Below are 115343 nucleotides of genomic sequence, written 5' to 3'. Positions count from 1 at the left end.
ACGCCGAAGCCCGTCCGGCCGGCGAGGGCCCGGACGCTGAGCCCGCTGTGGTCCTTCAGCTGCCGCAGCCGCACGACCAGGTGCCGCACCCGCGGATCGAGTGTGGCGGGCAGGTCCTTCCACTGCGCCATGATTCCGCACCCTTCGACACCGGAGCCCGTGCGGCCCCCGTACCGGCACCCGTGTTCCGGCAGGCCGGAGCAGGGGGCGTCCCCATTCGCGCTCACCCTACCGAAAACGGGGAAATCCCGGCACGGGGCGCGAGGTGCCCCGGACCGGCGCGCGGGAGTGCGGGACCACGGGCCGGTGTCCCGGGCGGAGGCCGGGGTCAGCCCGCCGCCAGCACGGCCCGCAGCTGTTCCAGGCCCCAGTCCAGGTCCTCCTTGCCGATCACCAGCGGCGGCGCGATGCGGATCGTGGAGCCGTGCGTGTCCTTCACCAGCACCCGGCGCTCCATCAGGCGTTCGGACAGCTGCCGGCCGGTGCCGAGCGCCGGGTCGATGTCCACCCCGGCCCACAGGCCCCTGCCGCGCACCGCGGCGACCGCTCCGTCGGCGGCCAGCAGCCCCAGCTCCCGGTGCAGGTGGTCGCCCAGCTCCGCGGCGCGCTGCTGGTACTCGCCCTCCCGCAGCATGGCGACGACCTCCAGGGCCACCGCGCAGGCCAGCGGGTTGCCGCCGAAGGTCGAGCCGTGCTCGCCGGGCCGGTGGACGCCCAGCACCTCCGCGGAGGAGACCACCGCGGAGACCGGCACCACCCCGCCGCCCAGTGCCTTGCCCAGGATGTAGACGTCCGGCACCACGCCCTCGTGCTCGCAGGCGAAGGTGCGGCCGGTGCGCCCGAGGCCGGACTGGATCTCGTCCGCCATGAACAGCACACCGCGCGCGCGGGTGAGCTCGCGGACCCCGGCCAGATAGCCGGGCGGCGGAACCAGCACCCCGGCCTCGCCCTGGATGGGCTCCAGCAGCACGGCCACCGTCTCGTCGTCCACCGCCGCGGCCAGCGCGTCGAGGTCCCCGTAGGGAACGATCTCGAACCCGGGGGTGAAGGGGCCGTGGTCGCGGCGGGCCTCCTGGTCGGTCGAGAAGCTGATGATCGTGGTGGTGCGGCCGTGGAAGTTGTTCTCGGCGACGACGATCTTCGCCCGCCCCCCGGGCACCCCCTTGACCCGGTAGCCCCACTTCCTGGCGGTCTTGACCGCCGTCTCGACGGCCTCCGCGCCGGTGTTCATGGGCAGCACCATCTCCATGCCGCACAGCTCGGCGAGGCGGGTGCAGAACTCCGCGTAGTGCTCGTGGTGGAAGGCCCGCGAGGTCAGCGTGAGGCGGCTCAGCTGCGCCCGGGCCTCCGCGATCAGCCGGGGGTGGCCGTGCCCGAAGTTCAGCGCCGAGTAGCCGGCGAGCAGATCCAGGTAGCGCCGGCCGGTGACGTCCGTCATCCAGGCGCCCCTGGCGGAGGAGATCACGACCGGCAGCGGGTGGTAGTTGTGTGCGCCGTGCGCCTCCGCGGCGGCGATCAGCTCGGCCGGTGACTTTCCTGACATGGCCATACTGGCGCTCCGATCTTCCGGTCGGGGACTGCGGTGTGCCCAGCCGTCCGGCTGGACGCCGGGCCCCATTTCTACCGCCGGGCGTCCGGTATGGGAAGAATCCCGTCACCCTCGTTCGGAGGGCGGACGGTGCGGTCCGGCACGGCTGCTGACGGAACGCCGGAAACGGGCCCGGGGGAGCACGGAGGGCGCGTCCCCGCCCGCGGTGCGGGGGACCGGCCGGGCTGGGGCGCGTGGCCGCACCGGGCGGCTCGGAGCTCTCCGCGAGCGCCCCGACGTGCGCCCTTCCCGCTTCGTCACACTTCCCGCACCTCCGGACGGGAAAGACGGCGGCACCTGAGAGAATGGGCCCATGGCCACTGATCGTCCCCGGGTGCTCTCCGGTATCCAGCCCACGGCAGGCTCGTTCCACCTCGGCAACTACCTCGGTGCGGTACGCCAGTGGGTGGCTCTGCAGGAGACCCACGACGCCTTCTACTCGGTCGTCGACCTCCACGCGATCACCGTCCCGCAGGACCCGCGGGAGCTGCGGGAGTCCACCCGGCTCGCCGCGGCCCAGCTGCTGGGGGCGGGGCTGGACCCGGAGCGCTGCACCCTCTTCGTGCAGAGCCAGGTCCCCGAGCACGCCCAGCTCGCCTGGGTGATGAACTGCCTGACCGGCTTCGGCGAGGCCTCCCGGATGACGCAGTTCAAGGACAAGTCGGCCCGCCAGGGTGCCGAGAGCACCACCGTCGGGCTGTTCACCTACCCGGTGCTGCAGATCGCCGACATCCTTCTGTACCACGCCCAGCAGGTCCCGGTCGGGGAGGACCAGCGGCAGCACATCGAGCTGACCCGGGATGTCGCCGAGCGTTTCAACGGGCGTTTCGGCACCACCTTCACCGTCCCGCAGCCGTACATCCTCAAGGACACCGCGAAGATCTACGACCTGCAGGACCCGTCGATCAAGATGAGCAAGTCGGCGTCCTCGCCCAAGGGCATCATCAACCTGCTCGACGAGCCGAAGGTCTCCGCGAAGAAGATCAGGAGCGCCGTCACCGACACGGGCACCGAGATCCGCTACGACCCCCAGGACAAGCCGGGTGTCAGCAATCTGCTGACCATCTACTCCGCGCTGACCGGCATCGGCGTTCCCGAGCTGGTGGACAAGTTCGCCGGGCAGCTCTACGGCGCGCTCAAGACCCAGCTCGCCGAGGTCGTCACCGAATGGGCGGCCCCGTTCCGCGCGCGCACCCTGGAGTACCTGGCGGACCCGGCCGAGCTCGACCGGCTGCTGGCCGTCGGGGCGGACAAGGCCCGCGCGGTCGCCGCGCCGGTCCTCGCCGAGGTCTACGACAAGGTGGGCTTCCTGCCCGCCGCCCGCTGAGCCGTGGCCCTCGGACAAAGGGCCGAAGAACCGCTCGCCCGGAAGGCGGGCAGCCGCCACACTACGGTGCCGGCACCGGCGCCCCGTGCGGGGCGCGGCAGGAGGCACGGAAGGGAGAGGGCTGTGGGGACCGTCACGCTCGGCGTGTCGATCGCGGTCCCGGAGCCGCACGGCACCCTGCTCCAGCAGTGCCGTCTCGGCTTCGGCGACGCGGCGGCAGCCGGAATCCCCACTCATGTCACGCTGCTGCCCCCGACCGTCGTGCGGGTGGCCGACCGCCCGGTCATCGAGGACCACCTCGCGGCCATCGCCGCCGCCGGCCGGGCCTTTCCGATGCGGTTGTCGGGCACCGGTACCTTCCGGCCACTGTCCCCGGTGGTCTTCGTCCAGGTCGTGGAGGGTGGCTCGGCGTGCGGCTGGCTGCAGGAGCGGGTGCGCGAGCCGTCCGGCCCGCTGGCCCGCGAGCTGCAGTTCCCCTACCACCCGCACGTCACGGTCGCGCACGGGATCGACGAGGCGGCGATGGACACCGCGCAGACCGAGCTCGCCGACTACGAGGCCGCCTGGACCGTCCGTGGTTTCTCGCTGTACGAGCAGGGCGCCGACAGCGTCTGGCGGCGGCGCAGGGAGTTCCGCTTCGCCACCGTGCACCCCCCGCGGCAGCAGCACTCCCGGCGCCGGGCGGCGGAAGCGGCGTGAGGCCGCTCCGCCGCGTGGCCGTGCGTCCCCGCTGACGCCCGCGGCGGGCCGCCGGCTGTGACGGCCCGTTCAGCGGGGCAGCGGTCGCCGGCCGCGGCGGCGCCCGCGCCATCCCTTGTGCGGCACCAGGTAGGTCGCCAGCGCCAGCAGCGCCAGCCCCAGGGCGGTGGCGCCCAGTGCGGCGCTGCCCCCGGCGGACCGTTCCCCGGCGGGCGGGCCCGCCGCGCCGTCCAGCGCGGCCTCCTCGGACTCCGGCGTGCTGTCCGCGCCGCCCTCGGGGAGTTCGCTCAGCGGCGGCACCAGCTCGCCCACCGGCTCGACCCGGCCGGCGGCCTCGAACCCCCAGTCCAGCAGCTGTGCGGTCTCCCGGTAGACCGCCAGCCCGTCGCCGTCCGCGGGCTTCATGACGGTGACCAGCAGCACCCGGTCGCCGCGCTCGGCGACGCCGGTGAAGGTGTAGCCGGCGGTGGACGTGTATCCGTTCTTGATCCCCGCCAGCCCTTCGTAGCGGTCCAGCCCTCTGGCGCCGACCAGCAGCCGGTTGGTGCTCTGCACCTCGAAGACCGGCCGCTTCTTCCCCTTCCCCGCGCCGGGGAAGTCCGTGCGGGGGGTGGCGGCGTACGTGCGGAAGTCCGGTTTCTGCATTCCGGACCTGGCTATCAGCGTCAGGTCGTAGGCCGAGGAGACCTGCCCCTCGCCGTCGTACCCGTCCGGGTTCACCACCACGGTGTCCCGGGCCTGGAGTTCCCGGGCGCGTTCGTTCATCTCCCGGACGGTCTTCTCCTTGCCGCCGTTCATCGCCGTCAGCGCGTACACCGCGTCGTTGCCGGAGGCCAGGAAGACTCCGTGCCACAGGTCGTCGACGGTGTAGGTCTGGTGGTCGGCTATGCCCACCGCGCTGCTGCCCGGGCCCATGTCCGAGAAGTGGTCCGGTTCCGCCGTGTAGACCTCGTCCTTGCCGAACTTCGGCAGCAGGGTGTCGGCGAACAGCATCTTCACCGTGCTGGCGGGGGCCAGCGGCAGGTGCGCGTTGTGGGCGGCCAGCACGTCGCCGCTCTCCGCGTCGGCCACGATCCAGGACCGGGCCGTCAGGTCGTCCGGCAGCCGGGGCGCGCCCCGCTGGGGGGACACCTGGGTCCCGGGCCTGGACAGCAGTTCGCCGCCGATGGCGGACATCGGCGGGCCTGGCGAGGACGTCTCCTCACCCGCCTCACGGTCCTCGGCGAACGCGGCCGGAGTGGGGGCCAGCAGGGCGGGTACCGCTACCGCGGCGACGGTTATCGACAGGAGGGCACGGCGGGCGCGGGGCCCGGTGCGCACGGAGGGGAGGCCGTCAGTGGACACAGGGTGAACCTACCCGCCCCTCGCGAACCTGTGACCGGCGGAGGGGCCCGAAGCGGTGAGATACTCCGATCATTCGGGCGAACCGCGCTCCCCGGCGGCCCGGGCCGGCCCGCGCGACGGCCCGGCCGTGCGACGGATCCTCGCCCGGACTCATCGGTTCGCGCTGTCCGTGCGTCCTTGGCCGAGAAGCGCAGAGAACTCAGAGAGGAACCCATGCGGATTGTCTTCCTGGCCGTGGTGCTCGGGCTGCTGGCCCTCATTCACTGGTACCTCTGGAAGCGGCTGGTGCGGGACGTGTCCCGGCCCGGCAGCGTCTTCCGCCGTGCGGGCACCCTCCTGATCCTCCTCTTCCCCCTGCTCATGCTCACCTTCTTCGCCGGACGGGCGCTGGGGCTGCCGTTCGCCGTGGAGCAGGTCATCGCCTGGCCGGGCGCCTACTGGTTCGTCGTGATGCTCTACCTGGGGCTGGCGCTGCTGGCCGGTGAGATCGTGCGCCCCCTGCTGCTGCGGGCCCTGGAGCGCCGCGCGCTCGACGACGCGGGACGGCTCAGCCGCCCGGGACTCACCGGGACGGAGGCCGAGGCCGAGGCCCCGGCCGTGAGTGCGGAGGAGAAGACCGGGACCGGGGACGAGGCGCAGGACGGTCCGGCCTCGCCGGAGCGCAGACTGTTCGTGGCCCGGGCGATAGCCATCGGGGCCGGCGCGGTCGCCGTCGGCACCGTCGGCTACGGCAGCCACGCGGCCCGGCAGCTCACCACCAAGCACGTTCCCGTCCAGCTGGCCGGGCTTCCGCGGGCCGCGCACGGCTACCGCATCGCGGTGGTCTCCGACATCCACCTCAGCTCGCTGCTGGGCGCCTCCCACTGCCGCCGGGTGGTGGACGTGGTCAACCGCACCGGCGCCGACCTGGTGGCGGTCGTGGGAGACCTGGTCGACGCCGGCGTGGAGGACCTGAGGTCCGCGGCCGCCCCGCTGGCCGAGCTGTCGTCCCGGGACGGCACATTCTTCGTCACCGGCAACCACGAGTACTACGTCGGTGCCGAGCAGTGGCTCGACCACCTGCGGAACCTGGGGATGGTGGTCCTGGAGAACGAGCGGCGGGAGATGCCGTACTTCGACCTGGCCGGGGTGAACGACGTGGCCGGCGAGGACAGCGGACAGGGGCCGGACTTCACCGCGGCCCTGGGCGACCGGGACCGCCGGCGCACCTCGGTCCTGCTGGCCCACCAGCCGGTGCTCATCCACGACGCGGTGGAGCACGGGGTGGACCTCCAGCTGTCCGGGCACACCCACGGCGGCCAGCTCTGGCCGGGCAATGCCCTGGCCGCGCTGGCCAATCCCACCCTGGAGGGGCTGGAGCGCTACGGGGACACCCAGCTGTACGTCACCCGGGGAGCGGGGACCTGGGGGCCTCCGGTGCGCGTCGGGGCCGAGCCGGACATCACGGTGGTGGAGCTGTCCTCCCCGCAGGCCTGACCTGCGGGTCGCGCTCCGGGGACGCCCCCGGCGCGCAATTCTGCTGTTCGCTGACAACCAAAACCGGCATGCTGGTGTCCTTGGATAACGACAGGAGCACGGGCTGACAGCATGTCGGCAACGAACGCAGGGAAGAGGAGCGTGGGGCATGACGGACTCCCTCTCGCCCGGGGTGCGCGGTGACGGTACCGGGCAGGACCCCGACGACGGAGCCGCGGGCGGCCGCGGCGGGCCGGAAACCCTGGTGGTCCGGGGTGTCGTCCGGGATTCCCTCGGGGTGGCGCTGCCGCGCGCGGTGGTCACCCTCGCCGCCGGCGGCCGGCCGCTGGGCAGGACCCGCAGTGCGGCCGACGGAGGCTTCCTCGTGACCGCCCCCGGTCCCGGGTCGTACGAGTTGACGGCATACTCTCCACAACTGGGGGAGCAGAGCGTGGCCGTCAACCTGGACGGTCATTCCGTGGCAGTCGAGTTCCGTATCGACGTACCGGGTACCGTAGCCGGTTGATCACTGGCTGAGTTGTGGCCGGTCCGTTGCATACCGCCGGGTGCAGGGGATATTCCCCTGTGGTTGGCTGAGACGCGCGACATGTGTCTTCCGAGAAAGGGTGCGGGAGTGCGAGGGATCGGGGCCAAAGGGGCCATAGTCATCGGGCTGGCCGTTGTGCTGGTGGTCGGTGTCATCGGTGGCTGGATACTTCTCCGGTCCAACGGGAACAACAAGGAGCCCATCGTCGTGGGGACCACCACGACACCCACCATGCTCGACCCCGGTGGCGCCTACGACGCCGGTGCCTGGGCGGTGATGAGCAACCTCTACCAGTCGCTGCTCACCTTCAGCCCCGGCCAGGAGGAGCCCGTCCCGGACGCCGCCGAGGGATGCGAGTTCACCGATCACGAGCTGACGGTCTACCGCTGCACGCTGCGGGAGAACCTGACCTTCAGCAACGGTGTCCGGATCACGCCCGAGGACGTCAAGTTCTCCGTCGACCGCATCAAGGCGATGTCCGACCGCGCGGCCGAGGAGGCCGCGGACGACAGCATCCCGGCCGACGAGAAGTTCACCTACGCCGGCCCCGCCAGCCTCCTGAGCACCCTGGAGGCCACCCGGGTCAACGGCCAGGACATCATCTTCGAGCTCAACGAGCCGGACGCGACCTTCCCGTACGTGCTGGCCGGCAGCACCGGCGCGATCGTGGACTCCCGCAGCTACGAGGAGCTGGAGCCGCGCAACGACGGAACCGTCATGGGCTCCGGCCCGTACGTGCTGACCGCCTTCGAGCACAACGAGTACGCCGAGCTGCGGCCCAACCCGCAGTACAAGGGCGTCTTCGGGGTCCCGCAGAACTCGATCACCATCCGCTACTTCGTCGAGGAGGATGACCTCCTCAAGGCCTGGGAGAACGACGAGCTCGACGTCGTCGACGGCAAGATGCCGCCCAGCTACCTGGCGGGCATCAACCCCAGCAACCCCGAGTTCCGTGTCTCGGAGACCATCGGCAGCGCGATCCGGGTGATGGCCTTCAACACCGACGAGGGCATGCCGATGTCGTCCAAGGCGGCCCGGCAGGCCGCCGCGTCCTCCCTCGACCGCAACGCCATCACCCGGCACGTGCACGCCCACACCGTGGAGCCGCTCTACTCGCTCATCCCGGTCGGCTTCACCGGGCACGGCACGCCCTTCTACGACAACTACCGCGACCCCGACCCCGACGAGCTGCGGACCCGGATGGAGAACGCCGGCCTGCAGGTGCCGGTGAAGTTCCACCTCGCCTACTCCCGCGGTGCGGCCACCCACGAGGAGGCCGAGCTGATCAAGCAGCAGCTCGAAGCGGACGGCCTCTTCGAGGTGGACGTCAAGTACTACGACTGGTCCGAGGAGTTCATCCCCGGCGTGTTCGGCGCCCGGGAGTTCGACGCCTTCCTGGTCGGCTGGCGTCCGGACTACCCCGACCCGGCGACCTACACCGACAACATCCTGGGGCCGGGCGACGGTCTGTCCACCGGCTTCAGCAGCAAGGCGATCGACGAACTGATCTCCTCCACCCGCCAGGAGTCCGACCGCGGCCGTGCCGCCACCGACTACCGCGCGCTGCACGAGCTGTCCTCGGACAACCCGCCGATCATTCCGATCTGGCAGGAGAAGCGTTTTCACCTCTCCACCAACGACATCACCGGTATCCAGTACCTCTCCGACAACAGCGCCGTGTGGCGCCTGTGGGAGCTGCGCCGGATCTGACCGGCCGCCTCCCCGACCGGCACCCGCGCCGCGCCCCCCGGACGTCCCGCGTCCGGGGGGCGCGGCGCGTTATCTGCCGTGCCGCCTTCCCGGGCCGGTCCTTCCGGACACGGTGGGTGGTCACAGGAGGCCGGTGCCTTCCTGTTCGGCCCGCGGCCGTGCGGGAGGCTCGTCTAGGATGCCCGCATGGCGCGCTACCGGCAGACCGTCCAGCTCCGCTCCGTGACGCCTCGTCAGGTGGCCGACGCGGCGGTCGAGTTCCACGAGACGATGGAAAGCCTGCGTCCGCAGGACGACGGCAGCCTGCGGGCCGCGGACGGCCGCACCGGCAGGCAGCTGAGGCTGCTGGAGGGCGAGCACCTGCGCCCGGGGGCCCAGTACGGCATCCGGGCGGACGACGGCCCCTCCCGCCTCAACGTCCTGGCCTGGGACCGGCGCGGGGAGACAGCCGTGCGGCTGGGCATCCCGGAGGGCGGCACTCCGCCCGAGGAGCCGGGCCCGGACGTGGAGGCCCGGCTGGCCGGTGCCGAACGTCCCCGCCTGCTGCGGATACGCGGCACCTCGGAGTCGGCCCCGGGCGCCCGGCACGGCGTCACCGGCACTCTCCGCCTGGACCTGGAGCGCTGGTGGACCGAAGCCGGCGGACCCCGGCAAGCCCCGCTCATCGCCCGCGCCGAGCACCCCATGGCCCGGCTGGAGGTGCGGGCGTGGCCGCGGACCCGTCCGGACGGCGACTGGGACGTGACGGTTCAGCTGACGGTCACCGGCCGCGGGCTGCTGCGCCCGCTGGCGGCGGTGCCCCTCCAGCTGGCCCGCGGCCGCGTCGAGCGCAAGCTCGCCCAGCGGCTGGAGGAGCTGGCCCGCACCTCGTGGCCGGCGACCGTGGACATGCTGCGGCTGCCCCGCGCGGAGCTGCGCCGCCGGCTGCTGGACTGGTTCTGCGGACCCGCCGCCCAGGAGAGCTGACCGCGGTCAGAAGAGCGTGCCGGGGTTGAGGATGCCGAGCGGGTCGAGGACCCGCTTGATGCCGCGCTGCACCTCCATCCCGACCGGGCCGAGCTCCCTGGCCATCCACTCCTTCTTCAGCACCCCGACGCCGTGCTCGCCGGTGATGGTGCCGCCCAGCTCCAGACCCAGCTCCATGATCTCGTCGAACGAGATCCGGGCCCGGCGGCACTCCTCGGGGTCGGTGGAGTCGAAGCAGACGGTGGGGTGGGTGTTGCCGTCGCCGGCGTGCGCGCAGACCCCGATCGTCAGACCGTGGCGGTCCGCGATCGCGGCGACCCCCTCCAGCAGCTCCGCGAGTCTGCTGCGCGGCACGCACACGTCGTCGATCATGGTGGTGCCCTTCACCGCCTCCAGCGCGGACAGCGCCACCCGGCGCCCGGCCAGCAGCATCTCCGACTCCGCGGCGTCCTCGGCCGGGACGACCTGGGTGGCACCCGCGGCGGCGCACAGCTCGCCCACCGCGGCCAGGTCGGCGGCCGGATCGGGGGTGTCGAACGCGGCCAGCAGCAGGGCCTCGGTCGTCTCCGGCAGCCCCATCCGGGTCATGGCGTTGACGGCGGCGATGGTGGGCCGGTCCATCAGCTCCAGCATCGACGGGGTGTGGCCCTCGGCCATGATCCGGCAGACGGCCTCCCCGGCGGCGGCGGCCGAGCCGAACTCCGCGGCCAGCACGAGCTGGGGAGGCGGGGCGGGCTTCAGCGCGAGGACGGCCTTCACCACCACGCCGAGCGTGCCCTCGGAGCCGACGAACAGCCGGGTCAGGTCGTACCCGGCGACGCCCTTGGCGGTGCGGCGGCCGGTCCGCAGCAGCCGCCCGTCGGCCAGCACGACCTCCAGCTCCAGCACGTACTCGGCCGTCACGCCGTACTTGACGCAGCACAGCCCGCCGGAGGCGGTGCCGATGTTGCCGCCGATGGTGCACTGCTCCCAGCTGGAGGGGTCCGGCGGGTAGGTCAGCCCGTAGGCCGCGACCGCCTTCGACAGGTCCGCGTTGACCACCCCGGGCTCCACCACCGCGATGCGGTTGACCGGGTCGATCTCCAGCACCCGGTTCATCCGCAGCAGGGACAGCACGATGCCGCCCTCCGGGGCGTTGGCCGCCCCCGACAGCCCGGTGCGGGCGCCCTGCGGCACCACCGGCACCCGCAGTTCGGTGGCGGTGCGCATGACGTGCCGCACCTCCTCCGCGGTGCGGGGCAGCACCACGGCGCCGGGAATGCCGGCCGGGCAGAAGCTCGCCATGTCGTGCGCGTAGGAGGAGGTGACGTCAGGGTCGGTCAGCACGGCGTCCGCCGGCAGTCCCGCCCGCAGCCGTTCGGCAAGTTGGCTCATGCCATCAGGGTGGCATCCGGCGGGCCGGCCGGGAAGTACCCGGTGCGGACCGTATGCCCAGGTCGCACGGGGTGCCGGTGGGGGAGCGGCCCGCCCGGCGGACGCATCGCGGGCCCCGCCCCCTCCGGTCGGGAGGGGACGGGGCCCGCAGCGTGTCCGCGCCGGATCCGGGTCAGATCCGGCGGGTGATCAAGGCCCGCTTGACCTCCTGGATGGCCTTGGTGACCTCGATGCCGCGCGGGCAGGCCTCCGTGCAGTTGAAGGTGGTGCGGCAGCGCCACACGCCGTCGCGGTCGTTGAGGACCTCCAGGCGCTGCTCACCGCCCTCGTCGCGGGAGTCGAAGATGAAGCGGTGCGCGTTCACGATCGCCGCCGGGCCGAAGTACTGCCCGTCGTTCCAGAACACCGGGCAGGACGACGTGCACGCGGCGCACAGGATGCACTTGGTGGTGTCGTCGAACCGCTCGCGGTCCTCGGCGGACTGCCGGCGTTCGCGGGTCGGCTCGTTGCCCTTGGTGATCAGGAAGGGCATGACGTCCCGGTAGGCCTGGAAGAACGGCTCCATGTCGACCACGAGGTCCTTGAGAACCGTCAGACCCTTTATGGGCTCGACCAGGATCGGCTTCTCCGGGCTGATGTCCTTCACCAGGGTCTTGCACGCCAGCCGGTTGCGGCCGTTGATGCGCATGGCGTCGGAGCCGCAGATGCCGTGCGCGCAGGAACGCCGGAAGGTCAGGGTGCCGTCCAGATCCCACTTGATCTTGTGGAGGGCGTCCAGGACGCGCTCCTTGGGGTCGATCCGGATCTCGAAGTCCTGCCAGGACACCTCGGCCGAGACTTCCGGGTTGAACCGGCGGATCCGGAAGGTGGCGGTGATCAGGCCGTCCCCCGCGCCCTCCGAACCGGGCGTGGAGACCTTGTCCATCGTCGGTGTAGCCATCAGTAGGTACGCTCCATCGGCTGGTAGCGGGTCTGGACGACCGGCTTGTAGTCCAGCCGGATCGACTCGTTGCCGTCGGCGTCGACCTCGCGGTAGGCCATCGTGTGGCGCATGAAGTTGACGTCGTCGCGGTCCGGGTAGTCCTCCCGGTAGTGGCCGCCGCGGGACTCCTTGCGGGCCAGCGCGGAGACGGCCAGCACCTCGGCCAGCTCCAGCAGGTTGCCGAGCTCCAGGGCCTCCAGCAGATCGGTGTTGAACCGCCTGCCCTTGTCCTGGACGGAGACGTCGCGGTACCGCCGGCGCAGCTCGCCGATCTCCTCGACGGCCTCCTTCAGGGTCTGCTCGGTGCGGAACACCATGGCGTTCTTGTCCATGGTCTCCTGCAGCGCGCGGCGGATGTCGGTGACCCGCTCGGTGCCGGTGGAGTCGCGCATCCGCTCGACCTCGTCCGCCACGAACTTCTCCGGCGCCTCGGGCAGCTCGACGTAGTCGGCGGTGGCCGCGTACTCGGCGGCGGCGATGCCGGCCCGCCGGCCGAAGACGTTGATGTCCAGCAGCGAGTTGGTGCCCAGCCGGTTGGCGCCGTGCACCGACACGCAGGCCACCTCGCCGGCGGCGTACAGGCCGGGCACCACGTCGGTGTTGTTGGCCAGCACCTCGCCGCGGACGTTGGTGGGGATGCCGCCCATCGCGTAGTGCGCGGTGGGCTGGATCGGGATCGGGTCGGTGTACGGCTCGATGCCCAGGTAGGTGCGCGCGAACTCGGTGATGTCCGGGAGCTTGGCGTCGAGCTGCTCCGGCGGCAGGTGGGTGAGGTCCAGGAAGACGTGGTCCTTGTCCGGGCCGCAGCCGCGTCCCTCGCGGATCTCGGTGTAGATCGACCGCGAGACGACGTCCCGGGAGGCCAGGTCCTTCATCACCGGGGCGTACTTCTCCATGAAGCGCTCGCCGTCGCGGTTGCGCAGGATGCCGCCCTCGCCGCGGGCGCCCTCGGTGAGCAGGATGCCCATCCGCCAGATGCCGGTCGGGTGGAACTGGAAGAACTCCATGTCCTCCAGCGGCAGCCCGCGCCGGAGGGCGACCGCCTGGCCGTCACCGGTGAGAGTGTGCGCGTTGGAGGACACCTTGTAGAACTTGCCGTTGCCGCCGGAGGCGAAGACCACGGCCTTGGCCTGGAAGATGTGCAGCTCGCCGGTGGCCAGCTCGTAGGCGACCACGCCGGCGGTCCGGCGGACGCCGTCCACCTCGGTGAGCAGCAGGTCCAGGACGTAGAACTCGTTGTAGAACTCCACGCCCTCCTTGACGCAGTTCTGGTACAGCGTCTGGAGGATCATGTGGCCGGTGCGGTCGGAGGCGTAGCAGGACCGGCGGACCGGCGCCTCGCCGTGGTTGCGGCTGTGGCCGCCGAACCGGCGCTGGTCGATGGTGCCCTGGGGGGTCCGGTTGAACGGCAGGCCCATCTTCTCCAGGTCCAGGACGGAGTCGATGGCCTCCTTCGCCAGGATCTCGGCGGCGTCCTGGTCGACCAGGTAGTCGCCGCCCTTGATCGTGTCGAAGGTGTGCCACTCCCAGTTGTCCTCCTCGACGTTCGCGAGGGCGGCGGCCATGCCGCCCTGGGCGGCGCCGGTGTGGGAGCGGGTCGGGTAGAGCTTGGTCAGCACCGCGGTGCGGCTGCGCTTGGTGGCCTCGATGGCCGCGCGCATCCCCGCACCGCCGGCGCCGACGATGACGGTGTCGTACTTGTGGATCTGCATGTCTCGTCAGCCCCGGTGCGTCAGCGGATGTTCGGGTCGAAGGTGAAGATCACCAGCGTGCCCAGCAGGACGGTGAACACCGTGGCGGTGTACAGCAGCATCTTCAGCCAGAAGCGGGTGTTGTCGCGCTCCGCGTAGTCGTTGATGATCGTCCGCAGGCCGTTGCCGCCGTGCAGCATGGCGAGCCACAGCATGATGAGGTCCCAGGCCTGCCAGAACGGCGAGGCCCAGCGGCCGGCGACGAACGCGAAGCTGATCTTGCTGACGCCGCCGTCCAGCACGAGCTGGATCAGCAGGTGGCCCAGGACCAGGACGACCAGCAGGATGCCGGACAGCCGCATGAACAGCCAGCCGTACATCTCGAAGTTGCCGCGGGTGGCGCTGGGGGTACGGCCGGTGCGGGCGCGCGGGGGCTCGATGACCGGTGCCGGGTTGTCGGGTCCGTACGACGCGGTGGTCTCGGTGGACATCTGCATCAGCTCCCGAACAGCTCACGGAAGGCGTGCCCGAGGACCGGGTACGCGGCTCCGGCCATGAGCAGGCCCCACAGCCCCATCACGGCCCACAGCATCTGCTTCTGGTAGCGGGCTCCCTTGTTCCAGAAGTCGACGGCGACGACGCGCAGGCCGTTCAGTGCGTGGAAGAGAACGGCGGCCACCAGGCCGTACTCCATGAAGGCGACGATCGGCGTCTTGTAGACCGCGATGGTGTCGTCGTACGCCTCTGGCGAGACACGGACAAGGGCGGTGTCGAGTACATGGACGAACAGGAAGAAGAAGATGAGGACACCGGTGACTCGATGAGCCACCCATGACCACATGCCTTCCCGGCCGCGGTACAGCGTTCCTGCCGGCACGGAAGAACCCTCCGGAAACGGAATTCGGGGCCTGTCGGCGGCTCCTTCCAGGGGTCTCCGTCGGGCCCGGCCGGGTACGGTCCACCGGCCGCGGCCATGGTATCGGCGGGCGGGCCGCCGGACGTCGCCGGGGGTGAAGGTGTGATCAATCAGGCATGGACGCCACCCCATTGCCGCAGGAGCGGCCGGGGGGCGCCGGACGGGTGGGGCGCGGAACCGGCCAGCCGGGCCAGCCGGCCGCGGGCCAGCAGCCGCAGCTCCTCGGCCGCGTGCTCCCGCTCGGTGTACGGCTCGTGTCCCAGCCTGGTCCGGAGCGCCGTCAGTGTCCGGTCCAGCCATTCCTCGGGGTGGCAGTCGTCCAGGCACAGCACGAAGGGGTGGCCGAAGCGGCGCCGGTACTCGGCGCGGGCCGCGAGCAGCGCGGTGCGGGCGGCCGGGCGGCCGGGTCCGCCGCCCGGGTAGGCCGGTGGCCGGACCGTCTCCTCGGCGGCCAGGGCCTCGTCCACGTCGCCGGGGGAGAGGTCGTAGCTGGCCTCGTCCCCGGCGGCGAGCAGGGTGTCGACGTCGCGGTAGGGGCGGTGATCGGCCAGCCGGCGGGCCCAGCGGGAGCTGCCGCAGCAGGACAGCAGCGCGGCCTCCGCCACCTGGCGCGGCGCGGTGTTCACGCGCTCCAGCGGCGCCGCGGCATGGCGCTGTGCGGGCAGGCGCATGTGCTCCTCGGCCGGTCGGGAGGGTCGGGCGAACCGGACGGGCTCACCGTAACGACGGGGGAGCCCGCGGTGGCAGAAACTTGAGCGAAATCCCTCGAAAGGACTGATGGCCGGGAGGTGGTTGACACCGGGGCGCGCCCGGTGTCCGGCGCGGCGTCCGGCACGTGATCCGTTTACCGTCGTCGTATGGGCCGAAGAGGGCGTGCGGCACGCACCAGACGCAAGGAGTCCGCGGGGCGGGTGAACCGGACGGCGGTGATCCTTGCCGTGATCGCGCTGCTGACCGGGGCCGCGGTGCTCACCGCCCTGGCCCGGCTGCCCGCCGAGCAGCCGTGGGAGGCCAACCGGCCGGACCGGCCCGCCGAGGCGGAGCCCGGCCCGGACGCGGACCCCGTGGCGATACCCGCGCCGCGCTCCTGGCAGCCGGAACACGGTCCCGGCTGGGGGCTGGGCGGTACCACCCGGGTGGTGGCCGATCCCGGGGGCCCGCTCGCCGCCGAAGCCGACCGGCTGGCCGGCGAGCTCGGCGTGGACCGGTCCGCGGAGCCTGCCCGCCCCGGCGACATAGAGCTGGCACTGCGCTCCGACCCCCGCCACGGGGAGGAGGGCTACACGCTGGTCTCCCGCTCCGGCTTCGTCACGGTGACCGCCGGTACCGAGGCCGGGGTCTTCTACGGCACCCGGACTCTGCTGCAGAACGTACGGGAGAACGGCGGACTGGCCGAGGGCGTCATCCGGGACGCGCCCGACCGGCCCCAGCGCGGACTGCTCCTGGACGTCGCCCGCAAGCACCTGCCCGCCGAATGGATCGAGGACCGGCTGCACGAGATGGCCGGCCTCAAGCTCAACCAGCTCCAGCTGCACCTCACCGACGACCAGGGCTTCCGGATCGAGAGCGAGACCCATCCCGAGGTGGTCTCCGACCCGCACCTGACCAAGGACGAGATCCGCTCCATCATCGACCTCGCCGAGTCCCTGCACATCACGGTGATCCCGGAGATCGACTCGCCCGGCCATCTCGGGGCCGTCCTCAAGGCGCACCCCGGCCTCCAGTTGCGGGACACCGGGGGCCGCGCCGCTCCCGGGGCGATCGACATATCCGACCCGCGGGCGGCGGAACTGGTGGACGGCCTGCTGCGGGAGTACGCCGGGCTCTTCCCGGGGCCGCTGTGGCACCTGGGCGGCGACGAGTACCGGGCCCTGGACGCCGCCGATCCCGAGGCCTCCTACCCAAAGCTGGCCGCCCGGGCCGAGGAGAAGTACGGGCCCGGCGCGGGCGTGCGCGATCTGGCCACCGGCTGGCTCAACGACCGGGCCGACGTGGTGCGTGAACTGGGCCGCACCCCGGAGGTCTGGAACGACGGGATGCACCGCGGCGGCGTCGTCGCGCCCGACGCCGAGCGCCACGTCGCCTACTGGACGGGGCGCGAGATCGGGGCCCGTCCGCCCGAGGAGTATCTCGCCGAGGGCCGGCCCCTGGTGAACTTCAACTCCGCCTACCTCTACTACGTGCTGGGGGAGCCGGTCGGGTTCGTCTACCCCACGGGGGAGGCGATCTACCGGGAGTGGGCCCCGCTGGTGCTGCGCGGCAGCGAACCCGTCCCCGAGGAGTACGCCGGCAGCGTCCTGGGTGCCCGGTTCGCCGTCTGGTGCGACCTGTCCGAGGCGCAGACCGCCGAGGAGGTCGCCGAGGGCATCCGCCTGCCGCTGCGCGCCTTCGCGCAGAAGGTGTGGAACCCGGCAGACCCCGAGGCGGAGTGGGAGGAGTTCACCGGCCTGGCGGACCGGCTGGGGGAGTGACGGCAGCCGGGGTCGCCACCCCCCACAGGAGAGACCCCGGCTGCGGGCGGGCCGGCCGGAAGAACCCCCCGGCCCGCATCCTGTACAGCGCCACGTGCGAGCATTGTGTTACCGGCCGGATACGGACGGGTGCGGCATGGACGTGAGCGGCCGGAAACGCGTAGCGTGCGAACGCACACAGTCAGCAACCACGCCAGGGGGGCGGGAGTGCAGGGGGCAGACAGTGAGCTCACCGAGGCGGTCCACGCGGCCCAGGGCGGGGACGAGAGAGCGTTCGTGACCGTCTTCAAGGCCGTGCACCCGCGGTTACTCGGCTACGTGCGCACCCTGGTGGCCGAGCGCGACGCCGAGGACGTCACCGCCGAGGCCTGGCTGCACATAACCCGTGATCTGCGCCGTTTCGACGGCGACGCGGACCGGTTCCGGGGCTGGACGAACCGGATCGCCCGCAACCGCGCGCTGGACCATCTGCGGGCGCGCGGACGCCGGCCTTCCGACCCGCTGGACGAGACCGTGCTCGCCGAGCTGCCCGGCACCTGCGACACCGCGGAGGAGGCCCTGGCGTCGGTGGGCACCACGCGGGCCTTCTCGCTCGTCTCGCGGCTGCCGAGGGAGCAGGCCGAGGCCGTGGTGCTGCGCACCATGCTCGGCCTGGACGCCAGACGGGCCGCACTGCTGCTGGGCTGCCGCCCGGGGGCGGTGCGCACCGCCGCGCACCGCGGTCTGCGCCGGCTGGCCCAGCTCGTCGAGGACGAGCCGGAGGCGGCCGCCCTGGCCCGGACCGCGAGCCGGCCGCGGGGGTGACGCGTCGGGGTGTAACGAAAACGACGCCCCCGACGCAGTACTGAGCGGGCCGACTGGTCATCGGCCTATGGGCTCCCCGAGGTCCCCCCCGTACCGTCGGGGAGCCCGCCTCGGCGCGGGCGGGGCAGATTTCCCCCTTGCCCCGTCCGCGTCCCCGACTCTCCCGGCCCCGCCGCCGTTTCCTCCCGTCTTGTTACCTGCGGGTAGTGATGCGTTCCGGCGGTGTGAGGCATCTCCCAGGGGTTTCCCTCCCACCCTTCGGATCCCGGTCGCTACAGTCCGCAAAGGAGCGCGTGACGAGCGGGAGGCTGACAACATGGCACGTGAGTCGGAGTCTGGGTTGCCGATCGAGCCCGTGTACGGGCCCGAGGACCTGAAGGGCTGGGACCCGGCCGGCAAGCTGGGTGAGCCGGGCGGCTATCCGTACACCCGGGGCGTGTATCCCACGATGTACACGGGCCGCCCGTGGACGATGCGGCAGTACGCCGGATTCGGCACGGCGGCGGAGTCCAACGCCCGGTACAAGCAGCTCATCGCCAACGGCACCATGGGACTGTCGGTCGCCTTCGACCTGCCCACCCAGATGGGCCACGACTCGGACGCGCCGATCGCGCACGGCGAGGTCGGCAAGGTCGGCGTGGCCATCGACTCCATCGAGGACATGCGGGTGCTCTTCGACGGCATCCCGCTGGACAAGGTCTCCACCTCGATGACGATCAACGCCCCGGCCGCGCTCCTGCTGCTGCTCTACCAGCTCGCCGCCGAGGAGCAGGGAATAGAGGCCGGCAAGCTGACCGGCACCATCCAGAACGACGTTCTCAAGGAATACATCGCCCGCGGCACCTACATCTTCCCGCCCAAGCCGTCGCTGCGCCTGATCGCCGACATCTTCAAGTACTGCAAGGCCGAGATCCCGAAGTGGAACACCATCTCGATCTCCGGCTACCACATGGCGGAGGCCGGGGCGACACCCGCGCAGGAGATCGCGTTCACCCTCGCCGACGGCATCGAGTACGTGCGGACGGCCGTGGCCGCCGGGATGGACGTCGACGACTTCGCGCCCCGGCTGTCGTTCTTCTTCGTCTCCCGCACCACCATCCTGGAGGAGGTCGCCAAGTTCCGGGCGGCCCGCCGCATCTGGGCAAAGGTGATGCGCGAGGAGTTCGGGGCCCGCAACCCCAAGTCCCTGATGCTGCGCTTCCACACCCAGACCGCCGGGGTGCAGCTGACCGCCCAGCAGCCCGAGGTCAACCTGGTGCGGGTGGCGGTCCAGGGCCTGGGCGCGGTGCTCGGCGGCACCCAGTCGCTGCACACCAACTCCTACGACGAGGCCATCGCGCTGCCCACCGACAAGTCCGCGCGGCTGGCGCTGCGCACCCAGCAGGTGCTGGCCTACGAGACCGATGTGACCGCCACCGTCGACCCGTTCGCAGGCTCCTACGTGGTGGAGTCGATGACCGACGCGGTGGAGGCCGCCGCACTGGACCTCATGCGGCAGGTCGAGGAGCGCGGCGGTGCCGTCGAGGCCATCGAGCAGGGCTTCCAGAAGACCGAGATCGAGCGCAGCGCCTACCGGATCGCGCAGGAGACCGACGCCGGTGAGCGCGTGGTGGTCGGTGTCAACCGCTACCAGCTCGATGAGGAGGAGCCCTACGAGCCGCTGCGGGTGGACCCGGCCATCGAGGCGCAGCAGGCCGAGCGGCTGGCGAAGCTGCGCGCCTCCCGTGACCAGGCCGCGGTCGACGCGGCGCTGGAGGCCCTGCGGACCGCGGCCTCGGGCGACACCGAGAACGTGCTCTACCCCATGAAGGAGGCGCTGCGGGCGCGCGCCACCGTCGGCGAGGTGTGCAACCTGCTGCGCGAGGTGTGGGGGGCGTACGTCCCCTCCGAAACGTTCTGACCCCACCGGCTCCCCGCCGCGTCACCGCGGCGGGAACGGAAGGAGACGAGAAGCGGCCCGGGCCCCGCCCGGGCCGCCTTTTTCGTTCCCCGGAAGGTGACCCGCCGCGTCACTCCGGCTGTGCGAAAGGTGAATGGCGGCTGACCGGGAAATGAACTGGTTTCTTGATCAGGTCAGTTGGTTTTCCGGTGCGGTGGAGTTCACGGTTTGTTGGCATCACGTTGTCTCTCCCCTCGGCGTGCCTGCCTACCTTCGCCGGTGTGCCTGAACCATTCGTTCCGCCCTTGCGCACAGCCGTGCTGGCGGATTCCGACACCCGGTGGAAATGGGGCGCGCTCACCGCGCGCCGGATATCCCCGGACACGGCCCTCCACGGATTCCTGCTCCGGGGCAGGGCCACCCCCACCGCGCGGCAGCTGGCCGAGACGGGAGCCGGCGCCGACGAACTGCGGGAGGTCACCGTCCGCGACTTCCTCGCGGCGATGAGCGGGACCGCCCCCGGCACCGCGGCGGACCCCGACGGCACCCGTCCCCCCTTCGACGTTCTCGTGCTGGCCTGTGTGGGCGGCACCATCCAGGCGATGCTGCACGGCCTGGCGCGGACCTGGGCAGCGGCCCCCCGCAGGCCGGTCGTCGTCACCGGCTACGTCGGCGTCGTCTACGAGAAGCTGGCCGACGGTCTGCTGCTGCGGCACGGCGCGGACATCATCCTGGCCAACAGCCCGTACGACGCGGAACGGTTCCGCGCCCTGTACCGCGGCGTCGGCGCCGACGACTCGGCCGTCACCACCTGCGCCCTGCCCTTCCTGGAGGGCGCTCCCCACGATCCGGGCGCCGTCGCACGCGGCGAGCGGCCCTACCGCGTGGTCTTCGCCGTCCAGCCCTCGGTGCCGGCCTCCCGGGCGGACCGTGTCCACCTGCTGGAACGCGCCATGGCACACGCCCGGCGGCACCCGGACCGCGAGGTGGTGCTCAAGCTCCGCAGCAGGCCCGGCGAGCACACCACCCACGTCGAGGAACTGCCCTACCAGCGCCTGCTGGACCGCGCGGGCGGCGAGCGCCCGGCCAACTTCCGCCTCGCCTACGGCAACATGGGCGAGCTGCTGGACGGCACCGACCTGCTGGTCACCGTCAGCTCCACCGCCGCCCTGGAGGCGCTGCACCGGGGCATCCCCACCGCCGTGCTCAGCGACCTGGGCGTCCGCGAGGCGCTGGGCAACCACTACTTCGCCGGCTCCGGGTGCGTCACCTCCTGGGACCGGCTGGACAGCGGCGAGCTGCCGGTGCCCGACACCGGATGGCTGGCGGCCCAGGGACTGGGCGCCGGTGCGGACGGCTCCTGGGCCGAGGCCCGCCGCCGGCTCGCCGGGCTCGTGGAGCGCTCCCGGACCTCCGGTCTGCCGGCCCCGGCCCCCTACTACTCGCCGCGTACCGCGCCCGGCTACCTGCCCGGCGTACTCGCCCGGCACGGCCTGGACACCAAGGGCGACCCGCTCCCGGAACGTTCCGGCACCGGCCGCACCGGCAGGGCGGGTGCCGCGGCCCGGCGGCTGGTCCGCCGCGCGGCCCGCGGCCTGTACCGGGCCGGAGTGCAGCGAGTGGCACCGCTGATCCGCAGGTGGGGGCAGCTGTGAGCACCCCCGCACCCTTCATCCGCACCGAGCGAGGCGAGACAACCGTGACAGACGTGCTGGCCGTCATCCCGGCCCGCGGGGGCTCCAAGGGCGTGCCCGGCAAGAACCTGGCGCCGGTGGGCGACGCCCCGCTGGTGGCCCGGGCCGTCCGCGCGTGCCGGGCCGCCCGCCTGCCCACCGCCGTGCTGGTCTCCACCGACGACCCGGACATCGCCGCCGCCGCGCACTCGGCCGGCGCCCGGGTCGCCGAGCGGCCGGCCGGCATCTCCGGGGACACCGCGAGCAGCGAGTCCGCCGTGCTGCACGCCATGGACGTGCACCGGGCGCACCGAGGCCGCGACGCGGACGTGGTGCTGCTCGTCCAGTGCACCAGCCCTTTTCTCACCGCCGAGGAGATCGACGGGGTCGCCGCGGCGGTGCTGGACGGCGCCGACAGCGCGCTGACCGTCGCCCCCTTCCACGGCTTCCTGTGGCGGGAGGCGGCCGGCACCGGCGGCCACGGCGTCAACCACGACAAGGCGTACCGTCCGCGGCGCCAGGACCGGCCGCAGGACCTGCTGGAGACCGGCGCCGCCTACGCCATGCGGGCCGACGGCTTCCGCGCCGAGCGGCACCGGTTCTTCGGCCGCACCGAACTGGTGCGCACCGACCCGGCCCGGGTGCTGGAGATCGACGACCCGCACGACCTGGCCCGGGCCCGTGCCCTGGCCCCGCTGCTGGACACCGCCGGGCCCGCCACCGGCGCCCCGCCGGCCTGCCGGCTGCCCGGCCGCGCCGATATCGACGCGGTGGTACTGGACTTCGACGGCACCCAGACCGACGACCGGGTGCTGATCGACTCCGACGGACGGGAGACGGTCGCCGTGCACCGCGGCGACGGCCTGGGCATCGCCGCGCTGCGCCGCGCCGGGCTGCCGGTGCTGATCCTGTCCACGGAACAGAACCCGGTCGTGGCCGCACGGGCGCGCAAGCTGCGCGTCCCGGTGCTGCACGGCATCGACCGGAAGGACCTCGCACTCAAGCAGTGGTGCGAGGAGCAAGGAATCGCGCCGGAGCGCGTGCTCTACGCCGGCAACGACGTCAACGACCTGCCCTGTTTCGGCCTGGCCGGCTGGCCGGTCGCGGTCGCCGGTGCCCACGACGTCGTCCGTGCCGCCGCCCGTGCCGTCACCTCCGCCCCCGGCGGAGCCGGCGCGATCCGCGAGATCGCCTCGTGGATCCTCGGAAAGGAACTGACTGCCTCATGACTGGTTCGACCAGCTCCCGCCTTCGTACGCTCGGCGACCGCACCGCGGGTCCCGGCCGCCCGGTCTACATCACCGGTGAGATCGGCATCAACCACAACGGTGATCTGGAGAACGCCTTCGCCCTCATCGACGCCGCCGCCGACGCCGGCTGCGACGCGGTGAAGTTCCAGAAGCGCACGCCGGAGATCTGCACCCCCCGCGACCAGTGGGACATCGAACGCGACACCCCCTGGGGCCGGATGACCTACATCGACTACCGGCACCGGGTCGAGTTCGACGAGGACGGCTACCGGGCCATCGACGCCTACTGCCGCAAGCGCGGCATCGACTGGTTCGCCTCGCCGTGGGACACCGAGGCCGTCGCCTTCCTGGAGAAGTTCGAGGTGCCCGCCCACAAGGTGGCCTCCGCCTCGCTCACCGACGACGAACTGCTGCGGGAGCTGCGGGCCACCGGCCGCACGGTGATCCTGTCCACCGGGATGTCCACCCCGCAGCAGATCCGGCACGCCGTCGAGGTGCTGGGCAGCGAGAACATCCTGCTCTGCCACGCCACCAGCACCTACCCGGCCAAGGCCGAGGAACTCAACCTGCGGATGATCCACACCCTGCAGAGCGAGTACCCGAACGTGCCGATCGGCTACTCCGGGCACGAGACCGGCCTGCAGACGACGCTGGCCGCCGTCGCGCTGGGCGCGGTCTTCGTGGAGCGGCACATCACCCTGGACCGCGCGATGTGGGGTTCGGACCAGGCCGCCTCCGTCGAGCCGCAGGGCCTGCAGCGGCTGGTGCGGGACATCCGGACCATCGAGGAGTCCCTGGGCGACGGCGTGAAGCGGGTCTACGACAGTGAGCTCGCCCCGATGAAGAAGCTGCGCCGGGTCAAGGGGGCCGTGGCCGAGCGGGAGCAGGCCGCCGCTCCCGCGCCCGCCGCGGTCTGAGCCCCGGCCCCGACGGCCGACACCCACGGACGGAGCCTGCCATGAGTCACCCGGAAGGCCGGACACTCGCGTTCGCCGAGAGCCCGGTCCAGCTCCTCAACATCCTGGAATGGGCGCACGTGGCCGACGCGGGGGAGGTCACCGTGATCGTGCTGCCGCCGCACGATCCCACGACCCGCGGCCAGCTTCGCCGGATGGCGCAGCTCGCCGGGGACGAGGGCGTCCGGGTGCTGTGGCGGGAGGCGCGCGGCGGGGCCGTCACCCCGTCGCGCGCGCTGGCCGCGCTCGCCGGCCCGGTACGCCGGGCGGAGCGCCTGGTCATCGGCGACCCGTTCTCCCGGTACCTCCAGCTGCTGCTGTCGGTGTCGCCGCCGCGCGACATCACGGTGGTGGACGACGGGACGGCCACCATGGAGTTCATCGTGCAGCTCGCCCGGGGCGAACGGCTGGTGCGCTGGCACCGGCCCGCGTCCCGCGGGGCGCGGGCGGCGCTCTTCGCGCCTGTCGCCCGGCGGGCGGTGCGCCGGATGACCCCGGCGGCGGGGCGGGGCGTGGAGGTGTTCAGCGCGATGCCGGTCGAGGCACCGCCGGGGGTGACGGTCACGGAGAACACCTTCGCCTGGACCCGCGCCCGTTTCGGGCCGCCGAGAATAGCGCGCGGCGCCGATCTGGTGGGCACCTCCCTGGTGGAGACCGGCGTGGTCCGGGAGGACGACTACCTGGCCGCGGTGTCCTGGCTGGCCCGCACACACGGGGTGGCGCGCTACTTCGCGCACCGCAGGGAGAGCGGGGAGAAGCTGCGCAGGGTGGCGTCCGAGGCCGGGGTGGAGATCGTCCGCCCCGACCTGCCGCTGGAACTGGTGGCCCGCCGCGGTCCGATCGGGGCCCGGCTGCTCAGCTTTCCGTCCACGGTGGTCCACACCCTGCCCCGGGTGCTGGCCGGCACGGCCGTCGACGTCGCGGTGTGTGATGTCTCCGAGGCGTGGTTCACGGAGCGGGCGTCGCCGAGGGCGGGCGGGTTCCTCTCGGCGGTGGCCGGTACGGCCCGCGGTGCGCAGCGGCTGGCCTCGCTGCCCGCTCCGCCGTGAATCCGCCCGCCGCGGACGGGTGACAAGGACGAACGCCGGTGAACATCGGGCGAATCGGACACCGTGGTTGTGACTGGTCCCACAGCATGACCGGAAGGGTGGCGGTAACCTCGTAAGGGTGAAGAAGCAGTCATACCCCACCCGGCTCCGCCGTATGCGTCGCGCGGCTGCTTTCTTTGTCATCCTCCAGGATGAACTTTCCACTCCGATGGCCTGTTGGCCGTTGCGGAGGGTTAGTCTCCTCCCGTGAGTCACCTGCTGTCACCGGAACCCACCGCCGGCCCGGCGGTCAGCGAGATCGGCGCGATCGGCGCGGCCGCCGCCCTCGGCAACGAAGCGCTGCCCGGGACGCTCCCGCAGGAGCTGCGAGGCGAGCTCATCGCCTTCCGCCGCGACCTCCACATGCACCCCGAGCTGGGGAACCAGGAGATCCGCACCACCGCGGTGATCAAGGAGCGGCTGGAGCGGGCGGGGCTCGCCCCGCGGGTGCTCGAGGCCGGCACCGGCCTGGTGTGCGACATCCCCGGTTCGGCCGGCGGCCCGGCCCTGGCCCTGCGCGCCGACATCGACGCCCTGCCCATCCCGGACACCAAGACCGTCCCGTACCGCTCCACCGTCCCCGGCCGCGCCCACGCCTGCGGCCACGACGTGCACGCCACGGTGGTGCTCGGAGCGGGCCTGGTGCTGGCCGCGCTGGCCCGCGAGGGCCGGCTGGAGCGGCCGGTCCGGCTGCTGTTCCAGCCCGCCGAGGAGGTGCTGCCCGGCGGCGCGCAGGACGCGATCGAGTGCGGTGTGCTCGACGGCGTCGGCCGTATCCTCGCCCTGCACTGCGACCCCAAGGTGGACGCCGGGCGGATCGGGCTGCGCACCGGTGCGATCACCTCGGCCTGCGACCGGCTCGAAGTGGCGCTGGCCGGGCCCGGCGGTCACACCGCCCGCCCGCACCTGACCACCGACCTGGTCACCGCCGCGGCCCGGGTCGCCATCGAGGTCCCGGCGCTGCTGGCCCGCCGGGTCGACACCCGCGCGGGGCTCGCGGTGACCTGGGGAAGGCTGGAGACCGGCCACGCCCCCAATGTCATTCCGCAGTGCGCCGAGCTGTCCGGCACCGTCCGCTGCCTGGAGCTGGAGGCGTGGCGCGAGGCGCCGGATCTGGTGCACGCCGCGATCGACGAGGTGGCGGCGACGCACCGGGCGAAGTCCGAGGTCCGCTACATCCGCGGTGTGCCGCCGGTGGTCAACGAGGCCGACTCGACGGCGCTGCTGGAGGCGGCGATGACCACCCGGTTCGGCGCGGGCACGGTGGAGGAGACCCAGCAGAGCCTGGGCGGCGAGGACTTCTCCTGGTACCTGGAGCATGTGCCCGGTGCGATGGCCCGGCTGGGTGTCCGCACCCCCGGCTCCACCGTCTCCCGCGACATCCATCAGGGCGACTTCGACGTGGACGAGAGCGCCATCGCCGTCGGTGTGGAACTGCTCACGGCCGCTGCCTTCCTGAGCACCGGCGACCGCTGACGCCCCCGCGCGCCGGGGATGGCCGGATCGGGCCCCTCCCGCGATCTGCCGGACACGGTCCGGTGGCCGGACGAAACGGCCGGTGACGGGCGCACCCCTTGTGGAGGGATGGCGTTCACGACGATCTGATAACAGCCCCGGAGTCGGCGTTCTGGCCGGTTCTACGCGCGTTACGATCGGCGGAGCCAGCGCCGTCGGAGGCGCTTTCGATGGAAGGGAACGCCCTCTTGCGCCGCGTATCCACGTTCGCAGCCGCGGTCGCCGCCACGGTGACCCTCGCTCTGACCGCCACCGCCTGTGGCGAGAGCTCCACCGAGTCCAGCTCTTCCGGTGACGGCGGGGACAAGGGCGTCGGTATCGCCTTCGATGTCGGCGGCCGGGACGACGCCTCGTTCAACGAGGCCGCCGCCCGTGGTGCCGACCGCGCCGAGGAAGAACTCGGCGTCGAGGCGAAGTTCATGACCGCCCGCAACGAGGAGACCGAGGCCGACCGCGAGCAGCGGCTGACCGCGCTCGCCCAGCAGGGCTACAACCCGGTCATCGGTGTCGGTTTCCTCTACGGCCCGTCGATCGAGAAGGTCGCCAAGGAGTTCCCCGACACCACCTTCGGGGTCATCGACGCCGCCCCCGAGGGCGACAACATCTACGGCGCCACTTTCGCCGAGCACGAGGGCTCCTACCTCGCCGGTGTCGCCGCCGCCCTGAAGAGCGAGACCGGCAAGGTCGGCTTCATCGGCGCGCTGGACACCGCCCTGATCCAGAAGTTCCAGGCCGGCTTCGAGCAGGGCGCCAAGGACACCGACCCGGACATCGAGGTGGTCTCCGAGTACCTGGCCGACAACGACAGCGGCTTCAACGACCAGGCCGGGGCCAAGGACAAGGCCCAGGGCATGCTGGAGCGCGACATCGACGTCATCTACACCGCCGCCGGCCTGTCCGGTGTGGGCTCGATCGAGGAGATCAGCGAGCACGGCGGCGCCTGGGCGATCGGTGTGGACTCCGACCAGTACGAGCAGCCCGGCCTGGAGGAGTACCAGGACGTGATCCTGACCTCCGTGATGAAGGGTGTGGACGTCGCGGTCTTCGACCTCATCAAGAGCGTCCAGGACGGCGAGCCGCTGAGCGGCCCCAAGGTCTACACCCTGGCGGAGGACGGCGTCTCGCTGTCCACCTCCGGCGGGTTCATCGACGACATCATGGAGCAGATCGACGAGGCGCGGCAGAAGATCGCCGACGGCGAGATCGAGGTCCGCGAGACCCCGTGACCGGCTGAGGCCGGGTGCCACGACCCGGCCGCGGCCCCCTGCCGCCCTGCCACAGGGCGGCAGGGCGGCGGGCGGCCGGCCCGGTCCGTGAGGACCACCAGAAAACGGGGGGCCGTACCCTCCTTCCGGCGCTACGCGCGTAGCGTCCGGGGCGGCGCGATATCGTCCGCCTGTCCCAGCGGCCCCGCTCCTTCCCCCGAGGAGAGTGCGTCATCGCATCCCCCAGCAGCCCCGCGAACGACGGGACCCCCGCCGTCGAACTGCGCGGCATCACCAAACGCTTCCCCGGTGTGGTGGCCAACCACGACATCGACATCACCGTCCGGCGGGGCTCCGTGCACGCCCTGGTCGGGGAGAACGGCGCCGGCAAGTCCACCCTGATGAAGATCCTCTACGGCATGCAGAAGCCGGACGAGGGAACCATCACCGTGGAGGGCGAGCAGGTCTCCTTCGGCTCCCCGGCCGACGCCATCGCGCGCGGCATCGGCATGGTGCACCAGCACTTCATGCTCGCCGACAACCTCACCGTCCTGGAGAACATCGTCCTGGGCGCCGAGAAGCTGCACGGCATCGGCTCCGCGGCCCGCGCCCGGATCAAGGAGATCTCCGAGTCCTACGGGCTGAACGTGCAGCCCGACCTGCTGGTGGAGGAGATCGGGGTCGCCGACCGGCAGCGGGTGGAGATCCTGAAGGTGCTCTACCGGGGTGCCCGCACCCTGATCCTGGACGAGCCGACCGCCGTCCTGGTGCCGCAGGAAGTCGAGGCGCTCTTCCGTAATCTGCGGGAGCTCAAGGCCGAGGGCCTGACCGTCATCTTCATCTCCCACAAGCTGGGCGAGGTGCTGTCCGTCGCCGACGACATCACCGTCATCCGGCGCGGCACCACCGTGGCCTCCGTGGTGCCGGCGCAGACCAGCGCCCGGCAGCTGGCCGAGCTGATGGTCGGCAGCGAACTTCCCACCCCCGAGACCCGCGAGTCCACCGTCACCGACGAGCCGATGCTCGGCGTGCGGGGGCTCCACCTGTCCGGCCGGGACGCCGACGGGCTGCTGCGCGAGGTGCTGGCCGACATCGGCTTCACCATCCACCGCGGTGAGGTGCTGGGCATAGCCGGCGTGGAGGGCAACGGCCAGGCGGAGCTCGTCGAGACCATCATGGGCATCCGCACCCCGGACGGCGGCACCATCACGCTGGACGGCCAGGACGTCTCGCACGAGCCCACCCGGCGCCGCCGGGAGGCCGGCATCGCCTACATTCCCGAGGACCGGCACCGCCACGGGCTGCTGCTGAACGCCCCGCTGTGGGAGAACCGCATGCTGGGCCACGTCACCGAGACCCCCAACAGCCGCGGCCCGCTGCTGACCCTGAGCAGTGCCCGCGAGGACACCCGGCGCATCGTCGAGGAGTACGACGTGCGCACCCCGGGCATCGAGGTCACCGCGGCCAGCCTGTCCGGCGGCAACCAGCAGAAGCTGATCGTCGGCCGGGAGATGAGCCACCATCCCAAGGTCCTGATCGCCGCCCACCCCACCCGCGGCGTGGACGTCGGCGCGCAGGCACAGATCTGGGACCAGATCCGCCACGCCCGCCGCGAGGGGCTGGCGGTGCTGCTGATCTCCGCCGACCTCGACGAGCTGATCGGCCTGTCCGACACCCTGCGGGTGATGTACCGGGGGCGGCTGGTCGCCGAGGCCGATCCGGCCACCGTGACGCCCGAGGAACTCGGCACCGCCATGACCGGCGCCGTCACCGGCCGGCTGAGCGGCCCGGACGGCGGGGACGACAACGGCCCGCGGCTGGAGAAGGGGGAGGACCGGTGAACGGTCTGCTGCGCAGGTTCGACAGGGAGAAGCTGGTCCTGGGCCTCGCCGCCCCGGCCCTCGCCCTGGCCACGGCCTTCGCCATCACCTCGGTGATCATGCTGATCACCGACCAGAATCCGCTCTACGCCTTCGGCGTGATGATCGACTTCGGCTCCAAGAGCGACAGCCAGGTCTGGATCATCAACAAGGCGATCCCGTACTACCTGTCCGCGGTGGCCGTCGCCATCGGCTTCCGGATGAACCTGTTCAACATCGGTGTGGACGGGCAGTACCGGGTGGCGGCCTTCTTCGCCGCCGTCGTCGGCGGCGCGCTCACCCTCCCCGGCATCATCCAGATCCCGGTGATCCTGCTGGTCGCCGTCGTCGTGGGTGCCCTGTGGTCCGGGATCGCCGGCTACCTCAAGGCCACCCGGGGCGTCAGCGAGGTGATCACCACGATCATGCTGAACGCCATCGCCGGCGCGCTCATCGGCTACTTCCTCAAGGAAGGCCGGCTGGCGCAGCGCACCGACAACATCCGGCACACCGAGCGCCTCCCCGAGCAGGCCTGGTTCTTCGAGATCCCGACCCAGGTGCAGCCCATCCACGGCACCATCATCATCGCCGCGGCGGTCGGCATCGGCTACTGGTTCCTGCTCAACCGCACCCGCTTCGGCTACGACCTGCGGGCCGTCGGGCAGTCCGAGTCCGCCGCCCAGGCCAGCGGTGTCAGCGTCAAGCGGACCGTGATCAGCGCGATGCTGCTGTCCGGCGCGGTCGCCGGCCTGGTGGGCATGCCCACGCTGCTCAACGTCTCGGGCAACTACGGCAACGACTTCCCCGAGGGCATCGGCTTCATCGGCATCGCGATCGCGCTGCTCGGCCGCAACCACCCCATCGGCATGGCCTTCGCCGCGCTGCTGTGGGGCTTCCTGGAGCGCACCGGCAACCAGCTCGAGTTCGAGGGCTACGCCCAGGAGATCATCGGCGTGATGCAGGGCGTCATCGTCCTGTCCGTGGTCATCGCCTACGAACTCGTCCGCCGCTGGGGCCTCAAACGCCAGCAGCGGGTGGTCGGCGAGCAGCTCGCCGCCCAGGCCCGCAAGAACGACTCGGCGGAGGTGTCCGCGTGACCACCGAACTGTCCACCACGCTCGCCCAGCGGGTGAAGGCCCGCGGCCCGGTGGAGAACGGGCGCCGCCCCAAGCTGGGCTACCCCGGCATCCTGCTGATCATCGCCGGCGGACTGCTGCTGCTGTCGGTGGTGCGGGCCGTGACCGGGGAGGTCAGCCTCACCAACACCGGCCAGTGGTCCAGCGCGATGACCTTCGCGGTGCCCATCGGCCTCGCCGGCCTCGGCGGTCTGTGGGCCGAGCGGGCCGGTGTGATCAACATCGGCCTCGAAGGCATGATGATGCTCGGCCTGTTCTCCGCCGGCTGGATCGGCTGGCAGTACGGGCCCTGGGCGGCGGTGCTCGCCGGGATCATCGGCGGCATGCTCGGCGGTCTGGTGCACGCCATAGCGACCGTCACCTTCGGGGTGGACCACATCGTCTCGGGTGTGGCCGTGAACATCCTCGCGCTGGGCGTGGTGCAGTTCCTCGCCAAGCTGTGGTTCGGCGCGGAGGGCAGCGAGGCGGCGGCCTCCGGCGGCAACGACAAACAGTCGCCCCGGATGGAGGGACGGATCCCTGTCTACACGGTGCCGTACCTGTCCGACTGGCTTGAGAGCGTCCATGCCAAGGGCTGGTTCTTCTTCTCCGACGCGGCCGGCATCCTGCGGGCCGGTGTGGCCGACGTGTCCTGGCTGACCCTCTTCGCGATCATGTTGTTCGTGGTCACCTACGTCGTGCTGTGGCGCACCTCCTTCGGCCTGCGGCTGCGGTCCTGCGGGGAGAACCCGGTCGCCACCGAGTCGCTGGGTGTCAACGTCTACCTCTACAAGTACGCGGCCCTGGCCGTCTCCGGGGCCTTCGCCGGGCTCGGCGGCGCCTATCTGGCCAACATCATCCGGATGTACCAGGACGGGCAGACCGGCGGCCGTGGCTACCTCGGTCTGGCGACCATGATCTTCGGCAACTGGCGCCCGGGCGGTGTGGCCATGGGTGCGGGGCTCTTCGGCTTCATGGACGCCCTGCAGAACCGCGGCGGCGGCGCCACCGTGCACGCCCTGCTGCTCTTCTTCGCGCTGGCCCTGGCGTGCGTGGCGCTCTGGCAGTGGTGGCGCATGCGCTGGGTCGCGGCCGCGGTGACCGGCGGTCTCGCGGTGGGCTTCTGGCTCTGGTTCCGCTACACGGAGGACATGCCGACCGAGCTGGTCACCGCCAGCCCGTACATCACCACGCTGCTGGTCCTGACGCTGTTCACCCAGCGATTGCGGGTACCGAAGGCCATCGGCAAGCCCTATCGCCGGGGTCAGGGAACGTGACCGAAGCGATCTGGCCCGCCCTGCGGGCCGCGGCCCGGGACGCCGCGTCCCGGGCCTACGCCCCCTACTCGCACTACCCGGTGGGCGCCGCCGCCCGGGTGGCCGGCGACGGCCGCACGGTGACCGGCTGCAACGTGGAGAACGCCTCCTACGGGATAGGGCTGTGCGCCGAGTGCGGCCTGGTCTCCGCGCTGCACGCCACCGGCGGCGGCCGGCTCACCCACTTCACCTGCTGCGACGGCGACGGCCGCACCATCACCCCGTGCGGCCGCTGCCGGCAGCTGCTGTGGGAGCACGGCGGCCCGGACCTGCTGGTCGACACCCCCGAGGGCATCGTCCGCATGGAGCGCATGCTGCCCCAGGCGTTCGGCCCCGCCCACCTGCGCGACGCCGGCCCCGCCGGGGGCCGCTAGCCCCGCACCCGCATCCGGCACCGGAACCAGCCAGACGAAGGACCCCATGGACGCCATCAGCATCATCCGGACCAAGCGCGACGGCGGGGCCCTCACCCCCGCTCAGATCGACTGGGTCGTCGACGCGTACACCCGCGGCACGGTAGCCGACGAGCAGATGTCCGCGCTGGCCATGGCCATCCTGCTCAACGGGATGGACCGGGCGGAGATCGCCCGGTGGACGGCGGCCATGATCGCCTCCGGGGACCGGATGGACTTCTCCTCCCTGGACCGGCCCACCACCGACAAGCACTCCACCGGCGGTGTCGGCGACAAGATCACGCTGCCGCTGGCACCGCTGGTCGCCGCCTGCGGAGCCGCCGTCCCGCAGCTGTCCGGCCGTGGCCTGGGCCACACCGGCGGCACCCTGGACAAGCTGGAGTCGGTGCCCGGCTGGCGGGCCCGGCTGTCCACCGAGGAGATGCTGGACGTGCTGCGCGAGGCCGGTGCGGTGATCTGCGCGGCCGGTGACGGCCTGGCCCCGGCGGACCGCAAGCTCTACGCGCTGCGCGACGTGACCGGGACCGTGGAGTCGATCCCGCTGATCGCCAGTTCCATCATGAGCAAGAAGATCGCCGAGGGCACCGGCGCCCTGGTGCTCGACGTCAAGGTGGGCTCCGGTGCCTTCATGAAGAACCTGGACGACGCCCGGGAACTGGCCCGCACCATGGTCGGCCTGGGGAAGGACCACGGCGTGCGGACGGTGGCGCTGCTCACCGACATGTCCGTCCCGCTCGGACTGGCCGCGGGCAACGCCCTGGAGGTCCGCGAGTCGGTCGAGGTGCTGGCCGGCGGCGGGCCCGCCGACGTCGTCGAGCTCACCCTCGCCCTGGCCCGGGAGATGCTGGACGCCGCCGGGCTGCCCGACGCGGACCCGGCCCGCGCGCTGGCCGACGGCTCGGCGATGGACCACTGGCGCCGCATGATCACCGCCCAGGGCGGTGACCCGGACGCCCCGCTGCCGGTGGCCCGCGAGCAGCACACCCTCACCGCCCCCGCCTCCGGCGTGCTGACCGCCCTGGACGCCTACGCCGTCGGCGTCGCCGCCTGGCGGCTGGGCGCGGGCCGGGCCCGCAAGGAGGACCCGGTCCAGGCCGGGGCCGGGATCGAACTGCACGCGAGGCCCGGCGACACGGTCACGGCCGGCGCGCCGCTGCTGACCCTGCACACCGACACGCCCGAGCGTTTCGAGGACGCCCTCGCGGCCCTGGCGGACGACGCGGTGGCGGTCACCCCCGCCGAGGGGCCGCGGTCCGTGTCCCCGGCGCGACCCTCCGTCGTGCTCGAACGCGTCGACTGAGGTTCACCCGCCGTACGGGCCACGGTGGGGAGAAGTTCCGGCCGGAAGGACTATCCACCGTCCGTAATGCCGGAATTTCCGACAGGATGGTTTCTCATGGCATGTAGCCTGAGAGGCGGTTTCGGCGGACGCGAGGATTCAGGAGGTGGTGCTGTGATGCGCAGCGAGCCTCCCAGTCATCCCTCGCGCAGCGCCGCCGGGCCCGGGTAGGAGACTGCTCCCGGCGCGGTCGGCGTGTGCGCGGACACCGGTTCTCGACCGACCGCCACCGCTTCGTGGGAGCACCCCGCCATGTCCTACCTGCCCGTCCTGCTCGATGACCACGACCTCGCCGGCGCCCTGGAGTGGCTGGAGACCCAGCCGCCCTACGCCATCGCCGACGAGATCGCCCGAATGGACGAGGTCAACTCGGTCGTGGCCTTCCGGCTGCTCGACAAGGACCGCGCCATCGAGGTCTTCGAGGAGCTCGACCCCGTCGACCAGCAGCAGATCCTGCAGGGGCTGCGCGACCAGACCTTCCGCGACCTGGTCGAGGCGATGGACCCCGACGACCGGGCCAGGATGCTCAAGGAGGCCCCGGCCAAGGTCGCCAAGCGGGTGCTGGCCGGCCTGAGCCCGCACGAGCGGCAGATGACCGCCGCCCTGCTGGGCTACCCCGAGGGGTCCCTGGGCCGCTACATGACGCCCGAGACGGTCGCCCTGCACAAGGAGCTGACCGTCCATCAGGCGCTGGAGACGGTGCGGCGCCGGGGCGGCCAGGCAGAGACCATCTACACCCTGCCGGTGGTGGACGTCGGCCGCCGCCTGCTGGGCGTCGTCGAGCTGCGGGACCTCGTCCTCAGCGACCCCGACGCGCTGCTGGCCGACCTGGTCGACACCGAGACCCCGCACGCCCGCGCCACCGACCCCGCCGAGCAGGCCGCCCGCCTGATGCGGGAGACCAACGTCATCGCCCTGCCGGTGGTCGACAGCGAGGACCGGCTGGTCGGTCTGCTCACCATCGACGACGCGGTCGAGGTCATCGAGGCCGCCGACACCGAGGACGTCGCCCGGCAGTCCGGTGCCGAGCCGCTGGAGCGGCACTACATGTCGGCCAGCGTCTTCCAGCTCTCCCGCGCCCGCGCGGTCTGGCTGACGCTGCTGCTGCTCGCCGCCACCCTCACCGTCACCGTCACCCAGGCGTTCGAGGGCGAGCTGGAGACCGTCACCCAGTTGGCGCTGTTCATCCCGCTGCTCATCGGCGCGGGCGGAAACGCCGGTGCCCAGGCCGCCACGGCGGCGGTCCGTGCGCTGGCCGTCGGCGAGGTGCGTACCTCGGACCTGCTGCGGGTGATCTGGCGGGAATGCCGCACCGGTCTGCTGCTGGGCTGCATGCTCGCCGTGGTCGGCCTCGGGGTCGGCGCCCTGTTCGTCGGCTGGAAGATCGCCGCGGTCGTCGGCATCACCCTGGTCGTCATCTGCGGCTGGGCCTCCACCATCGGCGGCACCATGCCGCTGCTGGCCAAGAAGCTGCGCATCGACCCGGCCGTGGTCTCCGCCCCGATGGTCACCACCCTCGTCGACGCCACCGGCCTGATCATCTACTTCAGCACCGCCAAGATCGTCCTCGGCATCTGACGACCCGCGCGCCTGGGTTCCGTCCCGCCCCGACCCGGTCCGGCCCGGCCCGGCCACCGGCAGGGTCACGTCCGGGGCCAGGCTCCCAGCGTCCCGGCCGCCGTGTGCAGGGCAGGCGGCCCGCCGGGACGCCGGAGCGGCGCGGCGGGCAGCAGACGCCAGACGGTGACGTGCCCGAGCCGCAGCCCCAGCTGCGTCGGCGAGTAGCCCTTGTTCAGCAGCTCCGCCCGGTGCCTGCGGACCTCCAGCCGCGCGCAGTGCGCCGCGTTCCACCCCGGCGCGGGCCCGGCGTGCCACAGGCCCAGGACCGGCCCGGTGATCTCCACCCACCAGCGCCGCGCGGCCAGTTCCCGCAGCACGCGGCAGGTGACGGCCAGCCTCCGGCAGGTCCGTGCCAGCCGGCGGGCGTGCTCGGCACGGATGAGCAGCGAACCCTCAGCGTACGGATCGGACTCCAGGTGCCACCTCGCCTCCCGCGCCACCCGCTCGCCGTACTCCCGCTCCCGCATGCCGGCCGGCCCCTGCCGCGCCAGCTCCGCCACGGCGTCGCACAGCTCGATCAGCAGCGCCCGCAGCTCCACCGTCACCGCCAGCACCCGTCCGCTGTCGGCCAGCACGCCGCCCGGAGCCCCCGGCCCCAGTACCCGGCCGCACACCGTCTGCACCCGCCCCAGGTCCACCCCGCCCCGCGCCACCCCGGCCACCCGCCCCTTCACCGGGCTGCCCGAAGAGACGCGGCGAGGGCGGATGCGGCATCGGCGAGCAACTGCATGTGGACCACCGAGGACATGGCTCCCGGTGGCGGGCCGTCGGTAAGGAGTTGGCGAGCGTGGGCCGACGCCTGGCTCATGGTCCGCCGTTCGGCAGGGGGCAAGTCGCCTGCTGCCGTGGTGCATGCCGTCAGCAAGGTGTCCAGATGCCGTCCCAGCTCCTCGGTGACCGAGGCGACCTCCTTCGACCGCACTTGTCCGGTGTAGAGCCTGCGGGAATGCCGCACGGCCCTGCGCAGGGCCTCGTGGTCGAAGTCGTCCGCGAGCGCGTTGTCCGACGGGGTCTCCATGGTGTCCTCCACAGCCTTCGTTGCCTGTCGTCATCAGACAACTACTGAGAGAAAGGGGAAGTGTGCACAGATGTTGCACAGCGGCCCTTCGCAGGGGGCGCGCGAGGGCTGACGGTCCGTGAGGTGGGGAAGACTTTCGGTATGCACGCTGTCGACGCCGTTGCCCCGTCCGCTGTGGGCGAGAACATCGCTCTCCTGCGGAAGACCCGTGACCTGTCGCAGAGAGCCCTGGCCACCCGGGCCAGGATCTCGCTCTCCCTGCTGTCCAAGATCGAGATCGGTGACCGGGCATGCCGGCCCGCAGTAGCCGCCGCGATCGCCAATGCGCTGGGTGTGCACGTGTCCGAGGTCTACGGGCAGCCGTACGCGGAGGCCCCGGATTCCGAGCTCATCACCGCGCTACGGTCGGCCGTGCGCCGACACCGTCACCCGAGCGTGAGCGACGTGCGGGAACGGCAACTGCCCGCCGACATCGCTCATGCCTCCCGGCTGCGCTCCGAGACCCGGTACAGCGATCTGCTGCGCATTCTGCCCGACCTGCTGTCACGCGCGGTGGCACACGCGCACGACAGCGGGGAACCAGAGGCGTGGCAGATGCTGGTCGACGCCTACGCCTGTGCGTGGACCATCGCGCACCGGCTCGGATACCCGGATCTCGCCGACCTGATCGCCGCCCGTCAGGAGTGGGCGGCCAGCCGGCATTCGACGCCGGTCGCCCTGCTGGGGGCTGCCTGGAGCGAATCGGGCTGCTTCCAGTCGGCAGGGGATTACCTGGAAGGGCTGGCGGTCACCGACCGGGCGCTGGCCGGCGTCGCCGCCCGTGATCTGGACGATGTGGACGCGCTGGTCGCCGTCGGTTCGCTCCACCTGCGGGCGGTCGCACTCGCCGGCCGGGCGCGCGACGCCGGTACTGTCGACCACCACCTCTCCCACGCCCGTCGGCTCGCCGAACGCATGCCGGGCAAAGGTGACCACTACCGTCACAACCTCACGTTCGGGCCGGGCAATGTTCTGCTGCACGAACTCGCCGTCCACGTCGAACTGGACCGTCCCCGGAAAGCGGTGGCCATGGCTGCCGGGCTCGCCGACGCGAGGCTGCCCGGTCTGCAGCCGACGCGACTGGGTCACCTGCACATCGACACAGCCCGCGCCCACCTCGCCGACGGCAATCGGGACGCGTCGCTGGAGTCGCTGCTGCGAGCACGGGAAGTAGCGCCCCAGATGGCCCGGATCCATCCCATGTCCCGAGAGGTGCTGCGCGTGCTGGTCTCCCTGCACCGCCGCTCCCGCCCCGAACTGGCAGGACTCGCCAAGTGGGCGGGATTGCCACGGGCCTGAGAAGTCAGAGTCCGCCCCGGCCCACGGCTCCCGCCCGTCGGAGTCGTTCAGGGCTCTCCACGTCCCGTTGCGCGATAGGGACGGCCACGTGCTTGTCGGGGGTCCATCGATGCAGGTCGGGGATGGGAAGCCACTGAGTCGTCCGGTAAGGGGCACTTCGGGTGTGCGGAAGAGTGAGATGCAGAGGCGTTGCTCTGCGCAGTCCGAGGACTTCTGCAAGCGCTGCTCGTCCGCGTACGTGATCAAGGCGTCCGGGGTGTCGTGGGGGGTGCCCCCTGCTTCCCCGCGGCGGAGAAGAGAAGGGTGGCCGAGGCGCCACTCCTCGCGGTAGTTCTCCTGATAGCGCACCTCGTTGAGGCCGATCCGACGGAGGATGTCAGCCATGGCGTGCAGGTCGGTTACCTCGGTCTCGATCTCCTTGGTGCCGTCGATCGTGGTGGCGTCGGTGACCTGCTTCAGCGTGAGCGTCGAGCGTGTGCCCTCGTCGCGCAGCCGGAGCCAGGCCCCGCTCCAGGGAGTTGTTCTCGAAGATCTTGCGGGTGAGGAGCGTGCGGGGGAGCGCTTGGACGGCGCCAAGAGCGGTCAGTTTGGCCTTGAGACCTGCGGTGTCCACGGCCAGAAACTTGGCCTCGTACTCGTGCTTCATTGGGTCTTCTCTCAGGAGTGGTCGGTGGCTCGGGCCGCCATGAGCAGGCCCATCCGGTGGGTATGGTCGTGCGGCCGGCCGACGTGGGGCCGCTCGGTGAACCTGTTCGTGCGCACGGTGAGCAGGATCTCCCAGTCTCCGGGGAAGTGCGCAGCCGCTCCGGGGAGGTGAAGTGCTCGATCAGGTGGTGGCGTCCTTCGACAGGCATCATGAACTCCGCACCGAACACACCACCAGGGCGGACCAGGCGCTGCATGCGCTCGACGAACTCGGCAAGCGGACGGTGGTGGTTGGGGCCCGTCACCGCCACGAGCCGATAGGACGTCACATCCCACGCTCAGCAGGCAAACCGCCCACCTCGGCACTTCTCAAAGGCCCTGGGTGCATAACTGCATTTGCCGCCATGCTCGGCAATGTGCCGACCGCCTTGCGGCAGTCTTGCGGGGTGCCTGGCTGGCGACCGGAGCGCCAAGGCTGGCACTCCGGTCCGATGTCGAAGTGCACGTGCCCGTTGCTCGCGCAGCCCTCTTTGGGAGGGTGGTTCCGCGTTTCGGGCGGACCCGGCACTGTTCGAGTCGTTGTGGGGCGCTGCGCGAGGCTCAGGGAATAGCTTCGATGCGCTCCATGTGTTCCTCGCCCCATTCGCCGAGCGGCGCGAGTGCCGCGTTGAGGGACCTGCCGAATTCCGTCAGCGAGTACTCCACCTTGGGCGGCACCTGGTGGTAGACCTCGCGGTGCACCAGGCCGCTCGCCTCCATTTCCCGCAACTGAAGGATCAGTATTCTCTCACTGATTCCGGGGACCGCCCGCCGCAGTTCTCCGAAGCGCAGCGGACCTTCGTCGAGTGAGAAGAGGAGTAATCCTTTCCATTTGCCGCCCATGACGGCGATGGCGGCATCGAGTCCGCAGATATAGGTCCGTTTGGTCATCGGTACTCCTACTGACAAGAATGTGGGTACCGAACAGAATTGTAGGTACTTGAGGGAATGCAATCCAGGGCCCAGTATGGAACGGGCGCCGCGCCCGGACTCGTTCGTCCGGCGGCTCTTCTGCGTCGCCCGACCATCCGACTGCTGACTGGAGCAACGCATGACCGGGGCCAATCCCCTGCCCGTGACCGTCGTCGGGCTCGGCTCGATGGGCCGGGCACTGGCCGAGGTGTTTATCGACGCCGGCCACCCGACGACGGTGTGGAACCGCACACCGGCCAAGGCCGCACCCCTGGTGGCCAAGGGGGCCGTCCAGGCCGGGGAGGTGAGTGCGGCTCTCGCGGCGAGTCCGCTGGTCATCACCTGCCTGACCACCTTCGAGGACACCCGCTCCGTACTGGAGCCGGCCGCGGCGACGGTGTCCGGACGGGCGCTTGTCACCCTGAACAGCGGTTCGCCCGCCGACGCCCGTGGAATGGCCGCCTGGGCGGCCGGCCACGGGGCCCGCTTTCTGGCGGGAGCGGTCAAGAACGTCCCGGCGGGGGTGGGAGCGCCGGACACGCTGCTGTACTACGGCGGGGACAGGGCGGTTTTCGACGAGTACAGGACGACGCTGGAGGTCATGGGCGGCGATACCGTCCACCTCGGAAACGAGGCCGACCTCGCCGCCCTGTACGAAATGGCGGTCGGGGCGATGCTGCTGCCCGCGCTCGTCGGGTTCTTCCAGGGCGCAGCCGCGGTCCAGGCCCGTGGACTGGAGGCGAGCAGCACGGTGCGGTTCGCCGGGAAGTGGCTGGACATGATCAAGTCGCTGCTGCCGGTCTACGCCGAGGAAATCGACAGTCGCGACTACACGGACGCGGGCTCCAGTGTGAACCTCTTCCTCGCGGGCGCGGACCACGACAGGGATCTGGCCGAGGAGACGAACGTCGACACGTCCTGGCTCGCTCCCTTGCACGATCTGGTGCAGCGGGCGGTGGAGGCCGGCCACGGCGACCACAGCGTCTCGGCCCTGACCGAACTGCTCAGGAAGCCCGAACCGGTGGCGTGACCGGTACCGGGACCCTTTCAGGGCCTGGGCAGGGGGCGGCGGGCCAGGAGGTAGCCGCGCTGGGTCTTCTCCGGGAAGTCGCCGTCCTCGTCGGGCTCGCGCACCATCCGGGCCCGCAGCTCCAGCCCCGCCCGTTCCAGCAGCTCGGTGACGCGGTCGGGCTGCCGGGAGTGGAAGTCGAGCGAGACGGGGTGGCCGAACGCCTCCGCCAGGTGCGTGTGGTCCTCGCCGACCTGGAAGGCCAGGGCCAGATGACCGCCCGGTGCCAGCACCCGGTGGAACTCCGCGAACACCGCGGGCAGCCGTCCGTCGGGGATGTGGATGACCGAGTACCAGGCCACGATGCCGCCAAGCGACGCGTCCGGCAGGTCCAGGGACGTCATGGTGCCCTCGTAGAACGGCAGGTCCGGGTGGGCCTGCCGGGCCACCGCGATCATCTTCGGTGACAGGTCGATCCCGAAGGTGTCCAGACCGAGGGAGTGCAGGTGCGCGGTCACCCGCCCCGGGCCGCACCCGAGGTCGGCGACCGATCCGTTGCCGGCGGCCCGCACCAGCTCGGCGAAACCGGCCAGCAGCGCCCGCTCCAGTGGCTTGCTCGCCAGCTCGCCCCGGAAACGCTCGGCGTAGTCGGCGGCCACGGCGTCGTAGGACGCGCGGGTCGTGCGCAGGAAGTCCGGTTCGGTCATGGTCGAGCACCCTACTCCGTGCGTGTTTCAGCTGGTAGATCCAGGGGTGGGGGGTTACCGCCGGCATCCGCCGCCGCACCGTGCGTCCCCGTAGGCGACGGCGGCGGGTGGCTGTCCGGGGCCCCGGAAGCGCGGCGGAGCCGGCGGAAGAGGGCCCGGTGGTGCGCGTCACCAACGGGTCACAGCCGGGGTACAGGCGCTGTCGCGAGGGTGATGATCCGTCACGTTCTGTGCAACGATCGAAGGGCGGTGTACGGGGGGTCGCGAGAGGGGACGAAGCATGGTGGGGGAACGCCGGCCGATCTTCGAGCGCCGTGCGGCCATCGAGGCGGTGCGGAAACTGACCGAGCCCTCCTGGCCAGCCCGTCCCGGCGAACGCAGGCCAGTGGTGGTCTTCGAAGGGACCAGGGGCAGTGGGAAGTCGGTTCTGCTGGATGTCCTGGCGGGGAAGCTGGATCAGTTCGTGCCCTACGGCCGGGCGGACTTCGCCGACCCGCGGCACGAGGACGTGGCGTACACGCTGTCCATGGCCGCCGGGCGAATGGCCCGGCACCGTCCCCGCTACCGCCGGCTGACCTTTCCCCGGCTGCTCATCGGGCTGCTGGTGATGGAGCAGGATCTCGCCCACCTGAACTGGGAGGACGCGCGCAAGGCGGTGACGGCGCTGCTCAAGGAGCGGCGCGGCCGGGCCTGGCCGGTGCGGGCGCTGGGGTCGGTGGCCGGGCAGGCAAGTGTGACCGGTGAGCTGGCGAGCGGCGGCACCACCACGGTGTTCCGGGTGCCGCTGAAGCTTCTGGCCGAGCTGGGCGTGGCCTCGCTGCCCGAGGGGGCCCAGCGCTGGTACGGCCACCGTGACCGAGGGCTGACCGACCGGGCGGTGGATACCCTGATCGAGCTCAACACCGCCGCCCGTGCCGCCCGGGACGAGGAGGCTGACACCGCTTCCGGGCGTGCGGCCCGGGACCGGGTGGGCGGGCTGCTGTGCGAGGCGTTCCTGGCCGACCTGCGGGACTGCCCGCGCAGGGTGTGGAAGCTTCCCACCCCGGTGCTGCTGCTGGACAACGTGGACACCCCGGCGGGCCGTTCCTTCCTCCGCCGCTTCCTGGACGCCCGCCCGCTCCTGGGCGCCGACCAGCACGCCGAACCGCTGACCGTGGTGGCGACCGGCGAGGAGGACCTGTCCGTCACCTTCGAGACCGAGGCGGTTCCGCTGGAGGGCCTGCTCTCCGTCGAGGCAGGCGCGGGTGCGGTGGAGGGGACGCCGGTGTGGCTGAGCTACCCGTTGCCCGACTTCACCCGGGCCAACGTGCAGGACCTGCTGGCCGGGGCGTCCGGCGGGACGGACCGGCGTACTGCCCGGATCATCCACGGCTTCACCGCGGGCCACCCGGAGTCGGCCGGGCTGCTGGCCGGTCTCGCCGCCCGCAACCCCCTGCCGGAGGGCGGGATCGCCGGGCTGCTGGCGCTGTCGCTGCCGGACAGCGCGGGGTCCCCGGATGAGCCGACGGTCCAGGAGTGGCTGCTGCGCCGCCTGGCAGTGGCGGCCGACGGCCGTGCCGGTGACAGCAAACTGGCTGCCTTCGCCTCCTGCTCCGCCGCCCGCAACGAGAGTGACGGCCTGTGGCTGAGTCATCAGAGCGACCTGGTCAACCCGGCCTGGGCGGAGGCGGTGCGGGAGGCCGGGCTGTGGGATGACAGCGCCCGGGCCGCTGTGCTGCGACGGCTGCTGCTGTACAGGCTCGCCGGGCGCGCGCCGGACGACCCCGCCGGATGGACGGCCGTGCACGCCAGACTGCGGGGCCGGTGCCGGGAGAACGGGGACCGGGACGGAGAGCTGTACCACCGGCTGGCCGGTGATGAACTCGAGGCGGCCGCGGAGGAGGTGGCCCGGCTGCTGCCCGAGCTCCCCGCCGAGGCCTGGCTGGAGCTGCTGGACACGGTGGCCGGGGCGCCGTGCGGGGTGCCCGAGCGGCACCTGCTGTCCCCCTACGCCCGGTTGCAGGCGGCCACGTCCTCGCTGCCGCCGGACGGACTGGGCGGCGCGTCCGCGCAGGTCGCACAGCTGGTGGCGGCCCTGCGGGTGGTCCGGGACCCGGGGGCCGGTGTGGAACGCGAGTTCCTGTGTACGCAGGTCGCGGTTCTCCTCGGCGCGCTGGCCCCGCTGTCGCCGGACGGCCTGGTCGCACTGAACCGGGAGGCCGCGGAGTTCAAGAGGCAGGCCACCTGGTGGACCTGAGCGCATGTCACTGCAAGCCGTCGATGCCGGCAAGGGAGTGCGAATGACCCGGTACGCGCCCGACCATGATGACTCGTTCCGACCGCGTCAACGGCGGCTGCGCCGGCCCATATGGGTGACCGCCGGCGTACTGGCAGCGGCCCTGGTCGCTGCTGCGCTGGTCTGGGTTCCACCACGGCTGGCCTGCGGTCTCGGCTCGGGGCTGGTGGAGCGGGGCGGGGAGTGCATCGGTGTCACCGACGGCTCGCCGGCGTTCGTGCCCGGGGAGAAGAGCGGACTGGAACAGCAGTTTCGCGCCATCCAGGCGCTGATCAAGGCCGAGAACGACAGTGTCGCGGCGTCGGGGGAGGAGGCGGTCACGGTGGCCCTGCTGACCTCCCTGACGCCGGTGGACGGCGGTCCGCTGTCCCCGCAACAGACGCTCCGCTCGATGCAGGGCGCCTATGTGGCGCAGAAGCGGGCCAACGACCCGGCCGGCGGAATGGGTGACGCCCAGCCGAAGGTCCGCCTGCACCTGGCCAATACCGGCAGTCGGCAGACTCAGTGGCAGCCAGTGGCGGAGGAACTGGCATCCATGAAGGACGCAGGGGCTCCACTGGTCGCGACGGTCGGCGGCGGTGTCAGCACTCGTATCACCGAGGACGCCTTTCGCGCGCTGGCCGACGAGAAGATTCCGATGTTCGCGGCGGTGGCGAGCGCCGACGGGCTCAACCGGAGCGGCCGGACAGGGGGAGGGGCGGACCGCGAGGGACGGATAGAGGGGCTGGTGCGTATCACACCGAGCAACACGGACTTCGTTCTCGCGCTCAAAGACTATGTGAAGGAGCGCGGTGATCTGGAGAACGCGATCCTCCTCTTCGACGAGAGCGAGCCGGATCTCCATGTGGCCACGCTGACCGAAGCGTTTCGGAAACACATGGCCGAGGAGATCGGCGGTACGCCCGACCAGCCGTTCTCCGGCTCCACCGGCACTGACGACGCGAAGAGTCACCCGTTCAGCCCTCTGGTACGCAGTATCTGTCGCACCGAGGCGGACATGGTGCTCTTCTCCGGACGTACCGCCGATCTGGAGAAGTTCCTTGTCCAGCTCACGGACCGGCCCTGCAAGGAGACGCGGCAGTTCGCGGTGCTGTTCGCGGAGACCGGCCCGGCCCTGTCGGCGGACGAGGAAAAGACTCTCGGCAACGCGGGGATCACCATGGTGTACGCGTCCTCCTACGATCCGGGGTGGAGGGCGGACGCGCGCGAAGGTGAGCCGGTCCCCGTGGGATTCGCCGACTTTCACCGCGCGTTCGTCGAACACCTGGGTGAGGAGGACCTGTCGGCTCTGGAGAGCGGGGACACGGAGCGGGGGCAGGGCTCCAAGGCGCCGGACGCCGAGGTGTACGCCGCGCTGTCGAACGGCTACGCGGTGGCCCATCACGACGCGGTGATGGCGGCGGTCCAGGCGATCAGGCTGAGCAACGAGGACAACGATGGCGGGGACATCTCCGCCGAGCGCGTCATCCAGGTGCAGTTCAACCTCAACATCGACAACGTGGTGGAAGGGGCCGGCGGGAGCCTGGAGTTCCGTCCGGACCGCAACGGCGATCCGACCGGGAAGCTGGTGCCGGTCATCGAACTGCCGCCCGCCGGGAACCGGATCGATCCCTATGTGACCGGATCGGGCACGCGGTAGCCACGGGGGCAGGGGAGACACAGGGCTTGATCAATTTCTTTGAGGGTCGGGGTTGTTGATGATGCCGACGAATGGGAGGGCTCGTTCGGGCCGGTCGCGGATTGCCCGGGAGGTCGTGGCGATGTTGGCGCCGCCCCGTCAGGCGCGTGGTGGCGCACGGTGCAGTGCGGTGAGCCCGAGCAACGCCGTGATCGCAGTGGCCACGGCGGCCGGCGTGTTGTTCCAGGGTTCCAGGAGCAGGCCCCAGGGATAGGGATCATGCGGTGCCCGCAGCCCGGCTGTCACGGTGATGAACAGCCATCCCGTCATGGCCGATGCTGCCACGATGCCTCCGAACCAGGCGCGCACCAGCAGGGCGAGACCGGCCAGGAAGAGTGTGTTCCGTCCGGCGGCTGTCGCGGTGGGCATACCGAGCTGAAGGTGCAGGGTGGCCCCCACCAGCAGCACGGCTCCGGCGGTGGCCAGTACCAGACCACGGTCCGCGAGCACGACCCGCCGGGTTCCCGTGACTTCGGCATGGCCGAGTCTGCGGTCCAGGCAGAACAGGAGCGCCAGGCAGACAATGAGGGGGAGGAAGTTCATGAGTTTCATCCCGGCGTTCCCGAGCACGGTGATCGAGGGCACGTACACGACGTGTTCCCGCACCAGCAGGAGCAGGCCCGTGTAGAGCACCACGCTCGCCAGGATGATCCAAGGACGTCGGACCATGACCCAAGGGCTCACCGGCGAGCCTCTTCATGCACATCCGGGTCGCAGCTGCGCAGTGCCCGCATCTGGGCATCGGCCCACTGCTTCTGTCTTTCGAGGGATCGGGTGCGGATCTCTTCGACCCACTGCACAGTCGCGTCGCTGTGCGCCTTGGCCACGGTGTTCTCGTCCATACCGCCTGTCAGCCGCATCCAGGCTGTCAGCGGGCCGGGGGACACGCGGCCCGCGTAGTCATCCGGGAGATCAGGGCAGTCCTCCCAGCGCTGCACGGGGACGAGTGCGGTGGCCACCGCGCTCAGCGCGCGAGTGTCCGTGAGTGGCCGTTCGAGATGGAGGCGCCAGGTGTCCGGGGAAACCGCAGCGTCCTGTGACACATGAGCCAGCACGTCGGGTCGGTCGAACCCGGCTGCCACGAGCCCTGGTAGAGCGGTTTCCGCGGCGGAGCGCAGCTGCGGCAGCATGTCGGCGTATTCCTCGGGTACGCAGATGCGTGGTGGGCCCTCGTCGCACGACTGGTGACCGGTGCGAGGCACAGTGGCTGTGACATACCCGTCGTCCGCCACCATGGCCTGCGCGGGGACAGCGGCAATGGTCAAGCACAGGGCGGCGAGTGCCGCCCGCAGCAGACGACTGCGCAGGGGAGTACAGGCAACCATCACTGCGACCACGGCGCCCAGGTACAGCATCACGGGTGCGAGCAGAGCGTGCGGCGCGAGGGAGTCGGTGACGGTCGGTCCTTCCCCCACGAGGCCTGTGAGGTGACGTGGCCATGGAGTCTCCAGCGAAGGCGGGACCGCGGACCAGAGGAGGAGGGCGAGGCCGACAAGTGGAGCGGCGAGAGGTCGTGGCAGGCCGCTTCCGGCTCCGAAGCCGATGACCACCGAGGCGGCCTGGACAGCGAGCAGGGTCGCCACGTGCGGAAGGTCCTCGGACCTCGGCGCAGCCGACACGTGAAGCGAGGCGCCCACGAAGAGGATGATGTCGACAAGTACTGCGAGAACAAGAACGGGGCTCATGGCCTCGAGCGCGATGCGGTAGCGATGGCGAGAGGGGGTGAGCACCCACACCTGCCCCGCCCGCAGCCTCCCGGCCTCCCAGGCCGCAACCGCCGCGAAGGCCGCGGGGATCGGCCCCATCGCCAGTGCGGCGTTGGAGACCGCGTCCCCTCCGAATCCCGTGCGCGGACCATTTGAGGCCACGGACATGTAGAACAGCGCGAGCCCGATCAGGACGGGTGCGGCCCAGGGGAACGAGGAGCGTCGCAGCGCGTTCAGGAAGCCCATGCGCGGTCCCGCTCTGTCAGCGCGTGGTAGGCGGAGTCGGCCTGCCGGCCCGGGACGGCGGCGGAGTCGGCATGCGACAGGAACTCTCCCACAGGCCCCTGGAAGCGAATTTCTCCGTCGAGCACCACCAGCACATTGTCGTAGACCGCTTCGAGGTCGGCTGTGTCGTGGGTGGACAGCACCACGTGGACGGTTCCCGGGAGGCTGCCCAGAATCTGATGGAGGACGGTGCGCTGTCGCGGGTCCATCCCCGCGGTGGGCTCGTCCAGCAGCAGGACTTCCGCTCCATGGACGAGGGCCTGTGCGACTCCCACCCGGCGCTGCTGGCCACCGGACAGCCGGCCGATCTTGACGTCGGCCCGTTCGCCGAGTTCCACCTGCTGGAGCGCGCGCAGCGACTGCTCCCAGGCGTCGGCGCGGGACATCCCCTTGAGCCACCCCACGTACGTGACCTGCTCTCGCGCCGTCAAGCCTGGAACGGCGGCAAGCTGCTGCGGCATCCACGCGACGCGGCGGCGGTAGGCATGCAGCGTACGTCTGTCGGTCGTGGCCATGCCCTGGTAGCTGACGGACCCGCTCCGTGGGCGCAGAGACGAAGCGGCGAGGCCGAGCATCGTGCTCTTTCCGGCGCCGTTGGGACCCAGGACTACCGTTCTGCCCGGGGGAAGTTCACAGTCGAAGTCGTGGATGATGCGTTGCCTGCGCCGGTACCCGAACGTGCAGGCGGAGAAGTGAAGAGGCATGGGAGCTTCCTGCCGGAACGGAGCAGCAGACGGGGGGAGGCACGCGCGTCTCCCCCGCTCGCTGCGTGGAGCCGGGTCAGTAGGCGACTCGGGTCTTGGCCACGTCGAGGTGTATCACTCCGGTCGAGTCGTTGATCCGGGAGATCTTGAAGTACATCCGGTCTCCGTTACTCATGGCCGGGTACAGACCCACTGAAGTCCCTGTCTTGCAGGCCGTGAACTTCCTCGTGCTGCCATACTGCTTGTCCGGCCAGTAATCGATGACCTTGAACAGCTGCACATGCGTGCTGTCGAACGGGGTGTCCCCGCCGTTCGCCGTGCAGCTCGTGAACTCGACCTTGGTGTCTCCGGTCCCCCCGTCGTCCGTCCACCGGGTGGATTCGAAGCCGGGCAGTGCCCCCTTGATGTAGCTGAACCGCTCGCCGGCCCAAGCGTCCCCGACCATGTTGAGCGGCAGCGCCGCCGCCGCCGCGACGACTCCCAGACGCTGGAACATCCTTCGATCGAAAGGCAGTTGCACGGTTCGCTCCCTTGGTGAAGGTCGCACCGGAGGTCGGCACGCCGTCACTCTAATCGATCTCCGTTTACAAGATCACCCTGCAATCACAAAACTTGCCGGTTCTGCCCGGTCCGGCGGGTGCACATCCCGAAGAAGGACGGGAGCCTGAGGCCCCTGGGGCTGCCGGCCTGGTCGGACAAGCTGGTTGGGGAGGTGGTGCGTCTGCTGCTTGAGGCGTACTGCGAACCCCGCTTCTCGGCCCGGTCGCACGGCTTCCGCACTGGTCGGGGCTGTCACACGGCGCTCGACGGGATCGCCTCGACGTGGAGCGGCACAGCCTGGTTCATCGAGGGCGACATCGCCGATTGTTCCGGCAGCCTCGACCACGAGGTCATGCCGCACCCCGATGGTAGAAGCCACGCGGACCAGACGACGGAAGACCCTGATCGTCTGCGACCGCTGTCACGCCGAGATCCACCAGCAGCCGCTCGCTCAGCAGCACCAGTGGAGAGCTGGATGCGGGGAAACCCGCACGTCCGGTTCGGAGGGAGATCGGACGGAAGAGGACCTGTTCCGCAGGCACCTCGCCGTCCACCACGTCCGAGACGTGAACTGTGCCGAGGACGCCTACGCCCCCACCCTCCACACCGGGACCGCACCCCGCGCCATGGCGTCCCTCCGCAACCTCGCCATCGGCCTGCTCACCACCCTAGGAGCCGCCAACATCGCCAAGACCACCCGGGCAATCCGCGACCAGCCCGGACGAGCCCTCCCACTCGTCGGCATCATCAACAACCGCGCCCCTCAGGGAATTTGATCAAGCCCTGGGGGAGACGAGGGCGGATCCGCGCACCTGTCCGGTGCGGGGGTCAGCCCGCCGTCCGCACCGCGGTGGCGGGGCCGGGCGCGGCGCGCCCGGCGACAACCGCCCGGCGGGTGGCGTGGAGGGTGATGCCGGCGGTGAGCACCAGGGCGGTCAGGGCGAGGGCGACGGCGCCCTCCCAGCGGGCGTGGTGGTAGGCCAGCGCGCCCACGGTGCCGCCGGCGCTGCCGCCCGTGTAGTAGGCGACCTGGTAGAGCGCGGAGGCCTGCGCCCGGCCCTCGGTGACGGTCCGGCCGACCGCGGAGGAGGCCACCGCGTGGCCCAGGAAGAAGCCGCCGGTGACGAGCACCAGTCCGACCAGGACGACGGCGAGCCGGCCGGAGAGGGTCAGCAGCAGGCCCGCGACGGCGGTGGTGACCGCCACGTACAGGGCGCCGCGGCGGCCGAGCCGCTCCACGGCCGGTCCGGTGGCCGAGGACGAGCCGGTGCCGACCAGGTAGATGAGGAAGACCGAGCCGATCAGCCCGGCGGACAGGCCGAAGGGGTCCTCCGCAAGCCGGAAGCCGATCACCGTGTAGACCGCGCTGAAGGCGGCCATCAGCAGCAGGCCGATCGCGTACAGGCGCAGCAGCAGCGGCTGGGCGAGGTGGCCGCGCACGGTCCGCAGCACCGCGCCGGGCCGGATCGAACAGGGCCTGAAGTTGCGGGCCTTGGGCAGCAGCAGGGCGAAGACCGCCGCGCACACCAGGGACAGCGCCGCGATGGCCGCCAGGCCGGCGCGCCAGCCCCAGCCCTCGGCGACCCAGCCGCTGAGCACCCGGCCGGTCATGCCGCCCACGCTGTTGCCCGCGATGAACAGTCCCACCGCGCCCACCACGGCCCGGCGGGGCAGTTCCTCGGAGAGGTAGGCCACCGCGGACGCCGGGATGCCGGCGATGGCCACGCCCTGCGCGGCGCGCAGCGCGACCAGCGTGGTCAGGTCGGGGGCGAACGGGACGGCCAGGGCGAGCGTCACGGCCGCGGCGACCGACACCGTCATGGTCCGGCGGCGGCCCAGCCGTTCGGAGAGCGCGGACAGCGGCAGCACGGCCAGAGCCAGCGCCAGGGTGGTGGCGGAGACGGTCCAGCTCGCCTGGTCGGCACGGACCGAGAAGGCAGCGGTGATGTCCGGCAGCAGCGCCTGGGTGGAGAACAGCAGCCCGAACGTCGCCATGCCGAGGGCGAACAGCGCGAGGTTCACGCGCGCCCGGGAGACGGGAGGGGTGGTGCCGCGGGAGGTTCCGGGGGACGGCGGGGGGACGGCGCACGCGGTGGCGGGAGCCGTGACGGCTGCTGAGGACATGCGGCCAACGTAGAGCGGCCGATTTCATGCGTCCAATGCATGATTCTGCGAGAATCCATGCGCTGGTGCATAAGCAATGGCCACCGAGGGGCGTGTCATCGTTGAGCAAAGAAAAAGACATCTCCGTAACACGCGTCACACCGGGCGATGCGGACATCGAGGCCGGTTCCTGGGCCGCGCTGCTGGCGCCGCGGCTGGCGCAGTTCGCGGCGGTCGCGCGGCACGAACAGATCACCCGGGCCGCCCGCGACCTGGCCGTCCCGCAGTCCACGGTGAGCCGGGCGATGGCCCGGCTGGAGGCCGATCTGGGGGTGCCGCTGCTGGCGCGGCACGGGCGCACCGTCTCGCTCACCCCGGCCGGGCGGGTCCTGGCGCGGAGCGTGGAGCGGGCACTGGGGGAGGTCGAGAGGGCCGCCGAGGCGGTGCGCGCCGACGCCGACCCGGCCGCGGGCAAGGTCGCCTTCGGCTTCCTGCACACCATGGGGCCCGAGACGGTGCCCGGCCTGATCCGCCGGTTCCGCGCCGACCACCCGCGGGTGCGGTTCTCGCTGGTCCAGAGCTACGGCGAGGACATGATGGAGCGGATGCGGGAGGGCGAGCTGGACCTGTGCCTTACCTCTCCGGTGCCGGACGCGCCGGATCTGGTCACCCGGCGGCTGGACGAACAGCGGCTGCACCTCGTGGTGCCCGCCGACCACCGGCTGGCCGGCCGCAAGCGGGTGCGGCTGGCGGAGGCCGCCGAGGAGCCCTTCGTGACCCTGGAGCCCGGCTACGGGCTGCGCCGGCTCACCGAGGAACTGTGCCGGCAGGCCGGGTTCCGGCCCCAGGTGGCCTTCGAGGGGGAGGAGGCGGAGACGCTGCGCGGGCTGGTGGCCGCCGGGCTCGGGGTGGCCCTGCTGCCGCCGCCGGCCTGGCCCCGGCCGGGGGTGCGCGAGCTCGCGGTCACCGCGCCGCGCGCCGTCCGGGAGATCGGGGTCGCCTGGATGGCCGGGCACCCCGACACCCAGCCGGTCGCGGACTTCAAGCGGTTCCTGCTGCGCAGGCGCGGCAGCCTGCTGGCCGACACCCACTGAGCCGCGCGGCAGCCGGTCCGCGGGCCGTGCCCCGGGGAGGTTTCTACGCGCGTAGGCGTTACAGTTCGGGCATGACCACTCTCCGGACCCCGCCGACCGAGGACCAGATCCTGCGCGCCCCCAAAGTCCTGCTGCACGACCATCTCGACGGCGGCCTGCGCCCCGCGACGATCGTCGAACTCGCCCGCGAGCAGGGGTACGACCGGCTGCCGGAGGAGGATCCCGGACGACTGGGCCACTGGTTCCGGGAGGCCGCCGACTCCGGGTCGCTGGAGCGTTACCTGGAGACCTTCGCCCACACCTGCGCGGTGATGCAGACCCGCGAGGCGCTGGTGCGGGTCGCCTCGGAGTGCGTGCGGGACCTGGCCGCCGACGGCGTGGTCTACGCGGAGATCCGCTACGCCCCCGAGCAGCACCTGACCGCCGGGCTGACCCTGGAGCAGGTCGTCGAGGCGGTCAACGACGGGTTCCGGGAGGGCGAGCGGCTCGCGGCCGGCGAGGGCCGGCGGATCAGGGTCGGGGCGCTGCTGACCGCCATGCGGCACGCCGCCCGGTCCCTGGAGATCGCCGAGCTGGCGAACCGCTACCGGGACCGGGGCGTGGTGGGCTTCGACATCGCCGGAGCGGAGGCGGGCTTCCCGCCCACCCGGCACCTGCCCGCCTTCGAGTTCCTGAAGCGGGAGAACAACCACTTCACCATCCACGCCGGCGAGGCGTTCGGACTGCCGTCCATCTGGGAGGCGCTGCAGCTGTGCGGGGCCGACCGGCTCGGCCACGGCGTGCGGATCATGGACGACATCGAGACCGGCGAGGACGGCACCGTGCGGCTCGGCCGGCTGGCCGCCTACGTCCGCGACAAGCGCGTTCCGCTGGAGATGTGCCCCACCTCCAACCTCCAGACCGGTGCCGCCTCCTCCTACGCCGAGCACCCCATCGGACTGCTGCGCCGGCTCCACTTCCGGGTCACGGTCAACACCGACAACCGGCTGATGAGCGGGACGAGCATGTCGCGGGAGTTCGGCCACCTCGTGCGGACCTTCGGCTGGACACTGGACGACCTCCAGTGGCTGACCGTCAACGCCATGAAGTCCGCGTTCATCCCTTTCGATGAACGTCTGTCCATGATCAATGACGTGATCAAGCCCGGATACGCCGGGCTGCGGTCCGAGTGGCTGTTCGGGGCGGATCCGGTCGCGCGCTCCTGACCAGCCGGAACGCCGACCGCGGCCGGTCCGCGTGAGGACCGGGCCGCGGCCGGGCGGTACCGCCCGGCGGGGCGCGCCGACCCGCGGTGCGTCTTTGCGTCCCCGGGGGAACAGTGGCTAGCTTCGGCCTCCGCCCCGACCCCCACCACCGACGAGGACGTTGCATCCGATGAAGCAGGCAACCGTGAAGACCCTTGGCGCCGCCGCTGTGGGCGCCGCCTTCGCCGTCACCGCGGCGGGCGGTGCCGCGGCCGCGGACCACGAACTGGCGCCGCTCGGTTCGGCCGAGCAGCTCACCGGCGGGCTGCCGCTGGGCGCCCACGAGGCCATGACCAGCGGCGACATGGCGATCGACCACGGCATCATGACGCTGCCCGCGGTCGCGCACCACATGATGCCGCACCGCCACGAGACCCTCCCGGCGCTGCCCGAGCACCTGGGCGTCCCGGCCGAGGCGCTGGACACCCAGGAGACCCTGCTGGGCGGCCTGCCGCTGGGTCAGTTCGGTTTCTGACCGGCCTTCCCCGAGCGTGGTGGGCCGGGCACCGGNCCCCGGGGCAGCGGCCCCGGCGGGCGGCCGCCGGGCCCGCGGGCGCGCCGCCGCGCGGTGCCTCACCAGGCGGAGCGCTCGCCCTCGTTCGGCAGCAGGATCCACAGCGCCAGGTAGATCAGGAACTGCGGGCCGGGCAGCAGGCAGGAGAGCACGAAGACGATCCGCATCGTGCGCGACGAGACGCCGAAGCGGCGGGCCAGGCCCGCGCACACTCCGCCGATCATGCGGCCCTCGCGGGGCCTGGACAGCGTGACCGTGGCCATGGGGAACACACTCCTTCGGTTCCGGACGGTTCCGGGCGGCTCGGTGGAAGCCGTACCTTCACCGTACGGGGAGGGACCGGTGCAGCGCGTCGGTCCCAGGGGCGATCCCCACCCCTGAGGATCTCCGGGTTCCGCCCTGAGGGGAGCGAGAGGAGAAGGTCTTGCGCCGGGGCGCCACCCGGTGCGCGGGCGGGCGCGGGCGCTCCGGGCGCAGTGCCCGGGACCGCAGGAGCCCGTAGAGCGAGAGGTGCGTCAGCGCCACCCCGAGCGTGTGCAGCAGCAGCGCGTCCACGTCGGCGACCTGGCTGGGAACCGACAGCCGGGCAAGGCCGGTCACCAGCGCGATCAGCGCACCGGCCAGCACGGTCCGGGTGAACGACGCGAGCCGGGAGCCGCCCAGCCGGCGCCCCAGCAGCGGAAGCAGCACGCCCAGCGGGGCGAGCAGCAGCAGATCGGCGCCGATCGTCCGCGCGGCGTGCCCGGGGCCGCGGGCCAGGTCGGCCCGGATGGAGGCCAGCAGTTCGAGATTGGCCGGCGGCACCCACAGCACCGCCCGCGGGCGGAGCACCAGCCAGGCCACCAGTGCGAGGTAGCCGCAGAGCACCAGGAGCGCCGCGATCCGCACGCGCCGGGGGACGCGTGCGCGGAGGGCCTTCCCGCCCGGTGGCGGCCCGGGAAGAAGCGGTGCCGAGGCACCCGCGATTCGTTGCTGCACACTTACCGGGACGCGGCCCGGCTCCGGCGCGGTTCCCGCCGGGAGTGTGATGTACCCCCGGGTGTACCGGAACGGGAGACACCGGGCGTACGGCGCGGGAGACCCGCCGTGCGGTCAGGACGCGGGCGCGGAGGCGGCGCCCGCGGTCCGGGCGGCCTCGGGGCTGTGCCGCAGGCCGGTGGAGCAGCTGTAGCGGTGGGGGTCGGAGCCGGGGGCGTCCGGCGGGCCGCCCAGCAGCACCGACAGGCCGTCCCCGATCGGCTGGGCGCCGGCGAAGGTGCAGATGACCTGCACCAGCGCGACGGCCGGCAGTTCGCCCGGCGCGGGGTCGAGCCGCAGCGCCCGCTCCGGATCGTCGCCCACCGGCCCGCTGACGGTCAGCCGGGAGGGCACCGCGCTGCTGAAGCCCGCCGTCCGCTCCTCCTGCTCCGGCTCGGTCTGCAGCTCCGCCAGCAGCGCCCGGGCCATCGCCACCCGAGCCCCCGGGTCGTCCTGCTGCCCGGGAAGGGCCACCGGGCGTTCCACGGGTTCGACCCGGGACCCGCACACCAGATAGACCGGGACTCCGCCGCCGTTGCTCTCCGGCTGGGTGCACGTCGCCCGGGACGGCGCGGGGCCGGCGTCCACGGGTACGTCGGTGGACCGGATGCCGCATCCGGCCAGCGACACGGCCGCCACCGTCATCAGCAGGGCGCGGGCCCGCCGGGCGGTGGCCCCGGGTATGGATCGCGTGCTCACGGTTCGCCCCTCTCCTCGTTCTCCGCGGCGGCCGGTCCGTCCTCCGGATGACGGGTTCCGCGCGGCAGCCGCAAGGTGAAGACGGCCCCGCCCTCCGGGTCGTTCCGCGCGGTGATGTCGCCGCCGTGCAGATGCGCGTTCTCCAGGGCGATCGACAGCCCCAGCCCGCTGCCCTCCGAGCGCGGCCGCGACGCGCTGGCCTTGTAGAACCGGTCGAAGACGTGCGGCAGCACGTCCTGCGGTATCCCCGGGCCGCGGTCCGCCACCTCGATCACGACCTGGTCGCCGGCCTCGTGCGTGCCGCCGCTCTCCCGGATCCGGACACGCACCGGCGAGCCGCCGTGCTTGAGCGCGTTGCCGATGAGGTTGGCCAGTATGACGTCGAGCCGCCGGGGGTCCAGGCGGGCCACGATGCCGCGTTCGGCGTCCAGTTCCACCGCGTCCAGCCAGGCCCGGGCGTCGATGCAGGCCGTGACCTGGTCGGCGATGTCCACGTCGTCCCGCACCATGCGGGCCGTGCCCGCGTCGAACCTGGTGACCTCCATGAGGTTCTCCACCAGGTTGTTCAGCCGCCGTGTCTCGCTCACCACGAGCTGGACGGCGGGCGCGATCATGGGGTCGAGGTTGTCCACCTCGTCCTCCAGGACCTCGGTCATCGCGGTGATCGCGGTCATCGGGGTGCGCAGCTCGTGCGACATGTCCGCCACGAACCGCCGGCTGGCCGCCTCCCGTGCGCTGAGATCGGCGACCCGCTGCTCCAGAGCCTCCGCGGTGCCGTTGAACGTCCTGGTCAGCTCGGCCAGTTCGTCGCTGCCGCGGACCGGCAGCCGGGTCTCCAGCTCGCCCTGGCCGAGCGCCCGTGCGGCGTTGCTGAGCCGCTGCACCGGGCGCAGCACCGTCGCGGCGGCGGCCTGGGCCAGCAGCACCGAACCGACCAGGGCCAGCATGGTGGCGATGCCCAGTGACCAGGCCAGCGAGTTGAGGTCGTCCCGCTCGGGGGCGAGGGAGGCCAGCATGTAGCCGGTTGGGCCCTCCTCGATGACCTGGGCGCCGCCTATCAGGTACGGGTCGTCGCCGCGCACGACCCGCTGCCAGTACAGGTGGTAGGGGGCGGCGTCGTCGTCCGGCCCCTCGTCCCGCCGCTGGTGCACCGCCTCGGTCAGCGAGGCGGGAACCATCTCCAGCCGGAAGACGGACGGGTCGGACGCCTCCGCGCACCGCTCGCCCGACGGGCTGTCGTCGACCAGCACCACCTGGTAGTTCTGCGTGCTGCGGGCCATCGCCGCGGCGGTCGCCCGCAGCTGGGCGCAGCTGGGGTTCTCCGGCAGCCGCCCGCTGTGGTCGCCCAGCGACTTGCGGAAGTCCTTCAGGGCCGCGTTCTGCGCCCGGGTGAGCACCGCGTCGCGGTTGAGCCAGTACGCGATGCCGGACACCGACACCGCCGCCAGCAGCGCCACCAGTGCGAACACCACCACCAGGCGCATCCGCAGACCGGCCGGGCGCCACAGCGCGCGCAGCCTGCCGCCCCTCACCGGCCCGCCGCGGGGGCCGTCCTCCGGGCCGTTTCCGCGGTCCGCGGCGGCGTCCTCGCGGCCCGCGGCCGGGGTCACGACGGGGCGTCCAGCCGGTAGCCCACCCCGCGCACCGTGCGGATGAGCTTCGGTGAGGACGGCACGTCCTCGACCTTCGCCCGCAGCCGCTGGACGCAGGCGTCCACCAGCCGGGAGTCGCCCAGGTAGTCGTGCTCCCAGACCAGCCGCAACAGCTGCTGCCGGGACAGGGCCTGGCCCGGCCGGCGGCTCAGCTCCAGCAGCAGGCGCAGCTCGGTCGGGGTGAGCTGGAGGTCCTCGCCGTTCTTGGTGACGGTCATCGCCGCCCGGTCGATGACGATGGCCCCGAAGGTCGCAGAGTCGTTGGACTCGCGCTCGCCGCGCCGCATGACCGCGCGGATGCGGGCGTCGAGCACCCTGCCCTGCACCGGTTTGACCACGTAGTCGTCCGCCCCGGACTCCAGCCCCACGACCACGTCGATGTCGTCGCTGCGCGCGGTGAGCAGGATGATCGGAAGCTGGTCCGTGCGCCGGATCCGGCGGCAGACCTCGAAGCCGTCGATGCCCGGAAGCATGACGTCCAGCACGATGAGGTCGGGTCGCTGCTCGCGCAGCAGTCTCAGGCCGTCCTCACCCGTCGCGGCGGTCGCCACCCGATGGCCCTGGCGGGTCAGGCCCATCTCCAGGGCGGTGCGCACCGCCTCGTCGTCCTCGATCAGCAACAGGAAAGCCACGCGGCTCATTGTGTCCTATCGGGCCGCGGTACTTCGACCGCCTGTTCCCGGGCATCACGGACATCCGCTGTGACACCGCTGTGACAGACGGCGGACCCGGTGATGAAACTGGGCGTGCAGTGTGTTCCCCGAAGACCTCGCACGGACGACTCCACGATGGGGGGAGCGGCATGAGCGCACCGCACACCGCCGGCACCACGGCCGCGGCACCCGGTACGACGCGCCCGCGCGCCGTGGTGGTTCCCGTCCGCTGCGCGGAGAAGTCCGGTGCGGCGAACAGGCCTGGGGGTCAGCGCGGCACCGGACACCCGAGGCCGGTGCGGCTGGCTGTGCTGAGCGGGGGCTCCGGCACGCACCGGCAGGGGGGGACGTACGGGGAGGCCGCGGGGGCGGCGCGGCGCGAGGGGGCCGGCACGGAGGCGGAGTTCACCGCCTACGTGCGGGAGCGTCGCGCCTCCCTGTACGCCACCGCCTACCACCTGACCGGCGACCGGCACGAGGCGGAGGACCTGCTGCAGAGCGCGCTGCTGTCCACCTACCGGGCCTGGGACCGGATCAGCGACAAGGCGGCGGTGGGCGGCTACCTGCGCCGCACCATGACCAATCTGCACATCAGCGCCTGGCGCCGGCGCAAGCTCAGCGAGTACCCGACCGAGGAGCTGCCGGAGGCGCCCGCCGAGCAGGACACCATGCGCGGGACCGAACTGCGGGCCGTGCTGTGGCAGGCGCTGGCCAGGCTGCCCGAACAGCAGCGCACCATGCTGGTGCTCCGCTACTACGAGGGGCGTACCGACCCGGAGATCGCCGAGACGCTGAACATCAGCGTCGGCACCGTCAAGAGCAGCATATGGCGCACGCTGCGCCGGCTGCGTGAGGACCGGGCGCTCGGACTCGGCAGGGACGAGAAGGCGTCCTTCGGCGAGCTGGTCGCCTGACCCGCGGGGGAGGACCCGCGGGGGAGGACCCGCGGGGGAGAACCCGCGGGGGAGAGGGTGCCCGAGGGGAAGGGAACGGGGGCGCCACCGGGGGGTGGTGAGGGGGACCCGCGGGGGGACCGGGGGAAGCAGGGGAAACGGGGAACCGCGAGGGTCCGGACCGCCGGGGGAGGCGGCTCCGGGCCCTCGTCGTCGTCCGGCCCCGGTGCCGGTCAGCGAAGGTGTGCCGGACGCCCGGGCCGGGGGATCACGGGGGCGGTGGGGGCGTGTTCCCCGGTGCGCAGCGCGGCGATCCGTGCCAGTGCCTCGTCCCTGCGGCACGGGTGCGCGCCCAGTGCCACGTGGCGGTCCACGAGGCCGCGTTCGGCCCGCAGCAGCTTCCAGCCGCGCCGCACCAGCACGGGCCAGGACTTGCGGCCCTCGCGCAGGTCGCGCAGCAGTCGGCGGCGGAAGGTGGTCAGCGGCCGGTTGCGCAGGCACAGGACGTCGGCGACCAGCCCCAGGCGCGCGCACCGTCCGGCGATCTCGGCGGCGAAGATGCCCTCGGCCACGAACAGCGGCGAGCCCGCCAGGTCGAGGCGCTCCGTGCCGCACCGGGTGCTGGAGGGGATGTCGTAAACAGGTGTGGTGGTGCTGCCGTCGGCGCACAGGGCGCGGACGGCGGCCACCGCGGCGTCCGCGTCCCAGGAGCCGGGGGCGTCCCAGTCTGTGGCGGTGGAGCCGGGGACCGTCGGGAGACCGGGGTCGCCGGCCTCCTTGTAGAAGTCGTCCAGTCGCAGCACCGGCAGGTCCGAGGCGGCGGCGAGACGGGACTTGCCGGACCCGGACGGGCCGGTCAGCAGGATCACGCGGGCCTGGGAGGAGCTGGACGTCACGGAAAGGCATTCTCCCGCATGCCGGGGCCGGTACCGGTGGGCGGGGGCGGTATCAGCGGTCCCCGGCGGCCTGCTGGAACGGCATCGGCCGCAGGGGCACGCCGAAGGCCTCCTCGACGCCGGCTGCCAGTTCCGGGGGGACCGCGGTGGTGTGCAGGGCGGCGGTGTGCAGATGAGGGAGGGGGCGGGGGCGCAGCCGCTGTTCCTCCAGGAGTTGCTCCCAGTGCTCCGCGGGGCAGAGCATCATGGTCACTCCGGCCTCGCCGAACAGATCCAGGCACTCGTCCGGGGCCCATCTGTCGGTGCTCACACCGGTGCCGCCGGTCAGGAGAGGCTGCCAGAGCAGCGGCATCAGGCCGGACGGTTCGGTGATGGGGTAGGAGGTGCCGAAGACCTCCCCCGGGGGCTGGAGGGGCCGCTTGTCCCGGCCGGCGAGGACATCTGCGAGTGCGTGCATGGACAGGAACGCGTCCGCGCACAGGTCCCAGTGGCGGTAGTGGGTCAGGGTGACCGAGGTGGGGCCGATCGCCGGGACGGACAGGCACGGGCCGTCGGTGTCGCGGGGCGGCGGCCCCAGCCGCTCGCCCTCGGGGAGCCACAGTCCCGCCCGGTCGCGGTAGAGCTGGTCGAAGTCGAGGGCGCCGGTGGCCGCCGCGTCGCCGAGCACGATCCGGTGGCGCAGGGCCGGGAGGCGTTCCGAGACGGTCAGCAGCCGCTCGGCGTTGCGCTGCCCGAGATAGGTGTCGAACACCACGCAGGCGCACGCGCCGGTGCCGGCGAGCACCCGCTCCAGGCCGTCCTCGTCGACGCCGGGGTGCACGGGCACCACGACCGCGCCGATCCGGAAGCAGGCCAGCATCAGGGCGGCGCTGCCCCAGCAGTTGGGCACCTGCAGGGCGATGGTCTCGCCGCGCCGCACACCGCACAGGGTCAGGACCTCCGCGACCCGCTCGACGTGCTCCAGGAGCTGGGCGTAGGAGATCTGCTTGGTCCGGGACCTGCCGAACCCCCGGGTCAGCAGTGCCGGACGGTGCGGCACTGCCGAGGCGACCCGGTAGAGCACGGTGATGATCGTCTCGCCCTCCGCCAGCGAGGTCAGCCGGTGGCAGCCCGTGAGGGTGACGGTGCGTTCGGCCATGGCGGGCTCCTAGGAGGTGGCTTGCTGGACGAGACAGGCGACATGGACCCGGGAGGGGCAGTCGAGCTTCTGCATCACCTGACGCAGGTGATTGATCACTGTCCACTCGGACAGGTCCAGGGCGTGCGCGATCTGACGGTTCGTCAGACCGTCGGCGACCATGCGGGCGATCTGGGTCTGGCGCGGGGTCAGGACGCGCAGGACGTCCTTGTCCTCCGGGGGTGACGCGCGTAGCGCGGTGGGCGGCGCGGAGAGCGCGTCGTTGAGGGCGGCCATCGGCGAGGTGTGGTGCACCTGGCGGCGCAGCTCGGTGAGGGTGCCGTCGCCCAGTGACACCCGCATCCGGGTCATGAGCTTCTCGAGCTGCGGGGCGTCCTCCGGCTGGGGCAGGCCGTGGCGGGCGCGCATCGCCCCGGTCGCCAGCAGCAGCCGTGCGGCCCGGTGCTGCTGCCCCTTGCCCAGATGGGGCAGGACGCGGGCGGCGGTCTCCAGGGCGCGGGCCAGGTGCCGGGGCCCTCCCGTCCCGCGCAGCAGTTCCATGGCCTCCCGGACGGCGGTGTGCGCCTGCCCCGGCCTGCCGGCGTCCAGCAGGAGCCGGGCCAGGTCGGTGAGCGCCGCGGCCAGCGCCCGCCGGCCGCAGACCTTCCGGGCCTCCTCCACCGCGTGCAGCAGGTGCGCCTCGGCGTGCGGCTGGTCCCGGGCCGCCTCCGCGAGCGCCAGGGTGCGCCGTGCGGTGACCGCGGCCCGGCGCTCCCCGAGCAGGTCCAGTTCGGCAACGGCGGTGGTGGCCAGGGCTGTCGCAGAGAGCGGATCGCCGGCCAGCCTGGCCGTCTCGGCCAGATGCGCGGCCACCCGGGCGGCTCCCGGCCGGTCGTGCAGGCCTTGCCACTGGACCGCGGCCCGGCGCAGCAGGTCCCCGGCGCCGGGCAGGTCCCCGGCCGCCAGCGACCACGCCCCCGCCGTCTCCAGGGCGCGGGCCAGCAGCGGGCGGTGGTCGCCGTCGTCGCGCCGGGGGGTGCTCTCCAGCCCCCGGATCGCCTCCAACAGGCGGGACAGGGACTCCGGCAGGTGGTGGCAGTCCTCCAGCGCGGTGCTTGTCGAGACCAGCATCCGGGCAGCGGCCGGGTGGTCCCCGCGGCTCTGCAGGTGGGCCACGGCCGCGCGGTAGTCGTCCAGCCGTAGCCGGATGGCCGTCAGTCGCTGTCCCTGGTCCGGGCCGTGCAGCTGCTCCGCGGCCGCGGCGGCGGCCCCGGCGAAGTGAGCGGCGTGCCGGTCGCGGACGCGCGCCAGCTCCCCGGCGTCCATCTGCTGGTGATGCAGGTAGTAGCTGCGGATCATGCTGAGCATCCGGAACGTGACGTCGCCGCCGGGCTGTTCGGAGCGCTGGAGCAGGCTCATGTGCACCAGGGTCTCCAGGTTGCTCATGATCGTGCCCAGGTCGAGGCCGGTCAGGTGCTGGGCGGTGGCGATGTCGAAGGTGCCCTGGCATACGCACAGTTGCTGGAGGAAGCGGCGGTGCTCGGGCGAGAGCACCCGGTCTCCCCAGGAGAGGCAGGCGGTCACGGTGCGGTGCCTGGCGGGCAGGTCCAGCAGCCGGCTGCTGGCCGGCCACTCGCCGTCGCGCAGCCGGGTGAGCAGGGCGCGGGGGCCGAGCATGGCCACGGCACCGGCGCTCAGTTCGATGGCGAGCGGGAGGCCGTCCAGGGCGACGCAGACCTCGGTGATGATCTCCAGGTCGTCGTCCAGCAGCGAGTAGTCCGGGCGCTGGGCGCGCACTCGTTCCACGAACAGCCGTACCGCGGGGGACTCCGGGTTGGCCAGGTGGGACGAGCCGGGGGCCGCCGCGGGGAGGGGGCGCAGCGGGAAGAGCCGTTCGTCGTAGATGTCGAGCGAGACCCGGCTGGTGAGGACGACGCGCAGGCCCGGGCAGTACGCCGAGAGGTGCGCGATACCGAGGGACAGACCGGAGGCGACGAGATCACAGTTGTCCAGGAGCAGCAGCACGGCACGGTCGCCGATGTGCTCCGCCAGCCGGTCGGCGTCGGCCCGGTCCCACTCGGCGAGGGGCGCGTCCAGGACCCCGGCGATCCTGCGCCAGGCGTCGTCGGCGTTGTCGCAGGAGCTCAGGTCCACCGTGGCGGACAGGTCGTGGCCGAGAGGGCTGCGCTGGGCGGCGGCGGCGCGGGCCAGCCGGCTCTTGCCGACTCCTGCCGCGCCGGTGATGGTCAGTATGCGGACGGTCGGGTCGTAGAGCAGGCCCAGCAGGGTGGCGAGTTCGGTCTCGCGGCCGATGAGGCCGCTGCGCGCCGGCCGGCCGGGCGGTTCGGGCGGTTCGGGCGATACTGCCGGATGTCTTCGGCGACTCCCCGCGGCGCGGTGGGATTCCCCGATGGGTGACAGTTCCGCAGCCGAGTGCATGTTCTGGACCCCCGGTCTTGAGTTGGCCACCTTCTTCGTGCGGCGCTGGTGCACGCCCGGGCCGAATCGGTGTCAGGGTAACGCAGTTCCCGGGGGCGACGGGAGGTGGTGACCCCGGTATTAACCTGGATGTCAACAGGAAGAGGAGTGGACCAGACCAGTTGATATGCGGGATCGGTGCAGGTCAGTGCTCGGATCTCGTTCCTGTGGGGCCTCTTCCGGCGCCCCCGGCCGGGGGCGGGGCGTGTGGACGATATGCCGCCGGCAGTCGGGCCGGGTGTCCGGTGGCACAGTCCGTTCACTCAAGTCTGGTGAAGGTGACAGGGGTTGGCCAGTAGATCTTGCGCCGTGCGCGGCGTGCCACCGGCTGTCCTGCGGTCGTCCCTCCGGTGTCGTCGCGGTGAATGAAACGGAATGTTCGCGCCATTCTCCACGTCTCTCCGGTCACCCGGAACGGCCCGCCGGAGACATTCACCGCCCCGGGAGTAGCAAGCAGTTTCCCGGGGTAAAGGACGCAATTCCACCAGCCCGGGGCCGGTGCATTCGGGAAGTCCGCCGGTTTCCGGAAGGAATTACCGGTGGTTTCCGGAACGCGCCGGTCCGGGCCGCCGCCGGCCGTCCTCACCACGCCGGAGCGCGCAGCACCTCCAGGACCATCGCGGTCCACAGGAAGCCCGGGCCGACTCCGACGGTGACCACCAGGTCACCGGGGCGCGGACGGCCGCTCTCGAAGAGATGATTCAGGCCGATGATGTGGTCGCCGCCGCCCATGTGGCCGAAGTCCAGGCCCCAGTCGTAGGTCGTCCGCGCCCGGTCCAGGCCCAGCGGCCGGTAGAAGCCCCACTCGGCGATCTGCTCGGAGACATTGGCGTGCACGAACCACTGGGTCCGGGACAGCTTGGTGCCGGCGTCGTCCAGTGCCCTTTCCAGCACCTGCCCGAACCGCCGGCCGATCAGCTCCAGCGCCTCCTGGTAGGCGCCCTCGTGGCGGGTGAACCAGGCCTGCTTGCGCCCGCTCAGGTCGGCCGGCCCACCGCTCTCGCAAGGGCTTGCGGTCCAGCGGGTGCCCCGGTAGGCGGGTTCGAGGGAGGGCTCGGAGAGACTCGCGGTGGAGCGGACCCGGGCGAAGCCGGGCCGGGAGGAGAGCACCATGGCTCCCGCGCCGTCCCCGTAGACCGTCTGGTCGTCGCTGGCCCAGCGGTCCACGTAGGGCAGGGCGAAGGCGTCGCCGGTGGTGACCAGAGCGGCGGTGGCCCCGGGCCGGGAACCCAGGTGGGAGGCGGCCAGCTCCACGGCCGCCAGCCCGCTGTTGGCCCCCTGGCGGACCTCGGCCGCCAGACCGTGGCCGCCGACCGTCTCGCCCTGCACGTAGTGCGCCGGGGTCCAGAAGTCCTGCCCCTGATGCCCCATGGAGCCGTGCAGCACCAGGTCGAACAGGTCGTGGTCCAGCCGGGAACGGGCGACCGCCTGCCGGCCCGCCGCGGCGGCCATCACCGGCCCCGGCTCGTCCGGTCCGGCCACGCGCACCGCGCGGATGCCGTTGGCCTCCGCCCGCCCGGCGTCGTACAACCCGGCGGCCACGGCCTGTTCCGCGGTCTGCTCCCGCTCCGGCAGGTGGGCGCCGAGCCCGCTGACATACAGATCATTCCAACGCACGGATGACTCCTGGGTGGTTCGGGCGGGCCGGCGCCGACGGCGGCCGGTGGGCGGGGCGGGCGGTTACCGGGAGTGCGCGAGGTGTACCCGGAGGTCGGCCGGGTCCACCTGGTGCGGGGCGTTGATCACCTTGCCGAACACCGCGTACTTCACCGGCAGCTTGTCCAGGACGGAGAACCTGGCCCGGCGCAGCCGGACACCCATCGGCGTGTGCTGGGCCAGCGCGCGCTCCTGCATCCGCTGGAACCGGGTGACCACCGTCTTGTGCTTGCGCCGGGTGGCGACGAACCGGTCGAACTCGGCCGCCGGGACGGACCCGGAGGGGGTGGCGGCCAGGGCGCGGGCGATGACCGGGGCCAGGCAGACGGTGTCCTGGATGGCGAGGTTGACACCCTGGCCGAGGATCGGCGTGCAGGTGTGGGAGGCGTCACCGATGAGGATCAGGCCGTCGCGGGCCCACTGGTCGACCTCGGCGGTGAAGATCTCCAGGAAGCCGGTGTCGTCCCAGGAGCGCAGGTGCTCCTCCATCAGCGGCTCCAGGCGGGGGTCGATGGCCGCGATGCCGGCCCGGAAGGCCTCGAAACCCTCCTTGCGCAGCGCGCCCATGCCCCGCTTGGGCAGGTTGTGGCCGACCCGCAGGAAGTCCGGCCAGGTGGGCAGCACCACCAGGTGCTTGTCGCGGTCGACGATCAGCTCGGCGTGGTTGCCCCAGCCGGCCGGGCGCGGCAGCTTCAAGGACAGGAAGTCGCGCTCCATCGGCTGGATCCTGGCGGCCAGCCCGGCCTCTTTGCGGACCTTGGAGAAGCGGCCGTCGGCGCCCACCACCAGCCGTGCCCGGACCTCGGTGCGGGTGCCGTCCTTCTGCTTGAGGACCGCGCCCCGGACGGTGCCGTCCTCGATGAGCAGGCCGGTGCACGCGGTGCCCGCCGCACGGGTGTAGCCCGGCAGGCCCGCCGCCTCCTCGTTGAAGATGCCGATCAGCGCCGGCTGCGGGATGTCCACCGGCAGCGCGTCCACCCCGAACTTGCCGTAGTCCACGGAGAACACCCGGCGGCCCTCCATGCGCATCGAGACCGCGGCGGTCTCCAGGAAGCCGTGGCTGCTCAGCGCCGGGCCGAAACCCAGTTTGCGGAGGGTGACGACGGAGGGCGCGGCGAGCGTCTCGCCGCGGAAGTCGCGGTCGAGTTCCGTCTGCTTCTCGGCGACCAGCACCCCGATGCCGCGGCGGGCCAGCAGGCACCCCAGCAGCGCGCCGGCCGGCCCGCCGCCGACGATCAGAACATCAGTCTCGGTGGGGATGGTCATGGCAACTCCAGAGTCCCGGGGCGTGGTTGCGGCCTCACTGGCCAAGGACGCTAGGACCCGGGGCTTGTACGGAGCTAAAGGGTCCCCAAGCCGCGGCAGGCGCACGGAACGGGTGCGGCAGGCGCCCGGCGGCGCACACCGCACCCGTTCGACGGGTGACGCGCGAGGTCAGGACCGCACGGGCTCGCGCTCCGGCTCGACGGCGGCCGGTGCGGGCCGCTCGGGCGCGGTCTCCCGCACCGACAGGTCCGGCAGCCGCTCCATCCAGCGCGGCAGGTACCAGTTCCGCTCGCCCAGCAGTGCCATCACCGCCGGGAGCAGCACGCCGCGGATGACCGTGGCGTCGATCAGCACGGCGGCGGCCAGCCCGACGCCGATCTGCTTCATCGACACCACCGAGAGCATGCCGAACACCGAGAAGATGCCCACCATGATCACGGCCGCGCTGGTCACGACACCGGCCGTGCTCACGATCCCCCGCTGGATCGAGTCCCGGGTGCTCGCCCCCGCGTCATGGGCCTCCTTGACCCGGGACAGCACGAACACGTGGTAGTCCATGCTCAGGCCGAAGAGGATGACGAACAGGAACAGCGGCATCCAGGGCTGGATGGCGCCGACCGCGTAGGTGCCCAGCAGCGAGGCGCCCACCCCGTGCTGGAAGATCAGCACCAGCACGCCGTACGCGGCGCCGACCGAGAGCAGGTTGAGGGCCACCGCGGTGACCGAGATGACCAGCGACCGGAAGGAGAGCAGCATCAGGACGAAGGACAGCGCCAGCACCAGCGCGAACACCGGGATCACGCTGCGGTTCAGCTGCTCGCTGAAGTCCACCGACACCGCCGTGGCGCCGGTCACCGCGGTCTCCGCACCGTCCACCGCCCCGAGCGTCGCCGGAATCACCGTCTCCCGCAGCGTGCGCAGCGCTTCCTCGCTCACCTCGTCGGTGCCCGCGCCGGCCAGCGACACGTCGATCACCGCGACGCCCTCCCCGGCGTGCAGCGAGACGTTGACCGGCGCGTGGACCCGGCCGGTGGCCAGCGCCTCCCGCTCGAAGTCCGCCAGGGCCTGCCGCATGGCCGGTCCCTCGACGTCGGGGGCCGCCACCACGATCCTGGCCGGCAGCGGACTGCCCGGGAACGCCTGCTCGATGCGCTCCGCGGTCAGCACCACCGGGTTGTCGCGCGGCAGTTCCTGGGCCGCCGTCAGCTCGGCGGTGCGCATGCCGGTCAGCGGGGCTGCCAGGGCCAGCAGGAACGCGGTGGCCAGGCCGGCCGCCAGCAGCGGACGGTCCAGCACCCGGGTCAGCACCGCCCGCCACATCCGGCTGCCGGCCTCCTGGTCCGGCTTCGGCTCGCGGCTCAGCAGCGGGATGCGGCCCTTGCCCACCCGGTCGCCCAGCATGGACAGCAGCGCGGGCAGCACGGTCACCGAGCCGAGGACGGCCACCACGACGACCATGATGGCCGCCATCCCCATGGCCTTGAAGGTGGCGATGCCGGTGAGGAACATCCCGGCCATGGCGACGATCACGGTCAGCCCGGAGACCAGCACCGAGTGGCCGGAAGTGGCGGCGGCGATCCGCAGGGCCGTCGCGTTGTCGTGGCCCGCGGCCCGCTCCTCACGCTCGCGGCGGAGGTAGAACAGGCAGTAGTCCACGCCGACGGCGAGCCCCACCAGCAGCATCACGGCGGCGGCGTTCTCGTCGGTCGGCAGCAGCACATGGCTGGTCAGCGCGAGCAGGCCGAAGGCGCCCATGAACGCCGTCAGCGCCAGGATCACCGGCAGCACCGCGGCGACCAGCGCGCCGAAGACGACCAGCAGAATGCCCAGGGCCAGCGGTACGACGGTCCACTCGGCGCGCTGGAAGTCGTCGGCGAACAGGTCGTTGTAGTTCTTCTGGCCGCTGGCCTCGCCGAACGGCTCGATCAGCAGCTCCGGGTGGGCCTGCTGGGTCTTCGCCACCGCCTCCAGGACCGGATCGACCCGCTCGGCGGCGTCCTCGCGGTCCCCGGTCATGACGAAGTCGACCAGGGCCGAGCGGCCGTCCTCGGAGATCGCCCCGGTGTCGTAGGGGCTGTGCACGCCGGTCGCCTCGCCGCTGGCCTCGACCGCGGCGACCGCGTCCCGGACCGCGGCGCGGAACCGCGGGTCGTCGGTGGTGAAGGAGTCGCTGTGCAGAAAGACGGACTCGGCCGCCGGCTGGGTGAGCCCGGCGTCGGCGAGGATCTCGACGGCGCGTCCGGACTCGCCCACGCCGTTCTGCACCTCGGTGGACTGGACGGCGCCCGCCGCACCGCCGAGCGCGGTCGCGAGCACGACGAAGAGCAGCCATCCCAGGACGGCTGTCTTCCGGTGTCGGGCACTCCAGTCGCCGATGGCGACGGCGAGCCCGGGCTTGGTGGTCACGGATGTCCTCCTGGAGCACCGGTGGCGAAGCCGCCGCGGTGCGGGTGGTCGTGGACGAGGGCGTCACGCGCCTTCGCGCGCGAGACGCAGCGTGACCGGCCGACCTTAAGTACGGCTTTAGGAGCGGGCCGCACTGTCGGAACACCCCTGACGGTGCCGCGCCGCGAGGGCCGGGCCACCGCCCGGAGTGGCCGACGGTCCGGCCGTATCCCGCCCGCGGACGCCCTGGCGGCGAGCCCTCGTTCCGGGGATGATCTTCCGGGGGCGGGTGGCCGCCGCCCGCCGCTTCCCCGCGGCGCACCGGACCTCCTGCGAAGGAAAGCGCTCATGCGTGTCACCGCCGCCATCGTCTCCGCCCTCCTGATCTTCGAGTTCTCGCTCGCGGCACTGACCTGGACCCCGGTCCTGCAGGTGGCGGTGGACCGGTTCACCGAGCTGACCCGGATCACGCCGAGCCCGGCGCTGATGGTCACCATCGGTCTGCTGGACGCACTGGGGGTGGCCGGGGTGATCGCCGGCTTCTGGCGCCCCTGGGCCGCGGTAGCCGGTGCGAGCTGGTTCGTGCTGCTGTGCGGCAGCATCCTGATCCGGCAGCTGTACGTCGGGGACCGGGGCCTGGAGCTGGTGCCCTATGCGCTGTTCACCAGCGCGGCGGTGATCCTCATCGCCACCCGGCTCGCCGACAGCGGCTGAGCCGGGCGGCCGCCTGACGGCTCAGGCCATCAGCAGACCGGCCGCCTCCAGGTCCAGCAGCTCCAGCGGCCCCTCCCCGGGCATGTGGTCCCGGCCGGTGGCGAGCACGGCGACACCGGCCGTGAACTCGCCCTCGATGCCCCGGGTGGAGAACAGCCACGGTCCGCCGCCGGCCGCCTCGCCGTCCGGCCCGCACAGCCACGGATCGGGTTCCCCCGGGGAGAACCCGAACTCGTGGAAGGGGAAGCGCAGCCCCTGGCCGACGGCCTTGCTGTACGCCTCCTTCAGCGTCCACAGCCGGATGAGCTCCGTGGCCCGCCGGCCGTCCGGCAGGCCGCGCAGCGCGGCCAGTTCCGCCGGGGTGCAGATCTCCCGCAGCAGCGCGTCCCGCGCCATCCGGCGGTCACCGCGCTCGACGTCGACGCCGATGGGCCCCAGCGTGCTCAGCCCCACCAGCACCACGTCGTCGGTGTGGCTCAGGCTCACCTCGACGCGGTCGCAGCCGCGCGCGTACGGGCTGCCGGACGGGCGCTTGGCCAGCTCGATGCGCGCCGCCGGCGCCCCGATCACCGCCCCCAGGGCGTGCTTGAGCAGGACCCGGGAGAGCGCGAAGCGACGGCGCACCGGGGTGCGCGGCAGGCCCGCCCAGCGGTGCGCCTCGTGCCCCAGCAGCTCGCACATCGCGGGCTCGTCCGCAAGGAGCACCGGCCAGTCCGACAGCCGGGTGTACACCAGCGCGGTGCCGGTGCGCGCCAGGTCCGCGCACATCGCCTGCCGGCCGGTGCCGGTCTCCTTGATCCGCCGTGCCGCGGGCAGCGGCGTGTCTCCGGTTCGCATCAGCCCTCCAGAGGAGTCTCGTACAGGTCGAAGCCGCGCCGGGTGAGGAAGCGGCGCATCACCTCGTCGTGCACCCGGCCGGTCTCGGCGGGCGAGGCGTCGTCCACCGGGAGATCCAGCCGCCGGGCGAGCCGCCGCAGGATGCCGGTGATCCAGGCCGGGTCCGCCCAGAAACCGCCGCGGGAGCGGACGGCCTCGTAGCACCCCAGGCAGGCAGCGGCGGTGAGGACCAGCAGGTAGCGGTCGGCCAGCGCCAGGCTGCGCGGGTCGCCCGGCAGCCCGCGGTGGTCCTCCGGCACGGCCGCGAAGTGCGCCTGGACGGATCGCAGTTCGGCGCGGAACAGGGCACGGAGCCCGGCCGGCGGGCTGCCGGGCTCCGCGCCGGTGCGGCCGAAGGGGTCCCGAGGGCCGCCGAGCAGGGCGCTCAGCCCGTCCCGTTCGGCGCGCAGCGTCACCCGCTCCGGCGCGAACGGCGGCAGATCCCCCGCCGGGTCGAAGAGCGTGTCCGGCGCGGGCGGGCCGTTGAACCATGCCTGCCGGGCCAGCCGGGGCAGTTGCGGGAGCACGGCGGCCCGGCCGATGAACGACCCGGCGCCGGGGGAGGCGACGGCGCCCAGCGTCCTGGCGTGCCGGGCGAAGAGCGGATCCGGCCCGTCCTCCCGCAGTGACTGAGGCCCCATCAGGGCCGCCAGGTCCCGCAGCGCGTCACCGAGCAGCACCGGCACCACGCAGCGCACCGCTGCCGACAGCACACTGGTCTCGTCCGGGACCACGCCTACCGCGCGGGTGCCCACCAGGGCCAGGCAGTCGCACGCCAGCAGGTCCAGGAAGGCGCCGCCGAGCAGGGCCGAGGCCTCCTTGGGGCTCGGTTCCCTGCGCCGGCCGCGGGGCACCAGGGCGCGGGCCGCCGCCTGCCGCAGGCAGGTGTCCGCCGCGCCCAGCGACATGGAGGCCACGACACTTCCGCAGATCTGCAGCGTCCGCAGGAACAGCTCCGCCCCGCCGCCGGGTTCGCCGACGGCGCTGCCCGCGGGCAGCGGGCAGGCGGTGAACTCCACCCGGCCGTCGGGGCGCACGGTGAGCCGGTCGCGGGGCAGCGCGGCCAGGTCGGCCAGGAGCACGGTCGGCCCGCCCCCCGGGCCCGGGCCGACCGTGGCGTGCAGCAGCAGGGCCGAGGTCCCCGGCGCGGCCCTCAGCCCGGCGCACTCGCCGTCCAGTTCGAAGCCGTACGCCGTCCGGCGGGCCCGCAGGCCGGCCGGCGCGAAGGCCTCCCGCACCGAGCGGGCGCCCTGCCGCAGCGCGATGCCGCCACCGTCCAGCAGCAGGTCGGCGGTGCGCCTGCGGCGGTCGGCGGATCCGGCGCACCACACCGGCAGGGCACCGCGGAACGGGCCCGCGCCCAGCTCCAGTCCGGCGGACACGTCCCGGCGGAACACCGGACGCAGCGTCCGGGCCAGGGTGTCCAGCCGCCCGAGGGAGCCGCCCAGCGCGGCCGGCACGAAGTGGCCGCCCAGCCCCGCCGTTCTCAGCGCCCGGCCCAGGGGCGCGGGTGTCTCACCACCGGCACCGGGGGAGGCCAGGACGGCCCGGTACCCGCAGTCGTTGCCCGGGTCCTCCGGGTCGCCCAGCAGCCGTTCGACCAGCCGCACCCGGCCCACGGCGGCCGACTCGGCGTCCGCCGCCAGGAGCGGCGCCGGCGGCGCGGTCACCGCACACCCGGCGCGGAGTACGCCGCCGCCTCGTCCATGGCCCACACCCCGGGCCGCACCTCCACGGGATCACCGGGGAACGGGCCTCCGTCCGCCAGTGCCAGACGGACGGCGTCGGCCGCGCGCCGCGCGTACTCGCTCCACCGCCGGTCGCCCAGCGCGTCGGCCACCCGGCCGCACTCGGCGAAGCTCCGCAGCGCCGACTCGGTCTCCCCGCAGCGCAGTTCGGCCAGTGCCTGGCCGCGCAGGGCGTCGCTCAGGCCGCGCGGGTCGTCGGCCAGCCGGCACAGCAGCGCGGCGTTGCCGTAGATCCGGCGCGCCTGCGCCGTGCGCCCGCTGCCGGCCTCGGCGTCGGCCAGCCCGATCATGGCCCGCGCCTCGGTTCGGCGGTCGGCGGACTCCCGGGCCCGCCGTCCGGCCCGAGCGAAGCGGGTGGCGGCCAGCTCGAACTGGTGGCGCTGCCAGGCCAGATCGCCCTGCGAGCACAGCACCCGCGCCTCCCCGGCCCGGTCCCCGGCGCGCCGGGCGGCCTCCAGCGCGCGGCCGGAGGCGCTCTCCCAGCGCTCCCACTCGCCGGCGGCCTGGAAGTACCCGGTCAGCGTCTCCGCCAGCATCCAGGTGACCTGCCACTCGCCCGCCGCGTAGGCCATCTCCACGGCCCCGGCCAGGGCGGTGCTCTCCTCCTGGAACCAGCGCAGCGGTGTGTCCCCGACGGGATGGCCGGGGCCCGGCAGTCCGCCCGGAACCTCCACCGGCGGCCCGGCCGCGGCGTCGTCGGGGGACGGGGCGCGCCCCGGCGCCATGGCGGCCTCCGCGTACCGGGCCAGCACCAGGTACGCGGCGCACAGCCGCAGTTGGGCGGCACGGACCACGGGCCCGCTCTCGTCGGCGGCCAGCCCGGCGGCCAGGGCGCGGAACGGTTCCTGGAAGCGGTAGCGCGGCGGCCGGCCGGGCGGGCAGCTCACGGCCAGCAGGCCGCTGTGCACCAGCTGGTCCAGCAGGTGTCCGGCCCGCTCGGCGGAGGTGTCCAGCAGGGCCGCCGCGCACCACGGGGCGAAGTCCGGGCCCGGTGCCGACGCCAGCAGCCGGAACGCCCGCTGCCCGGCCGGGGACAGCTCGAAGTAGCCGGCCAGCAGCCGGGGTCGCAGGCCGGGGTCGCCGAGCGACAGGACATCCAGACGCGTGTGCTCGTCGGCCAGCCGCCCGGCGAGCGCGGCGGCCGTCCAGTGCGGGCGGGCGGCCAGCGTCGCCGCCGCGGCCCGCAGGACCAGTGGCAGCCGGCCGCACAGCAGGGCGATGCGCTCGGCGGCCTCGACGTCGTCGGTGATCCGCCGGCCGGCCGCACGGGCCAGCAGGTCGCCGCAGTCGGCGGGCCCCAGCTCCGCCAGCGGCAGCTCCCGGCTCCCGCCACCGGCCGCCACCGGCCCTCTGCTGGTGACCAGCACGGCGCCGTGGGTCACGGCGGCGACCAGCGGGCCGATCTGCGCCGGGGAGGCGGCGTGGTCCAGGACCAGCAGCAGCCGCCGCTCAGCCAGCGCGACCCGCAGCAGATCGCTCAGCTCGTCGGTACCGGCCGGCTCACCGGGCGCCGTCGCGTCCCGGCCGGGGCGCACCAGCCGCAGCACCCGCAGCAGCGCGTCGCGCGTGGTCAGGGCCCGGCCGTCGGAGCCGGTCAGCGCGGCGAACACCCGGCCGCCGGGGAACATGCCGGCCGTGGCGTGCGCCAGGCCGACCGCGAAGGCGGTCTTGCCCGATCCGGCCGGGCCGGTGATGTTCAGCACCCGCGCCGGCGGGTCCGCGGACGTCCCGCGCAGCATCTCCTCCGCCTCCGCCAGCTGAAGCCGGCGGCCCGCCAGCTCCCCGTCCGGGCGCGGCAGCCGGACGACCGGAGCCGGCGCCCCGGCGACGGTGACGCTCTGCCGCCCGCCGGGCTCCTCCTCGGCGTGCACGACCGGTTCCGAGCGCAGCATCCGCCGGTGCAGTTCCCGCAGAGCGGGTCCGGGGTCGGTGCCCAGTTCACCGGCCAGTGAGCGCCGCACGGTGTCGTAGGCGGCCAGCGCCTCGGACTGCCGGTCCGCGCGGTACAGCGCGACCATGAGATGCGCGTGCAGCGTCTCCCGGAGCGGGTGTTCCCGGGCCAGCACCGCGAGTTCGCCGGTCAGCTGCCGGTGCCGGCCCAGCCACAGATCGGCCGCGATCCGCTGCTCCAGCGCGTCCAGCCGCAGCAGTTCCAGCCGGTCGGCGGCGGCCTCCAGACGGCTGCCGCGCGGAACTCCGGACAGCGCCGGGCCCGTCCACAGGCCCAGCGCCTCGTGCAGGGCGGCCGAGGCCGCCGCGTGATCGTGACGCGCGTAGAACTCCTGCCCGGCGCGGCGCAGTTCCTCGAAGCGGTGCAGGTCGAACTCACCGGGAGAGGTGTGCAGGACATAGCCGGGGGCTCTGGTCGCCAGCCGGTCGCGTCCCTGGGGATCGTCGTCGTCGGCCAGCAGCTTGCGCAGGTGGGAGATGTAGACGTGCAAGGTGGTGGTCGCGGTGCGCGGCGGGTGGTCGCCCCACAGTTCGTCGATCAGGCTGTCGGTGGCCACGACGTCCCCGGCCTCGACGAGCAGGGAGCCGAGCACCGCGCACATCTTGCCCGCCGACGGCGTCACCGGCGCGCACCGGAGCTGCCCCAGAATGCGGAATCTCATCACGCCGCTCACCAGTCCTGGACCACGGTGACGCAGCCGCTGCCCAGGGCGGAGCCGTCCTGAGCGAAGGACAGCCGCACCTTGAGCACCGGACGGTCCCTGCCGTCCCGCTCCACCGCTCCGGGCACCGCGAGGCAGTGCAGCGCCACCCCGGGGGCCGGGGGCCGGTGGAGTGAGGCGGACCAGTGCACCGGCAGGCAGTGGGCGGGGGAGAAGCCGCGCAGCTCGGCGGCGGCCAGGACGGCGGCCTGGCACGAGGCGGCCAGCAGCGGGGCGTCGCCGGCCCGGCGCGGACCGCCGAGGCGCGGTGCCACGCCCACCGTCAGCCGGTCGTGCCCGGCGCGCACCGGGCCGGTGAGCACCACGTCACGGGGATCGCTCCGCCCCACCCGGTGGGGTGCGAGCGGCTCGGGGCCGCGGGCGGAGCCGGGGAAATCCGCAGGGGACGAGCCGGCCGGGGCCGGGCCGGGGAAGTCGAGCCGGGCGCGGGCCGTCGCGCAGGGCACACCGTCGACGCCGACGGTGGCGGTGCACTCCAGTGGCCCGCCGGCGCGGTCCCGTTCCGGCGCGCGGAAGACGAGATCCGTCACGGCGTAGGCGCGCCGCCCGGCCGGCCGCCAGGGACCTTCCTCGGTGATGTCCACGGACGTCTCGGTGACCCGGGGAGCCGTCCGGCGCGAGAGCCCCAGCTGGCGGAGCGCCACGAACCGGGCGACGTCGTAGAGGGCGTCGCTGACGAAGCCGAGTCCGTCGATCCGGTTGCGGTGGCCCTCGGCCGGCTGGTGCCCGGCGCCGGGAAGGGTGTCGGAGAGCACGTAGCGGTATTCGCCGCGCACCGTGGTGCCGAGAAAGAACTCCTCCGGGGTGACCGGACGTTGCACGAGATGACGGGTGGAGGGGCGCGGGTGGCCCGCTGAGGGGGACGGGGCCCGGCCGGCCTGTGCCGGGGCGTCATGGGGGGCGGGGGATACCAGAGGCACCTGACTCCTCCTTCATGCTGGGATGGGCCTCAACAGCCTGAGCGATTCGGGGGTGTTCGCCCGGCCCGCACCGGCCGGGGGCCGACTGTGGCCGGCAAGGCTTCTCATGCTAGGAACGCCCGCCCGGCCCTCCAATGACAAGTGGCTGGCAGTCCCCCCGGGCAGGCCGTGGGCGACTGGCAGATATCTGCTAGCCGGCCGCGCCCCACCTCGCCGAAGCGCTGCCGAAGCGCTGCCGGGGCGGGCGGCGGGGCGAGTGCGTTAAGCCCGGCCCAAGGACGGCCTCCTACGTTCACCGGCGACCGGCAGGTCCCGCCCGGCGCGGGGCTTTCGCGAGCTGCCGGACTCCACAGGCCGCTACCGAAGGACATGACGCCGTGAGACTCACCGCCTTCAGCGAAGTACTCCCGGGTGAACCGGTCACCAACCGGGACATGGCGGAGCGCTTCGGGCTGCACGAGAAGTGGCTCGACCGGATGACCGGCAACCGCAGCCGGTACTTCTGCGAACCCGACAGCTCCGACGGCGTCCCCAAGAACACCGGTGACCTGGCCACCCTCGCCGGGCAGCGGGCGCTGGAGGCGGCCGGTGCGGACCCGGGATCGCTGGACTTCCTGGTGCTCACCACCGGCTCGCCCGACCATCTGATGCCCGCCACCGTCAACACCGTCGCCGACCGCCTGGGCATCAACGACATCCCGACCTTCCAGCTCACCTCCGGCTGCGCGGGGGCCCTCACCGGCCTGTACACCGCCCGCGCCCTGCTGGCCGCCGGGCATCGCCGCGGCCTGGTGATCGGCGCCGACTCGGTCGTCAAACTGTGGCCCGCCGACCGCGACATCCGCCGTATCCGGCCCGCCGAACTGGCGAACTTCGCACTGTTCGGGGACGGCGCCGGGGCCGCCGTGGTGGACGCCGAGGACGAGGGCCCGGGCCTGGTCGTCGACCACATCCTGCTGCGCACCGTCGGCAAGGGCCGGGCCCCCGCCCAGCTCGTGCGCTGGTACGGGGCGGACGGTGCCCCGATGGTGACCGGCCCGGACGGCAAGGAGGTCCGCGAGTCGATGGGGGAGGAGGACTACAAGGCGATCGAGGCGAACGTGCCCGGACTGGCCTGCACGGTCCTGGAGGAGCTGGCCGCCGTCACCGGCTGCCGGGTCGCCGACGTCGAGCACGTGCTCCCCCCGCAGCTCAACGGCGTCATGGCCGAGAAGATCCGCGCCGAGATGGGTGTCACCCCCGAACAGGCCGTCTCCTGCGTCGCGGACACCGGCAACAACGGCAACGCCCTGCCCTTCATCCAGCTCAACCGCACCATGCGGCGGATCGCGGACGGTGTCGGCGTGGGCGGCCGGGTGCTGGTCACCACCATCGAGTCGTCCAAGTGGATCATCTCCGGACTGGCCCTGCGCCACCGCGAGGGGGCCCCCGATGCCGCATGAGGACGCCCGCACACCCCCGGCGGGCCGCTCCGGGGCCGGGGCCTCCCCCCTCCGGAGGCTCCGGTCCCTGGGCCGCGGCGGGCTGACCGACCAGGTGCCGCAGGTGCGCGGCCTGCTGCGGGAGATCGACGGCGCGCTGGACCTGGACGCCGCCGGCGCGCTGCTCGGCGCCGCGCGCCGGCGCGAACAGCTCGCCGCGTCGGGGGAGCTCGTTCCGCAGCGGATCGCCCTGCTGGGCAGCTCGACGCTGGACACCCTGCCCAACCTGCTGACCGCCGTCCTGGTCAGGGAGGGAATGCTCCCCGAGATCCGGTCGGCCGGCTTCGGCCAGTGGCGGCTGGAGGTCCTGGCCGGGGCGCCGGAGCTGTCCGGGCTCGAACCACGCGTCACCGCCTGCCTCCTGGACGACAGCGCGGTCTTCGAGGAGATCAAGAACCCGCTGGACGCCGCCGAGGTCGAGGAGCGCTGCGCGGCGTTCCCCACCGAACTCGGGCAGTGGGTACGGGCCGTGCGGCAAGCCCCGGGGGGCATCCCCGTGCTGTGCACGCTGCCGCTGAGCCCGCTGCGCCGGGACCGGATCGTGGACTACCGCACCAAGGCCAGGATCGAGGCCGCCTGGCTGCGGATGAACGCCGGCATCGCGGCTCTGGCCGCCGAGGAGCCCGGCACGGTGGTGCTGTCCCACGAGTCCCTGGCCGCCCGGGCCGGGACCGTGTTCGGCAACGACCGGATGCGGCACGCGGCGGCCCACGTCTTCGCCCCGGAGTTCCTGCTCGCCTGGTCCGAGGAGCTGGGCCGCGTCGCCCGCGCCGACCTCGGCCGGTCCGCCAAGTGCCTCGTACTGGACCTGGACAACACGCTGTGGGGAGGCGTCGTCGGCGACGACGGCGTCGGCGCGCTCCGTCTCGGCGGCGCCTACCCCGGCTCCGCGCACCGGGAACTCCAGCTGCTGGCACAGGATCTGAGGGCCCAGGGCGTGATGCTGGCGGTGGCGTCCAAGAACGACGCCGAGGCTGCCCGGGAGGCCATCACGGGCCACCCGGAGATGGTGCTCGGCATGGAGTCCTTCGTGGCCGTGCGGGCCGACTGGAACCCCAAGCCGGACAACGTCCGCGAGCTGGCCGCGGAGCTGAACATCGGCGCGGACGCCATGGTGTTCGTGGACGACAACCCGGTCGAGCGCGGCCTGATGCGCGAGCTGATGCCGCAGGTCGCCACCGTCGAACTGCCCGCCGACCCGGCCGGGTACGCCGGCTGTCTCGCCGCCCGCGGCGACTTCGCGCTGCTGGAGCTGACCGAGGAGGACCGCGGCCGCACCGAGATGTACCGGGCGCGCGCCGAGCGGGCGGAGCTGCGGGCCGGATCGGGCAGCCTGACCGGCTACCTGACCTCCCTCGGCTCCGAACTGACCGTCGAGCCGGCCGGTGAGCTCAACACCGCCCGCATCGTGCAGCTGTTCGGCAAGACCAATCAGTTCAACCTCACCGGCGTGCGCTACAGCGACGAGGACCTCGCCCGGGCCGCCGCCGACGGGGGCCGCACCTTCTTCGCCGCGCGGCTCACCGACCGCTTCGGCGACAACGGCCTGATCGCCGCCCTGGCGCTGAGCGAGGAAAGCGACGGGGCCTGGTCCATCGACAACTTCGTGCTCAGCTGCCGGGTGTTCTCCCGCGACGTGGAGGCCGCCCTCGTCGGCCTGGTGCTGCGCTCCGCCCTGCGCCACGGCGCACCGGCCGTCACCGGGCACTTCACCCGCACCGCCAAGAACGCCAAGTTCGCCGGCTTCTACCCCGGACTGGGGTTCGCCGGCACCACCGCGGACGACGGGCGCCATGACCCGCCGTCCGCCACGTTCCGCCACGACCTGACCGGGCTCGCCGAGCTGCCCCGGTGGATCCGGGTCCTCACCGATGAGGGAGTCTTCCATGTCCGCTGACCGCGTCGTCGCCGAAGTCGTCGAGCAACTGCTCGACGTGGATGCCGCCGAGCTGACCCCCGCGACCGTGCTGGGCGAGATCGAGGGCTGGGACTCGGTCAACCAGATGCGCGTCCTGGTCTTCCTGGAGCGGGAACTGGACGCCGCCCTGGACTACGAACGCTTCATGGGGTCCGCGTCCCTGGGCGAACTGGCGGACGTCGTCGCCGACGCCATCACCGGGACCGGGACCGCGGCATGAGCACCCCGGTCCTGCGTCCCCTGCCCGCCGCCCGCCGCGGCACCTGGACGTTCCTGCACGGCGGGGCCCGCAAGACCTGCCACGTCTACCTGATGGCGGATGTCGACGCGACCGCGATGACGCGCGCGCGGGCCGCCGGCGGCAACCGGGCCGGCTATGTCGCCATGCTGGTCAAGGCGGCCTCCGACGTCGTCGCCGGGTACCCGGAGGCCCGCGCGCTGCTCCAGGGCGGGTCGCTGCGGCCGCGGCTGGCGGTGCTGGACGACGTGGACGTCAAGGTGCTGTTCGACAAGACCGTCGACGGGCAGCGCTGCGTGCTGGCCGGCACCGTGCGGGCCGCGCAGGACCTCACCGCGGAGCAGGTCCAGGAGGCCGTCGACACCTACAAGAACGCCCCGGTCGACGACAGCGGCCCGTTCCGGCAACTGCTGCGCGTGCAGCGGCTGCCGCTGCCCCTGGCCCGGCTCGCCTACCGCGCCGCGCTGGCCGACCCGGTCCGGCGCGCCGCCGTCCAGGGCACCTTCTCGGTGACCTCGGTCGGCCACGAGCCGGTCCGCGCCATCTTCCCGATGATCTCCGGAACGCTGGGCTTCGGCATCGGCCGCATCGCCGAGTCCCCCGTCGTCCGCGACGGCCGGGTGGACATCGCTCCGCTCTTCACCCTCTCGCTCGCCTTCGACCACCGGGTGATCGACGGCGCGCTCGCCTCGGAGGTGCTGGCGCGCGTCAAGGACCGCCTGGAGAACTGGGGCGCGCCGTGACCCCGGCCGCCTCCCCCGCTCTCCGGCGCCGGCCGCGCGCGCCGCACCCCCCTTCCGCCCCCGACCGCACCCAGACCCGAGGTGGACCATGCCCGCGGACGAGTTGAACCAGGACCTCACCGGACGTATCGCCGTCGTCGGGATGGCCGGCCGCTTCCCCGGCGCGCCGGACACCGACGGCCTGTGGAAGCTGATGGCGGAAGGCCGCCACGGCATCCGCCCGGTCCCGCCGGAGCGCTGGGACGCCACCGCCCCGCTCGACCCGGAGAAGCACATCCAGGCCGTCGGCGGATTCCTCGACGCCGTGGACGAGTTCGACCCGGTGTTCTTCGGCATCTCGCCCCGCGAGGTGGAGGACATCGACCCGCAGCAGCGCCTGATGCTGGAGGCCGGCTGGCGGACCCTGGAGGACGCCGGGCTGCGCGCCGAGGACCTGCACGGCACCCGCACCGGTGTCTACGTCGGGGCGCTGTGGCACGACTACGAACTGCTGCGCAAGGACAACGGCGGCGGCGCCACCCAGCGCAGCGCCGTCGGCCAGGCCATCGACGTCATCGCGGCCCGCGTCTCCTACTTCCTGCGGCTGACCGGCCCCAGCCTGACCGTCGCCACCGGCTGCTCGTCCTCGCTGGTCGCCCTGCACCTGGCCGTGCAGGCCATCCGGGCGGGCGAGATCGAGGCCGCGCTGGTCGGCGGGGTCAACCTCATCCTGTCCCCGGACGTGTCGATCGGGCTGACCCACTTCGGCGGGCTGTCCCCGGACGGCCGGTGCGCCGCGTTCGGCGCCGGAGCCAACGGGTTCGTCCGCGGTGAGGGAGCCGCCGCCGTCTACCTCAAGCCCCTGGCGCGCGCCCTGGAGGACGGCGACCGTGTGCACGCCGTCATCATGGGCACCGTCGTCAACAACGACGGCGGCGGCGACAGCCTCGTCACCCCCCGCTCGGCCGCGCAGGAGGACCTGCTGCTGCGGGCCTACGCCGAGGCCGGCGTCCCCCTGGACCGGCTCGCGTACGTGGAGGCGCACGGCACCGGCACCCGCCGCGGCGACCCGGTGGAAGCCGGCGCCATCGGCCGCGCCCTCGGACAGCGGCGCACCGCCGCCGCCGGTCCGCTCCCGGTCGGCTCGGTGAAGACCAACATCGGCCACCTGGAAGCGGCTTCCGGCATGGCCGGGCTGTTCAAGACGGTGCTCGCACTGGAGCACCGCGTGGTACCGCCCAGCCTGCACGCCGACGAGCTCAGCCCGGACATACCGTTCGACGAGCTGAACGTGCGCGTCACCCGTGAGCGGCTGCCCCTCCCCGAGGAAGGCCCCCTCTACATGGGGGTCAACTCCTTCGGGTGGGGCGGCACCAACGCCCATGTCGTCCTGGCGAGTGCCCCCCGGACGGCTTCGGTCACCCCCGCGCGGACGGCCGGGCCCGTCCTGCTGCCGGTGTCCGGCCACACCGACGAGGCGCTGCGGCAGCGCGCCCGGGACATCCGCGAACTCGCCGCGGAGGACCGGGTCCCGGTCGCCGAGCTGGCCGGCACCCTCGCCTGGCGGCGCGACAGCTTCCCGGTCCGGGCGGCGTTCGTCGCCTCGGACAACGAGGAACTGACGCGGGCCCTGGACCGCTTCGCCGACGACCCGGACGCGGAGACGCCCGGCGTGGTCACCGGCCGGGCCCGCGGACGCGGGCGCACCGCCTTCGTCTTCCCCGGCCAGGGCTCCCAGTGGGCGGGGATGGGCCGTGAACTGTACGCCTCCAGCGAGGTGTTCGCCGCCGTCATCCACCGCTGCGCCAAGGCCCTGGAACCGCACACCGACTGGGACCTGACCGCGGTCGTCTCCGGTGAGGCGGGCGACGGCTGGCTGGACCGGCTGGACATGGTGCAGCCCGTCCTGTGGGCGGTCTCGGTGGGTCTGGCCGAGCTGTGGCGCGAGGCCGGCGTCGAACCCGACGTCGTCGTCGGGCACAGCCAGGGCGAGATCACCGCCGCCACCGTCGCCGGCGTGCTGTCCTACGAGGACGCCGCCCTGGTGATGGCCCGGCGCAGCGCCCTCGTCGCCCGGACGGCCGGCCAGGGCGGCATGCTCGCGGTGGACCTGAGCAGGGAACAGGCCCGCGAGGCGCTGGCCGGTTTCGAGGACATGGTCTCGCTCGCCGTCAACAACGGCCCCACCTCCTGCGTGCTGTCCGGGGACACCCTCGCGCTGGAGGCACTCAAGGAGATCCTGGAGGCGGAGGGCACCTTCTGCCGCCTGGTCAACGTCGACTACGCCTCGCACAGCCCGCAGATGGACGCGCTGCGCGAGGACCTGGCCGCGGCACTGGAACCGGTGCGCCCGCGCACCGGCTTCACCCGGCTGATGTCGACCGTGCGGGTGGCCCGGATGCGCGGCCCGGAGATGGACGCCGCCTACTGGGTGGAGAACCTGCGCAACCCGGTGCTGTTCGCCGATGCCATGGGCGAGCTGTTCGACGACGGCGTCACCCATGTCGTCGAGATCAGCCCGCACCCCATCCTCACCCCGGCCGTCGAGCAGCTCGCGGCGCTGCGCGAGGACACGCCCGCCGTCCTCGGCTCGCTGCGCCGGGACGCCGGCACCCCCGCGGACCTGGCCGGCGCCTTCGCCCGCGCCTTCGTCAGCGGGCTCGCCCCGTTCGGCGGCCTGCCCCGGGACGCCGACGCCGTGGTGCCCGGGTACCCGTGGCAGCGCTCCTCCTACTGGCTGCCCACCGGGAAGCGGAGCACCGCCACCGGCGACGGGCTCCAGGTGACCCTGCTGCCGGCGCCCGCCGAGCAGGGCACCTGGCAGGGCAGTGGGGAGATCTCCGTGGACGCCGCCCGCTGGCTGGCCGACCACAAGGTGGGCGAGGCCGTCGTGCTGCCGGGCGCCGCCATGCTCTCCCTGGCGCTGAGCGCGGCCCGTTCCCGGCACGGCGCCCTCCCGGCCGTGCTGCGCGACGTGGAGTTCCGCCGCGACCTCACTCTCGGGGACGAGCCGGTGTTGCTGAGCACCCGGTGGCGCGACGACGTCACCGAGGGCGGCAGCTTCACCCTGCTGTCGCTGTCCCAGGGCGGCACGCAGTGGACCGGGCACGCCACCGCCCGGGTGCTCCAGCGCCCCGGCGACCGGCCCGAGGCCGTCTTCCCGGCCGGACTGCTGGAGGCCGAGCCGTGGCCCGACGGCCGCTTCTACGCCGGCTGCGCGGCCCGTGGCCTGCACTACGGCCCGGCGTTCCAGGGTGTGTCGCGGCTGTACCCAGCCGGGGACGAGGCCCTGGCCGAGGTCCGGCTGAGCGAGCGCTGCCGGGTGGGCGCGCGTCCGCACGGCCTGCACCCCGCACTGTGGGACGGCGCGCTCCAGGTCTGCCTGGCGCTGTGCGAGGAAGGCCGGACCGTCGTGCCCGTCGGGGTGGACGCCGTGCATCTGCTCCACGACCTCGGCGAGCCGGTGCTCACCGTGTGGTCGCACGCCGTGCGCCGCGGCGAGCACCTCTTCGACCTGCACTTCTTCACCGAGGACCGGCAGCCGCTGCTGACCATGGAAGGGCTGCGGATGCAGCCGCTGGCCCCGGCCGGGGACGAGGAGGAGGACACCGCCAGGGAACACCGGCTGCGGTTCCTCCCCGAGCCGCGCCCCGAGCCGGCCGGCGCCCCGCAGCCGTGGTTCGTGTGCGGTCAGGACGACGCGGCGGCCCGGCTGGCCGAGGCACTCGGCGCGGCCGGTGCCCCCGTGACGCTCGCCGCGCCCGGCCGGGACGCCGGGGCCTGGGCGGACGAGGTCGCGGGGGCCGCCGAGCTGGGTGGCGTGGCGTTCTGCGCGCCGGACGCCGAGGCGGGCCTGGACGCCCAGCGCCGGGCCCTGGCCGGTCTGCCGGAGCTGGTGCGTGCCTGCTCCGGGCGCGCGACAGCGCCGCGGATCGCGGTGGTCACCACCGCGGCCCAGGACGCCGGCGACGGGCAGCTGCCCGACCCGGGCGCCGCGCTGTTCTGGGGCTTCACCCGGGTCATGCGGCGCGAGCACCCCGAACTGGAGCCGCTGCTGGTCGACCTGGCGCCCGGTCACAGCCCGGCCGACTGCGCCGCGGAACTGCTGACCGGTGACGGCGAGGACCAGGTCGTGCTGCGGGCCGGACGACGGCTGGCCGGCCGGCTGGTCCAGGGCGCCCCCGGCCACGACGAGGAGCCGCCCCGGGCGCCCTGGCGGGTCCAGGACCGGGCGTTCCGGCTCCACGCCGGCCGTCCGGGCTTCTGGGACGGCCTGGACTGGCGGCCGCTGAGCCGGCGCGCGCCCGGCCCCGGCGAGATCGAGGTCACCGTGACCGCCGCCGGGCTGAACTTCATCGACGTGATGAAGGCCATGGGCACCTACCCCGACCTCTCCGGCGGCGCGAAGCTGCTCGGCGGGGAGTGCGCGGGACGGGTCAGCGCCGTGGGGGAGGGCGTCACCGGCTTCACGGTCGGGGACCGGGTGGCCGCCTGCGTGATGGGCTCCCTCGCCTCCCACGTCACCGTCCGGGCCGACCACGCCCGTCCGGTGCCCGACGGCATGGCGGACGCGGACGCGGCCGGGCTGCCGCTGGCGGCCGGCACCGCCTGGTACGGGCTGTCCGACCTCGGGCGGCTCGCCGAGGGCGAGACCGTCCTCATCCACTCCGCGGCCGGCGGCCTGGGCCTGGCGGCGGTCCGGGTGGCCCACGCGCTGGGCGCCCGCGTCATCGCCACCGCCGGCAGCGAGGACAAGCGCCGCTACCTGCGCGGGCTCGGCATCGAGCACGTCTTCGACTCCCGTGACCTCTCCTGGGCCCGTCAGGTCCACGAGGCCACCGGCGGCCGGGGCGTGGACGTCGTCCTCAACTCCCTGACCGGCGCGGCCATCGAACTGGGCCTGGACGTCCTGGCCGAGGACGGCCGGTTCGTCGAGGTCGGCAAGAAGGACATCTACGGGGAGCGCAGCATCGCCCTGACCGCGTTCCGCAAGGGCATCAGCCTCGCGGCGGTGGACCTGGCCGGCCTGCTGGACCGCAGGCCCGAGCGGTTCGCGCGGCTGTTCGCCGAGGTCTGGGACCTGGTGGCCGCCGGGCGGATCGAGCCGCTGCCGGTCCTGCCGCGCACCTTCGCCGAGGCCGGCGAGGCACTGCGCGAGATGTCGCACGGCGCCCACATCGGCAAGTTCGTGCTCACCGGGCCCGGCACGGTCACCGCCGTGGTGCCCGAGCCGATGCCCGGCGGACGCTTCCGGGCCGACGGCAGCTACCTGCTGACCGGCGGCCTGGGGGCCCTGGGCCTGTCGCTCGCGGAGTTCCTGGCCGACCGGGGGGCGGGCGCGCTGGCGCTGCTGGGCCGCTCCGGCCCCGGCCCGGAGGCCGCCGAGCGCGTCGCCCGGCTCCGGGAGCGCGGGGTGCGGGTGGAGACCTACGCCTGCGACGTCGCCGACGCCGCGTCGCTGGGCGGGGTGCTGGAGCGGCTGCGCGCCGAACTGCCCCCGCTGCGGGGCGTGGTGCACGCGGCCGGGGTGCTGGACGACGCCACCGTCCGCACCCTCCGCCCCGACCAGGTCGAACGGGTGCTGGCCCCGAAGGCGGACGGCGCCCGGAACCTGGACGCCGCCACCGCCGGCGACCCGCTGGACATGTTCGTGATGTTCTCCTCCGTCGCCTCGCTGGTCGGCAACGCCGGGCAGGCAGCCTACGCCGCCGGCAACGCCTACCTGGACACGCTCGCCGCCGCCCGCCGGCACCGCGGCCTGCCCGCGCTGGCCGTGCAGTGGGGCCCGTTCGCCGGCATCGGGCTGGCCGCCGCGGACGAGGTGCGCGGCGCGCGGCTCGGCGACCGGGGCATGGGCAGCTTCACCGCCGAGGAGGCATGGGAGGCGCTTACCCGGTTCCTCGGCCGCGACCAGCAGGTCGTCGGATACATGCCGCTGGACCTGCGGCAGTGGTTCGACGCCTCGCCCGAGACGGCCGCCCAGAAGTCCTGGCAGCTGCTGCGCCGCGCGGCGCAGCAGGGTGGCGGCCAGGCGTCCGCGGCCGGCGGGGAGTTCCGCTCGCTCTTCCTGGCCGCCGACGAACAGGCCCGGCCCGAGCTGGTCGAGTCCAAGGTCCGCGACATCGCCGGACGCGTGCTGCGCCTGGCCCCGGAGTCCATCGACCGGGAGACGCCGTTCAAGTCGCTCGGCCTGGACTCGCTGATGAGTCTGGAGCTGCGCAACCGCCTGGAATCCGCCTTCGGCCTGAAGCTCTCGCCGACCCTGCTGTGGACCTACGGCTCCTCCCGGGCCCTCGCGGGCGTGCTCGGCGAGCGGCTCCTCGACTCCACGGCCCCGGCTTCCTGAGCCCGGCCCGCCCGGCCACGACCCGTCCGGCCACGACCACCGGCCACGACAAGAGGACTGTCACATGACTGCGAGCAGTACCCCGGGAAGCGCCGCCACGCCGCTGACCCGCGCCCTGGAGACCATCCGCACCCTGCGCTCCCAGCTGGCCGAGCGCAGCGGCACCCAGCCGCTGGCCGTGATCGGGACCGGCATGCGGCTGCCCGGCGGCATCCGCGGTCTCGACGCCTACTGGGAGGCCCTTGAGTCCGGCCGCGACCTGGTGCGCACCCGGCCGCAGTCCCGGATGGAACCGTTCGCCGAGGAGTGGGCCCGACTGCCGCACCGCGGCAGCTTCCTCGACGACGTGCTCGGCTTCGACGCCGCGTTCTTCGGCATCAGCCCCCGCGAGGCCCGCGCCATCGACCCCCAGCACCGGGTGCTGCTGGAGGTGGCCTGGGAAGCCCTGGAGAACGCGGCGCTGCCGCCGGACCGGCTCGGCGGCCTCGCCGTGGGCACCTACGTCGGCATCACCGGCCGCCACGACTACTGGGACTGGCTGGACGGCGAGATGAACGCCCACTGGACCACGGGCAACGGCCACAGCTTCGCCGCCGGCCGCATCGCCTACACCATGGGACTGACCGGCCCGGCGGTCGCCATCGACACCGCCTGCTCCTCCTCGCTGGTCGCCGTCCACCAGGCCGCCCAGGCGCTGCGCCGCGGCGACTGCGACGTGGCGCTGGCCGGCGGCGTCAACCTGGTGGTGTCGCCCGGATCCACCCGGGTCATCAGCCAGACCGGGGCGCTGGCCCCCGACGGGCTGTGCCGGACGTTCGACGCCCGGGCGGGCGGCTACGTCCGCGGGGAGGGCTGCGGCGTGCTGGTCCTCAAGCGGCTGGACCACGCCCGGCGCGACGGCGACCGGGTGCTTGCCGTCATCCAGGGCTCGGCGGTCAACCAGGACGGCCGCTCCTCGGGCTTCACCGCCCCCAACGTGCTGTCCCAGACCGCCCTGATCGAGGCCGCCCTCGCGGACGCCGGGCTCACCCCCGCCGACATCGGGATGGTGGAGGCGCACGGCACCGCCACCTCGCTGGGTGACCCGATCGAGATGGACGCCATCGTCGCCGCCCTCGGCCGGCGGAACGGCGGGGCGACCCTGCACGTGGGCTCGGTGAAGACGAACATCGGCCACCTGGAGGCCGCTTCGGGCGTGGCCGGGATCCTCAAGAGCATCGCCTGTCTGCGGCACCGCGCGGTGCCCCCGCTGGTGCACTTCTCCACCCTCAACCCGCGCATCGACCTGGACGGCACCGCGGTCACCGTCTCCGGCAGCGGGCAGCCCTGGGACACCGGTGTCAGCGGCCGGTACGCCGGCGTCAGCTCCTTCGGCATCGTCGGCACCAACGCCCACGTCATCGTCGGCCCCGCCGAGGACGCCCCGGCCCCGGCCGGGGCACCGGACGCGCCGGTGGCCGGGTTCGAGATCTCCGCCCGCACCCCGCAGGCGCTGCGCGAACTGGCCGGCGGTCTCGCCGCCCGTCTGTCGGAGCTGCCCGGGGCCGACTACCCGGCCTTCGCCTACACCGTGACGCACGGCCGCGCCCGGCACGCGGTGCGGGCGTCCGTCACGGCGGACGGCCCGGACGCCGCGGCGGCCGCGCTCACCGCGCTCGCCGCGGACCGCGAGGACCCCGCCGTCACCGTGACCGAGGGCGGCCCGGACCGCCCCGCCGGCACCGCCGGCGACCTGCCGCGACGGGTGATCGACCTGCCCGGCTACCCCTGGCAGCACCGGCGGTACGCACCCGAGCGGCCCGCCGCCTCCGACGGTGGCGGCACGCCCGCCGCCGTGGCAACCGGGGCCGCGCCCGTCCCCGCCGAGGCCGGCGCGGTGCCCCTGCACACCCTGGACTGGCAGCCCGCGCCGGTCCCCGGCCCGCTCCCCGGTGCCACGCTCGTGCTGGCCGGTGACGACCCGGAGCTGCTCGCCCTCCTCGTCCGTCAGGCCCGCGCCGAAGGGCTGACCGGCACCGTCCTGGGCCCGCTGCCCGACGGGGCCGGCGAGGGCTGGCGGCTCGCCCCGCTGCCCGAGGGGGACGACGGCTGGGCCGCCCACTGGGAGGCCCACCCGGAGACCGGGGTCCGGCTGGTGCTGGCGATGGCCGCCGCGCCGCTGCCCGACACCCTGGACGCCCCCTCCGACACCGGCGCCGACGGAGCCGCGCTGTGCGCCGCGGTGACCCGCGCGGTGCGCTCACTGCACCGGCACGTCCCGGCGGGCCGCGCCTTCGCCGCCACCCGCGGCGCCCGGCGGGTCACCGCGGAGGACACCGTGCGGCCCACCGGACACGGCCTGCTGCACGGCCTGGCCCCCGTCCTGGGCCTGGAGTTCGGCGAGTCCTGGGGCGGCGTCACGGACCTGCCCGCGGAGCCCGGCCCGGACGACGCCCGGACCCTGCTGGCGCTGGCCCGGCAGGACAGCGCGGAGGACCTCACGGCGGTGCGCGGCGGCGGGCTGCTGGCCGCCAGGCTGCGCCCGGCCCCCGCGGACTTCGTTCCCCAACTGCCCGTCACCGCCGACGCCACCTATCTGATCACCGGCGGGCTGGGCGGCATCGGCCGCGCCATGGCCGCCGACCTGGTGCGCCGCGGCGCCCGCCACCTGCTGCTGCTCGGCCGCACCCCCGAGGAGCGGCTGTCCGCCCCGGCCGCCGGTGCCCTCGCCGCGCTGCGCGCCGGCGGCACGCGGGTCCTCTACCGTGCCGCCGACTGCGACGACCCGGCGGCACTCGGGGAAGCCTGCCGGCTCCCGGCCGGCATGCCCGCGCTGCGCGGCGTCGTGCACGGCGCCGGAACCCTCCCCGAGGCCCGGCTGACGGAGGCCGGCGCGGACAGCTTCGCGGAGGGGCTGCGCGGCAAGTACACCGGAGCCTGGTGGCTGCACCTGCTGGCCCGCGACCTGGGCTGGCCGCTGGACTTCTTCGTCCAGACCTCCTCCGCCTCCGCGCTGTGGGGCAACGAGGGACGCGGCGCCTACGCGGCGGCCAACGGCGGCATCGACACGCTGGCCGAGTACCGGGGCACGCTCGGCCTGCCCTCGACCGCCCTGGCCTACGGCGCCTGGGAGCTGGACGGCATGGCGGACGAGGAGCAGCGCCGGAACCTGGCCCGGATGGGCATCACCGGGATGACCGCCGAGGCCGGCTGCGCCACCCTCACCGCACAGGCCCCCGGCCCCGGTGCCCACGTGCTGGCCGCCGCGATGGACTGGCCGCGGTTCACCGAGGTCATGTCCACCGTGCGGCAGCGCCCGCTCTTCGCGGACCTGGCCCCCGGCGCCGCGCCCGCCGCCGGCACCCGGGACGCGGACGGCGAGAACGCCGCGGCGGACACCGGCAGCACCGGCGAGGCCGTCCCGGCGGCCCGCGCCGAACTGCTGGCCCTGCCCGCCGGCATCGCCCGGACCGAGGCCGCCCTGGGCAGCGTCGGCCGCCTGGTGGCGGACAGCCTGGGCCACGCCGAGGCCTCCGACGTCCCGGTGGACACCGGCTTCTTCGACCTGGGCCTGGACTCCATCACGGCCGTGGACCTGTCGCGCGAACTGTCCCTCGCCTTCGGGCTCAGGCTCAAGGTCGGCGACGTCTTCAACCACCCGACGGTCTCCGCGCTGGCGGAATTCGTCGCCGCGCGGGTCGCCGACCCGGCCGCCGCGGCCCCGGCACCCCGCCCGGCACCTCCGGTACCCGCCCCCGGCACCGCCCAGGACCCCGGCGCGGTCCCGGCCCCCACCACCGCGCGTGACGCCGCGCCCGGCGGGACCGCGCACGCCGCCGAACCCGTCGCCATCGTCGGCATGGCCGGCCGCTTCCCCGGCGCGGCGGACACCGACGAGCTGTGGCAGGTCCTCAAGGAGGGCCGGGACACCGTCGGCCCGGTCCCGGCGGGCCGCTGGGACGTCGAGGCGCTGCACGACCCCGACCCGCTCAAGGCGGGCCGGATCACCACCGACCAGGGCGGCTTCCTGGACGACATCGACCGCTTCGACGCCGCGTTCTTCGGCATCACCGCCCGCGAGGCCGAGAGCCTGGACCCCCAGCAGCGGCTGCTGCTGGAATCCGCCTGGCACGCCCTGGAGGACGGCCGGATCGACCCCCGCAGTCTCAAGGGAACCCGCACCGGGGTGTTCGTCGGTGTCACCAACTCCGACTACGCCCGGCTGCTGGAGACGGGCGGACCGGAGGGCCTGGACGCCTACTTCGTCTCCGGGACCGCCCTGAACGCCGCCGCCGGACGCCTCGCCTACACCCTGGGACTCAACGGCCCGGCGATGGCGGTGGACACCGCCTGCTCCTCCTCGCTGACCGCCGTGCACCTGGCGGTCCAGTCGCTGCGCCGCGGCGAGACCGACCACGCGCTGGCCGGTGGCGTCAACCTGATCACCGCCCCGTCCTGCTCGGTCGCGGTCAGCCGCGCGCACATGCTGTCCCCCGACGGCCGCTGCAAGACCTTCTCCGCCGAGGCAGACGGCTTCGTCCGCGCCGAGGGCTGCGGCGTGCTGGTCCTCAAGCGGCTCAGTGACGCGCGGCGGGACGGCGACACCGTCCTCGCCCTCATCCACGGCAGCGCCGTCAACCAGGACGGCGCCTCCTCCGGACTCACCGTCCCCAGCGGCACCGCGCAGGAGGCCGTCATCTCGGCCGCGCTGGCCGACGCCGGGGTCGAGCCCGCCGCCGTCTCCTACCTGGAGGCGCACGGCACCGGCACCTCGCTCGGCGACCCGATCGAACTGGCCGCCGCCTGGGCGGTGCTGGGCAAGGACCGCAAGCCCGGGGACCCGCTGCACATCGGTTCGGTCAAGAGCAACATCGGCCACTGCGAGTCCGCCTCGGGCGTCGCCGGGATCTTCAAGACCGTGCTGGCGCTGCGGCACGGCCGTCTCCCGGCCGGCCTGCATTGCGACAACCTGAACCCGCATGTGCCGTGGGACGAGATGAACGTCCGGGTCGTGGACGCCCTCACCCCGTGGCGGGCCAAGGGCGGCCCGCGGCTGGCCGGGGTCTCCAGCTTCGGCTTCTCCGGCACCAACGCGCACCTCGTGCTCGGCGAGGCACCGGCCGAGGGCCCCCAGCCGCTGGTGACCGCCGGACCGCCGCACCTGCTGCCGCTGTCCGCGCCCGACCCGGAGGCGTTCACGCGCGTCGCGGCGGGCTGGCGCGAGCGCGTCGCGGCGGCGGACGACGACGAGCTGGCCGCGCTGGCCACCACCGCGGGCGCCGGGCGGGCCCACTTCCCGCTCCGCCGCGCCCTGCTCGCGGAGAGCCCGGCCGGACTGCGGGACGCCCTGGACCGGGTGACCCCCGCGGCCCCCGCCGGGCGGCAGCCGAGGATCGCGTTCCTGTTCTCCGGCGCGGGCAGCCAGTACTTCGGCATGGGGCGCGAACTGTACGAGACCGAACCGGTCTTCCGCGCCGCCATCGACGAATGCGGACAGGTGCTGGCCCCGCTGCTCGGCCTGGAACTGCGCGACCTGATGTTCTACGGCGCCGACGAGGACCTGGTCGATCAGATCCAGTACACCCAGCCGGCCACCGTCGCCATCGAACTGGCCCTGGTCGAACTGTGGAAGAGCTGGGGGGTGACCCCCTCGGTGGTCACCGGGCACAGCGTCGGCGAGATCGCGGCCGCCGTGGTCGCCGGGGTCATGGACCTGTCCACCGGGCTCACTCTCGTGGCGCACCGGGCCCGCCTCATGCACGGCACCGGCCGCGGCTCGATGCTCTCCCTGGCCGCCCCGGTCGAGCGCGTCACCGCCTGGCTGGAGGGGACCAGCTGCGACATCGCGGCCGTCAACGGCCCGGAGTCCGTCGTGGTCGCGGGCGTCCCCGAGGATGTCGCGGTGGTCGCGGATCGCGCCCGCGCCGAGGACGTCAAGGCCCGTGAACTGGCCATCTCCTCCGCCGCGCACTCCCGGCTGATCGACGCGATGGTCCCCGAACTCGGCAGGCTCGTCGCCCCCATGGCCTTCCAGCCGCCGCGGGTGCCGATCGTCTCCAACCTGACCGGCGAGGTGGCCGGACCCGGCGACTACGACGCCGGCTACTGGACCCGGCACGTGCGGCAGCCGGTCCGCTTCCACGACGGCGCGCAGACCCTGGTGCGCATGGGCGTGGACGTCCTGCTGGAGGTCGGCCCGGACCGGACACTCGTCAACATGACCGAGGCCGGCGGCTCGCTGCCGCCCGGCGGAGCGGTCTCCTCGCTGCAGCGCGGGAACGGCGAACGCGCCGGACTGCTCGCCGCCGCCGCGATGCTCTACGAACTCGGCCAGGACCTCGACTGGCGCCGGGTGCAGGCCGCCACCGGCGGCCGGCGCGCGCCCGCACCGGTCTACCCGTTCGCCGATACCCGCTACTGGACCACGGTCCGGCCCGCCCCCGCCCCCGCCCCTGTCCCGGCCGCCCTCCCGGCCCGCCGGCACTGGGGGACCGAGCTGCGCTCGCCGGCCCTGACCGGCCGGGTGTTCGCCTGCGAGCGCAGCGCGGACTTCCCGCGCCACCTCTCCGACCACCGGATCGAGGAGACCGTCCTCACCCCGGCCTCCTCCCACCTGGCGGCCGTGCTGTCCGCGCTCGCCGGCCGGGGCGCGCCGCTGGCCGTCGAGGACCTGGTCTGCCCGCGTCCGCTGGTCATCATGGACGGCGAGCACTACGACGTGCAGATCGTCGTGGACGAGGCCGCGGCCACGCCGTCCGTCAGTCTGCACAGCCTCACCGATCCGGCGGCCGGCGTCTGGGAGAAGCACCTGTCCGGCAGGCTCGCGGCCCCGGAGGCCGCCGCGCACCGCGCCGCGCCGGACACCGGCGCCTTCATCGCGAGCGCCGAACGCCGCATCGGACGGGAGGAGTTCTACGCCTACTTCCGTGAACTGGGCTACACCCTGGGCCCGTCCTTCCGCTGGATCGACGAGGTCTGGGTGCGCGGCGACGAGGCGCTGGTCCGCTACACCGAACCGGAACTGCCCGAGGACCCGGCCGACTACGAGCTGTACCCGGGCCTGATCGACTCGTGCTTCCAGACCATCGCCGCCTTCATGGTCGACGACGAGGTGCACCGGGCGGCCACCCTGGCCATCCCGTTCTCCGCCTCCGCGATCTCCTTCCCGGCCCGTCCGGTGCCGGGCGGCGAGCTGTGGAGCCACGTGCGGGCGCTGAAGAGCGAACCGCTGCCCAACGGGCGGATGCGCATCGAGACCGCCGACCTGCACATGTTCACCGGCGACGGGCGCAGCGTCATCGTCGCCGACGGCTTCCGGGTGCGCAGCGCCCGCCGGGCCGCCCTGCGGCAGAGCCTGCGCGGCGGCGAGCCGAACGCCTACGAGCCGGCCTGGATCGCCGAACCGGACCTGGACGCGCCCGGAGCGGCGGGCCGCACGGTGGTCGTGCTCGGCGCGGACACCGCCGCCGGCCGCCGTGCCGCCGAAGCGTTCGCGGCGGCCGGCCACACGGTCGCCGGGCACACCCTGCCCGCCCCCGCCGCCGCCGGTCTGATCGTCGACGCCCGGTTCTGCCCCGAGCCCGGGGAGCAGCCGGCCGGAGGTCCCGGTGCGGCCGGTGTCCTGCGGCAGTCCCTGGAACTGGCCGCCGCGCTGCGGGAGACGCCGCGCGGGGTGCCGTACGCGGTGCTCGGCGCGGGCGGGCCCGGCACGGCCCCGCTGCGCGAGGCGCTGTGGGGCATGCTCACCGCCCTGGAGGCCGAGGACGGTGAACGCCGGCTGCTGCGGATCACCCTCGACGAGGGCTGGGACGGCGCCCGGCTGGCCGGGACCCTGGCCCGGCTGCTCGACCTGGGTCTCCCCGAGACCCGGCTGGCCCTGGGCAGCGGAGGCACCCGCGTCGCCCGCCTCACCCCGGCGGCCGGCAGCACCGCACCGCCGAGGTGGACCGGAGGCGTGCTGGTCACCGGCGGCCTGGGCGCCCTGGGCCTGAGCACGGCCCGGATGCTCGCCCGGCAGGGCGCCGCCGCCATCACCCTGATGGGCCGCTCCGCGCCCGACGAGACGGCCCGCCGGGTGATCGGTGAACTCACCGAGGGCGGCGCCGACATCCGGGTCGTGACCGGTGACGTCACGGACCCGGAGGACTGCGCCGCCGCCGTGGCCCGCGCGGCGGCCGGAACGGGCGGCCTCAGCGGGGTGTTCCATCTCGCCGGGGTCACCGCCGACGGCGCCTTCGACCACCTCACCGAGGAGGACTTCGCACGGGTCTTCGCGGCCAAGGCCCGCGGTGCCCAGAACCTCGCGGTGGCCACCGAGGGGCTGGAGCTGGAGGCGTTCGTGCTGTTCTCGTCGGCCGCCGCCACCCTCGGCTCGGCAGGCCAGGTCAACTACGCCGCGGCCAACGGCTTCCTGGACGGGCTCGCGGAATCCCTGCGGGCCTCCGGGGTGCCGGCCACCAGTGTCGCCTGGGGGCCGTGGATCGCCGGGGACAAGGGCGGAATGGCGGACACCGAGGCCGTCGCCCGCGCAGCGGAGCGGGCCGGCATCGGGCAGCTCGCCGACGCCACGGCCGAGCCGCTGCTCACCCTGGCCGCCACCGCGCCCAGGCCCCGGCTGCTGGCCGTCCAGCTGGACGCGGCCCGCTACCGGGAGGCCGCCGGTGCCCACCCCCGGGCCGGGCTGGTCCGCGAACTGGCCGTGGACGGGAACGTCACCTACGGCGACGGGCCCGGCGCGGCGGACGGCGGCACGGCCGGCGAAGGGCTCGGGCCCGTCGCCGAGCGCCCGCGCGGCTGGCTGCGCGACCTGGTGGCGGAACTCGGCCCCGAGGAGCGCGAGGAGAAGGTGACCGCGACGCTGCGCGTCATGGTCGGCGAGGTGCTCGGCGAGCCCGGCGCCGCCACCGACGACGACCTCGGCTTCGAGGACACCGGCCTGGACTCGATCATGGTGCTGGACCTGAGCGACCTGCTCGGGAACGCGGTCGCCGCCGACCTGCCGGCCACCGTCGCCATCGACCATCCCACCGTCCGGGAGCTGGCGCGCTTCCTTCTCGACGACGCGCTCGCCGCCCCGCCGGCACCGGAGGACGGCGGCACCGGTGCCGGTCACCTGTCGGACGAGCAGCTCATGCAGGCAGTGCACAGCGACCTGACCGCGGAAGTGTGAGGCAGACATGGATCCCAAGGAGATGCGCCGGCTGATGGAACGTCAGCTGGAGATGTCGCAACGGCTCAAGGCCCGGGTGCGCGAACTGGAACAGGCGGTGAACCCGCCGCTGGCGGTGGTCGGTCTCGGCCTGCGGTTCCCCGGCGGCCTGACCACCCCCGCCGGATACTGGGACTTCCTGCTCCGCGGCGCCGACGGCACCCGCGGCATACCCCCGGAGCGCACCGGCCTGCGGTCGGCGTACTCCCCCGAGCCCGGCCTGCCCGGCCACTCCTACGTGGACCGGGGCGGGTTCCTCGACGAGGTGACCCACTTCGACCCCGGTTTCTTCGGCCTGTCGCAGCGCGAGGCCGAGGCCCTGGACCCCCAGCAGCGCCTGCTGCTGGAGACCTCCTGGGAGGCGATGGAACGCGCGGGCATCGCCGTGCGGCGCCAGGAACGCCTGGACGCCGGGGTGTTCACCGGCATCATGACCTCCGACTACACCGACCGGCTGCGCAGCGCCGACCGCGGTGCCATCGACCCCTACTACGGCACCGGCGGCGGTCACTCCATGGCCGCCGGCCGCGTCGCCTACGTCATGGGGCTGTCCGGCCCGGCGATCAGCGTGGACACCGCCTGCTCCTCCTCGCTGGTGGCCCTGCACCTGGGCGCCCAGAGCCTGCGCCGCGGCGAGTGCCGCTACGCGCTGGTAGGCGGCACCAACCTGATCTTCTCCCCCGACCTCATGGTCTCGCTGTGCCAGAGCGGCGCCCTGGCCCCCGACGGGCGCACCAAGGCGTTCCTGGACTCCGCCGACGGCTACGGCCGGGGCGAGGGCGCCGGCGTGCTGGTCCTGATGCGCCTGGCCGACGCCGAACGCGAGGGCCGCCCCGTGCTGGCCGTGGTGCGCGGCAGCGCCGTCAACCACGACGGCGCCTCCTCCGGGCTGACCGTGCCCAACGGGCCCGCCCAGCAGGAGGTGGTCCGGGCGGCGCTGCGGGACGCCGGCGTGGCACCCGAGGACGTCGGCTACGTCGAGACGCACGGCACCGGCACCTCGCTGGGCGACCCGGTGGAGGCCCGCGCTCTGGACGCGGTGCTGGGCACCGGCGCCCCCGGCCGCAAGGACCCGCTGGCGATCGGCAGCGTCAAATCGCGCATCGGCCACCTGGAGAGCGCCGCGGGCGTCGCGGCCCTCATCAAGGTGGTGCTGATGCTGCGGCACGGCCGGATACCCGCCGCCGCGAGCGACGCCGACGGTCCGCTCAACCACCTCATCCCCTGGGACCGCATGCGCCTGGACGTCCCGCGCGCCACCCGGGACTGGGACAGCGGCGCCGGGCGGCGGGTGGCCGGCGTCAGCGCGTTCGGGATGAGCGGGACCAACGCGCACGCCGTGCTGGAGGAGTACCGCCCCGCCGAGCCGCAGGCGGGGACGGGCACCACCGGGCCGCGCACCGAACTGCTCACCGTCTCGGCCCGGGACCCCGAGAGCCTGCGGGCGCTGGCCGAGGACGTCATGGCGCACCTGGCCGGCACCGCCCCCGGGCAACTGGCGTCCGTGTGCGCGACGCTGCGCGACGGACGCACCGCCTTCGAGCACCGCGTCGCCGTCACCGGCGACACCGCCGAGCAGCTGGCCGAACGGCTCGCCGCCGCGGCCCAGGCGTACGCGCCGCCGGCCGGCCGCCGCCCCGCACCGGTGACCGCGCTCAGCGTCCCGGGCACGGACGCGGAGCTGGACAAGGGCATCACCGCCCTGGTGACGGCCTGGCCCGCTCTCGGGGAGGAACCCGGCGACGCCGGGGTGCCCGCCCGGGACCCGGCCGGGCGGCTCCGCGCGCTGCTGCGCCGGCTCGGCATCCGGGCCGGTGAGCGTACGGCGTCCGGTTCCCCGTCCGCCGTCGCGGAGCTGGAATGGGACGGCCGGGCGCACCCGCTGCTCACCCAGGACCCCGAGGCCGCCCCCGGGCTGCTGCTGGAGGTCCTGGCCGCCCTGTTCCGGTCCGGCGCGGACCTGCGCCTGGACCGGCTGCGCCCGGCCGGCGCCGGGCGCCCCGACGACCTGCCGACCTACGCCTTCCACCGCAAGCGGTGCTGGATCGACGAACCGGCCCCGGCCGGGACCGCCCCGGCCGGTGCCGTGCCCGAGGCGCCCGTCGCGGACACGCCCGCCGCGGCGGGACCGGACCGGGAGGCCGTCACCGGCTTCCTCGCCGCCGAGCTGCGCCAGGTGCTGCACGCCGACGAGGACCTGGACACCTCCCGCACCTTCCTGGACGCCGGGGGCGACTCGTTCGCCGCGATGCAGCTCACCATCCGGATCGAGGAGGAGTACGAGACCGAGGTGCCGATGGAGGCGTTCGATGTCGAACTGCCCCTGGAGGAACTGTTCGACCGGCTGAGCGGGCACATCACGGGCGCCCTGGCGGGCGGTACGGAAGAGGACACCGCCGCATGAGCGCGAGCCCTTTCGTCCGCCCCAACCCCTGCGAGGACCCGGCGCTGCGCGTCGTCGGCTTCCACCACGCGGGCGGCTCGGCCGCCGTCTACTACCCGATGGGCCGGGAGTTCCCGCCCTCCTGGGAACTGGCCCTGCTCGATCTTCCCGGCCGCGGCAAGCGGTTCGCCCAGGAACCGCTGGAGGACATGGAGCAGGTCGTCGACCGCGCGGTGCGGGACCTGGAGCCGTTCCTGGACGGGTCCCCGCTGGCCCTGTTCGGCCACAGCTTCGGCGCCCTGGTCGCGCTGGAGACCGGCCGCGCCCTGCAGCGGATGGGCTTCACCCCGCAGTGGCTGGGTGTCTCCGGCCGGGTGCCGCCCAACTTCACCCGGATCACCCGGCTGTCCGAGCTGGACGACGAGGAACTGCTGCGCACCATGGTGGACATGGGCGGTACTCCCGGACGGATCACCGAAGTGCCGGAGTTCGTCGCCCGGTTCCTGCGGGTGGCCCGGGCGGATCTGCGGGCCGCGGAGTCCTACCGGCCCGACCCGGGCCGCCCCCCGATGTCCTGTCCGCTGACGGTCTTCGGCGGCACCGAGGACGCCTGGGCCCCGTTGCCGGCGATGGCCGGCTGGCAGAACGAGTCGCTGCACGCCTGCCGGCGACGGGTGCTGCCCGGCGGTCACTTCTATTTCCTCGGACCGGCGTTGAAGGGCTTCACCCGCGATCTGATCGCGGAGATCCGCACCGTCACCGCCGTGCCGCGCTGAGCCGCCGNCCCCCGGACCGCCTCGGCGGTCCGGGGGTGACGGAATGTCCGGATCCGGTTCCGGTTCGGTCTCGCGCGTGTGAGCCCGGCACCGAAGGGGAGGAAACAAGTGAGGCGGGCGAGTCGGATGGTCCGGGCGAGTCGCAAGAAATCCGATTACCTGCTGCCGGGGAGTTGCCCATCGGGCCTGCGGGTCACTCGTCGGGGCAGGAGAACGGCAGAGCCCTCCGGCACCGGCCGTTCCGCACAGAACTCGGGAGGACGACATGAGTGCGTGTCAGGCAGCTGAGGGAACCCAGGATGTCACCCTCACGTTCCCGCCGGATCCGGTCTGGGTGCGCAGCGCCCGCGAGGTGGTCCGCACGGTGCTGACCGCCAAGGTTCCCGCCAAGCGCGAACTGATCGACGTGGCGGCGCTGCTGACCTCGGAGGCGGTCACCAACGCGGTGCGCGCCTCGGAGGCGAGCAGCACCGCGGCGCCCATAGCCTTCTCGGCGGACTGGGGCCCGGACGGCACCATCCACATCGCCGTGCAGGACCACGCCCCCGGACTGCCGGAGGTGGTCACCGACTCCCCGGACTGGGGGCAGGAGAGCGGCCGCGGGATGTATCTCATCTCGTCGTACGCGCAGGAGTGGGGCGTCAGGCAGGACGCGCCCGGCAAGGGCAAGGCCGTCTGGTTCACCCTGTAGGCGCGGCCCGCACGCCGCCCCGCTCCTCCGTTCCCGCCCGGCGGGCCCGCCGGGCTCAGGTCCCCATCGGGTGCCAGACCGTCTTGGTCTCGGTGAAGGCCAGCAGCCGTCCCGTCCCCGGGTCGGCCGTCCAGTCCTCGGGGCCCGGGCGTCGTACCCGCTTGAGAGTGCCCGCCGCCGCCCGCTCCAGCCCCACGGCCGTCTCCGCGTCCGCGCCGGTCAGGTCGATCGCCTGCACATCCGCGTGCGCGGCCAGCGGCGCCGCCAGTTCCGCGGTCCGCCCCGACAGTACGTTCACCACCCCGCCGGGCACGTCCGAGGTCGCCAGCACCTCGGCCAGCGACAGCGCGGGCAGCGGACACCGCTCGGCGGCCACCACCACCGCCGTGTTGCCCGTCACGATCACCGGAGCCAGCACCGACACCAGCCCCAGCAGCGAGGAGTCCTGCGGCGCCAGCACCGCCACCACACCGGCCGGTTCGGGGACGGAGAGGTTGAAGAACGGACCCGCCACCGGGTTGGCCGAACCGGCGACCTGCGCCACCTTGTCCGACCAGCCCGCGTACCAGACCCAGCGGTCGATCGCCGCGTCCACCGCGGCCTGCGCCCGGGCCCTGCCCAGCCCTTCGGCGTCCGCCACCTCGGCGGCGAACTGCTCACGGCGGCCCTGCAGCAGTTCGGCCACCCGGTAGAGCACCTGGCCACGGTTGTAGGCCGTGGCCCCCGACCAGCCGCCGAAGGCCTTGCGGGCCGCCACCACCGCGTCCCGGGCGTCCTTGCGGGAGCCCAGCGGCGCGTTGGCCAGCCAGTTGCCCCTGGTGTCGGTCACCTCGTACACCCGCCCGCTCTCGGACCGGGGGAACTTCCCCCCGACGAACAGCTTGTAGGTCTTGAACACACTCAGTCGTGCCGGCTGCTTCATGACGCGCGCCCGTCCTCTTCCTCGCCGTGCCGCTCGCCCGGCCTGTCGTCCGGCCCGGCGAGATAGGCCTCCAGACCGTGCCGGCCGCCCTCGCGGCCGTAGCCCGACTCCTTGTAGCCGCCGAACGGCGAGGCCGGGTCGAACCTGTTGAACGTGTTGGCCCACACCACACCCGCCCGCAGCCGGGAAGCGGCCCACAGGATGCGCGAACCCTTCTCCGTCCAGATGCCCGCCGACAGGCCGTAGGGGGAGTTGTTCGCCTTGGCGACGGCCTCCTCCGGGGTGCGGAACGTCAGCACCGACAGCACCGGCCCGAAGATCTCCTCCCGGGCGATCCGGTGCGCCTGCGTCACCCCGGTGAACAGGGTGGGAGCGAACCAGTAGCCGGAGGACGGCAGTTCGCACTCCGGGGCCCACCGCTCGGCGCCCTCGGCCTCGCCTGCCTCGGCCAGCGCGCGGATACGGGCCAGCTGCTCGGCGGAGTTGATCGCGCCGACATCGGTGTTCTTGTCCAGCGGATCGCCCACCCGCAGCGTGCTCATCCGCCGCTTGAGCGCGTCCAGCAGCTCCTCCTGCACCGACTCCTGCACCAGCAGCCGGGAGCCGGCGCAGCACACGTGCCCCTGGTTGAAGAAGATGCCGTTGACGATGCCCTCGACGGCCTGGTCCAGGGGGGCGTCGTCGAAGACGATGTTCGCCGCCTTGCCGCCCAGTTCCAGGGTGAGCCGCTTGCCGGTGCCCGCGACCGTCCGGGCGATCTCCCGGCCCACCTCCGTGGAGCCGGTGAACGCCACCTTGTCGATGCCCGGGTGGGCGACCAGTTCGGCGCCGGTGCGGCCGTCGCCGGTGACGATGTTGACCACGCCCGGCGGCAGTTGCGCCTGCCGGCAGATGTCGGCGAAGAACAGCGCGGACAGCGGCGTCGTCTCGGCGGGCTTGAGTACCACGGTGTTGCCCGCGGCCAGCGCCGGCGCCACCTTCCAGGCCAGCATCAGCAGCGGGAAGTTCCAGGGGATGACCTGGCCGGCCACGCCCACCGGACGCGGGTCGGGGCCGAAGCCGGCGTGGCGCAGCTTGTCGGCCCAGCCGGCGTAGTAGAAGAAGTGGGCGGCGACCTGCGGCAGATCGGTGTCCCGGGACTCACGGATGGGCTTGCCGTTGTCCATCGTCTCCAGGACCGCCAGCTCGCGGGAGCGCTCCTGCACCAGCCGGGCGATCCGGAACAGGTACTTGGCGCGCTCCGTGCCGGGCAGGGCGGACCACGGGCCGAACGCCGCGCGGGCGGCCCGGACCGCAGCGTCCACGTCCTCCGCGCCGGCCCGCGCGACATCGGCGAGGACCTCCTCGGAGGCCGGCGACACGGTCGGGAAGGCCGTGCCGTCCGACGCCTCGCGGAACTCGCCGTCGATGAACAGCCCGTAGGACGGGGCGATGTCCACCCGCGCGGACTCGGGGGCGGGTGCGTACTCGAATGTCATGGGTCCTCAGTCCACCGTCACGTAGTCGGGACCGGAATAGTGCCCGGAGCCGAGCTTCTGGCGCTGCATCAGCAGGTCGTTGAGCAGGCTGGAGGCGCCGAACCTGAACAGGTCCGGGGTCAGCCATTCCTCCCCGAGGGTCTCCTTCACCGCCACCAGATAGCCGATGGCGTCCTTGGTGGTGCGGATGCCGCCGGCCGGCTTGACTCCGGTCGGGCGCCCGGTGACCGCGCGGAAGTCCCGCACCGCCTGCAGCATCAGCAGCGTGTTCGGCAGGGTGGCGTTGACCGCGACCTTGCCGGTGGAGGTCTTGATGAAGTCCGCTCCCGCCAGCATCGCCAGCCAGGAGGCGCGGCGGATGTTGTCGTAGGTGGCCAGCTCGCCGTTCTCGAAGATGACCTTCAGGTGCGCGTCCTCGCCGCCGGGCCGGGCGCACGCCTCGCGCACCGCCCGGATCTCCTCGAAGACCCGCAGATAGCGGCCCGCCAGGAAGGCTCCCCGGTCGATGACCATGTCGATCTCGTCGGCGCCGGCCGCGACGGCCTCCCGGGTGTCGGCCAGCTTCACCGGCAGCGGTGCCCGGCCCGCGGGGAAGGCGGTGGCCACCGAAGCGACGGCCACGTCCGATCCGGCCAGCGCCCGCCGGGCGGTGTCCACCATGTCCGGGTAGACGCAGATCGCCGCGACCGGAGGGACGTCCCGGTCGGTGAGGTCGGGGCGCACCCCCTTGGCGCACAGCGACCGGACCTTGCCCGGGGTGTCGGCGCCCTCCAGGGTGGTCAGGTCGATCATCGAGATGGCCAGGTCGATGGCACGGGCCTTGGCGGTGGTCTTCACCGAACGGGTCTTCAGCACGGCGGCGCGGGCTTCGAGCCCCACCGCGTCGACGCCGGGCAGGCCGTGCAGGAAGCGGCGCAGCGCGGCGTCGGAGGCGGTCACGTCCGCGAGCTGGTCCGCCGGCTCGGGAGCAGAGGGTGGAGTGGTCACCCGACGAGCATATCTACGCGCGTAGTGACATGTCACCCCGGGGGCCCCGGCGGAGCCGGGCACGGGAGGGCCGCACTGCGGGCACGTCCGGCAGAATCGTCCCCATGACCAGTGAACCGCAGCCCCAGTACGCCGACCGCCGATACCGATCCGGTTCCGCTCTCGCGGCCGGGGTGCTGCTGCTCGGGCTGATGGCCTGGATGGGCGGCGACGCGATACTGCGCGGCGAGGGCCGCATGCCCCTGACCGCGGCCGCGGCGCTGCTCTTCCTGGTGCCGCTCGTCGTCGCCTTCACGCTGCGCCCGGTCGTCCTGGCCGGCGACCGGCGGATCCGGGTCCGCAACCCCTTCCGTACCATCAGCGCCCCCTGGGGATCGGTGGAGACCGTCCGCGCCGGCTACTCCTGCGAACTGCTGGCGGACGGCAGCAAGTACCAGCTCTGGTCGATCCCGGTCTCGCTGCGCGCCCGCGGCAAGGCCAACCGGCACAACCAGCGGCTGGCCGCCGGCCAGCAGCCGCGCACCGGGCCGTTCGGCCTGGGCGGGGTCACCGAGCAGAGCACCCAGGAGCAGACCGCGCCCTCCGACATCGCGGTCGCCGAGCTGCGCGAGCTGGCCGAGCGGCATCACGGCAGCGAGGACGCCCAGGGGCCGGTCACGGTCCGCTGGGCCTGGGAGATCCTCGCACCGCTCGGCGCGGGCGCCGTGGCCCTGCTCCTGGTGTGGCTCACGTCCTGACCCCGCCCGGCGGGGCGGTACGGCCGCCTCAGATCCCCGCGGCGGCCGCCACATCGGCGCGCAGCCGGGCCAGAACCGTGTCCGCGGTCGCCCGGGCCGCGGCCACGGCGGCCGCGCGCTCCCGGGAGCCCTCCACCGGTACCACCACCTCCAGGTAGCACTTGAGCTTCGGCTCGGTGCCGCTGGGCCGGACCACCACGCGGGCCGAGGCCACCGGCCCGCTCCCGGCCAGGGCGCAGCGCAGCCCTTCGGTGGGCGGCAGCCCGCCGGCACCGGCGGCCAGATCCTCGATCCGGGTCACCGGCAGCCCGGCGAGCTCGCGCGGCGGTGCCTGGCGCAGCCGGTGCATCGCGTCGGAGATCAGCGACAGGTCCTTCACCCGCACCGACAGCTGGGCGGTGGCGTGCAGGCCGTGCTCGGCCGCCAGCTCGTCCAGCAGGCCGGTGAGCGTGCGCCCCTCCCGCCGCAGCACCGCGGCCAGCTCGGCGATCAGCAGCGCGGCGGTGATGCCGTCCTTGTCCCGCACCCCGCCGGGGTCCACGCAGTAGCCCAGCGCCTCCTCGTAGGCGTAACGCAGCCCGGGCACCCGGGCCAGCCACTTGAAGCCGGTCAGCGTCTCGGTGTACGGCAGTCCGCCGGCGGCGGCGATCCTCCCCACCAGGGAGGAGGAGACGATGGTGGTGGCGAAGGCCCCGCGGGCCTTCCTGGCCACCAGACGGGCGGCCAGCAGCGCCCCCACCTCGTCGCCGTGCAGCATCCGCCAGCCCTCGGGGGTCTCCGGGGCGGGCACCGCCACCGCGCAGCGGTCGGCGTCCGGGTCGTTGGCGATCACCAGGTCGGGGCCGGTCTCCCGGGCGGTGGCGAAGGCCAGGTCCATGGCCCCGGGCTCCTCCGGGTTGGGGAAGGCCACGGTGGGGAAGTCCGGATCGGGCCGGGCCTGCTCCGCGACGAGGACGGGGGAGGGGAAGCCGGCCCGTTCGAAGGCGGCGGTCAGCACCGGCCCGCCCACCCCGTGCAGCGGCGTGTACACCACCCGGGTGGTGCGCGGCGAGCCCTCGGCGAGGACGCCGACGGCCCGGGCCAGGTAGGCGTCCAGGACATCGTCCCCGGCCGTCTCCCAGCCCTGTGCCGGGCGCGGGATGCCGGCGACCGGTCCGGCGGCGGCGATCTCGGCGGCGATCTCCGTGTCGGCGGGCGCCGCGATCTGCGAGCCGTCCTGGAGATAGACCTTGTAGCCGTTGTCGCGCGGCGGGTTGTGGCTGGCGGTGACCATGACGCCGGCGACCGCGCCCAGGTGCCGGATCGCGAAGGCCAGCACGGGGGTGGGCAGCGGGCGCGGCAGCAGCACGGCCCGCAGGCCCGCTCCGGTCATCACGGCGGCGGTGTCGCGGGCGAAGTCGGCGCTGCGGTGCCGGGCGTCGTAGCCGATCACCACGGTGCCCGGGGCCTGTCCGGGCGCTGCACCGCGCCGCAGGTGGGCGGCGAGTCCGGCGGCGGCGCGGATCACCACGGCGCGGTTCATCCGCGCCGGCCCGGCGCCGAGCTCCCCGCGCAGCCCCGCGGTGCCGAAGCGCAGGGGGCCGGAGAACCGCTCGGCCAGGGCGGCGGTGTCCCCCGCCTCCAGCAGCGCGGTCAGTTCCGCGCGGGTCTGCGGGTCGGGGTCGTCGGCCAGCCACTGGCGGGCCTGCGCGGTCACATCCACGGCGTCGTGCACGGCTTGGTCCTGCCTCCTGCTTGCGGAACCGACGGGGGAGAGGGGAGAAGGGGTGGCGGTACGGCTGCTCAGATCCGGTCCAGGACGCGGGCGAGCAGCGATCCCATCCGGGCCGCCGAGTCGCGGCCGGCCTGGAGCACCTCGGCGTGGTTGAGGGGTTCTCCGGTGATGCCCGCGGCGAGGTTGGTGACCAGGGAGATGCCCAGCACCTCCGCGCCGGCCTCGCGGGCGGCGATGGCCTCCAGCACCGTCGACATGCCCACCAGGTCCCCGCCGATCGCCCGGATCATGCCGATCTCGGCCGGTGTCTCGTAGTGCGGCCCGGGGAGCTGCACGTAGACGCCCTCCTCCAGGGTCGGGTCGATCGAGGTGCACAGGGCACGCAGACGCGGCGAGTACAGGTCGGTGAGGTCCACGAAGTTCGCGCCCACGACGGGGGAGACCGCGGTGAGGTTGATGTGGTCGCTGATCAGCACGGGCCGGCCCGGGCGCATGCCCTCGCGCAGACCGCCGCAGCCGTTGGTGAGCACGATCGTCCCGCAGCCGGCCGCCGCGGCGGTGCGCACCCCGTGCACCACGGCGGCCACTCCGCGGCCCTCGTAGTAGTGGGTGCGGCCCAGGAAGACCAGGACCCGCCGGTCGCCCACCCGGTAGGAGCGGACGGTGCCGGCGTGCCCGGCGACGGTGGGCGGGGGGAAGCCCGGCAGCTCGGTGACGGACAGCTCGTGATCCGGCGTGCCCAGCGCCTCGGCCGCCGGCACCCAGCCGGAACCCATGACCAGGGCGACGTCGTGACCGGGGACTCCGGTCAGCTCCCGCAGCCGGGCGGCCGCGGACCCGGCCATGTCCGCAATCTCTGAATCGTTCACAGCTCCGGAGCCTAACCCGATTATGCCTACGCGCGTAGACGGGGGGACGGACGAGCTCGGCCGGCCCGGCCCGTGCGGTGGCGGCGAGGGGGCTCAGCAGGGTCGCTTGCGCAGTTCCGTCACGTAGTCGTCGGGTGCGCCCGCGGACTCCGCCGCCTCGGCGATCTCCCCCAGGTAGCGGGCCGAGGGCAGGCCGCCCTCGTAGCCGTTGAGCACGTAGGCCCAGGCGGGCCGGTCGCCGTCCAGGGTGTGCACCCGCAGTCGCATCCGCCGGTAGATGTCCAGACCGACGCCCTCCCAGCGGTCCATCGCGTCCTCGTCCATCGGGGCGATGTCGTAGAGGGCGACGAAGACCTGGGAGCGCGGCGCCTCGACCAGGGTGGCCAGCGCGCCTTCCCAGCCCATGTGCTCCCCGCCGAAGGTCAGCCGCCAGCCGTTGATCCACCCGGTGCCCCGCAGCGGGGAGTGCGGTGCGCGGCGGGACATCAGCCGGGCGTCGAGGTTACCGGCGTAGGCGGCATAGAGCGACATGGATCCGAGGGTACGGGAGTGAGGCGCGTGCCAGGTGGTAGCCGGGGGCCGCCGGGAGATCGAACACGACGTGCGAGACACTGGGGGGGTGACTTCGATCGTGATCATCGGTGGTGGACCTGGCGGCTACGAGGCGGCGCTGGTGGCGGCGCAGCTCGGGGCGGAAGTGACCGTCGTCGACTGCGACGGCCTCGGCGGGGCCTCGGTGCTCACCGACTGCGTACCGTCGAAGACGCTGATCGCCACGGCCGAGGTGATGACGACCTTCGACTCCTCGCACGACGAGCTGGGGATCGTGATAGAGGGCGAGGACCCGGCCGCCGCCGGGGCCGCCCCGGCCCGGGTGCTCGGGGTGGATCTCGGCAAGGTCAACCGGCGTGTCAAGCGGCTGGCCCTTGCCCAGTCGCACGACATCACCGCCTCGGTGACCCGCTCGGGTGTCCGGGTGCTGCGCGGCTGCGGGCGGCTGGACCCGCGCCGGGCGGAGGACGGCACCCGCAGCGTCACGGTCACCGACCGGGACGGCAACGCGCAGACCCTGGTGGCCGACGCCGTGCTGATCGCCACCGGCGGGCACCCGCGCGAGCTGCCGGACGCCGAGCCGGACGGCGAGCGCATCCTGAACTGGAAGCAGGTCTACGAACTCAAGGAGCTGCCCGAGGAGCTCATCGTGGTCGGCTCCGGTGTGACCGGCGCCGAGTTCGCGGGCGCCTACCAGGCCCTGGGCTCCCGCGTCACCCTGGTCTCCTCCCGGGACCGGGTGCTGCCGGGTGAGGACCCGGACGCCGCCGTGGTGCTGGAGGACGTCTTCCGGCGGCGCGGGATGAACGTCATGGGCCGCTCCCGGGCCGCCGCGGTCCGGCGGGTGGACGGCCCCGAGGGCCCCGGCAGCCGGGTTGAGGTCACCCTGGCCGACGGGCGCACCGTCCTGGGCACGCACTGCCTGATGGCGGTGGGGGCGGTGCCGAACACCGGGGGACTGGGGCTGGCCGAGGCCGGTGTGAAGCTGAAGGACTCCGGGCACGTGTGGACGGACCGGGTCTCGCGCACCACGGCCCCCGGCGTCTACGCCGCGGGCGACTGCACCGGTGTGCTGGCCCTGGCCTCGGTGGCGGCGATGCAGGGCCGGATCGCGATGTACCACTTCCTGGGGCACGCGGTCACCCCGCTGGACCTGAAGGCGGTCTCGGCGAACATCTTCACCGACCCGGAGATCGCCACCGTCGGGTACAACCAGTCCGACATCGACGAGGGCCGCATCGACGCCCGTGCGGTCAAGCTGCCGCTGGTGGGCAACGCGCGGGCCAAGATGCAGGGCATCCGGGACGGCTTCGTCAAGCTGTTCTGCCGGCCGGGCACCGGGATCGTGGTCGGCGGCGTGGTCGTCGCACCGCGCGCCAGTGAGCTGATTCATCCGATTTCGATCGCTGTGGACAACAATCTGACCGTCGAGCAGATCGCAAAAGCGTTCACGGTGTACCCGTCGCTGTCCGGTTCGATCGCCGAATCGGCTCGGCAGCTCCAGACCCGCAAGGCGGGCGAAGCGCTGTAAGCGCTGGTCGCAACGGGGCGCGCGCGCACGCGCCCCCTTCCTGTATCACGCCCCGGGCGTGCACACAGACAACTTCGGTAAATCGCCGCAACCTGCTGAAAGCAGACGGTCGTTGGCGTTACTGTCGGTTCCGTGTTCGCTGCAGAACGTCGCCAGATGATTCTCGAGATGGTGCGAGCCAACGGCGCGGTGTCGCTCCGTGAGCTCGCCCGCGTCGTCCAGACCTCCGAAGTGACCGTGCGGCGCGATGTCCGCGCCCTGGAGGCCGAGGGACTGCTGGACCGCAGGCACGGTGGCGCGGTCCTGCCCGGTGGCTTCGGCCAGGAGTCCGGGTTCCATCAGCGGTCGATGGCCGCTTCCGCGGAGAAGGCCGCCATCGCGGAGTGCGCGGCCGGTCTGGTGGGGGAGGGGGAGGCCGTCATCGTCGGGGCCGGTACCACGGCGCAGGAGCTGGCCCGGAGGCTGGCCAGGGTGCCCGGTCTGACCGTCGTCACCAATTCGCTGCTGGCCGCCCAGGCGCTGGCCCATGCCGGCCGCGTCGATGTGGTGATGACCGGTGGGACGCTGCGCGGCTCGGACTACGCCCTGGTCGGCAGCGGCGCCGAGCTGTCGCTGCAGGGGCTGCGGGTCGCCAGGGCGTTCCTGTCGGGAGCCGGGCTGACCGCCGAGCGGGGGCTGTCCACCTCGAACATGCTCTCGGCCAGCGCGGACCGGGCACTGGTGAAGGCGGCGGCGGAGGTCGTGGTGCTCGCCGACCACACCAAGCTCGGCTCCGACACCATGTTCCAGACCGTGCCGGCCGAGAAGATCACCCGGCTGGTCACCGACCAGCCCCCGGAGGGCAGTCCGGGCGCCGGGGAGCTGGAGGCGCTGGCCGACCGCGGCGTGCGGGTCTTGGTGGCCGGTTCCCGCGGCGAACAGCCGACCGCCGCGGCCCACCGGGAGGTGCCGGTGCCCGGGCAGCGCCCACCCGGTCCGCTCCCGCCCGGCCACGACGGCCGGCACGCGCACGCCGGCCAGCCGATGGGCCGGAGGCGCTGAGCCGGGGCGGCGCCGCACGCGGCCCGACGGAAGCCGGACCGCGTGCGGAAGCCGGTCAGTCCTTGATCTCGCAGATCACCGCACCGGCCGACAGCGAGCCGCCGACCTCGGCCTTGAGGTCCTTGACCGTGCCCGCGCGGTGGGCGTTGATGGGCTGTTCCATCTTCATGGCCTCGAGGACGATGACGAGGTCGCCCTCGGCGACTTCCTGGCCTTCTTCGACGGCGACCTTGACGATGGTGCCCTGCATGGGGGAGGCGAGGGCGTCGCCGCCTGCGGCGACGGCGGACTTCTTGCCGGCGCGGCGGCGGGCGGGCTTGGCGCCGCCGGCGACGGCGGCGCGGGCCAGCGGCATGCTGAGGGAGGCGGGCAGGGAGACTTCCAGGCGCTTGCCGCCGACCTCGACCACCACGGTCTCGCGGGTGTCGCTGTCGTCCTCGTCCGCGCCGGGGGCGGTGAAGGGGGTGATGGTATTGGTGAACTCGGTCTCGATCCAGCGGGTGTGGACGTCGAAGGGCTGCCCGTCCCTGCCGGTGACCTCGGGTGCGAAGGCGGGGTCGGTGACCACGGCGCGGTGGAAGGGGATGGCGGTGGCCATGCCCTCGACGCGGAACTCGTCCAGGGCGCGGGCGGCGCGTTCCAGTGCCTGGCGGCGGGTGGCGCCGGTGACGATGAGTTTGGCCAGCAGGGAGTCCCAGGCCGGGCCGATCACGGAGCCGGATTCCACGCCGGCGTCCAGGCGGACACCGGGGCCGCTGGGCGGGGTGAAGGTGGTGACCGTGCCGGGGGCGGGCAGGAAGTTGCGGCCGGGGTCCTCGCCGTTGATGCGGAACTCCAGGGAGTGGCCGCGCACCGGCGGGTCGTCGTAGCCCAGTTCCTCGCCGTCGGCGATGCGGAACATCTCGCGGACCAGGTCGATGCCGGTGACCTCTTCGGTCACCGGGTGTTCGACCTGGAGGCGGGTGTTGACCTCAAGGAAGGAGATGGTGCCGTCCTGGCCGACGAGGAACTCGCAGGTGCCGGCGCCCACGTAGCCGGCTTCCTTGAGGATGGCCTTGGAGGCGCGGTAGAGCTCGGCGTTCTGCTCGTCGGTCAGGAAGGGGGCGGGGGCTTCCTCGACGAGCTTCTGGTGGCGGCGCTGGAGGGAGCAGTCGCGGGTGGAGACGACCACGACGTTGCCGTGGGTGTCGGCCAGGCACTGGGTCTCCACGTGCCGGGGGCGGTCCAGGTAGCGCTCGACGAAGCACTCGCCGCGGCCGAAGGCGGCCACGGCCTCGCGGACGGCGGAGTCGTAGAGCTCGGGGACCTCTTCCAGGGTGCGGGCGACCTTCAGGCCGCGTCCGCCGCCGCCGAAGGCGGCCTTGATGGCGATGGGCAGGCCGTGTTCCTGGGCGAAGGCCACCACCTCGTCCGCTCCGGAGACCGGGTCCTTGGTGCCGGCGACCAGCGGGGCGCCGGCGCGCTGGGCGATGTGGCGGGCGGCGACCTTGTCGCCCAGCGAGCGGATCGCCGCGGGGGGCGGGCCGATCCAGATCAGCCCGGCGTCCAGTACCGCCTGGGCGAACTCGGCGTTCTCCGACAGGAAGCCGTAGCCGGGGTGGATCGCGTCCGCCCCGGAGTCCGCCGCGGCCTTGAGGACCTTCTGCATGTCCAGATAGCTGGCCGCCGGCGTGTCACCGCCCAGGGCGAAAGCCTCGTCAGCGGCCCGCACATGCAGAGCGTCCCGGTCCGGCTCGGCATAGACAGCAACACTGGCGATACCGGCATCCCGGCACGCCCGGGTGACGCGGACGGCGATTTCACCTCGGTTGGCGATGAGCACCTTGCGCACGATGGCTCCCTCCTTGGAACAAGGTGAGTTTAGGTACGGGCGGCCCTCCGCGCCGAGTCGCCCACAGGGGTGAGGTTTCCCACACGGACGGTGAACGGGGGGCCAAGCCGAGGCTCCACCCTTGCGGTTCCACGGTATCCGGCCGCTCGTGGCCCTCTGGAGGCCCGCCGTGTGGCGCAGATCTCCAGGCTCCGGAGGTGGCGGACGCCTCTGGTTCTTGTGGGAAGTCCACAATCCGCAGGTCGATAATTTTTCCTCTCGTGCTGCCGCCCCGGCGGGTTGTGCCCGACATCTTGCCGCGGGCGTTACCCGGCAGTAGCGTGCGCGGCGTGAACCGGGGCAGACGAAGCGTAGCCGCCATCGCGGCAGTCATGGTCATCGGCGAGGCACTGGCACTGGGCCTGCTGCACTGGGTCCTCGGGCTGCTCGTCGATTATCAGCAGATGTCCCTGGCGGGGCTTCCCAGCAGCACCATGAGCCTGTCGGCCTGGGCGGGAGGAGGGCTCGTCGCCGGATTCCTGCTGCTGTGCGCGGCGGTGCTGGCGCGCAGCGCGGTCCGCGACCGCCCGCCGGGCCGCTGGGCCCGGGTCGCCCTCACCGGTGCCGCCGTGCTGCACGCGGTGCTCGCCGCCCTCGCGGTCGGGCTGGCCGGCTGGGCCGTTTTCACGGTCCTCATCACGGTGTTCGCCCTGCTGATGCTGGTGTTGGCGGTGCACCCGCAGGCCCGCCCGGACAACGATGGGGCGGCTGACCCCGACGGTCCGCCCGCCGCCGCGGTCGCGCCGGGCCCCACGCCCGCGTGAAAGCCGGCTGCTCCGGCGCACGGCGGCCCCGGACCCGCCTGCGGGGCGCCGGCCGCCGGCCCGCCGGGCCGGGAGTGCGCCCGCTACGGACGGCGCGCACCGCCGCCCCTCACGCCCGCGGGCCCCTCACGCCCACAGGTCGGTGATGGGCACGTCCAGCCGGGCCAGCAGCCGGCGCAGCAGCGGCAGGGAGAGCCCGATGACGTTGCCGTGGTCGCCGCTGATCTCCTCGATGAACGGTGCCGACCGCCCGTCCAGCGTGAACGCCCCTGCCACGTGCAGCGGTTCGCCGGTGGCCACATAGGCGGCGATCTCCGCGTCACTGGGCTCGCCGAACCGGACCGTGGTGGAGGCGGTGGCAGAGACGCGCCGGCCGTCGGCCGTGTCGATCACACAGTGGCCGGTCTCCAGGACACCCGAACGGCCCCGCATCGCCTTCCAGCGCTCGATCGCCTCCCGCGCGCCGGCCGGCTTGCCCAGCGGCCTCCCGTCCAGCTCCAGTACCGAATCGCAGCCGACGACCAGCGCCCCCGCGGCCTCCGGGCGGCCCGCCACCGTGGTGGCCTTCGCCTCGGCCAGCAGCCGGGCCAGCTCGCCGGGGGTGGGCGCGGACAGCGCGTCCTCGTCGACGCCGCTGACCAGCACCTCCGGGGCGAACCCGGCCTGCCGCAGCAGCCCGAGCCGGGCCGGTGACCGAGAGGCGAGCACCAGCCGGCGCGTGGGCCCGGAGGGCACCGGTGACGACGCGGGCGGCCGGGCGGACGCGGGCGGGGGAGCGGAGGGGCCTGAGGCGGTCATGGCGGCCAGCGTAGCCGCCCGCCCGGGGCCCCTCCGCCCGGGCCGTCAGCGGGTCAGGTAGGCGTCGATCACGGTCTGGGAGGTGGTGTTGCCCTCCCGGTCGGTGACCTCCGCCCCGAAGGAGACCGAGCCGCCGGCCGCCGGGTTGCGGACCGTCACCGCGCCGTCGGTGACGGCGGCCTCCTCCCAGGTGGCGCCGCTGTCGTAGGACACCCGCACCGTGAGCGAACCGAGGCCGTCACCGGCCGCCGGGCCCTGGACCGTCAGCGGAACGCGCTGCTCCCGGCCCGCCGGGGCGGTGCTGTCCAGCGACAGCCCGGGCTCGAAGCGGACCACCGACAGCGGCAGCGCCACCGGCGTGCCCTCGGGCACGGACTGCGAGGCGAAGGCGAACGACACGCTCACCTCGGTGGACACCGAGGCCACAGAACTGCGGGAGAGCGTGGTGACCAGCTCGTACTCGGCCGGCTCCGGCGGCAGTTCGAACGCGGTTCCCTCCAGCGGGGTGTCGGCGCTCGCGTACTCCTCGCCGTCGCGGAGGAGCGTCGTGACGGCGCTGTCGTACACGCTGCCGCCCCGGTGGCCCTGCCCGTCCGCCAGCGTGTTGATCCTCCCCCGCAGCGTGTCGCCGTCGCGGAACAGGCCGTCACCCTCGCCCAGCAGGGGACCGAACACCCCGGTGTTGAACGTCCGGGTGCAGCTCTCGCCGGCCGCGAGCTCCTCGAAGTCCGACAGGTAGAACGCCTCGTCCTGCCAGTCGTCGTCCACCTGCCGCAGTTCCTGGGCCCAGCGGGTGCCCGCCGCGCGGACGTACACCTCCATGGTGACCGGAAGGGGCCGGGACCAGCCCGTGATGAACCGCGCCTCCTCCGGCACCGTGAACAGCACCCCCTCGCGGCCGGGTACGGACGCCCCGAGGCCGGTGGTGATCCGGGCCATCTCCGACGCCTCGGTGTGCAGCTCCAGACCGGTGTAGAAGCCGTCTGCCCGCACGTGCGCGGCGTGGTACTCGCTGTTGTCGGCGAGCCAGGTGGTGGTGGCGAAGGACGACGGCTCGGCCTCCGCCGGGGCCCGGCCGAGCTCCGCGGTCCCGAAGCCGTCCGGCAGGCCGCCGGCCAGGTACACCACGTCGTAGGCCCGTCCCCGGCTGTCCAGCCGGTGGAAGCCGACGGCCAGTGCCCCCTGACGGGCTTCCTCCGGCGCCTCCACGGTCATCCGGACCGGCTCGGCGTCCGCCGCGTCCACCCGGAGCACCGTGTCGCCGGTGACCTCCAGGTGCGGGTGCACCAGCCAGTCCAGGCCGGACAGCCCGTCCCCGTCCAGTACGAGGAAGGCGGTGTCCAGCAGGTAGGTGCCGGCGGGGACCCGGACACTGCCGGAGCCCCCGGGCCCGCCCGGCCCGTCATGAAGGGTCATGGAGTCCAGGTCGAGCAGCAGGCTGGACCACGGGCCGCCGGGCGAGCCGTCGCGGGCCGTGGCCTCCACCGTGATCTCGTGCATCTGCGGTTCCCGGTCCACGGCACCGGCGGTGCGCACCGAGTGCCCCCCGCCCTCGGCCGTGACCATCAGGCTGTACGCGCCGTACACCTCGCCGCCGGGCCCGGTGCCGGCGACGGCCTCGACGGTCGCGGTGCCGCCGGCCGGCACGGTGACCCTCTCGGCGCCCAGGGAGAACATCCCCTCCGGGGCCGGCCCGCCGTCCGGCCCGGTGCCTTCCACCGTCAGGTCCAGGGTGACGTCCGACTCGCCGAGGTTGCGGTAGGTCAGCTCCCGGGTCACGGGCCGGGCCTCCTCGTGCGGCCACTCGACCGTGCCGAAACTCAGCGACACCGGCTCGGCCACCACCGTCTGCCCGACGGCCCGCGCCACGTCGATGCGGCCGGCTCCCTGCTCGAAGGCGCCGTACTCCTCGCCGCCCACGGCCGAGCCCGTCAGCGCGGCCTTGATCCGCTCGCCGTCCCACCCGGGGTGTGCCTGGGCGAGCAGCGCGGCCGCCCCCGCGGCGTGCGGGGCGGCCATCGAGGTGCCGGAGGCCGCCGCGTAGCCGTCCGCCACGGGGTCCGCGTGCTCCTCCAGCGTGGAGCCGGGCGCGGCGGCCGCGCCGATGTCCACGCCGGGCGCGGTGACATCCGGCTTCACCGCCCCGTCCCGGCTGCGCGGGCCGACCGAGGAGAAGCCGGCCAGGGCGTCCTGCTTGTCGACGGCGCCGACGGTCAGGGCGGCGTCCGCGGTGCCCGGGGAGCTGATCGAGCCGGGCCGGGGCCCGGCGTTGCCCGCCGCCACCACGAACAGGGCGCCCGAGCGCTCCGCGAGGGTGTTCAGCGCCTCCTCCATCGGGTCGATCTCCCGCCCCGCCGGGGCGCCGAGGCTGAGGTTGATGATGTCGGCGCCCTGCTCGACGGCCCACTCCATGCCCTCGATGACGTCGGACTCGAAGCCGGAGCCGTGGTCGTCGAGCACCTTGCCGCTGAGCAGCCCGGCGCCGGGCGCCACGCCCCGGTAGGTGCCGCCGGAGCGGGCGCCGGTCCCGGCGATGGTGGAGGCGACGTGCGTGCCGTGGCCGTCGCGGTCCTCGGTGTCCTCGGCGGCGGAGAAGTTCTCGGCGGCGATCACCTTGCCGCCGGCCAGGTCCTCGTGCTTCTCGCTGACCCCGGTGTCCAGCACGGCGACGGTCACGCCCTCGCCGTCCCAGCCGCTCTCCCACAGGTCCGGGGCGCCGGTCTGCGGCACGCTGGCGTCCAGGCTCTTGGTGAGGACGGCGTCCAGCGAGACGCCGGCGATGCCGGGCGCGACCGCGAACGGCTGGTCACCGGCCGGCCCGGTGAGCGCCTCCCAGGCCGCCGCCGCGGTGTCGTCCGCCACCAGCAGTGCCTCGCCGTTGACCGACTCCAGGGCGGTCACCGGGCCGTCGCCGGCGCCCGCGCGCAGCTCCGCGCGGGTGGCGGGGGCATCGCCGCCGGCCTCCTCGTAGGTGACGATCAGCGGGGTGCCGCCGAGTTGGGCGTACTCCTCGCGGCTCAGCTCACCGATGTCGAACAGCCGCCGGTCCAGGGTGCCCGCCGCGACGAGCGGGGCGGCGTCGCGGGGCAGTACATGGGTGCCCTCGGCGCTGTGCTGGATGCGGACCGGTATGTTCTCGCGGCCCTCGGCGCGGATCACTCCGCGGGGTTCGCCCCGCTGGTCCACGAGCACCCGGTCCCCGGTGATGAGGGTGACCGAGCGGTCCGGCCGCACCGTGACGGATTCCGGGCCGCCGGGGCCGGGTCCGGCCGCCGAGCCGCCCGGGGCGAGGCCCAGGGCCAGTGTGACGGCGACGGCGGCGGCGCCGGCCGCCCGGAGCGTTGTCTTCCCTTGTCTGCGCACCGACTGCTCCCTGCGTGACGGATGACGGGTGGGCACCGCATGGCAAGGGGGGCGCTCCCGGCCCCTTCCACACCGGGAAATGCTACGGAGCGCATCGGGGGCGATCGTTGCTGTAACGGGTGGGCCCCGTAAGAAAGTTGTGCCCCATGGGAACAAGCCGGGGACGACGGGTCCCGGTCGTCACAACCGGAGGCGGGCGGCCCGGACGGAGGGCGTCACCGCAGCAGCAGCACCGCGGCGGCCACCATGGCCACGGCGATCAGCCGGCCGGCGCGGACCAGCCGCGCGCGCAGCGCCCGCGCCTCCTCGGACGGCTCGTCACGCAGATCGGACCACAGCATGGCCTCGATGCTGCCCGCCGCGGGCGGGCGGCGCCTGAGTACGGATACTCAGATCCGGGCCCCACGGGCCGAGGGCCCG

87 protein-coding genes and 2 pseudogenes (1 of these 89 only partly in view) are annotated in these 115343 nt (G+C 73.3%); 45 read left to right on the top strand and 44 right to left on the bottom strand.

The window, feature by feature from the left end:
• Together ABD299_RS07785 and rocD are read right to left on the bottom strand one after the other, a co-directional pair.
• On the bottom strand, positions 1 to 131 hold the beginning of the coding sequence (locus ABD299_RS07785; protein ID WP_344259782.1) for a peptidoglycan-binding protein. 571 nt of this gene lie to the left of the window's left edge; 131 of the gene's 702 nt are visible here — the first part of the coding sequence; its start codon is at positions 129 to 131; its stop codon lies off the left edge, out of view.
• 197 nt (positions 132 to 328) lie between these two features.
• Positions 329 to 1543: an ornithine--oxo-acid transaminase gene (rocD, locus tag ABD299_RS07780; RefSeq protein WP_344259781.1), complete on the bottom strand. Its 1215-nt coding sequence runs from the start codon at positions 1541 to 1543 to the stop codon at positions 329 to 331.
• 358 nt (positions 1544 to 1901) lie between these two features.
• Between rocD and trpS the strand changes: the two genes are divergently transcribed.
• A complete protein-coding gene (gene trpS / locus ABD299_RS07775) occupies positions 1902 to 2915 on the top strand; it encodes a tryptophan--tRNA ligase (protein WP_344259780.1) in 1014 nt (337 codons plus the stop codon).
• Between the two features lie 123 nt (positions 2916 to 3038).
• The gene (locus tag ABD299_RS07770) at positions 3039 to 3614 is read left to right on the top strand and encodes a 2'-5' RNA ligase family protein (protein WP_344259779.1); all 576 of its coding nucleotides are present in this window, start codon (positions 3039 to 3041) and stop codon (positions 3612 to 3614) included.
• A 69-nt stretch (positions 3615 to 3683) separates the two neighbouring features.
• Here ABD299_RS07770 and ABD299_RS07765 read toward each other — a convergent pair whose 3' ends face one another.
• Positions 3684 to 4958, bottom strand: a complete 1275-nt coding sequence (locus ABD299_RS07765; RefSeq protein WP_344259778.1) for a D-alanyl-D-alanine carboxypeptidase family protein — start codon at positions 4956 to 4958, stop codon at positions 3684 to 3686.
• A 213-nt stretch (positions 4959 to 5171) separates the two neighbouring features.
• Here ABD299_RS07765 and ABD299_RS07760 point away from each other — a divergent pair, with 213 nt between their 5' ends.
• The 4 genes from ABD299_RS07760 to ABD299_RS07745 all read left to right on the top strand — a co-directional run bounded on the left by ABD299_RS07760 (position 5172) and on the right by ABD299_RS07745 (position 9636).
• On the top strand, positions 5172 to 6434 hold the full coding sequence (locus ABD299_RS07760) for a metallophosphoesterase (protein WP_344259777.1): 1263 nt from the start codon (positions 5172 to 5174) through the stop codon (positions 6432 to 6434).
• Positions 6435 to 6582: 148 nt separating this feature from the next.
• Positions 6583 to 6939 (top strand): carboxypeptidase-like regulatory domain-containing protein, encoded by a 357-nt coding sequence (locus tag ABD299_RS07755; RefSeq protein WP_344259776.1) that lies wholly within the window; start codon positions 6583 to 6585, stop codon positions 6937 to 6939.
• Positions 6940 to 7047: 108 nt separating this feature from the next.
• Complete coding sequence (locus ABD299_RS07750) at positions 7048 to 8670, top strand: ABC transporter substrate-binding protein (protein ID WP_344259775.1); 1623 nt, start codon at positions 7048 to 7050, stop codon at positions 8668 to 8670.
• A gap of 186 nt (positions 8671 to 8856) precedes the next feature.
• The gene (locus tag ABD299_RS07745) at positions 8857 to 9636 is read left to right on the top strand and encodes a hypothetical protein (protein WP_344259774.1); all 780 of its coding nucleotides are present in this window, start codon (positions 8857 to 8859) and stop codon (positions 9634 to 9636) included.
• Positions 9637 to 9642: 6 nt separating this feature from the next.
• On the opposite strand, the gene ABD299_RS07740 is transcribed toward ABD299_RS07745, so the two are convergent.
• The 6 genes from ABD299_RS07740 to ABD299_RS07715 form a co-directional block, all read right to left on the bottom strand.
• Entirely contained in the window at positions 9643 to 11010 is a 1368-nt protein-coding gene (locus tag ABD299_RS07740) for an FAD-binding oxidoreductase (RefSeq protein ID WP_344259773.1), read from the bottom strand.
• 172 nt (positions 11011 to 11182) lie between these two features.
• Positions 11183 to 11950: a succinate dehydrogenase iron-sulfur subunit gene (locus ABD299_RS07735; protein WP_344259772.1), complete on the bottom strand. Its 768-nt coding sequence runs from the start codon at positions 11948 to 11950 to the stop codon at positions 11183 to 11185.
• Complete coding sequence (sdhA, locus tag ABD299_RS07730; RefSeq protein ID WP_344259771.1) at positions 11950 to 13704, bottom strand: succinate dehydrogenase flavoprotein subunit; 1755 nt, start codon at positions 13702 to 13704, stop codon at positions 11950 to 11952. Before sdhA ends, ABD299_RS07735 begins: the two co-directional genes overlap by 1 nt.
• Before the next feature lie 20 nt (positions 13705 to 13724).
• Entirely contained in the window at positions 13725 to 14174 is a 450-nt protein-coding gene (locus ABD299_RS07725; protein WP_344259770.1) for a succinate dehydrogenase hydrophobic membrane anchor subunit, read from the bottom strand.
• Positions 14175 to 14179: 5 nt separating this feature from the next.
• Complete coding sequence (gene sdhC / locus ABD299_RS07720; protein WP_344259769.1) at positions 14180 to 14560, bottom strand: succinate dehydrogenase, cytochrome b556 subunit; 381 nt, start codon at positions 14558 to 14560, stop codon at positions 14180 to 14182.
• A gap of 149 nt (positions 14561 to 14709) precedes the next feature.
• Positions 14710 to 15270 (bottom strand): 2-oxo-4-hydroxy-4-carboxy-5-ureidoimidazoline decarboxylase, encoded by a 561-nt coding sequence (locus ABD299_RS07715; protein WP_344259768.1) that lies wholly within the window; start codon positions 15268 to 15270, stop codon positions 14710 to 14712.
• 186 nt (positions 15271 to 15456) lie between these two features.
• On the opposite strand from ABD299_RS07715, the gene ABD299_RS07710 reads away from it, so the two are divergent.
• The 15 genes from ABD299_RS07710 to mgtE all read left to right on the top strand — a co-directional run bounded on the left by ABD299_RS07710 (position 15457) and on the right by mgtE (position 35060).
• Entirely contained in the window at positions 15457 to 17070 is a 1614-nt protein-coding gene (locus tag ABD299_RS07710; RefSeq protein WP_425581272.1) for a family 20 glycosylhydrolase, read from the top strand.
• 207 nt (positions 17071 to 17277) lie between these two features.
• A complete protein-coding gene (locus ABD299_RS07705; protein WP_344259766.1) occupies positions 17278 to 17874 on the top strand; it encodes an RNA polymerase sigma factor in 597 nt (198 codons plus the stop codon).
• 316 nt (positions 17875 to 18190) lie between these two features.
• Positions 18191 to 19774: an acyl-CoA mutase large subunit family protein gene (locus ABD299_RS07700; protein WP_344259765.1), complete on the top strand. Its 1584-nt coding sequence runs from the start codon at positions 18191 to 18193 to the stop codon at positions 19772 to 19774.
• A 260-nt stretch (positions 19775 to 20034) separates the two neighbouring features.
• Positions 20035 to 21408: a DUF6716 putative glycosyltransferase gene (locus ABD299_RS07695; protein ID WP_344259764.1), complete on the top strand. Its 1374-nt coding sequence runs from the start codon at positions 20035 to 20037 to the stop codon at positions 21406 to 21408.
• The gene (locus ABD299_RS07690; RefSeq protein ID WP_344259763.1) at positions 21405 to 22655 is read left to right on the top strand and encodes a cytidylyltransferase domain-containing protein; all 1251 of its coding nucleotides are present in this window, start codon (positions 21405 to 21407) and stop codon (positions 22653 to 22655) included. The genes ABD299_RS07695 and ABD299_RS07690 overlap by 4 nt, the downstream gene beginning before the upstream one ends.
• On the top strand, positions 22652 to 23593 hold the full coding sequence (locus tag ABD299_RS07685; protein WP_344259762.1) for an N-acetylneuraminate synthase family protein: 942 nt from the start codon (positions 22652 to 22654) through the stop codon (positions 23591 to 23593). Before ABD299_RS07690 ends, ABD299_RS07685 begins: the two co-directional genes overlap by 4 nt.
• A 41-nt stretch (positions 23594 to 23634) precedes the next feature.
• A complete protein-coding gene (locus tag ABD299_RS07680) occupies positions 23635 to 24681 on the top strand; it encodes a hypothetical protein (RefSeq protein WP_344259761.1) in 1047 nt (348 codons plus the stop codon).
• Between the two features lie 297 nt (positions 24682 to 24978).
• The gene (locus ABD299_RS07675) at positions 24979 to 26196 is read left to right on the top strand and encodes a M20 family metallopeptidase (protein WP_425581279.1); all 1218 of its coding nucleotides are present in this window, start codon (positions 24979 to 24981) and stop codon (positions 26194 to 26196) included.
• 227 nt (positions 26197 to 26423) lie between these two features.
• Positions 26424 to 27461 carry a BMP family lipoprotein gene (locus tag ABD299_RS07670; RefSeq protein ID WP_344259760.1) on the top strand — a complete coding sequence of 346 codons (1038 nt, stop codon included), beginning with the start codon at positions 26424 to 26426 and terminating at the stop codon, positions 27459 to 27461.
• A gap of 212 nt (positions 27462 to 27673) precedes the next feature.
• On the top strand, positions 27674 to 29281 hold the full coding sequence (locus ABD299_RS07665; protein WP_344259823.1) for an ABC transporter ATP-binding protein: 1608 nt from the start codon (positions 27674 to 27676) through the stop codon (positions 29279 to 29281).
• Positions 29278 to 30396 (top strand): ABC transporter permease, encoded by a 1119-nt coding sequence (locus ABD299_RS07660; protein WP_344259759.1) that lies wholly within the window; start codon positions 29278 to 29280, stop codon positions 30394 to 30396. The genes ABD299_RS07665 and ABD299_RS07660 overlap by 4 nt, the downstream gene beginning before the upstream one ends.
• Complete coding sequence (locus ABD299_RS07655) at positions 30393 to 31691, top strand: ABC transporter permease (protein WP_425581271.1); 1299 nt, start codon at positions 30393 to 30395, stop codon at positions 31689 to 31691. The genes ABD299_RS07660 and ABD299_RS07655 overlap by 4 nt, the downstream gene beginning before the upstream one ends.
• A complete protein-coding gene (locus ABD299_RS07650) occupies positions 31688 to 32104 on the top strand; it encodes a cytidine deaminase (RefSeq protein ID WP_344259758.1) in 417 nt (138 codons plus the stop codon). Before ABD299_RS07655 ends, ABD299_RS07650 begins: the two co-directional genes overlap by 4 nt.
• Before the next feature lie 46 nt (positions 32105 to 32150).
• Positions 32151 to 33443, top strand: coding sequence for a thymidine phosphorylase (locus ABD299_RS07645; RefSeq protein ID WP_344259757.1), 1293 nt, complete (start codon positions 32151 to 32153; stop codon positions 33441 to 33443).
• Positions 33444 to 33734: 291 nt separating this feature from the next.
• Positions 33735 to 35060 carry a magnesium transporter gene (gene mgtE / locus ABD299_RS07640; RefSeq protein WP_344259756.1) on the top strand — a complete coding sequence of 442 codons (1326 nt, stop codon included), beginning with the start codon at positions 33735 to 33737 and terminating at the stop codon, positions 35058 to 35060.
• Between the two features lie 65 nt (positions 35061 to 35125).
• Here the strand turns inward: mgtE and ABD299_RS07635 are convergent, their stop codons facing one another.
• Both ABD299_RS07635 and ABD299_RS07630 read right to left on the bottom strand, forming a co-directional pair.
• Positions 35126 to 35764: a DUF6415 family natural product biosynthesis protein gene (locus ABD299_RS07635; RefSeq protein ID WP_344259755.1), complete on the bottom strand. Its 639-nt coding sequence runs from the start codon at positions 35762 to 35764 to the stop codon at positions 35126 to 35128.
• Between the two features lie 8 nt (positions 35765 to 35772).
• On the bottom strand, positions 35773 to 36120 hold the full coding sequence (locus tag ABD299_RS07630; protein WP_344259754.1) for a DUF6415 family natural product biosynthesis protein: 348 nt from the start codon (positions 36118 to 36120) through the stop codon (positions 35773 to 35775).
• A 141-nt stretch (positions 36121 to 36261) separates the two neighbouring features.
• On the opposite strand from ABD299_RS07630, the gene ABD299_RS07625 reads away from it, so the two are divergent.
• The gene (locus ABD299_RS07625) at positions 36262 to 37458 is read left to right on the top strand and encodes a helix-turn-helix domain-containing protein (protein WP_344259753.1); all 1197 of its coding nucleotides are present in this window, start codon (positions 36262 to 36264) and stop codon (positions 37456 to 37458) included.
• Positions 37459 to 37764: 306 nt separating this feature from the next.
• On the opposite strand, the pseudogene ABD299_RS07620 reads toward ABD299_RS07625, so the two are convergent.
• Positions 37765 to 38104: pseudogene (locus ABD299_RS07620) on the bottom strand (CYTH domain-containing protein); the annotation flags it as partial.
• Positions 38105 to 38703: 599 nt separating this feature from the next.
• Positions 38704 to 39033: a winged helix-turn-helix transcriptional regulator gene (locus tag ABD299_RS07615; RefSeq protein ID WP_344259752.1), complete on the bottom strand. Its 330-nt coding sequence runs from the start codon at positions 39031 to 39033 to the stop codon at positions 38704 to 38706.
• Positions 39034 to 39193: 160 nt separating this feature from the next.
• Here ABD299_RS07615 and ABD299_RS07610 point away from each other — a divergent pair, with 160 nt between their 5' ends.
• Positions 39194 to 40084, top strand: a complete 891-nt coding sequence (locus ABD299_RS07610; protein ID WP_344259751.1) for an NAD(P)-dependent oxidoreductase — start codon at positions 39194 to 39196, stop codon at positions 40082 to 40084.
• A 17-nt stretch (positions 40085 to 40101) separates the two neighbouring features.
• Here ABD299_RS07610 and ABD299_RS07605 read toward each other — a convergent pair whose 3' ends face one another.
• Positions 40102 to 40770 carry a class I SAM-dependent DNA methyltransferase gene (locus ABD299_RS07605; protein WP_344259750.1) on the bottom strand — a complete coding sequence of 223 codons (669 nt, stop codon included), beginning with the start codon at positions 40768 to 40770 and terminating at the stop codon, positions 40102 to 40104.
• Between the two features lie 280 nt (positions 40771 to 41050).
• Here ABD299_RS07605 and ABD299_RS07600 point away from each other — a divergent pair, with 280 nt between their 5' ends.
• Positions 41051 to 43006: a hypothetical protein gene (locus tag ABD299_RS07600; protein ID WP_344259749.1), complete on the top strand. Its 1956-nt coding sequence runs from the start codon at positions 41051 to 41053 to the stop codon at positions 43004 to 43006.
• 43 nt (positions 43007 to 43049) lie between these two features.
• The gene (locus ABD299_RS07595; RefSeq protein ID WP_344259748.1) at positions 43050 to 44684 is read left to right on the top strand and encodes a type 1 periplasmic-binding domain-containing protein; all 1635 of its coding nucleotides are present in this window, start codon (positions 43050 to 43052) and stop codon (positions 44682 to 44684) included.
• 138 nt (positions 44685 to 44822) lie between these two features.
• On the opposite strand, the gene ABD299_RS07590 is transcribed toward ABD299_RS07595, so the two are convergent.
• The 4 genes from ABD299_RS07590 to ABD299_RS07575 form a co-directional block, all read right to left on the bottom strand.
• Positions 44823 to 45392, bottom strand: coding sequence for a hypothetical protein (locus tag ABD299_RS07590; RefSeq protein ID WP_344259747.1), 570 nt, complete (start codon positions 45390 to 45392; stop codon positions 44823 to 44825).
• A gap of 11 nt (positions 45393 to 45403) precedes the next feature.
• Positions 45404 to 46675 (bottom strand): DUF7224 domain-containing protein, encoded by a 1272-nt coding sequence (locus tag ABD299_RS07585; RefSeq protein WP_344259746.1) that lies wholly within the window; start codon positions 46673 to 46675, stop codon positions 45404 to 45406.
• Complete coding sequence (locus tag ABD299_RS07580; RefSeq protein WP_344259745.1) at positions 46663 to 47418, bottom strand: ATP-binding cassette domain-containing protein; 756 nt, start codon at positions 47416 to 47418, stop codon at positions 46663 to 46665. The genes ABD299_RS07585 and ABD299_RS07580 overlap by 13 nt, the downstream gene beginning before the upstream one ends.
• A gap of 76 nt (positions 47419 to 47494) precedes the next feature.
• Positions 47495 to 47938 (bottom strand): hypothetical protein, encoded by a 444-nt coding sequence (locus ABD299_RS07575; protein WP_344259744.1) that lies wholly within the window; start codon positions 47936 to 47938, stop codon positions 47495 to 47497.
• Positions 47939 to 48022: 84 nt separating this feature from the next.
• Between ABD299_RS07575 and ABD299_RS07570 the strand changes: the two are divergent.
• A pseudogene (locus ABD299_RS07570) lies at positions 48023 to 48313 on the top strand (reverse transcriptase/maturase family protein); the annotation flags it as partial.
• A 10-nt stretch (positions 48314 to 48323) separates the two neighbouring features.
• Positions 48324 to 48734 carry a hypothetical protein gene (locus ABD299_RS07565; RefSeq protein WP_344259743.1) on the top strand — a complete coding sequence of 137 codons (411 nt, stop codon included), beginning with the start codon at positions 48324 to 48326 and terminating at the stop codon, positions 48732 to 48734.
• Positions 48735 to 48786: 52 nt separating this feature from the next.
• On the opposite strand, the gene ABD299_RS07560 is transcribed toward ABD299_RS07565, so the two are convergent.
• Entirely contained in the window at positions 48787 to 50082 is a 1296-nt protein-coding gene (locus ABD299_RS07560; protein WP_425581270.1) for an MFS transporter, read from the bottom strand.
• Positions 50083 to 50174: 92 nt separating this feature from the next.
• Between ABD299_RS07560 and ABD299_RS07555 the strand changes: the two genes are divergently transcribed.
• The 3 genes from ABD299_RS07555 (at position 50175) to ABD299_RS07545 (ending at position 52874) form a co-directional block, all read left to right on the top strand.
• Positions 50175 to 51155, top strand: a complete 981-nt coding sequence (locus tag ABD299_RS07555) for a LysR family transcriptional regulator (RefSeq protein ID WP_425581269.1) — start codon at positions 50175 to 50177, stop codon at positions 51153 to 51155.
• A gap of 71 nt (positions 51156 to 51226) precedes the next feature.
• On the top strand, positions 51227 to 52360 hold the full coding sequence (locus tag ABD299_RS07550) for an adenosine deaminase (protein ID WP_344259741.1): 1134 nt from the start codon (positions 51227 to 51229) through the stop codon (positions 52358 to 52360).
• Between the two features lie 169 nt (positions 52361 to 52529).
• Positions 52530 to 52874: a hypothetical protein gene (locus ABD299_RS07545; RefSeq protein WP_344259740.1), complete on the top strand. Its 345-nt coding sequence runs from the start codon at positions 52530 to 52532 to the stop codon at positions 52872 to 52874.
• A gap of 98 nt (positions 52875 to 52972) precedes the next feature.
• On the opposite strand, the gene ABD299_RS07540 is transcribed toward ABD299_RS07545, so the two are convergent.
• From ABD299_RS07540 to ABD299_RS07520, 5 genes are all read right to left on the bottom strand, one after another.
• Positions 52973 to 53176 carry a PspC domain-containing protein gene (locus tag ABD299_RS07540; protein ID WP_344259739.1) on the bottom strand — a complete coding sequence of 68 codons (204 nt, stop codon included), beginning with the start codon at positions 53174 to 53176 and terminating at the stop codon, positions 52973 to 52975.
• A gap of 58 nt (positions 53177 to 53234) precedes the next feature.
• A complete protein-coding gene (locus ABD299_RS07535) occupies positions 53235 to 53801 on the bottom strand; it encodes a VanZ family protein (protein ID WP_344259738.1) in 567 nt (188 codons plus the stop codon).
• A 204-nt stretch (positions 53802 to 54005) separates the two neighbouring features.
• Positions 54006 to 54629 carry a hypothetical protein gene (locus ABD299_RS07530; RefSeq protein WP_344259737.1) on the bottom strand — a complete coding sequence of 208 codons (624 nt, stop codon included), beginning with the start codon at positions 54627 to 54629 and terminating at the stop codon, positions 54006 to 54008.
• A complete protein-coding gene (locus ABD299_RS07525) occupies positions 54626 to 56338 on the bottom strand; it encodes an ATP-binding protein (RefSeq protein WP_425581278.1) in 1713 nt (570 codons plus the stop codon). Before ABD299_RS07525 ends, ABD299_RS07530 begins: the two co-directional genes overlap by 4 nt.
• On the bottom strand, positions 56236 to 56913 hold the full coding sequence (locus ABD299_RS07520) for a response regulator (protein WP_344259736.1): 678 nt from the start codon (positions 56911 to 56913) through the stop codon (positions 56236 to 56238). Before ABD299_RS07520 ends, ABD299_RS07525 begins: the two co-directional genes overlap by 103 nt.
• Positions 56914 to 57083: 170 nt before the next feature.
• On the opposite strand from ABD299_RS07520, the gene ABD299_RS07515 reads away from it, so the two are divergent.
• On the top strand, positions 57084 to 57848 hold the full coding sequence (locus tag ABD299_RS07515) for a SigE family RNA polymerase sigma factor (RefSeq protein WP_344259735.1): 765 nt from the start codon (positions 57084 to 57086) through the stop codon (positions 57846 to 57848).
• Positions 57849 to 58060: 212 nt separating this feature from the next.
• On the opposite strand, the gene ABD299_RS07510 is transcribed toward ABD299_RS07515, so the two are convergent.
• The 6 genes from ABD299_RS07510 to ABD299_RS07485 all read right to left on the bottom strand — a co-directional run bounded on the left by ABD299_RS07510 (position 58061) and on the right by ABD299_RS07485 (position 67646).
• On the bottom strand, positions 58061 to 58723 hold the full coding sequence (locus ABD299_RS07510) for an ATP-binding protein (protein WP_344259734.1): 663 nt from the start codon (positions 58721 to 58723) through the stop codon (positions 58061 to 58063).
• A gap of 52 nt (positions 58724 to 58775) precedes the next feature.
• Positions 58776 to 59861, bottom strand: coding sequence for an AMP-binding protein (locus ABD299_RS07505; RefSeq protein ID WP_344259733.1), 1086 nt, complete (start codon positions 59859 to 59861; stop codon positions 58776 to 58778).
• A 9-nt stretch (positions 59862 to 59870) separates the two neighbouring features.
• Positions 59871 to 62279 (bottom strand): LuxR C-terminal-related transcriptional regulator, encoded by a 2409-nt coding sequence (locus ABD299_RS07500; protein WP_344259732.1) that lies wholly within the window; start codon positions 62277 to 62279, stop codon positions 59871 to 59873.
• A 621-nt stretch (positions 62280 to 62900) separates the two neighbouring features.
• Positions 62901 to 63935, bottom strand: a complete 1035-nt coding sequence (locus tag ABD299_RS07495; RefSeq protein WP_344259731.1) for a ketoacyl-ACP synthase III family protein — start codon at positions 63933 to 63935, stop codon at positions 62901 to 62903.
• Positions 63936 to 63998: 63 nt separating this feature from the next.
• Positions 63999 to 65240: an FAD-dependent monooxygenase gene (locus ABD299_RS07490; RefSeq protein ID WP_344259730.1), complete on the bottom strand. Its 1242-nt coding sequence runs from the start codon at positions 65238 to 65240 to the stop codon at positions 63999 to 64001.
• 168 nt (positions 65241 to 65408) lie between these two features.
• On the bottom strand, positions 65409 to 67646 hold the full coding sequence (locus ABD299_RS07485) for an MMPL family transporter (protein WP_344259729.1): 2238 nt from the start codon (positions 67644 to 67646) through the stop codon (positions 65409 to 65411).
• Positions 67647 to 67973: 327 nt separating this feature from the next.
• Between ABD299_RS07485 and ABD299_RS07480 the strand changes: the two genes are divergently transcribed.
• Positions 67974 to 68339: a DoxX family protein gene (locus ABD299_RS07480; RefSeq protein ID WP_344259728.1), complete on the top strand. Its 366-nt coding sequence runs from the start codon at positions 67974 to 67976 to the stop codon at positions 68337 to 68339.
• A 21-nt stretch (positions 68340 to 68360) separates the two neighbouring features.
• On the opposite strand, the gene ABD299_RS07475 is transcribed toward ABD299_RS07480, so the two are convergent.
• The 4 genes from ABD299_RS07475 to ABD299_RS07460 are packed head-to-tail and all read right to left on the bottom strand — an operon-like array spanning position 68361 to position 74555.
• The gene (locus ABD299_RS07475) at positions 68361 to 69176 is read right to left on the bottom strand and encodes a 4'-phosphopantetheinyl transferase family protein (protein WP_344259727.1); all 816 of its coding nucleotides are present in this window, start codon (positions 69174 to 69176) and stop codon (positions 68361 to 68363) included.
• Positions 69176 to 70885: an acyl-CoA dehydrogenase gene (locus tag ABD299_RS07470; RefSeq protein ID WP_344259726.1), complete on the bottom strand. Its 1710-nt coding sequence runs from the start codon at positions 70883 to 70885 to the stop codon at positions 69176 to 69178. Before ABD299_RS07470 ends, ABD299_RS07475 begins: the two co-directional genes overlap by 1 nt.
• Complete coding sequence (locus ABD299_RS07465) at positions 70882 to 73575, bottom strand: AfsR/SARP family transcriptional regulator (RefSeq protein WP_344259725.1); 2694 nt, start codon at positions 73573 to 73575, stop codon at positions 70882 to 70884. The genes ABD299_RS07470 and ABD299_RS07465 overlap by 4 nt, the downstream gene beginning before the upstream one ends.
• Positions 73576 to 73583: 8 nt before the next feature.
• Positions 73584 to 74555, bottom strand: coding sequence for a hypothetical protein (locus ABD299_RS07460; protein WP_344259724.1), 972 nt, complete (start codon positions 74553 to 74555; stop codon positions 73584 to 73586).
• Positions 74556 to 74932: 377 nt separating this feature from the next.
• On the opposite strand from ABD299_RS07460, the gene ABD299_RS07455 reads away from it, so the two are divergent.
• From ABD299_RS07455 to ABD299_RS07415, 9 genes are all read left to right on the top strand, one after another.
• Positions 74933 to 75997 carry a 3-oxoacyl-ACP synthase III family protein gene (locus ABD299_RS07455; protein ID WP_344259723.1) on the top strand — a complete coding sequence of 355 codons (1065 nt, stop codon included), beginning with the start codon at positions 74933 to 74935 and terminating at the stop codon, positions 75995 to 75997.
• Complete coding sequence (locus ABD299_RS07450) at positions 75987 to 77933, top strand: HAD-IIIC family phosphatase (protein ID WP_344259722.1); 1947 nt, start codon at positions 75987 to 75989, stop codon at positions 77931 to 77933. The genes ABD299_RS07455 and ABD299_RS07450 overlap by 11 nt, the downstream gene beginning before the upstream one ends.
• Positions 77923 to 78174 (top strand): acyl carrier protein, encoded by a 252-nt coding sequence (locus tag ABD299_RS07445; RefSeq protein WP_344259721.1) that lies wholly within the window; start codon positions 77923 to 77925, stop codon positions 78172 to 78174. The genes ABD299_RS07450 and ABD299_RS07445 overlap by 11 nt, the downstream gene beginning before the upstream one ends.
• Positions 78171 to 78935, top strand: coding sequence for a 2-oxo acid dehydrogenase subunit E2 (locus tag ABD299_RS07440; protein ID WP_344259720.1), 765 nt, complete (start codon positions 78171 to 78173; stop codon positions 78933 to 78935). Before ABD299_RS07445 ends, ABD299_RS07440 begins: the two co-directional genes overlap by 4 nt.
• Positions 78936 to 79023: 88 nt before the next feature.
• Positions 79024 to 85260, top strand: a complete 6237-nt coding sequence (locus ABD299_RS07435; RefSeq protein WP_344259719.1) for an SDR family NAD(P)-dependent oxidoreductase — start codon at positions 79024 to 79026, stop codon at positions 85258 to 85260.
• Between the two features lie 64 nt (positions 85261 to 85324).
• The gene (locus ABD299_RS07430) at positions 85325 to 94408 is read left to right on the top strand and encodes an SDR family NAD(P)-dependent oxidoreductase (protein WP_344259718.1); all 9084 of its coding nucleotides are present in this window, start codon (positions 85325 to 85327) and stop codon (positions 94406 to 94408) included.
• Positions 94409 to 94415: 7 nt separating this feature from the next.
• A complete protein-coding gene (locus ABD299_RS07425) occupies positions 94416 to 96851 on the top strand; it encodes a beta-ketoacyl synthase N-terminal-like domain-containing protein (protein ID WP_344259717.1) in 2436 nt (811 codons plus the stop codon).
• The gene (locus tag ABD299_RS07420; protein WP_344259716.1) at positions 96848 to 97606 is read left to right on the top strand and encodes a thioesterase II family protein; all 759 of its coding nucleotides are present in this window, start codon (positions 96848 to 96850) and stop codon (positions 97604 to 97606) included. Before ABD299_RS07425 ends, ABD299_RS07420 begins: the two co-directional genes overlap by 4 nt.
• 265 nt (positions 97607 to 97871) lie before the next feature.
• A complete protein-coding gene (locus ABD299_RS07415) occupies positions 97872 to 98297 on the top strand; it encodes an ATP-binding protein (protein WP_344259715.1) in 426 nt (141 codons plus the stop codon).
• Between the two features lie 55 nt (positions 98298 to 98352).
• On the opposite strand, the gene ABD299_RS07410 is transcribed toward ABD299_RS07415, so the two are convergent.
• From ABD299_RS07410 to deoC, 3 genes are read right to left on the bottom strand one after another with little or no spacing between them, the layout of a single operon-like run.
• Entirely contained in the window at positions 98353 to 99219 is an 867-nt protein-coding gene (locus tag ABD299_RS07410) for an aldehyde dehydrogenase family protein (RefSeq protein WP_344259714.1), read from the bottom strand.
• Positions 99216 to 100697, bottom strand: a complete 1482-nt coding sequence (locus ABD299_RS07405; protein ID WP_344259713.1) for an aldehyde dehydrogenase family protein — start codon at positions 100695 to 100697, stop codon at positions 99216 to 99218. The genes ABD299_RS07410 and ABD299_RS07405 overlap by 4 nt, the downstream gene beginning before the upstream one ends.
• Positions 100698 to 100703: 6 nt before the next feature.
• Positions 100704 to 101684 (bottom strand): deoxyribose-phosphate aldolase, encoded by a 981-nt coding sequence (gene deoC, locus ABD299_RS07400; protein ID WP_344259712.1) that lies wholly within the window; start codon positions 101682 to 101684, stop codon positions 100704 to 100706.
• Between the two features lie 104 nt (positions 101685 to 101788).
• On the opposite strand from deoC, the gene ABD299_RS07395 reads away from it, so the two are divergent.
• Positions 101789 to 102421, top strand: coding sequence for a PH domain-containing protein (locus ABD299_RS07395; RefSeq protein ID WP_344259711.1), 633 nt, complete (start codon positions 101789 to 101791; stop codon positions 102419 to 102421).
• 28 nt (positions 102422 to 102449) lie between these two features.
• Here the strand turns inward: ABD299_RS07395 and ABD299_RS07390 are convergent, their stop codons facing one another.
• The 3 genes from ABD299_RS07390 to ABD299_RS07380 form a co-directional block, all read right to left on the bottom strand.
• Positions 102450 to 104135 (bottom strand): phospho-sugar mutase, encoded by a 1686-nt coding sequence (locus tag ABD299_RS07390; RefSeq protein ID WP_344259710.1) that lies wholly within the window; start codon positions 104133 to 104135, stop codon positions 102450 to 102452.
• A gap of 68 nt (positions 104136 to 104203) precedes the next feature.
• Positions 104204 to 104980, bottom strand: a complete 777-nt coding sequence (locus ABD299_RS07385) for a purine-nucleoside phosphorylase (protein ID WP_344259819.1) — start codon at positions 104978 to 104980, stop codon at positions 104204 to 104206.
• Between the two features lie 117 nt (positions 104981 to 105097).
• Positions 105098 to 105535, bottom strand: a complete 438-nt coding sequence (locus ABD299_RS07380) for a gamma-glutamylcyclotransferase family protein (protein ID WP_344259709.1) — start codon at positions 105533 to 105535, stop codon at positions 105098 to 105100.
• An 88-nt stretch (positions 105536 to 105623) separates the two neighbouring features.
• On the opposite strand from ABD299_RS07380, the gene ABD299_RS07375 reads away from it, so the two are divergent.
• Together ABD299_RS07375 and ABD299_RS07370 are read left to right on the top strand one after the other, a co-directional pair.
• Positions 105624 to 107087, top strand: coding sequence for an NAD(P)H-quinone dehydrogenase (locus ABD299_RS07375; protein WP_344259708.1), 1464 nt, complete (start codon positions 105624 to 105626; stop codon positions 107085 to 107087).
• Between the two features lie 168 nt (positions 107088 to 107255).
• The gene (locus ABD299_RS07370; RefSeq protein WP_425581277.1) at positions 107256 to 108128 is read left to right on the top strand and encodes a DeoR/GlpR family DNA-binding transcription regulator; all 873 of its coding nucleotides are present in this window, start codon (positions 107256 to 107258) and stop codon (positions 108126 to 108128) included.
• 55 nt (positions 108129 to 108183) lie between these two features.
• Here ABD299_RS07370 and ABD299_RS07365 read toward each other — a convergent pair whose 3' ends face one another.
• Positions 108184 to 109959: an acetyl/propionyl/methylcrotonyl-CoA carboxylase subunit alpha gene (locus ABD299_RS07365; protein WP_344259707.1), complete on the bottom strand. Its 1776-nt coding sequence runs from the start codon at positions 109957 to 109959 to the stop codon at positions 108184 to 108186.
• Between the two features lie 329 nt (positions 109960 to 110288).
• Between ABD299_RS07365 and ABD299_RS07360 the strand changes: the two genes are divergently transcribed.
• Positions 110289 to 110762, top strand: coding sequence for a hypothetical protein (locus ABD299_RS07360; protein WP_344259706.1), 474 nt, complete (start codon positions 110289 to 110291; stop codon positions 110760 to 110762).
• 126 nt (positions 110763 to 110888) lie between these two features.
• Here the strand turns inward: ABD299_RS07360 and ABD299_RS07355 are convergent, their stop codons facing one another.
• From ABD299_RS07355 to mmpB, 3 genes are all read right to left on the bottom strand, one after another.
• Positions 110889 to 111560 carry a Maf family protein gene (locus ABD299_RS07355; protein ID WP_344259705.1) on the bottom strand — a complete coding sequence of 224 codons (672 nt, stop codon included), beginning with the start codon at positions 111558 to 111560 and terminating at the stop codon, positions 110889 to 110891.
• A gap of 45 nt (positions 111561 to 111605) precedes the next feature.
• Positions 111606 to 114923 (bottom strand): S8 family serine peptidase, encoded by a 3318-nt coding sequence (locus ABD299_RS07350; protein WP_344259704.1) that lies wholly within the window; start codon positions 114921 to 114923, stop codon positions 111606 to 111608.
• 215 nt (positions 114924 to 115138) lie between these two features.
• Entirely contained in the window at positions 115139 to 115264 is a 126-nt protein-coding gene (mmpB, locus tag ABD299_RS07345) for a morphogenic membrane protein MmpB (protein ID WP_344259703.1), read from the bottom strand.
• Between the last annotated feature and the right edge of the window lie 79 nt (positions 115265 to 115343).

The organism is Streptomyces sodiiphilus (genome assembly GCF_039529215.1).
GTDB classification, from domain to species: Bacteria; Actinomycetota; Actinomycetes; order Streptomycetales; family Streptomycetaceae; genus Streptomyces; species Streptomyces sodiiphilus.
The sequence above is the reverse complement of the archived record's forward strand: the minus strand, read 5'-3'. Positions and strand labels throughout refer to the sequence as shown.

Bases quoted from the DNA above. Each gene is read 5' to 3' on its own strand.
- ABD299_RS07505 (WP_344259733.1), bottom strand. From the start codon at position 59,861: ATGGCCGAACGCACCGTCACCCTCACGGGCTGCCACCGGCTGACCTCG.
- ABD299_RS07625 (WP_344259753.1), top strand. From the start codon at position 36,262: ATGCACGCTGTCGACGCCGTTGCCCCGTCCGCTGTGGGCGAGAACATC.
- ABD299_RS07725 (WP_344259770.1), bottom strand. From the start codon at position 14,174: ATGTCCACCGAGACCACCGCGTCGTACGGACCCGACAACCCGGCACCG.
- trpS (WP_344259780.1), top strand. From the start codon at position 1,902: ATGGCCACTGATCGTCCCCGGGTGCTCTCCGGTATCCAGCCCACGGCA.
- ABD299_RS07370 (WP_425581277.1), top strand. From the start codon at position 107,256: ATGGTGCGAGCCAACGGCGCGGTGTCGCTCCGTGAGCTCGCCCGCGTC.
- ABD299_RS07590 (WP_344259747.1), bottom strand. From the start codon at position 45,392: ATGGTCCGACGTCCTTGGATCATCCTGGCGAGCGTGGTGCTCTACACG.
- ABD299_RS07710 (WP_425581272.1), top strand. From the start codon at position 15,457: ATGGGCCGAAGAGGGCGTGCGGCACGCACCAGACGCAAGGAGTCCGCG.
- ABD299_RS07610 (WP_344259751.1), top strand. From the start codon at position 39,194: ATGACCGGGGCCAATCCCCTGCCCGTGACCGTCGTCGGGCTCGGCTCG.
- ABD299_RS07615 (WP_344259752.1), bottom strand. From the start codon at position 39,033: ATGACCAAACGGACCTATATCTGCGGACTCGATGCCGCCATCGCCGTC.
- ABD299_RS07585 (WP_344259746.1), bottom strand. From the start codon at position 46,675: ATGGGCTTCCTGAACGCGCTGCGACGCTCCTCGTTCCCCTGGGCCGCA.
- ABD299_RS07735 (WP_344259772.1), bottom strand. From the start codon at position 11,950: ATGGCTACACCGACGATGGACAAGGTCTCCACGCCCGGTTCGGAGGGC.
- ABD299_RS07420 (WP_344259716.1), top strand. From the start codon at position 96,848: ATGAGCGCGAGCCCTTTCGTCCGCCCCAACCCCTGCGAGGACCCGGCG.
- ABD299_RS07395 (WP_344259711.1), top strand. From the start codon at position 101,789: ATGACCAGTGAACCGCAGCCCCAGTACGCCGACCGCCGATACCGATCC.
- ABD299_RS07385 (WP_344259819.1), bottom strand. From the start codon at position 104,980: ATGGCCGGGTCCGCGGCCGCCCGGCTGCGGGAGCTGACCGGAGTCCCC.
- ABD299_RS07450 (WP_344259722.1), top strand. From the start codon at position 75,987: ATGCCGCATGAGGACGCCCGCACACCCCCGGCGGGCCGCTCCGGGGCC.
- ABD299_RS07645 (WP_344259757.1), top strand. From the start codon at position 32,151: ATGGACGCCATCAGCATCATCCGGACCAAGCGCGACGGCGGGGCCCTC.
- ABD299_RS07745 (WP_344259774.1), top strand. From the start codon at position 8,857: ATGGCGCGCTACCGGCAGACCGTCCAGCTCCGCTCCGTGACGCCTCGT.
- ABD299_RS07565 (WP_344259743.1), top strand. From the start codon at position 48,324: ATGGTAGAAGCCACGCGGACCAGACGACGGAAGACCCTGATCGTCTGC.
- ABD299_RS07560 (WP_425581270.1), bottom strand. From the start codon at position 50,082: ATGTCCTCAGCAGCCGTCACGGCTCCCGCCACCGCGTGCGCCGTCCCC.
- ABD299_RS07630 (WP_344259754.1), bottom strand. From the start codon at position 36,120: ATGGAGACCCCGTCGGACAACGCGCTCGCGGACGACTTCGACCACGAG.
- ABD299_RS07515 (WP_344259735.1), top strand. From the start codon at position 57,084: ATGAGCGCACCGCACACCGCCGGCACCACGGCCGCGGCACCCGGTACG.
- ABD299_RS07600 (WP_344259749.1), top strand. From the start codon at position 41,051: ATGGTGGGGGAACGCCGGCCGATCTTCGAGCGCCGTGCGGCCATCGAG.
- ABD299_RS07580 (WP_344259745.1), bottom strand. From the start codon at position 47,418: ATGCCTCTTCACTTCTCCGCCTGCACGTTCGGGTACCGGCGCAGGCAA.
- ABD299_RS07415 (WP_344259715.1), top strand. From the start codon at position 97,872: ATGAGTGCGTGTCAGGCAGCTGAGGGAACCCAGGATGTCACCCTCACG.
- ABD299_RS07425 (WP_344259717.1), top strand. From the start codon at position 94,416: ATGGATCCCAAGGAGATGCGCCGGCTGATGGAACGTCAGCTGGAGATG.
- rocD (WP_344259781.1), bottom strand. From the start codon at position 1,543: ATGTCAGGAAAGTCACCGGCCGAGCTGATCGCCGCCGCGGAGGCGCAC.
- sdhA (WP_344259771.1), bottom strand. From the start codon at position 13,704: ATGCAGATCCACAAGTACGACACCGTCATCGTCGGCGCCGGCGGTGCG.
- ABD299_RS07380 (WP_344259709.1), bottom strand. From the start codon at position 105,535: ATGTCGCTCTATGCCGCCTACGCCGGTAACCTCGACGCCCGGCTGATG.
- ABD299_RS07475 (WP_344259727.1), bottom strand. From the start codon at position 69,176: ATGCGAACCGGAGACACGCCGCTGCCCGCGGCACGGCGGATCAAGGAG.
- ABD299_RS07480 (WP_344259728.1), top strand. From the start codon at position 67,974: ATGCGTGTCACCGCCGCCATCGTCTCCGCCCTCCTGATCTTCGAGTTC.
- ABD299_RS07355 (WP_344259705.1), bottom strand. From the start codon at position 111,560: ATGACCGCCTCAGGCCCCTCCGCTCCCCCGCCCGCGTCCGCCCGGCCG.
- ABD299_RS07545 (WP_344259740.1), top strand. From the start codon at position 52,530: ATGAAGCAGGCAACCGTGAAGACCCTTGGCGCCGCCGCTGTGGGCGCC.
- ABD299_RS07430 (WP_344259718.1), top strand. From the start codon at position 85,325: ATGACTGCGAGCAGTACCCCGGGAAGCGCCGCCACGCCGCTGACCCGC.
- ABD299_RS07605 (WP_344259750.1), bottom strand. From the start codon at position 40,770: ATGACCGAACCGGACTTCCTGCGCACGACCCGCGCGTCCTACGACGCC.
- ABD299_RS07465 (WP_344259725.1), bottom strand. From the start codon at position 73,575: ATGAGATTCCGCATTCTGGGGCAGCTCCGGTGCGCGCCGGTGACGCCG.
- ABD299_RS07410 (WP_344259714.1), bottom strand. From the start codon at position 99,219: ATGAAGCAGCCGGCACGACTGAGTGTGTTCAAGACCTACAAGCTGTTC.
- ABD299_RS07540 (WP_344259739.1), bottom strand. From the start codon at position 53,176: ATGGCCACGGTCACGCTGTCCAGGCCCCGCGAGGGCCGCATGATCGGC.
- ABD299_RS07760 (WP_344259777.1), top strand. From the start codon at position 5,172: ATGCGGATTGTCTTCCTGGCCGTGGTGCTCGGGCTGCTGGCCCTCATT.
- ABD299_RS07550 (WP_344259741.1), top strand. From the start codon at position 51,227: ATGACCACTCTCCGGACCCCGCCGACCGAGGACCAGATCCTGCGCGCC.
- ABD299_RS07755 (WP_344259776.1), top strand. From the start codon at position 6,583: ATGACGGACTCCCTCTCGCCCGGGGTGCGCGGTGACGGTACCGGGCAG.
- mmpB (WP_344259703.1), bottom strand. From the start codon at position 115,264: ATGCTGTGGTCCGATCTGCGTGACGAGCCGTCCGAGGAGGCGCGGGCG.
- ABD299_RS07700 (WP_344259765.1), top strand. From the start codon at position 18,191: ATGGCACGTGAGTCGGAGTCTGGGTTGCCGATCGAGCCCGTGTACGGG.
- ABD299_RS07595 (WP_344259748.1), top strand. From the start codon at position 43,050: ATGACCCGGTACGCGCCCGACCATGATGACTCGTTCCGACCGCGTCAA.
- ABD299_RS07445 (WP_344259721.1), top strand. From the start codon at position 77,923: ATGTCCGCTGACCGCGTCGTCGCCGAAGTCGTCGAGCAACTGCTCGAC.
- mgtE (WP_344259756.1), top strand. From the start codon at position 33,735: ATGTCCTACCTGCCCGTCCTGCTCGATGACCACGACCTCGCCGGCGCC.
- ABD299_RS07685 (WP_344259762.1), top strand. From the start codon at position 22,652: ATGACTGGTTCGACCAGCTCCCGCCTTCGTACGCTCGGCGACCGCACC.
- ABD299_RS07405 (WP_344259713.1), bottom strand. From the start codon at position 100,697: ATGACATTCGAGTACGCACCCGCCCCCGAGTCCGCGCGGGTGGACATC.
- ABD299_RS07435 (WP_344259719.1), top strand. From the start codon at position 79,024: ATGCCCGCGGACGAGTTGAACCAGGACCTCACCGGACGTATCGCCGTC.
- ABD299_RS07440 (WP_344259720.1), top strand. From the start codon at position 78,171: ATGAGCACCCCGGTCCTGCGTCCCCTGCCCGCCGCCCGCCGCGGCACC.
- ABD299_RS07740 (WP_344259773.1), bottom strand. From the start codon at position 11,010: ATGAGCCAACTTGCCGAACGGCTGCGGGCGGGACTGCCGGCGGACGCC.
- ABD299_RS07500 (WP_344259732.1), bottom strand. From the start codon at position 62,279: ATGCACTCGGCTGCGGAACTGTCACCCATCGGGGAATCCCACCGCGCC.
- ABD299_RS07715 (WP_344259768.1), bottom strand. From the start codon at position 15,270: ATGCGCCTGCCCGCACAGCGCCATGCCGCGGCGCCGCTGGAGCGCGTG.
- ABD299_RS07680 (WP_344259761.1), top strand. From the start codon at position 23,635: ATGAGTCACCCGGAAGGCCGGACACTCGCGTTCGCCGAGAGCCCGGTC.
- ABD299_RS07490 (WP_344259730.1), bottom strand. From the start codon at position 65,240: ATGACCATCCCCACCGAGACTGATGTTCTGATCGTCGGCGGCGGGCCG.